The organism is Kocuria sp. (genome assembly GCF_030538595.1).
Lineage (GTDB): Bacteria > Actinomycetota > Actinomycetes > Actinomycetales > Micrococcaceae > Kocuria.
The window spans coordinates 57,672-170,370 of record NZ_JAUNTS010000007.1; the positions used below are offsets into that span (position 1 = coordinate 57,672).

General features: G+C 63.2%; 101 protein-coding genes, 3 tRNA genes and 1 riboswitch (1 of these 105 running past the window's edge). Of the genes, 44 read left to right on the forward strand and 60 right to left on the reverse strand.

The genetic code is table 11. The annotated features are described in order from the left end of the window. Positions 1-344, reverse strand: the 5' end (the start) of a protein-coding gene (locus Q4G32_RS07480; protein ID WP_303350458.1) for an NAD-dependent epimerase/dehydratase family protein. The gene continues 637 nt to the left of window position 1, outside the view; 344 of the gene's 981 nt are visible here — the first part of the coding sequence; the start codon lies at positions 342-344; its stop codon lies beyond the left edge, outside the window. An 80-nt stretch (positions 345-424) separates the two neighbouring features. Here Q4G32_RS07480 and Q4G32_RS07485 point away from each other — a divergent pair, with 80 nt between their 5' ends. After that, the gene (locus Q4G32_RS07485) at positions 425-1,141 is read left to right on the forward strand and encodes a TetR/AcrR family transcriptional regulator (protein WP_303350459.1); all 717 of its coding nucleotides are present in this window, start codon (positions 425-427) and stop codon (positions 1,139-1,141) included. A gap of 111 nt (positions 1,142-1,252) precedes the next feature. On the opposite strand, the gene Q4G32_RS07490 is transcribed toward Q4G32_RS07485, so the two are convergent. After that, the gene (locus Q4G32_RS07490) at positions 1,253-2,938 is read right to left on the reverse strand and encodes a DEAD/DEAH box helicase (RefSeq protein ID WP_303350460.1); all 1,686 of its coding nucleotides are present in this window, start codon (positions 2,936-2,938) and stop codon (positions 1,253-1,255) included. A 620-nt stretch (positions 2,939-3,558) separates the two neighbouring features. Here Q4G32_RS07490 and Q4G32_RS07495 point away from each other — a divergent pair. Next, positions 3,559-3,960, forward strand: coding sequence for a hypothetical protein (locus Q4G32_RS07495; protein ID WP_303350461.1), 402 nt, complete (start codon positions 3,559-3,561; stop codon positions 3,958-3,960). 211 nt (positions 3,961-4,171) lie between these two features. Here Q4G32_RS07495 and Q4G32_RS07500 read toward each other — a convergent pair whose 3' ends face one another. The 3 genes from Q4G32_RS07500 to Q4G32_RS07510 form a co-directional block, all read right to left on the reverse strand. Further along, positions 4,172-5,008, reverse strand: a complete 837-nt coding sequence (locus tag Q4G32_RS07500) for a D-hexose-6-phosphate mutarotase (RefSeq protein WP_303350462.1) — start codon at positions 5,006-5,008, stop codon at positions 4,172-4,174. Positions 5,009-5,081: 73 nt separating this feature from the next. Beyond that, on the reverse strand, positions 5,082-6,521 hold the full coding sequence (locus Q4G32_RS07505) for an alanine/glycine:cation symporter family protein (protein WP_303350584.1): 1,440 nt from the start codon (positions 6,519-6,521) through the stop codon (positions 5,082-5,084). Positions 6,522-6,831: 310 nt separating this feature from the next. Further along, positions 6,832-8,052 (reverse strand): multidrug effflux MFS transporter, encoded by a 1,221-nt coding sequence (locus Q4G32_RS07510; RefSeq protein WP_303350464.1) that lies wholly within the window; start codon positions 8,050-8,052, stop codon positions 6,832-6,834. Positions 8,053-8,143: 91 nt separating this feature from the next. Between Q4G32_RS07510 and trmB the strand changes: the two genes are divergently transcribed. Continuing rightward, positions 8,144-8,938 carry a tRNA (guanosine(46)-N7)-methyltransferase TrmB gene (gene trmB / locus Q4G32_RS07515; RefSeq protein ID WP_303350465.1) on the forward strand — a complete coding sequence of 265 codons (795 nt, stop codon included), beginning with the start codon at positions 8,144-8,146 and terminating at the stop codon, positions 8,936-8,938. A gap of 100 nt (positions 8,939-9,038) precedes the next feature. Here trmB and Q4G32_RS07520 read toward each other — a convergent pair whose 3' ends face one another. Beyond that, positions 9,039-9,545 (reverse strand): DUF4188 domain-containing protein, encoded by a 507-nt coding sequence (locus tag Q4G32_RS07520; RefSeq protein ID WP_303350466.1) that lies wholly within the window; start codon positions 9,543-9,545, stop codon positions 9,039-9,041. An 80-nt stretch (positions 9,546-9,625) separates the two neighbouring features. Here Q4G32_RS07520 and Q4G32_RS07525 point away from each other — a divergent pair, with 80 nt between their 5' ends. Beyond that, positions 9,626-10,378 carry a MerR family transcriptional regulator gene (locus Q4G32_RS07525; protein ID WP_303350467.1) on the forward strand — a complete coding sequence of 251 codons (753 nt, stop codon included), beginning with the start codon at positions 9,626-9,628 and terminating at the stop codon, positions 10,376-10,378. 7 nt (positions 10,379-10,385) lie between these two features. Here the strand turns inward: Q4G32_RS07525 and Q4G32_RS07530 are convergent, their stop codons facing one another. The 4 genes from Q4G32_RS07530 to dnaK form a co-directional block, all read right to left on the reverse strand. Beyond that, positions 10,386-10,832: a heat shock protein transcriptional repressor HspR gene (locus tag Q4G32_RS07530; protein WP_303350468.1), complete on the reverse strand. Its 447-nt coding sequence runs from the start codon at positions 10,830-10,832 to the stop codon at positions 10,386-10,388. Then, positions 10,825-11,850, reverse strand: a complete 1,026-nt coding sequence (locus tag Q4G32_RS07535; RefSeq protein ID WP_303350469.1) for a DnaJ C-terminal domain-containing protein — start codon at positions 11,848-11,850, stop codon at positions 10,825-10,827. The genes Q4G32_RS07530 and Q4G32_RS07535 overlap by 8 nt, the downstream gene beginning before the upstream one ends. Positions 11,851-11,992: 142 nt before the next feature. Continuing rightward, entirely contained in the window at positions 11,993-12,574 is a 582-nt protein-coding gene (locus tag Q4G32_RS07540) for a nucleotide exchange factor GrpE (protein ID WP_303350470.1), read from the reverse strand. 65 nt (positions 12,575-12,639) lie between these two features. Then, positions 12,640-14,499 carry a molecular chaperone DnaK gene (gene dnaK, locus Q4G32_RS07545; protein ID WP_303350472.1) on the reverse strand — a complete coding sequence of 620 codons (1,860 nt, stop codon included), beginning with the start codon at positions 14,497-14,499 and terminating at the stop codon, positions 12,640-12,642. Positions 14,500-14,780: 281 nt separating this feature from the next. Between dnaK and Q4G32_RS07550 the strand changes: the two genes are divergently transcribed. Together Q4G32_RS07550 and Q4G32_RS07555 are read left to right on the forward strand one after the other, a co-directional pair. Beyond that, positions 14,781-15,302 (forward strand): low molecular weight protein-tyrosine-phosphatase, encoded by a 522-nt coding sequence (locus Q4G32_RS07550; protein WP_303350473.1) that lies wholly within the window; start codon positions 14,781-14,783, stop codon positions 15,300-15,302. 3 nt (positions 15,303-15,305) lie between these two features. Further along, positions 15,306-15,899, forward strand: a complete 594-nt coding sequence (locus tag Q4G32_RS07555) for a hypothetical protein (protein ID WP_303350475.1) — start codon at positions 15,306-15,308, stop codon at positions 15,897-15,899. Positions 15,900-16,017: 118 nt separating this feature from the next. On the opposite strand, the gene Q4G32_RS07560 is transcribed toward Q4G32_RS07555, so the two are convergent. From Q4G32_RS07560 to Q4G32_RS07600, 9 genes are all read right to left on the reverse strand, one after another. Beyond that, positions 16,018-18,420, reverse strand: coding sequence for an ATP-binding cassette domain-containing protein (locus Q4G32_RS07560; RefSeq protein WP_303350477.1), 2,403 nt, complete (start codon positions 18,418-18,420; stop codon positions 16,018-16,020). Between the two features lie 2 nt (positions 18,421-18,422). After that, positions 18,423-19,052: an ECF transporter S component gene (locus Q4G32_RS07565; RefSeq protein ID WP_303350478.1), complete on the reverse strand. Its 630-nt coding sequence runs from the start codon at positions 19,050-19,052 to the stop codon at positions 18,423-18,425. A gap of 85 nt (positions 19,053-19,137) precedes the next feature. Continuing rightward, positions 19,138-19,241: riboswitch (TPP riboswitch) on the reverse strand. A gap of 119 nt (positions 19,242-19,360) precedes the next feature. Then, on the reverse strand, positions 19,361-19,618 hold the full coding sequence (locus tag Q4G32_RS07570) for a DUF4235 domain-containing protein (protein ID WP_303350480.1): 258 nt from the start codon (positions 19,616-19,618) through the stop codon (positions 19,361-19,363). A gap of 57 nt (positions 19,619-19,675) precedes the next feature. Then, positions 19,676-20,074, reverse strand: coding sequence for a monovalent cation/H(+) antiporter subunit G (gene mnhG / locus Q4G32_RS07575; protein WP_303350481.1), 399 nt, complete (start codon positions 20,072-20,074; stop codon positions 19,676-19,678). Next, positions 20,074-20,550, reverse strand: a complete 477-nt coding sequence (locus Q4G32_RS13950; protein ID WP_368660373.1) for a monovalent cation/H+ antiporter complex subunit F — start codon at positions 20,548-20,550, stop codon at positions 20,074-20,076. Before Q4G32_RS13950 ends, mnhG begins: the two co-directional genes overlap by 1 nt. Then, positions 20,550-21,239: a Na+/H+ antiporter subunit E gene (locus tag Q4G32_RS07585; RefSeq protein ID WP_303350482.1), complete on the reverse strand. Its 690-nt coding sequence runs from the start codon at positions 21,237-21,239 to the stop codon at positions 20,550-20,552. The genes Q4G32_RS13950 and Q4G32_RS07585 overlap by 1 nt, the downstream gene beginning before the upstream one ends. Next, complete coding sequence (locus Q4G32_RS07590) at positions 21,236-23,020, reverse strand: Na+/H+ antiporter subunit D (RefSeq protein ID WP_303350484.1); 1,785 nt, start codon at positions 23,018-23,020, stop codon at positions 21,236-21,238. The genes Q4G32_RS07585 and Q4G32_RS07590 overlap by 4 nt, the downstream gene beginning before the upstream one ends. Beyond that, complete coding sequence (locus Q4G32_RS07595; protein ID WP_303350485.1) at positions 23,017-23,547, reverse strand: Na(+)/H(+) antiporter subunit C; 531 nt, start codon at positions 23,545-23,547, stop codon at positions 23,017-23,019. Before Q4G32_RS07595 ends, Q4G32_RS07590 begins: the two co-directional genes overlap by 4 nt. Next, positions 23,544-26,630, reverse strand: a complete 3,087-nt coding sequence (locus tag Q4G32_RS07600; protein ID WP_303350487.1) for a Na+/H+ antiporter subunit A — start codon at positions 26,628-26,630, stop codon at positions 23,544-23,546. The genes Q4G32_RS07595 and Q4G32_RS07600 overlap by 4 nt, the downstream gene beginning before the upstream one ends. 209 nt (positions 26,631-26,839) lie before the next feature. Here Q4G32_RS07600 and Q4G32_RS07605 point away from each other — a divergent pair, with 209 nt between their 5' ends. Further along, positions 26,840-28,168 (forward strand): MFS transporter, encoded by a 1,329-nt coding sequence (locus tag Q4G32_RS07605; protein ID WP_303350489.1) that lies wholly within the window; start codon positions 26,840-26,842, stop codon positions 28,166-28,168. Between the two features lie 94 nt (positions 28,169-28,262). Here Q4G32_RS07605 and dcd read toward each other — a convergent pair whose 3' ends face one another. Beyond that, on the reverse strand, positions 28,263-28,838 hold the full coding sequence (dcd, locus tag Q4G32_RS07610; protein WP_303350491.1) for a dCTP deaminase: 576 nt from the start codon (positions 28,836-28,838) through the stop codon (positions 28,263-28,265). 157 nt (positions 28,839-28,995) lie between these two features. On the opposite strand from dcd, the gene Q4G32_RS07615 reads away from it, so the two are divergent. The 8 genes from Q4G32_RS07615 (at position 28,996) to Q4G32_RS07650 (ending at position 36,072) form a co-directional block, all read left to right on the forward strand. Then, positions 28,996-29,069 (forward strand) — tRNA-Gly (locus Q4G32_RS07615). A 109-nt stretch (positions 29,070-29,178) separates the two neighbouring features. Then, a complete protein-coding gene (locus Q4G32_RS07620) occupies positions 29,179-29,865 on the forward strand; it encodes a class I SAM-dependent methyltransferase (RefSeq protein ID WP_303350493.1) in 687 nt (228 codons plus the stop codon). A gap of 79 nt (positions 29,866-29,944) precedes the next feature. Beyond that, positions 29,945-30,364 carry an aspartate 1-decarboxylase gene (gene panD / locus Q4G32_RS07625; protein WP_303350495.1) on the forward strand — a complete coding sequence of 140 codons (420 nt, stop codon included), beginning with the start codon at positions 29,945-29,947 and terminating at the stop codon, positions 30,362-30,364. Positions 30,365-30,369: 5 nt separating this feature from the next. Further along, positions 30,370-31,380: an AEC family transporter gene (locus Q4G32_RS07630; protein ID WP_303350497.1), complete on the forward strand. Its 1,011-nt coding sequence runs from the start codon at positions 30,370-30,372 to the stop codon at positions 31,378-31,380. A gap of 283 nt (positions 31,381-31,663) precedes the next feature. Further along, a complete protein-coding gene (locus tag Q4G32_RS07635; RefSeq protein WP_441327479.1) occupies positions 31,664-32,962 on the forward strand; it encodes an extracellular solute-binding protein in 1,299 nt (432 codons plus the stop codon). Then, complete coding sequence (locus tag Q4G32_RS07640; protein WP_303350499.1) at positions 32,959-33,924, forward strand: carbohydrate ABC transporter permease; 966 nt, start codon at positions 32,959-32,961, stop codon at positions 33,922-33,924. The genes Q4G32_RS07635 and Q4G32_RS07640 overlap by 4 nt, the downstream gene beginning before the upstream one ends. A 1-nt stretch (position 33,925) precedes the next feature. Continuing rightward, a complete protein-coding gene (locus tag Q4G32_RS07645) occupies positions 33,926-34,759 on the forward strand; it encodes a carbohydrate ABC transporter permease (RefSeq protein WP_303350501.1) in 834 nt (277 codons plus the stop codon). Between the two features lie 59 nt (positions 34,760-34,818). Then, positions 34,819-36,072 carry an ABC transporter ATP-binding protein gene (locus Q4G32_RS07650; protein WP_303350503.1) on the forward strand — a complete coding sequence of 418 codons (1,254 nt, stop codon included), beginning with the start codon at positions 34,819-34,821 and terminating at the stop codon, positions 36,070-36,072. A gap of 80 nt (positions 36,073-36,152) precedes the next feature. On the opposite strand, the gene Q4G32_RS07655 is transcribed toward Q4G32_RS07650, so the two are convergent. Further along, complete coding sequence (locus Q4G32_RS07655) at positions 36,153-36,815, reverse strand: hypothetical protein (protein ID WP_303350505.1); 663 nt, start codon at positions 36,813-36,815, stop codon at positions 36,153-36,155. Positions 36,816-36,975: 160 nt separating this feature from the next. Here Q4G32_RS07655 and Q4G32_RS07660 point away from each other — a divergent pair, with 160 nt between their 5' ends. Then, positions 36,976-37,959 (forward strand): hypothetical protein, encoded by a 984-nt coding sequence (locus tag Q4G32_RS07660; protein WP_303350507.1) that lies wholly within the window; start codon positions 36,976-36,978, stop codon positions 37,957-37,959. Between the two features lie 161 nt (positions 37,960-38,120). Here the strand turns inward: Q4G32_RS07660 and Q4G32_RS07665 are convergent, their stop codons facing one another. The 12 genes from Q4G32_RS07665 to malQ form a co-directional block, all read right to left on the reverse strand. Further along, complete coding sequence (locus Q4G32_RS07665; protein WP_303350509.1) at positions 38,121-40,031, reverse strand: NHL domain-containing thioredoxin family protein; 1,911 nt, start codon at positions 40,029-40,031, stop codon at positions 38,121-38,123. Positions 40,032-40,210: 179 nt separating this feature from the next. Further along, a complete protein-coding gene (locus Q4G32_RS07670) occupies positions 40,211-42,418 on the reverse strand; it encodes a cytochrome c oxidase assembly protein (RefSeq protein WP_303350510.1) in 2,208 nt (735 codons plus the stop codon). Continuing rightward, a complete protein-coding gene (locus Q4G32_RS07675; RefSeq protein WP_303350511.1) occupies positions 42,415-43,737 on the reverse strand; it encodes a Dyp-type peroxidase in 1,323 nt (440 codons plus the stop codon). Before Q4G32_RS07675 ends, Q4G32_RS07670 begins: the two co-directional genes overlap by 4 nt. Then, positions 43,734-43,859 carry a hypothetical protein gene (locus Q4G32_RS07680; protein WP_303350512.1) on the reverse strand — a complete coding sequence of 42 codons (126 nt, stop codon included), beginning with the start codon at positions 43,857-43,859 and terminating at the stop codon, positions 43,734-43,736. The genes Q4G32_RS07675 and Q4G32_RS07680 overlap by 4 nt, the downstream gene beginning before the upstream one ends. A 42-nt stretch (positions 43,860-43,901) precedes the next feature. After that, positions 43,902-44,609, reverse strand: coding sequence for a copper chaperone PCu(A)C (locus tag Q4G32_RS07685; RefSeq protein ID WP_303350513.1), 708 nt, complete (start codon positions 44,607-44,609; stop codon positions 43,902-43,904). A 70-nt stretch (positions 44,610-44,679) separates the two neighbouring features. Then, positions 44,680-45,345, reverse strand: coding sequence for a copper resistance CopC family protein (locus Q4G32_RS07690; protein ID WP_303350514.1), 666 nt, complete (start codon positions 45,343-45,345; stop codon positions 44,680-44,682). 184 nt (positions 45,346-45,529) lie between these two features. Then, on the reverse strand, positions 45,530-46,411 hold the full coding sequence (locus tag Q4G32_RS07695) for a hypothetical protein (RefSeq protein ID WP_303350515.1): 882 nt from the start codon (positions 46,409-46,411) through the stop codon (positions 45,530-45,532). Positions 46,412-46,933: 522 nt separating this feature from the next. Continuing rightward, positions 46,934-47,218, reverse strand: a complete 285-nt coding sequence (locus Q4G32_RS07700) for an HU family DNA-binding protein (protein WP_047692207.1) — start codon at positions 47,216-47,218, stop codon at positions 46,934-46,936. A gap of 67 nt (positions 47,219-47,285) precedes the next feature. Continuing rightward, the gene (rpsN, locus tag Q4G32_RS07705; RefSeq protein WP_047692206.1) at positions 47,286-47,591 is read right to left on the reverse strand and encodes a 30S ribosomal protein S14; all 306 of its coding nucleotides are present in this window, start codon (positions 47,589-47,591) and stop codon (positions 47,286-47,288) included. A 3-nt stretch (positions 47,592-47,594) separates the two neighbouring features. After that, a complete protein-coding gene (gene rpmG, locus Q4G32_RS07710; RefSeq protein WP_022872124.1) occupies positions 47,595-47,762 on the reverse strand; it encodes a 50S ribosomal protein L33 in 168 nt (55 codons plus the stop codon). 1 nt (position 47,763) lies between these two features. Continuing rightward, on the reverse strand, positions 47,764-48,000 hold the full coding sequence (rpmB, locus tag Q4G32_RS07715; RefSeq protein WP_047692204.1) for a 50S ribosomal protein L28: 237 nt from the start codon (positions 47,998-48,000) through the stop codon (positions 47,764-47,766). A 423-nt stretch (positions 48,001-48,423) separates the two neighbouring features. After that, positions 48,424-50,790 (reverse strand): 4-alpha-glucanotransferase, encoded by a 2,367-nt coding sequence (malQ, locus tag Q4G32_RS07720; RefSeq protein ID WP_303350517.1) that lies wholly within the window; start codon positions 50,788-50,790, stop codon positions 48,424-48,426. A gap of 114 nt (positions 50,791-50,904) precedes the next feature. Between malQ and Q4G32_RS07725 the strand changes: the two genes are divergently transcribed. Then, positions 50,905-51,627 carry an HAD family hydrolase gene (locus Q4G32_RS07725; RefSeq protein WP_303350518.1) on the forward strand — a complete coding sequence of 241 codons (723 nt, stop codon included), beginning with the start codon at positions 50,905-50,907 and terminating at the stop codon, positions 51,625-51,627. A gap of 29 nt (positions 51,628-51,656) precedes the next feature. Here the strand turns inward: Q4G32_RS07725 and Q4G32_RS07730 are convergent, their stop codons facing one another. Then, complete coding sequence (locus tag Q4G32_RS07730) at positions 51,657-52,505, reverse strand: HpcH/HpaI aldolase/citrate lyase family protein (RefSeq protein WP_303350520.1); 849 nt, start codon at positions 52,503-52,505, stop codon at positions 51,657-51,659. Between the two features lie 118 nt (positions 52,506-52,623). Next, complete coding sequence (locus tag Q4G32_RS07735) at positions 52,624-53,730, reverse strand: glutathione S-transferase family protein (RefSeq protein WP_303350522.1); 1,107 nt, start codon at positions 53,728-53,730, stop codon at positions 52,624-52,626. Between the two features lie 186 nt (positions 53,731-53,916). Between Q4G32_RS07735 and Q4G32_RS07740 the strand changes: the two genes are divergently transcribed. Both Q4G32_RS07740 and Q4G32_RS07745 read left to right on the forward strand, forming a co-directional pair. Continuing rightward, entirely contained in the window at positions 53,917-54,645 is a 729-nt protein-coding gene (locus Q4G32_RS07740; RefSeq protein ID WP_303350523.1) for a hypothetical protein, read from the forward strand. A 123-nt stretch (positions 54,646-54,768) separates the two neighbouring features. Continuing rightward, complete coding sequence (locus tag Q4G32_RS07745; RefSeq protein ID WP_303350525.1) at positions 54,769-55,308, forward strand: MarR family winged helix-turn-helix transcriptional regulator; 540 nt, start codon at positions 54,769-54,771, stop codon at positions 55,306-55,308. Between the two features lie 541 nt (positions 55,309-55,849). Here the strand turns inward: Q4G32_RS07745 and catA are convergent. Then, the gene (gene catA, locus Q4G32_RS07750) at positions 55,850-56,734 is read right to left on the reverse strand and encodes a catechol 1,2-dioxygenase (protein ID WP_303350527.1); all 885 of its coding nucleotides are present in this window, start codon (positions 56,732-56,734) and stop codon (positions 55,850-55,852) included. 274 nt (positions 56,735-57,008) lie between these two features. On the opposite strand from catA, the gene benA reads away from it, so the two are divergent. The 5 genes from benA (at position 57,009) to Q4G32_RS07775 (ending at position 64,468) form a co-directional block, all read left to right on the forward strand. Beyond that, a complete protein-coding gene (gene benA / locus Q4G32_RS07755; RefSeq protein WP_303350528.1) occupies positions 57,009-58,391 on the forward strand; it encodes a benzoate 1,2-dioxygenase large subunit in 1,383 nt (460 codons plus the stop codon). Positions 58,392-58,426: 35 nt separating this feature from the next. Beyond that, positions 58,427-58,969: a benzoate 1,2-dioxygenase small subunit gene (benB, locus tag Q4G32_RS07760; protein WP_303350529.1), complete on the forward strand. Its 543-nt coding sequence runs from the start codon at positions 58,427-58,429 to the stop codon at positions 58,967-58,969. 111 nt (positions 58,970-59,080) lie between these two features. Then, the gene (gene benC, locus Q4G32_RS07765; RefSeq protein ID WP_303350530.1) at positions 59,081-60,694 is read left to right on the forward strand and encodes a benzoate 1,2-dioxygenase electron transfer component BenC; all 1,614 of its coding nucleotides are present in this window, start codon (positions 59,081-59,083) and stop codon (positions 60,692-60,694) included. Continuing rightward, the gene (locus tag Q4G32_RS07770; RefSeq protein WP_303350531.1) at positions 60,691-61,593 is read left to right on the forward strand and encodes a 1,6-dihydroxycyclohexa-2,4-diene-1-carboxylate dehydrogenase; all 903 of its coding nucleotides are present in this window, start codon (positions 60,691-60,693) and stop codon (positions 61,591-61,593) included. The genes benC and Q4G32_RS07770 overlap by 4 nt, the downstream gene beginning before the upstream one ends. A gap of 37 nt (positions 61,594-61,630) precedes the next feature. Beyond that, a complete protein-coding gene (locus tag Q4G32_RS07775) occupies positions 61,631-64,468 on the forward strand; it encodes a LuxR family transcriptional regulator (RefSeq protein ID WP_303350533.1) in 2,838 nt (945 codons plus the stop codon). A 76-nt stretch (positions 64,469-64,544) separates the two neighbouring features. On the opposite strand, the gene Q4G32_RS07780 is transcribed toward Q4G32_RS07775, so the two are convergent. From Q4G32_RS07780 to Q4G32_RS07790, 3 genes are read right to left on the reverse strand one after another with little or no spacing between them, the layout of a single operon-like run. After that, entirely contained in the window at positions 64,545-65,645 is a 1,101-nt protein-coding gene (locus tag Q4G32_RS07780) for a mandelate racemase/muconate lactonizing enzyme family protein (protein WP_303350535.1), read from the reverse strand. A gap of 42 nt (positions 65,646-65,687) precedes the next feature. Then, positions 65,688-66,599 carry a LysR substrate-binding domain-containing protein gene (locus Q4G32_RS07785; protein ID WP_303350537.1) on the reverse strand — a complete coding sequence of 304 codons (912 nt, stop codon included), beginning with the start codon at positions 66,597-66,599 and terminating at the stop codon, positions 65,688-65,690. Between the two features lie 12 nt (positions 66,600-66,611). After that, on the reverse strand, positions 66,612-68,357 hold the full coding sequence (locus tag Q4G32_RS07790) for a long-chain-fatty-acid--CoA ligase (RefSeq protein ID WP_303350538.1): 1,746 nt from the start codon (positions 68,355-68,357) through the stop codon (positions 66,612-66,614). Positions 68,358-68,623: 266 nt separating this feature from the next. Here Q4G32_RS07790 and Q4G32_RS07795 point away from each other — a divergent pair, with 266 nt between their 5' ends. The 4 genes from Q4G32_RS07795 to Q4G32_RS07810 all read left to right on the forward strand — a co-directional run bounded on the left by Q4G32_RS07795 (position 68,624) and on the right by Q4G32_RS07810 (position 72,605). Further along, positions 68,624-69,340 carry a LuxR C-terminal-related transcriptional regulator gene (locus Q4G32_RS07795; protein WP_303350539.1) on the forward strand — a complete coding sequence of 239 codons (717 nt, stop codon included), beginning with the start codon at positions 68,624-68,626 and terminating at the stop codon, positions 69,338-69,340. A gap of 93 nt (positions 69,341-69,433) precedes the next feature. Next, positions 69,434-70,735: a sensor histidine kinase gene (locus Q4G32_RS07800; protein WP_303350540.1), complete on the forward strand. Its 1,302-nt coding sequence runs from the start codon at positions 69,434-69,436 to the stop codon at positions 70,733-70,735. Further along, positions 70,735-71,835: a hypothetical protein gene (locus tag Q4G32_RS07805; protein WP_303350542.1), complete on the forward strand. Its 1,101-nt coding sequence runs from the start codon at positions 70,735-70,737 to the stop codon at positions 71,833-71,835. Before Q4G32_RS07800 ends, Q4G32_RS07805 begins: the two co-directional genes overlap by 1 nt. 164 nt (positions 71,836-71,999) lie before the next feature. Next, positions 72,000-72,605: a DNA-3-methyladenine glycosylase I gene (locus Q4G32_RS07810; protein ID WP_303350544.1), complete on the forward strand. Its 606-nt coding sequence runs from the start codon at positions 72,000-72,002 to the stop codon at positions 72,603-72,605. A gap of 54 nt (positions 72,606-72,659) precedes the next feature. On the opposite strand, the gene Q4G32_RS07815 is transcribed toward Q4G32_RS07810, so the two are convergent. The 4 genes from Q4G32_RS07815 to hisC all read right to left on the reverse strand — a co-directional run bounded on the left by Q4G32_RS07815 (position 72,660) and on the right by hisC (position 77,781). Next, the gene (locus Q4G32_RS07815; protein ID WP_303350546.1) at positions 72,660-74,237 is read right to left on the reverse strand and encodes a dihydrolipoamide acetyltransferase family protein; all 1,578 of its coding nucleotides are present in this window, start codon (positions 74,235-74,237) and stop codon (positions 72,660-72,662) included. A 71-nt stretch (positions 74,238-74,308) separates the two neighbouring features. After that, on the reverse strand, positions 74,309-75,307 hold the full coding sequence (locus tag Q4G32_RS07820) for an alpha-ketoacid dehydrogenase subunit beta (RefSeq protein ID WP_303350548.1): 999 nt from the start codon (positions 75,305-75,307) through the stop codon (positions 74,309-74,311). Between the two features lie 9 nt (positions 75,308-75,316). Beyond that, positions 75,317-76,561, reverse strand: a complete 1,245-nt coding sequence (locus Q4G32_RS07825; protein WP_303350549.1) for a thiamine pyrophosphate-dependent enzyme — start codon at positions 76,559-76,561, stop codon at positions 75,317-75,319. Positions 76,562-76,665: 104 nt separating this feature from the next. Further along, positions 76,666-77,781, reverse strand: coding sequence for a histidinol-phosphate transaminase (gene hisC / locus Q4G32_RS07830; RefSeq protein ID WP_303350550.1), 1,116 nt, complete (start codon positions 77,779-77,781; stop codon positions 76,666-76,668). 85 nt (positions 77,782-77,866) lie between these two features. Here hisC and purB point away from each other — a divergent pair, with 85 nt between their 5' ends. Further along, positions 77,867-79,354 (forward strand): adenylosuccinate lyase, encoded by a 1,488-nt coding sequence (purB, locus tag Q4G32_RS07835; protein WP_303350551.1) that lies wholly within the window; start codon positions 77,867-77,869, stop codon positions 79,352-79,354. 120 nt (positions 79,355-79,474) lie between these two features. Here the strand turns inward: purB and Q4G32_RS07840 are convergent, their stop codons facing one another. Next, entirely contained in the window at positions 79,475-80,362 is an 888-nt protein-coding gene (locus Q4G32_RS07840) for an FAD:protein FMN transferase (RefSeq protein ID WP_303350552.1), read from the reverse strand. A 383-nt stretch (positions 80,363-80,745) separates the two neighbouring features. Beyond that, positions 80,746-81,579, reverse strand: a complete 834-nt coding sequence (locus Q4G32_RS07845; protein ID WP_303350553.1) for a di- and tripeptidase — start codon at positions 81,577-81,579, stop codon at positions 80,746-80,748. A gap of 216 nt (positions 81,580-81,795) precedes the next feature. On the opposite strand from Q4G32_RS07845, the gene Q4G32_RS07850 reads away from it, so the two are divergent. After that, on the forward strand, positions 81,796-82,620 hold the full coding sequence (locus tag Q4G32_RS07850) for a spermidine synthase (protein WP_303350554.1): 825 nt from the start codon (positions 81,796-81,798) through the stop codon (positions 82,618-82,620). A 43-nt stretch (positions 82,621-82,663) separates the two neighbouring features. Here Q4G32_RS07850 and Q4G32_RS13955 read toward each other — a convergent pair whose 3' ends face one another. The 3 genes from Q4G32_RS13955 to Q4G32_RS07865 form a co-directional block, all read right to left on the reverse strand. Continuing rightward, the gene (locus Q4G32_RS13955; RefSeq protein WP_368660375.1) at positions 82,664-83,173 is read right to left on the reverse strand and encodes an acylphosphatase; all 510 of its coding nucleotides are present in this window, start codon (positions 83,171-83,173) and stop codon (positions 82,664-82,666) included. Positions 83,174-83,221: 48 nt separating this feature from the next. Beyond that, positions 83,222-84,046 carry a DsbA family protein gene (locus Q4G32_RS07860; protein ID WP_303350555.1) on the reverse strand — a complete coding sequence of 275 codons (825 nt, stop codon included), beginning with the start codon at positions 84,044-84,046 and terminating at the stop codon, positions 83,222-83,224. A gap of 162 nt (positions 84,047-84,208) precedes the next feature. Continuing rightward, complete coding sequence (locus Q4G32_RS07865) at positions 84,209-84,748, reverse strand: type 1 glutamine amidotransferase domain-containing protein (RefSeq protein WP_303350556.1); 540 nt, start codon at positions 84,746-84,748, stop codon at positions 84,209-84,211. 251 nt (positions 84,749-84,999) lie between these two features. On the opposite strand from Q4G32_RS07865, the gene Q4G32_RS07870 reads away from it, so the two are divergent. Further along, the gene (locus Q4G32_RS07870; RefSeq protein ID WP_303350557.1) at positions 85,000-85,182 is read left to right on the forward strand and encodes a hypothetical protein; all 183 of its coding nucleotides are present in this window, start codon (positions 85,000-85,002) and stop codon (positions 85,180-85,182) included. Between the two features lie 14 nt (positions 85,183-85,196). Here the strand turns inward: Q4G32_RS07870 and Q4G32_RS07875 are convergent, their stop codons facing one another. Then, complete coding sequence (locus Q4G32_RS07875) at positions 85,197-86,303, reverse strand: hypothetical protein (protein ID WP_303350558.1); 1,107 nt, start codon at positions 86,301-86,303, stop codon at positions 85,197-85,199. Positions 86,304-86,462: 159 nt separating this feature from the next. Beyond that, positions 86,463-87,338, reverse strand: a complete 876-nt coding sequence (locus Q4G32_RS07880) for a shikimate dehydrogenase (RefSeq protein WP_303350559.1) — start codon at positions 87,336-87,338, stop codon at positions 86,463-86,465. A gap of 339 nt (positions 87,339-87,677) precedes the next feature. Here Q4G32_RS07880 and Q4G32_RS07885 point away from each other — a divergent pair, with 339 nt between their 5' ends. The 3 genes from Q4G32_RS07885 to Q4G32_RS07895 are packed head-to-tail and all read left to right on the forward strand — an operon-like array spanning position 87,678 to position 91,216. After that, positions 87,678-89,456: an FAD-dependent oxidoreductase gene (locus tag Q4G32_RS07885; RefSeq protein ID WP_303350560.1), complete on the forward strand. Its 1,779-nt coding sequence runs from the start codon at positions 87,678-87,680 to the stop codon at positions 89,454-89,456. Next, positions 89,449-90,282, forward strand: a complete 834-nt coding sequence (locus Q4G32_RS07890) for a sugar phosphate isomerase/epimerase family protein (protein WP_303350561.1) — start codon at positions 89,449-89,451, stop codon at positions 90,280-90,282. Before Q4G32_RS07885 ends, Q4G32_RS07890 begins: the two co-directional genes overlap by 8 nt. A 4-nt stretch (positions 90,283-90,286) precedes the next feature. Continuing rightward, complete coding sequence (locus Q4G32_RS07895; RefSeq protein WP_303350562.1) at positions 90,287-91,216, forward strand: LysR family transcriptional regulator; 930 nt, start codon at positions 90,287-90,289, stop codon at positions 91,214-91,216. 188 nt (positions 91,217-91,404) lie between these two features. Here the strand turns inward: Q4G32_RS07895 and Q4G32_RS07900 are convergent, their stop codons facing one another. The 4 genes from Q4G32_RS07900 to manA form a co-directional block, all read right to left on the reverse strand. Next, positions 91,405-93,117: a tripartite tricarboxylate transporter permease gene (locus Q4G32_RS07900; protein WP_303350563.1), complete on the reverse strand. Its 1,713-nt coding sequence runs from the start codon at positions 93,115-93,117 to the stop codon at positions 91,405-91,407. Beyond that, positions 93,117-93,605 (reverse strand): tripartite tricarboxylate transporter TctB family protein, encoded by a 489-nt coding sequence (locus Q4G32_RS07905; RefSeq protein ID WP_303350564.1) that lies wholly within the window; start codon positions 93,603-93,605, stop codon positions 93,117-93,119. The genes Q4G32_RS07900 and Q4G32_RS07905 overlap by 1 nt, the downstream gene beginning before the upstream one ends. Then, on the reverse strand, positions 93,602-94,603 hold the full coding sequence (locus tag Q4G32_RS07910) for a Bug family tripartite tricarboxylate transporter substrate binding protein (RefSeq protein ID WP_303350565.1): 1,002 nt from the start codon (positions 94,601-94,603) through the stop codon (positions 93,602-93,604). The genes Q4G32_RS07905 and Q4G32_RS07910 overlap by 4 nt, the downstream gene beginning before the upstream one ends. 202 nt (positions 94,604-94,805) lie before the next feature. Further along, positions 94,806-95,978, reverse strand: a complete 1,173-nt coding sequence (gene manA, locus Q4G32_RS07915) for a mannose-6-phosphate isomerase, class I (RefSeq protein ID WP_303350566.1) — start codon at positions 95,976-95,978, stop codon at positions 94,806-94,808. A 196-nt stretch (positions 95,979-96,174) separates the two neighbouring features. On the opposite strand from manA, the gene Q4G32_RS07920 reads away from it, so the two are divergent. Both Q4G32_RS07920 and Q4G32_RS07925 read left to right on the forward strand, forming a co-directional pair. Then, entirely contained in the window at positions 96,175-97,575 is a 1,401-nt protein-coding gene (locus tag Q4G32_RS07920) for a phosphomannomutase/phosphoglucomutase (protein WP_303350567.1), read from the forward strand. A 202-nt stretch (positions 97,576-97,777) separates the two neighbouring features. Continuing rightward, entirely contained in the window at positions 97,778-98,146 is a 369-nt protein-coding gene (locus tag Q4G32_RS07925; RefSeq protein WP_303350568.1) for a hypothetical protein, read from the forward strand. A gap of 72 nt (positions 98,147-98,218) precedes the next feature. Here the strand turns inward: Q4G32_RS07925 and Q4G32_RS07930 are convergent, their stop codons facing one another. Further along, positions 98,219-99,694, reverse strand: a complete 1,476-nt coding sequence (locus Q4G32_RS07930) for a sugar ABC transporter ATP-binding protein (protein WP_303350569.1) — start codon at positions 99,692-99,694, stop codon at positions 98,219-98,221. A gap of 173 nt (positions 99,695-99,867) precedes the next feature. Further along, on the reverse strand, positions 99,868-101,721 hold the full coding sequence (locus Q4G32_RS07935; protein ID WP_303350570.1) for a phosphoenolpyruvate carboxykinase (GTP): 1,854 nt from the start codon (positions 101,719-101,721) through the stop codon (positions 99,868-99,870). Positions 101,722-102,086: 365 nt separating this feature from the next. Here Q4G32_RS07935 and Q4G32_RS07940 point away from each other — a divergent pair, with 365 nt between their 5' ends. The 6 genes from Q4G32_RS07940 (at position 102,087) to Q4G32_RS07965 (ending at position 107,378) form a co-directional block, all read left to right on the forward strand. Then, positions 102,087-103,223 (forward strand): ABC transporter substrate-binding protein, encoded by a 1,137-nt coding sequence (locus Q4G32_RS07940; protein WP_303350571.1) that lies wholly within the window; start codon positions 102,087-102,089, stop codon positions 103,221-103,223. Beyond that, on the forward strand, positions 103,220-104,257 hold the full coding sequence (locus Q4G32_RS07945) for a FecCD family ABC transporter permease (RefSeq protein ID WP_303350572.1): 1,038 nt from the start codon (positions 103,220-103,222) through the stop codon (positions 104,255-104,257). The genes Q4G32_RS07940 and Q4G32_RS07945 overlap by 4 nt, the downstream gene beginning before the upstream one ends. Then, a complete protein-coding gene (locus Q4G32_RS07950; protein WP_303350573.1) occupies positions 104,254-105,297 on the forward strand; it encodes a FecCD family ABC transporter permease in 1,044 nt (347 codons plus the stop codon). The genes Q4G32_RS07945 and Q4G32_RS07950 overlap by 4 nt, the downstream gene beginning before the upstream one ends. Then, positions 105,294-106,169, forward strand: coding sequence for an ABC transporter ATP-binding protein (locus Q4G32_RS07955; RefSeq protein WP_303350574.1), 876 nt, complete (start codon positions 105,294-105,296; stop codon positions 106,167-106,169). The genes Q4G32_RS07950 and Q4G32_RS07955 overlap by 4 nt, the downstream gene beginning before the upstream one ends. A gap of 1 nt (position 106,170) precedes the next feature. Then, on the forward strand, positions 106,171-107,190 hold the full coding sequence (locus Q4G32_RS07960; RefSeq protein WP_303350575.1) for a siderophore-interacting protein: 1,020 nt from the start codon (positions 106,171-106,173) through the stop codon (positions 107,188-107,190). A gap of 115 nt (positions 107,191-107,305) precedes the next feature. Continuing rightward, a tRNA-Arg gene (locus tag Q4G32_RS07965) sits at positions 107,306-107,378 on the forward strand. Between the two features lie 120 nt (positions 107,379-107,498). On the opposite strand, the gene Q4G32_RS07970 is transcribed toward Q4G32_RS07965, so the two are convergent. From Q4G32_RS07970 to upp, 4 genes are all read right to left on the reverse strand, one after another. Then, positions 107,499-108,392, reverse strand: coding sequence for a DUF3800 domain-containing protein (locus Q4G32_RS07970; RefSeq protein ID WP_303350576.1), 894 nt, complete (start codon positions 108,390-108,392; stop codon positions 107,499-107,501). Between the two features lie 809 nt (positions 108,393-109,201). Next, the gene (locus Q4G32_RS07975; RefSeq protein ID WP_303350577.1) at positions 109,202-109,756 is read right to left on the reverse strand and encodes a SixA phosphatase family protein; all 555 of its coding nucleotides are present in this window, start codon (positions 109,754-109,756) and stop codon (positions 109,202-109,204) included. A gap of 56 nt (positions 109,757-109,812) precedes the next feature. Then, a complete protein-coding gene (locus Q4G32_RS07980; RefSeq protein WP_303350578.1) occupies positions 109,813-110,625 on the reverse strand; it encodes a winged helix-turn-helix domain-containing protein in 813 nt (270 codons plus the stop codon). A 585-nt stretch (positions 110,626-111,210) separates the two neighbouring features. Continuing rightward, entirely contained in the window at positions 111,211-111,846 is a 636-nt protein-coding gene (gene upp, locus Q4G32_RS07985; protein ID WP_303350579.1) for a uracil phosphoribosyltransferase, read from the reverse strand. Between the two features lie 62 nt (positions 111,847-111,908). Between upp and tadA the strand changes: the two genes are divergently transcribed. Further along, positions 111,909-112,385, forward strand: a complete 477-nt coding sequence (gene tadA, locus Q4G32_RS07990) for a tRNA adenosine(34) deaminase TadA (protein ID WP_303350580.1) — start codon at positions 111,909-111,911, stop codon at positions 112,383-112,385. A 110-nt stretch (positions 112,386-112,495) separates the two neighbouring features. Next, positions 112,496-112,582: transfer RNA gene (locus tag Q4G32_RS07995), tRNA-Ser, on the forward strand. The last annotated feature ends 117 nt before the right edge of the window (positions 112,583-112,699 follow it).

The window sequence follows — 112,699 nt, forward strand, 5'->3', positions numbered from 1 at the left end:
AACCCTGCGCCCAACTGGCGGCAAGCCTCCGCGATCCCTTCAGCCATAGGTGGCCAGTCACGTTGCCAGGCCGTGTAGGAGGCAGGGTTCACAGCGTTGACCACAATGTCACAGCCCCCAGCCCCTTGCGCGCTGCCGCTCAACACTCGGGACAGCTGAGCCGAGTCCCTGACGTCAGCAACGGCCGACTCATACCCACCCCTGGGAAACCGCCCGGATCGACTCACCAACGTGACGTGGTGACCGCGTTTCACCAGCAGATCCGCCACAAGCCGCCCCGTGGCCCCAGCACCAAGAATCCCCACCGATTTCATGACCGCCTCCAATGCGTGAACAGTGTTCACACATCAGTGAACCAGTATGTGCCAGGCAAAACAAGAACACCGTTCACTTATTTGGGTGAACTTCCCTTTAAGCTGGGAATGTGGCTGCACAGAACCCTCCCGGAAAACGCGCTCAGAACAGAGCCGAGGTGGAGGTCTTGCTCCTGACAACCGCCCGATCGCACTTGGCGCAACACGGCGCAGCAGCACTGTCCTTACGGGCCATCGCCAGGGACATGGGTCTGGCACCGTCCGCACTATTTCGCTACATCAGCAGCCGCGATGACCTTCTCACCACGCTGATCACCACTACCTACCGGGAGCTGGGTGAAGAAGTCCGTCAAGCAGAAGCGGCCGTGAGCCGCAGTGACCACCACGCCCGCTGGACGGCCATCACCACGACCTTCCGAAACTGGGCGGTGGCCCACCCCCACGACTATGCGCTCCTCTACGGATCTCCCGTGCCGGACTACCACGCCCCTGCGGAGGTCACCAACGAACCCGGAAACATGGTGCTCAACCTTCTGATCACCCTGGTCCATGACATCCATGCCGCTCAGGTTGCCACCCATGAACCGAAGAACTCACCCGCGCGCTATGACAACGATCTGGCCACCGCCGCTGTCCGCGATCTGATGTCTGATCCAGCCTTGGCGGGCATTCCTGCCAGGATGGTCGTCGGAGCTCTAGCCGCGTGGAATCTGGTCTTGGGGTCGTTGTCCTCTGAGCTCTTTGAACAACTCGGACCAGACGTGGGCGACCCCCAGATACGGTTTGCGCTGACCTCCACGTTGGCCTACCGCCTTGTGACCGGCTGAAGCTCGATGGCTCCAAACTGGTCGAACTCCCACAAAGACGTCGATTCCCCACCTCCTAGCGGCTCAAAACGCGCTGAGATGGGGGAATCGACGGTGTGATGGGCGTGGGCGTCAGCGGCCCGAAGGGGCTCCGGTGGTTGCACCGGCACGGCGGTTACGACGTCGTGCGGCAGCCTGCGTGGAGCGGTCCGCTGCGGATGAACCCGTGGTGTGCAAGTTCACGGCCGTGGCAGCCGAATCCGAACGGCGCTGGCCTGCGCTCGCACCGGCGGAACGTGACTGCTGTCCGTTGCGCCCCTGAGTACGGTGGCGGCTCTGGTTCTGGTCCCGGTTCTGGCCACGGCCGTCACCTCGACGGCCGTTCTGACCGTTCGAGTCGCCCTGGCCATTCTGGCCACCGCGACCGCGCGGAGCACCGGAGCGGGAGCCGTCTGCAGCTGTGCGACCACCCTGACCGCGCCCACCGGAACGACCGGAACGTGCAGAACGGTCGGACCGGGCAGAACCACGGGTTTGTTCAGAGCGCTGGCCCGAGTTCTTGCCCATGCCCTGGCGGGGCTTGCGGCCCGAACCCTGACCACCGGTGTTGGACTGCTTGGCCGGCGGCACGTAGGCAACACGCTCGGCGCGCTCACCCACCAGCTCGGCCACCACGGGCGAATCCACGGTGACCTGAGAAACTTCAGCCGTGACTCCGGCTTGCTTCATCAGCTTCTGAACATCACGCTGTTCCTCCGTGGTGGAGATGGTGATGACCTGTCCCTCGGCGCCTGCACGAGCGGTCCGCCCGGAACGGTGCAGGTAAGACTTGTGCTCGGCGGGGGGATCAATGTGAACCACCAGCTCCACATCGTCCACGTGCACGCCGCGGGCGGCAACGTCCGTGGCCACCAGTACCCGCACCTCACCCGTGGAGAATGCCTCCAGGTTGCGGTCGCGGGCGTTTTGGGACAGGTTGCCGTGCAGGTCCACGGCGGGAACACCCACCTGGGAGAGCTTCTTGGCCATCTTCTTGGCCCGGTACTTGGTGCGGGTGAACATCACTCGCCGTCCGGTCCCGGATGCCAGAGTCTCAATGAGGGCTTGTTTGGCGTCCGGGTCAACCACCAGGACGTGGTGTTCCATGGTGGACACCGCAGCCTTGGGGGCATCCACGGAGTGGGTGACCGGGCTCTCCAGGAACTTCTTGACCAGAACGTCCACTCCACCGTCCAGGGTGGCGGAGAACAGCAGGCGTTGGCCGGCATGCGGAGTCTGTTTGAGGATTCGTGTCACCACAGGCAAAAAGCCCATGTCAGCCATGTGGTCGGCTTCATCAATGACCGTCACCTGAACGTCGTCGAGCGTGAGAACGCCCTGTTTCAGCAGGTCTTCCAGGCGTCCGGGGCAGGCCACCACAATGTCCGCACCGGCTGCCAGTGCGCGTTCTTGGTGTTTCTGGGAGACGCCGCCGTAGATGACGGTGGTGTTCAGCCCGGCGGCAGCGGCCAGCGGGGCGACTGTGCGGTCGATCTGAGTTGCCAGTTCGCGGGTTGGCGCCAGCACCAGGCCGGTGGGCCGGTTGGGGCGCCGCGCGGCCTTGGCGGCGCCCGGAGTCAACCCGGCCAGGCGAGCCACCAGTGGCAGCGCAAAAGCAACGGTCTTGCCGGAACCGGTGCGGCCCCGGCCGAGCACGTCACGCCCCGCCAGCGAATCAGGCAGGGTCTTGGATTGGATGGGGAAAGCCTGGGTGATTCCCTGCTGGGAGAGCACACGGGCAAGGGCCTCGGGCACGCCGAGGTCAACAAAGGTAGTCAAGAGGAAGTTCGCACTTTCGATCGGATGTCCCGGCGGACAAGTCCGTCAGCCGGGTGCGCCGATCCGATTCCGAGCCCGCGCGGCCATGCGGAAACGTATGCGTTCCGCCCGATGCCGTACTGAACGGGGCCGTCAGGAATGTTCGACGCGCTGCCTGCCCTGTGGTCCTGGATACGGACTCTTCTTCACGACGACGACGCCCGAATCTTCACGGTGCGCCTGCCTCTCAGAGCAGTGCCATGTGCAACCCGTGAAGCCTACACGAGAGGCATTGGCACCTGCCATGACGTGGAACACTTCAAACTGGAACCCCAGCCGTGGCGGAGCACCCGCTCCGTCGTCGTGCTTCCACCTGCGGTACGCATTTGCCCTCCTCTAGTACGCATTTGCCCTCATTCGGTACGCAAAAGACCAAGAACCGCCTCGATCCGTGGCCATTTGCGTACCAACTCAGGCCAGCCGCGCCGGAGTCCATCATCCACGCCCCGGAACCAGCCCCCACCACCACACATTGCACTTCCACTCAGAACCCAGGCGCCCAGAACGGGTGCAGGACCAACTGGTACCGTGAAGGAAATCGGGCCCAAAATGCCCGCCCCCAGTCTGAAAGGACACCCCACATGCGACTGTCCAACGCAATTCTGCGTGGCGTTTCCGGTGCATATCTTCTGCAGTCCGGCTTGGGCAAAAAAGATGCCCCCACTGAGGTCTATGAGCACCTGCAGGGCATGGCTGCCACCGGTATTCCGCAGTTCAAGGAATGGGATGCCAAGACTTTTGGCCAGTTCCTGTGGATCTCTGAGGCTGCCATCGGTGGGCTGCTGCTGACGCCGTTCGTCTCCAAGCGTTTGGCCGGCATTGCCCTGACTGCGTTCTCCGCCGGCATGTTGAGCATGTACTTCAACAATGACCAGATGACGCAGGAGGATGGTATTCGCCCAACTCAGGAGGGCACTCCACTGTCAAAGGACGTGTGGCTGACCGCCATTGGGCTGGCACTGGTGCTGCAGTCCAAGGACTGATCGCCGCGACTGACCCCACGGTCAGCCAGCAGGTCACTAGGTCAGCAGCCCCTCCCCGCTGTCAGCGTCCCACCTGATTCAAACTCTCACCAGACACAACGTCCCGTGGCACCGGCCGCACGCCGGTTCCACGGGACGTTGTCCATTCACATTTCTCCATCGTGTGGAGCCGTCACCCGCCTTATGGAGCCGCCGCCCGCCCTGCCGCCGCTCACTCCAGGGATTCCACCGCGATCTTGTAGCTGATCCGGTGGGTATCCCCCGGTGCCACGGTCACGTAGTCATTCAAGGCATTGGCGCCTTCCACGCAGAGCATCTGGGTCCACTCTTCATCTGCAAAATCCCCCATGGCGCGTGCCTTCTCCGTCCACGGATTCCACACCACCGTGTTGGCAGCGCCCTCCATGGTGATGTGCAGCTTGCGGCCCAGCAGGGGGTCCAGCACCGTCAGGGTTTCACCGCTGCGATACACCCGGTCCGTCTCACCGGTGAACGTCACGGCACCGTCCTGGGTCACCGTGTCCTCCCCGCTCACCTTGTCCACGTAGTCCACACCGTCCAGCCCTTCAACCGTGACAGAGCGGATGTCGCCTACGGCCAGGTAGGTGTGCAGGGCTTCTTCAATCTCCAGTGGTTGATCGCCCGTGTTGGTGGTGGCCAGTTCCAGCTTCAGCTCCGCACCCACTGTCACGGTGTAGCGGCAGGCGAACGCATGAGGGAAAGCAGCACGGGCCTCCTGGGAAAAGTCGTCCTGACTCAGGGAGAACACCGCCACGGCGTCGTCGGAAGAATCCAGGTACCACGGGGTGGTGCGTGCGTAACCGTGTGCGGGAGTCCGGTCTCCGTGACGTCCGGGACCGAACCACGGAAAACAAATGGGCACGCCCCCGCGGATGGCTTTGCCCTCCACAAAGTGCGCCTGGCGGGAGAGAAACAGCACGGGATCCTGCCGAGCCGGCGTCCAGGAGGCCACGTGGGCTCCCTGTTGGTACACAGTTGCAATTCCGGAGTCATTGGCCAGCGCGAGCGGCTGTTGCAGAGCAGTCATGAGCCCACCATATGCTGATGGCCCCCACTCACCACAGGGGTGACCGGGGGCCATCAGAATGACGACGACGCAGTCAGCGTCCCGTGATCTCGTAGGTGTCGATACCACCGTCATGGCCACGCATGAACAGGTCCACCTCCGACTTGCCCGCCCGCAACTTGGGGTCGTTCTTGAGGTAGTACCTGGTCTCACGGACCACCAGGCCGGAGAGGATGATCAAGCCCAGCAGGTTGGGCAGGGCCATCAGACCGTTCATGACGTCCGCAAAGTTCCACACGGCTTCCAGGGGAATGGTGGCTCCCACATACACCACGCAGGAGTAGAAGATGCGGTAAGGCATCACACCACCGCGGCCGAACAGGCGCTCCATGCAGCGCTCGCCGTAGTAGGCCCAGCCCAGAATGGTGGAGTAGGCAAACATGACCAGCCCCAGGGTCACGATGATGTGGCCCCATTCGCCCGGCAGACCGTGGCTGAAGGCTTCACCGGTCATGGTGGCGGCAAACTCGCTGCCTTCTTGCCACACACCCGTGGTGATGATGACCAGTCCGGTGCAGGAGACCACGATGATGGTGTCAATGAAGGTCTGGGTCATGGACACCAAGCCCTGACGCACGGGGTGCGTGGTCTGGGCGGAGGCAGCAGCAATGGCCGCAGAACCCATACCGGATTCATTGGAGAACATGCCGCGAGCCACACCCATCTGGATGGCCAAGATGATGGCAGACCCGGCAAAACCACCCACGGCTGCCGTCCCGGAGAAGGCATCGGTGAAGATCAGGGCAATGGCGGCGGGGATGTCTGCCACGTTGACCAGCAGGATGAACAGGGCGCCCAGCACGTAAAACACGATCATGAACGGGACAAAAGCAGAGGTCACACGGCCGATGGACTTGATACCGCCGACCAGAACGGCCAGGGTCAGAACCGCCAGAATGGCACCGGTTGCCCGGGTGGGGATGTCAAAGGAAGCCACCACGTTGCTGGAGATCGAGTTGCCCTGCGTCATGTTGCCAATGCCGAAAGAGGCCAGTACGGCGGCAATGGCAAAGAACAGCGCCAGGAACTTACCGAATCCATTGGGAATGCCGCGCTGCAGGTAGTACTGCGGGCCACCGGAAATCTCTCCCTTGGCATCCGTGGTGCGGAAGCGAACACCCAGGAAGGCTTCCGAGTACTTGGAGGCCATGCCCAGCACACCCGTGACCCACATCCAGAACAGCGCGCCGGGGCCGCCGATGGAGATGGCGGTGGCCACACCCACAATGTTTCCCGTACCCACAGTGGCCGCAAGAGCCGTGGTCAGGGCCTGGAATTGTGAGATGTCACCGCCAGGTGCGTCCTTGTCCTTGCGCTCGAACAGCGCCAGGCGCAAGGAGGGGCCCAATTTGATGAGCTGCACAAAACCCAACCGGATGGTCAGGTACAGACCTGTCACCAACAGCAGGGGGATCAGCAGGAACGGCCCCCAGATGATGCTTGCAGCAGAACCGAAGCACTCGGCCATGTCCATCTGGGAGGGAGTGAAGCAATAGGTGCCGATACCGGAGAACTGGCTCAGCAGATTCTGAATGAGCTGGTCCACTATTCAGATCCTCTCAGGGGTCACAACAGTCATGAGGAAGGTGGAGGGTGGGCGAGCGGTGACCCCGGATATGGCACTCGTCACAGGGTGATCTAACCACACAGACCGTTGCCACCTTGTTACCTGGACTCGAATCGCCCTGGACTGCCACCATTGCCACTGGTCAGCAGTCATGGTCACTGACTGCTGAATCTACTGATGGCACCAACGACGGCGGTCCGTCAGGTTGCGCCGTGCCTCAAACCTTGCGAGGTTCAGACCAGCGGGCAGCCATCACGGCGGTGCCCAATGCTGCTGCAGTGAAAACAAACATCAGCACGCTCATGGGGACCGCGGTGTGCTCTCCACCCAATCCCGCCAGCGGGCTGACAGCCCCTCCCACCATGAACTGCATGAGCCCCTGGACCGCTGAACCCGATCCGGCACGGCCGGGAACTTGCGCTTGGGCCAGGGCAATACCGTTGCCGATCAAGAACCCCACGCAGGTCTGTGCGGTGATGGTGTGCACCACGATGCTCCAAGCGGGGGCATCCACCAGCACGCCGATCAACCCCAGTGCGTTGATGAGACCCTGCGCGGCCAGTGCCGCAATCATGATCTGGGCCGGGGTGTATCGGTTGAGCAGCCGGACATTGAGCAAACCGGCAATCACCGAGCCGAAGGCAGCCGCCGCAAACGCCAAGCTGTAACCGATCGAGGAGAGTCCCACCACGTTCTGCATCACAAAGGAGGAGGCAGACACGTAGGAGAACAAGGAACCGAAACCCAAGGACATGGCCAGCGCCCAAGCCATGAACGGTTTGTTCACCACAACGTCACGGGCAAGACCCACGGCGGCAAGCGCCCCACCGCGGCGTCGTTGTTCAGGCGGCAGGGTTTCCGGAATCACAAAGACCACGCAGGCCACCATCAGGGCACCAAATCCGGCCAGCACCCAGAACACCACCTGCCAGGGTGCCCACGTGGCAATCAGCCCGCCCAGCACCGGGGCAACAATGGGAGCCACTGAAACGATGGTGCCCAGCAGGGAGTAGAGCTTGGCCGCCTCCACCCCGGAGGAGATGTCCGAGACAATGGCACGGGCGATCACCACGCCCGCGGCCCCGGCAAATCCTTGAACGCCACGCAGTACCAGCAGCACCGTGACGTCGGAGGAAAACGCGATACCGACGCTGGAGAGCAGGAACACCGTGGTTCCGGCCACCAACAAACGGTGGCGCCCCCAGACATCGGATATGGGCCCCAGCAGGAACTGCCCCACAGCCATCCCCACCATGTAGGTGCTCAGGGACAGCTGGATGGTGGCTGCCGGAGTTCCGTAATACTGCGCCAGAGCGGGCATGGAGGCCAGGTACATGTCCGTGGCCATGGGACTGACCGCACTCAGGACGCCGAGCGCCAGGATGAAAAAGACGCGGTCCGGCCCAGGGGCCAAACCAAGGCGGGAGGAAACGCGCATGACCAACTTTCGTCACAAGAGAGGCTTGCCACCGGGAGGCCGGGCAGAGAGGGACCGTCCCAGGCTAAGCCCTGACTAGACTCATGCGTTGATGAGTGAGACCAACACCCCAGAATCTGAGCGCCCGGACAAGACTCCGGTGGATCAGAAGTTCCACCGGCAACCCCTTTCCTTTGTTCGCCGCGGTGATCGCCTGACTCCGCGCCGGGAAAAGGCGTGGGAGCAGTGGGCCCCCACCCGAATCCTGACGGTGCCGCGGCAGATCACGGACACTTCCGTGGCCGAGCACGCCCACTTTGACCAACAGGCCGTGTACGGGCGGCTTGCACCTCTGGTGGTGGAGATCGGTTCGGGGTTGGGTGAGGCCATGGCCCACCGGTCGGCGGAAGTTCCCGAACACGATTTTTTGGCCGTGGAGGTTTACACCCCCGGGCTGGCCGATCTGCTCATGAAGACTGCCGCCAACGGCGTGGAGAACGTGCGCGCCGTCCAGGCCAATGCCCCGGAAGTGCTCAAACACTTCCTGGAACCGGCCTCTGTGGATGAGGTGTGGGTGTTCTTCCCGGACCCGTGGCACAAGAAAAAGCACCACAAGCGGCGCCTGGTCTCCGCAGATTTCATTGCTCAGGTGGCTTCCGTGATCAAACCCGGTGGCACCTGGCGGCTGGCCACGGATTGGCAGGAATACGCCATTGAGATGCGCCGACTCATTGAAGCCGACGGCAGATTTGAGAACCTTCACCCCGGGCCGATTGCCACGGACTCCGCGCCTGATCAGGGGTGGGCACCGCGCTGGAGGGGTCGGACCCTGACCAGCTTTGAACGCAAGGCGCAGGAGGCCGGCCGCATTCCGCGGGACCTGACCTACCGGCGTCGTACGGACTGAACGGCCCGGTCCGCAGGCCGGTTTCACCTGACTCACAGGCCCGTTCAACCCCGCCCGCGGGTCGGTTCAAGCCGATCCACGGGCGAGTTCGGGCACCCTCTCACGGAGAGGTGGGTGCGGTCCCAAGACGTTCGGCGGCCCGCAACCCCCTCTTTGCCACGGGCACGGTGCCTGCGGCTGCCCCCAGTCCCACCAGCGCACCTTCCGCGTAAATGGTTTCCACACCGGAGGCGGGAACCACGTACGTTTCATGCCAGACCCCCACCGCCCCCGGATGGCGGCGGGCGCTCTGATTGAACTGGCGCCAGGCCGGCAGGTGACGGTGCTCGGGATCACTTGCGTAGGCGTACAGCTGCTCCACACTGCGCCAGTACTGCACACACCACGGGCCCTTGGCACCCAGCAAATTCACGGCCCCCAGAAACCCCAGGTCCTCCGCCTCACCGCGTTCAGCCTGCGCTGTACGTTCGCGCAGTTCGGCCTGCATACGGGTCATGGCCAGCGCAACTGGGCCCCAGAGGTCTGGTCGGTGCAGTTTTTTGACGGTCATCCCAATCTGAAAAACGACGACGTCGCCGGCGTACGCATGCGTCAAAGCCTTGGCCATGGTGACTCTCACCTCATCCAACTAGATAGTGTCAGTATCCATTATTGGGGAGCTAAGCTATCCAAAGTCAAGGGGTGATGATGAAAATTTCCGCACTCTCCGCTCAGACCGGGGTTTCTGTTGCAACGCTGAAGTTTTACCTGCGTAAGGGATTGCTACAGCCTGGCCGCCCGCTGTCACGGACCCAGGCTGACTACGACCACACCCACGTGGAGCGATTGCGGCTGATTCGGGCACTGACGGAGATTGCCGGGCTCTCCCTGGAGGACGTGGGGCGGGTGTTGGCAACGTTGGAAGATCCAGACATCGAACGCCTTGGCCTGCTGGGCACCGCTCAGCGTGCGCTCAGCGGCCCCAGCCAGGACTACCGCTGCGTCCCACCGCCGAACACCGGTCAAGACATGGCCGTCCTGGACGACTCACTTGATTCTGATTCGGCTCAACAGTCCGGGGCACTCGGGGACCACGCGGGCGGGCAACCCTCCCGGGCACGCGCGTGGATTGAGGCCCACGGGTGGCGTATTGGAGTGGATGACCCGCTGGTGGAGCAGTTGGATCAAGCCTGGGCTGCTTGCGATGACGCTGATTTGGGCGTGACAGAAAGCCGGATGAACGTCTACGCGGAGGCAGCGGAAAAAATTGCCCGCGTGGACGTCAACTCCGTTCCGTCTGACCCAGCAGGGGCTGTCCACCAGGTGATTCTGGGAACGCTCCTGATGGACCCCGTCCTCAAGGTGCTCCGGCGGCTGGCACAACAACACCTGTCAGCAACCACCCGCGCCGGTGTGGACCCCCAAGATGAAGACCCCACAGGGACCAGCTGGAGGCATTGAGCCTCGGTCAGCTCGAACGGCGCGGGCGATACACCATCAAGGCGCTGGAGGTGGGCCCAGGCGGTGTACCCGGAGGCCGGGAACCCCGGGGCAACCGAATCACCTCTCCGGAAGGGGATGCCGCCCAGACACTTTGGTCATGACGCACCTGCTCCAGCGCGGCATCACGTTCGGCCTGCAGTTCCATCATGCGGCGCTGCAACGCGATGACCTGATTCTCCAACTGCAGGATGCGCCTGATCCCCTCCAGGGAAATTCCCTCCTGGGAAAGTCTCTGCACCTCACGCAGCTTCTCAATGTCCCGCGGGGAGTAACGGCGTGCTCGCCCCGGGGCGCGAGTGGGTTGCACCAGGCCCAAACGGTCGTACTGCCGCAATGTCTGCGGATGCATCTGCGCCAACTCCGCTGCCACGGAAATCACGTACAGCGCCCGTTCCTCCGGGTGGTTACTCATGAGCCCTCGCCATCACGTGTTCGCGTGGATCAACCTCTGCGGTGGCTGCAGCAAACGCTTCAGCGGCTGCTTTGGCGTCGTCGTTGAGTTCCTTGGGCACCTGAATCTCCACGGTGACAATCAAGTTGCCCGTGCCCTTGGTTGTGGTCACACCCTTGCCCTTGACCCGGAACTTGCGCCCGGAGCTGGTGCCTGCGGGGATCTTCAAAGACACCGGCGACCCTTCCACCGTGGGCACCTTGATGGTGGCCCCCAGGGCAGCCTCCGGGAACGTGATGGGCACGGTCACGGTGAGGTCATCGGTGCTGCCGCGGCGGGCAAACACGGGGTGCTCCCCCACCTTGATCGTCAAGATCAAGTCCCCGTTGCCACCTGGACCGGAGTGGCCCTTGCCACGCAGTTTGAGCTTCTGACCATCCCGCACACCCTGCGGGATGCGCACGGTGGTGGAGGAACCATTGCCGCGTTGCAGCTTGACCGTGGTGCCCTCCATGGCGGAGCGGAAGGGGATCACCGTGCTGGTGGTGATGTCTTCACCTTTGGCGGGCGGAGCTTGGAAACGGGGGTCTGCGCCCCCCGGGCCGAAACCGCCGGAGTAGCCGTCCGAATAGCTCCCACCGCCAAATCCGCCACCAAACCCGGCGCCACCGAACAGGTCTTCAAAGTTGATGTTGTGACCACCGCCGGTGGAGTACCGGGTGCGGGTTCGTCCGCCACCGAACACATCACCGAACAGGTCTTCAAACCCGGCGCCATCGGCACCACCGGCAAAGCGAGCGCCAGAGCCCATGGCCCGAATGGCGTCGTACTCCTTGCGTTCTTCGGGGTCCGCCAGGACATCGTGAGCTTCGGAGATTTCCTTGAACTTCTGTTCGGCCGCGGCATCTCCCGCGTTGCGGTCCGGGTGGTACTTCTTGGCGAGTGAGCGGTACGCCTTTTTGATCTCAGCGTCGGTCGCCTCCTTGGAGACGCCCAGAACGGCGTAAAAGTCCTTGTCGATCCAGTCCTGACTGGCCATGACGCCTCCTTTCAGGGGGCAATGAAGTATTTTGTCAATTCTCTGTTGGACCCAGCGCGGCCGGTCAGCGGGATACTCCACTCACCGGCCGCGGGTCGATTCAGCCACCCGGATGATTCACGAATCAGCCGGGGTGCAGCACTCAAGGAGCAACTGCCACCTGGGCAGCACGCACCACGCGGCCGCCAACCCGGAAACCGGAACGCAGCACCATGGAGATGTGGTCTGCCTCCACGCCCTCGGCGGGCTGCTGCAACACGGCCTCGTGCACATTGGGGTCAAAGGCTTCCCCAATGGCGCCAAGGCGCTCCAAGCCTTGCTTGGCCAGCAGGTCCTCCAGTTTGGTGGCGATGGCAGCAAAGGGGCCGTCGGTCAGATCTCCAGCTGCACGGGCGGCATCAATGTCATCAAAAACCGGAACCAGCGAACCCAGAACATCGCTGGCCACGTGATCCCGCAGTTGGGCACGCTCACGGTCCGTACGGCTCTTGTAGTTCACGAACTCCGCCTGTAAACGGCGCAGGTCTTCCAGCCGGTCATTGGCCAACTGGGCGAACTCGGAATCTTCCGCCGAGTTCTCCTGATCCGCGGCCCGAGCTTCCTCGGTCTGTTCCGCATTCAGGATTTCCTCCGCGGTCAGCGGGGTCTCCTGCTCAGCCCCTGCTCCCACGCCGGGTTCGCCACCCTGCCCGGTGTCTTGGGGCTCTTCTGCTGAAGTGCTCATCATGTTCCTTCCATGGGGTGGGGATGGTGGTGGCCGATTGCTCGGCCACCACCATCAGAGGTCGATCACTTCTTGGTGTCGTCCTCGTCCACAACCTCGGCGTCAACAATGTCGTCGTCGTCCTGGGAGTCTGCCTGCGCAGTGCCCTCGGCACCTTCGGCACCGGCAGCATCCTGCTGGGCGTAGATGGCTTCGCCGATCTTGCCCATGGAGGCCTGCAGCTTGTCCAGAGCAGACTTCACGGCGTCGTCGTCATCGGCTTCCAGAGCCTTCTTGACAGCGTCCACATCCGCCTGGACCTCAGACTTGACGTCCTCGGAGAGCTTGTCGTCGTTGTCCTTGATCATCTTGTCCGTGGAGTAGGCCAGCTGCTCAGCGTTGTTGCGCATGTCAGCTGCCTCACGGCGGGCCTTGTCAGCCTCCGCGTTGGCCTCAGCGTCCTTGACCATGCGGTCAATGTCTTCCTGGGACAGGGAGGTACCACCGGTGATGGTCATGGACTGCTCGGTGCCAGTGCCCTTGTCCTTGGCGGACACGTGCACAATGCCGTTGGCGTCAATGTCAAAGGTGACCTCGATCTGCGGCACACCGCGCGGAGCCGGAGCAATACCGGTCAGCTCAAAGGTGCCCAGGTTCTTGTTGTCCCGGGTGAACTCACGCTCACCCTGGAAAACCTGAATGGAAACCGAAGGCTGGTTGTCCTCAGCGGTGGTGTAGACCTGCGAGCGCTTGGTGGGGATTGCCGTGTTGCGCTCGATCAGCTTGTTCATCACACCGCCCTTGGTCTCAATGCCCAGGGACAGCGGGGTGACGTCAATCAGCAGGACGTCCTTGCGGTCGCCCTTCAGCACACCACCCTGAATGGCAGCACCAACGGCCACCACCTCATCAGGGTTCACACCCTTGTTGGGCTCCTTGCCGCCGGAGAGCTTCTTGACCTCTTCCACAACGGCCGGCATACGGGTGGAACCGCCCACCAGCACCACGTGGTCGATGTCGGAGAGCTTGATGCCGGCTTCCTTGATGACATCCTCAAACGGCTTCTTGGTGCGAGCCAGAAGATCGCTGGTCAGATCCTCGAACTTGGCGCGGGACAGAGTCTCGTCCAAGTGCACCGGACCTTCAGGAGTCACGGAGAGGTACTGCAAGGAGATGTTGGTGGAGGAAGCGGAGGAGAGTTCCTTCTTGGCCTGCTCAGCAGCTTCCTTCAGACGCTGCAGTGCAATCTTGTCCTTGGACAGATCGGCACCGGTCTTGGACTTCACCTGGCTCAGCAGCCAGTCAACAATGCGCTGATCCCAGTCATCGCCACCCAGGCGGTTGTCACCGGCAGTGGCACGCACCTGAATGGTGGAGAAGCCGTCCTCATCCTTGCCAACTTCCAGCAGGGAGACGTCAAAGGTACCGCCACCCAGGTCAAAGACCAGGATGAGTTCATCTTCCTTGCCCTTTTCCAGGCCGTAGGCCAGGGCAGCCGCAGTGGGCTCGTTGACAATGCGCAGCACGTTCAGGCCGGCAATTTCGCCGGCTTCCTTGGTGGCCTGGCGTTCGGCGTCGTTGAAGTACGCCGGGACGGTGATCACGGCATCCGTGACCTTGTCCCCCAGGTAAGCCTCTGCGTCAGCCTTGAGCTTCATCAACGTACGCGCGGAAACTTCCTGCGCGGTGTACTTCTTGCCGTCAATGTCCTGGGTCCAGTCGGTACCCATGTGGCGCTTGACGGATGCAATGGTGCGATCAACGTTGGTCACGGCCTGACGCTTGGCGGTGGCACCCACCAGGGTCTCACCGTCCTTGGAGAACGCGACGACGGACGGAGTGGTGCGCGCACCCTCCGCGTTTGCGATGACGACCGGATCGCCACCTTCCAGCGTGGAAACAACCGAGTTGGTGGTTCCCAGGTCAATGCCTACTGCACGGGACATTCCCATACCTCCTCTGCCCTTGACGGGCTGCTCAGTCTTCACCGGACCGTCCTGCGATCCGGAGGTCTCAAATCTTGAGTTGTCCTGACTCAAGAATAGAGCTTCCTCCCCCTGTGTCAACAAAGTTGAGCGTACTTCTATCAAGTTTAAGTGTGATCTCCGCCATGAACCATCGGAAAGTGGGGCTGGTTTGCCGAATCGTTACCCCTGCGGGGTCCCCGACGGGGTTTTGGTTGCCCTCGCATCAACACCGGGTCGGCAGAACCCCTAAAATGGGGCGCATGTACCGAATCGCCACCGTGTGCACCGGCAACATCTGCCGTTCACCCATGGCCGAGTTGGCTCTGCGCCGCGCCTTTGACCGGGCCGGTCTTGCAGATCACGTCACTGTCGACTCCGCCGGGATCTCCGATGAAGAGCACGGCAACCCCATTGATCCACGGGCCCAGCGCCTCCTGAAGCGGGAGGGGCTGAATCCCCATGGCCACCGCGCGCAGCAATTCACACCGCAGTGGTTCGGTGACCATGACCTGATTTTGGCCATGGACACCCAGCACGCCCGTGCTCTGGCTTCCATGGCGCCCCACGACGACGACGCCCGCGGCAAGGTGCGCATGTACCGTTCCTTTGATCCCGCCGTGGCAGATCTACCCGCCCGTGAACAAGGCATTGTTGACCCGTGGTACGGCAATGCCCAGGGCTTTGAGCAGACGTGGGAGATGGTGACCGGGGCGCTGGATGGAATCGTGGAGTACACGCGCCACGCGCTGGCGTCATCAGCCGGCACACAGCGGGAGGCCTGAAGCGTGCAAGACGTTGAATTGCACATGGACCCGGCCATTGCGCAGGCCAATCCATCCGGGCTGGCACTGGTCCACCAGCTGGAAAACCCCACCCGAAAACCGCATCTGATCGGCATTGACGGCCGCTCCGGAGCCGGCAAGACCAGTTTGGCCAGCCAGCTTTCTGAGGTGCTTTCCGTGACCCGGGACGTGGTCACCTTTCACCTGGAGGACATCTATCCGGGATGGGATGGTCTGGCGCAAGGCATTGAGATCTACAACGACTCCATCCTGGCCACCCTGCGCGAAGAACAGGACGCCTACTGGGCCGCCTGGGACTGGCTTGCCGATTCCTCCGGCGGCCCCCGGCTGACCCGCCCCGCCGAGATCGTGATTCTGGAAGGTGTGGGGGCCTGCAACTGGGTGGCACGGGAGGTGCTGGACGTCTCCGTGTGGGTGGAGCTTCCGGAGGCTCAGCGCCGCACCCGCGCGCTGAACCGGGACGGCAAGTCCTACCTGGAGTTCTGGGACCGGTGGGCAGCCCAGGAAAACCAGTACCTGGAGGCTGATCCCGTGTGGGAGAGCGCAGACATCATCCAGCCCGGCCCCACTGCCTGATCGAACCGGGGCCCGCCGCCCGGTCAAGCACTCTTTCGCTGCTCGGCCAAGCGCCGTCTCACTACTGGGACAACGGCACTGGGACAACGCCTACCTCGCTGCCCGCTCAACGGCTGCCTCACTGCCAGATGAAGCGCTGCGCCCCCGTCAGGTGAGAAACCACCAGGGCACCCACGCCCAAGACCAGTGTCACGGCAACAAGCTGAACGTCTGCCCGGGTTCTGGTGATGGGCCTGGCCCACGTGCGCTGCTGGGCAGCCACCACGGAGCCAAAACCCCGCACTTCCATGGTGACAGCCAGTCGGGTGGCCCGCCGCAACGCCTGAACCAGCAGCCCGAATCCACGTCCCCACACTTCCGCCACAACCAGTCGCGGGCTGCGGGATGCCCCTGCTCCGCGAGCCCTGCGCGCGGTCACCAGAACCTGCCACTGCCGCATCATGACGGTCATCAAGCGCAACCCCACCAGCGCGGCTATCACAAACCGAGCCGGTAGTTTTGCCGTGCGCGCCAACCCGTCGGCCAGATCCGTGGGATCGGTGGTGAGCAACAGCACCAACCCCGGCAGCGCCAGAGCCAGCCCTCGCAAGGCAATCGCGGCTCCAGCTGCCAGGGAGCCTTCCGAAATCGTGACCGGCCCCAGGAGCAGCAGCGTGGCTCCCGAATCTTCCGCCAGCAGTGCAGTTCCCCATCCGGAGAGCAGAGCTGCAAGCAGCAGGGGCCAAGCCACCAGCAGGAGTCGCAGCGGCCGTTGGCCTGCCAAGACCAGCGCCAGCAGTTCCCCGCCCAGAATCAGCCCGGAGGTCACCGGATCGGCTGAAATCACCAAGGGCACCGTGAGCATGACGGCGCAGAAGAGTTTGGTCAGCGCATCCCGGCCACTGAGCCAGCCGCGCTGGTGGGTGAGTGGAGACTCAGGTGCCCGCTCCGCAACTTGCTCTGAAGAGTCCGCCGGTTCCACCCGCAGTTCAGTGGCGCCCAGCGCGTGAATCAGCTCGCGGTCATGGGTCACCACCACCACTGCGCGCCCGGCCCGTACCTGATCCGCCAGGAGGTTGACCACGGAATGCCAGGTGGCCGCATCCTGGCCAAAGGTGGGTTCGTCCAACACCAGCACATCGGGGGCTGCGGCCATCACGGTTCCCACGGACAAGCGGCGCTTTTGACCACCGGAGAGGGTGAACGGATTGGCTTGGGCCACCTCCACCAGATCCAGGCGTTCCAGCAGATCGTCCACGGTGGCCTGGATGTCAGCGGAAGCCCAACCGGCACGGCGGGGGCCTTCTGCAAGTTCCGCCCGGACCGTGTTGGCCAGAAATTGATGTTCTGGTTCTTGGAACACGGTGCCGATCCGGGTCAGCAGCTCGGGCCCGGACCAGGCTGAGGGGTCCGCAACCGTGTCCCCAGCCAGCGCCGGCAGGGCGGTCACGCTTCCACCGGCGGGTACCAACAGCCCCGCCAAGGTCAGTGCCAGGGTGGACTTACCGGCCCCGTTGACTCCCGTCAGTGCCGTCGCCGTGCCACCGCGCACCGTGTAATTCACCGGTTGAGCCACGGGTTGCCCGGCCACGGCATGCTCCGGCACGGTGCGCCCGGAACGCACCTTGCGGCGGCGTTGGGCCAGTGCCCGGGAAGAAGGCTGCTGACGGGAAACTCTGAGTTCTTGTAATTCCAATAATTCTGGGCCAGGTTCCGGACGTGCTTGCACCGGAGTCGGCAACCCACGCTGAGGCACCCAAATCCCCTGGCGGGCCAAGGTTTCCCGGCGGTGCAAATCCCCAAAAACCTCGCTGGGTAGCCCGTCCTGCTCCACGCCGTTCGGGCCCAGGACCACCACCCGGTCCACCACGTCCGCCCAGACTTCCGTGCGGTGCTCCACCACAATCAACGTGGCACCGGTACGTTCCAGTACGGATTCCACGGCGGCGCGCACCGTGCGCACACCTTCCGGATCCAAGTTGGCCGTGGGCTCGTCCAAGAGCAGCAGTTGCGGGTGCATGGCAGTCACCCCGGCCAGGGCCAAGCGCTGCTGTTGTCCGCCGGAGAGGGCATCCGTTTGCCGGTCCAGGGGCACGCTCAGGCCAACGGCCTCCAGTGCGGCATCCACCCGTGGCCAGATCTTCTGGGGTGCCACGGCCAGATTCTCCGGGCCGAAAGCGACGTCGTCCCCCACCCTGGCCAGCACAATCCCCGCTTCCGGGTCCTGTTGCAGCAACCCCGTGATGCTGGCCCTCTCCAGAGCTGGGCGGCCCTGGATCAGCAATTCCCCGCTGGGCCCGGACCCTTGGGCAGTATTGTTTTCACCGTCCGCCGCGGCGCTGTCCGCGGATGAGTCCTCCACCCCCGGGTCCAAAACCCCGGCCAAAGCGTGGAGCAAGGTGGACTTGCCCACACCGCTGGGGCCCACCACCAGAACTTTCTCCCCCGGTTCCACCCGGAACGTCACCCCGGACGGGGATGCCCGTGCTCGGTCCGGATGGCGCCAGGAAAAGTCCCTGGCTTCCACCAAGGCACCCCGCATGTTCACCGTCCGGAGGACAGCGCGGAGAGCACGCCGGTGGCACGCAGGGCTCGGGTCAGCGCCCACATCAGCAACCCGGCGATCACCGCACCGGAGACCGTGGCAAAGACCACATAGACCACCTGATGGGCACTCTGCCATTCGTAGTAGTAGATGATGCACTCGGACACGCTGCCGAACAGCCCCGCCAGGGCACCGGCAGCGGTGGCCACCACCGGGCCGAACCGCCGGTAGCCCGTGGCTGCAAAGATCAACTCCGCGCCCAAGCCCTGAACCAGCCCGGAAATCACAACGGTCAACCCAAAATGCGTGCCCATCAACCCTTGGAAAACCGCCGCCAACAGTTCACAGACCAACGCGGCCCCTGGTTTGCGGATGATCAACCCGCCCAAAGTGCCAGCGATCAACCATCCACCCATCATGAACCCGGAAGCAGGCGGATAAGCCACGGCGGCGCTGGTGATCATGGGGTAGACCAGATTGGACCAGGCCCAGAAGATCACGCCGCAAGCTGCCGCCAGCACGGCCAAGACCACCAAATCCACCACCCGCCACTGCATGCGCGAGCGCCTGGTTCCGGGGCGGGCTGCGGTGGTGGTGCGCCGATCCGCAGAATGTGACGTCTTGTTCATGGTTTCCTCCCGATCCGGGGCGCAGCGCCACCGGCATGTGTTCAGGAGGGGGAGGTGCCCGGTCCGTGCCACACGGACCCCGGACACCCCGAGATGCTCGACTCCCTAGCGCCGGTACTAACCGGATCAGGTTCGAGGGTCTGCGGTCGCCCGCACTCTCAGCGCTTACGCGCTCCCCTGTCGTTACAGTGCCCGCTCACTCTAGCAAGCACGTGACGACGCCGGCGCCCACACCTGGCAACCCGTGCTCACTCAAGCGGAGGTCACGCAGGCCGGGGACACCGGCGTCGTTGAAAAATTGAGGGGGTTCAGGCGCCGATCTGGTCGCTGTCACCCTGCATCTTGGCCACCTGACGGGTCACGCCCACCTTGATGACGGTGGTCACCACACCCGTGATGACGGCCCACAGGAGAATGTCAGCCCAACGTTCCTGCGGGTCCGGGTTCTTGGCCGGGGGTTCATGGCCCGTGACCTTGCCCCAGATGGCGGTCAGACCCTTGTTGGCCACCGTGACGCCCGCAATGGAGGCAGCGGTTCCCACCAGGCTCAATACTTTGTCGTTCATGGTCACTCCTTCACCGGACCGCGGTCCGAGTTCGTGGACAATTCTCCCGGCACAACCTTAGCGCGCGGCTGAATCAGGATTGTCAGCAATCTGCTCAACGCGAGTTTCCACCGGAGTGTTGCCTTTCAGAGCAAGGGCGAGTTCGTCCTTGGTGACGCCCTCCTCCTTGACGTGCTTGCTGCGGTAGCTGGCGCGGCCCACCATGTGGGCGTTCACCGGGGCCGTCAGCAACATGAACACCCAGCCCAACATGGCCAGCGGGAACAGCTCCCAAGCGCGGTTGATGATCACCACCGCCAGCAAAACGCACAGCAATCCCAGCACCTGCGGCTTGGTGGCTGCGTGCATGCGGGTCAGGACATCCGGCAAGCGCACCAAACCCAATCCGGCAGCCAGGGACATCAGGCAGCCCACCAGCAACAAGACCGAACCGATCACATCCAGTACAAGGTCCATCAGCGTCCCTCCGTTTCGGTTCCGGAACCGCCGGTCTGGCTGGGCCGCTCCCACTGTGATCCGGGACCAACTCCCGGGCCGGTGGCCGCTTCCCGGGCCGACTGCGGTGAATGGATGATGGTGATCTCCCCCGTTCCAGTACCCGGTTCCCGTGGCCGGGACGGCGCCTCCGCGTCCTCCCATTCAGAGCGGGTTCGCCCCGCATCCGGGTGCTGGGACGGGCGGGTCTGCACAAAGCGGGCAAACGTCACGGAGGCCAGGAAACCCACCAGGGAAATCATGACGGTCAACACCAGGTAGTCCGTGTTCTGCTGCCACAGCATGTCCACACACACCGCGGCCGCCACAATGGCCAACAGAACATCACTGGCCAGCACCCGGTCCAACAGTGCGGGGCCCTTGACCAACCGGTACAGCACACCGGCGGCGGCTCCGGCCAGCATCAGGACGGCCAGGAACAACACGATCGAATTCATCAGCGATCTCCTGACTGTTCGGGGGCACGCAACACAGCCATGGGGTGCTTTCTGCCCAAGCGCTCGTCTTCGGCGTGCAAGATTGCCAGTTCATGCTGATCGCCCATGGTGCGGATCCACGCCGCTTCCGTGTCCAGGACCACCTGGCGGAAGGACTCCACTTCCTCCTCATTCTTCACATTCAGCACGTGGAAGAACAAGGTGCCGGTGGAGCGGTCCACCTCGATCAGCACAGAACCCGGGATGAGGCCCGTGGTGTTGGCCACCGCGGTGACCAGGAGGTCATTGCCGGTACGCAGCTGAACACCCACAATGGCGCTGCGCACGTTGGGGCCCTCCTTGATGGCCACCCACAGCACCTGGAAGCTGGCTTTGGTCACCTGGTACAGGAAGGTCACACCCATCACCAGGGCCTGCAGCACGTTGAAGCGATACGACAGGGTCACCGGCGGCAGCGCCAGAACGCGGGTCACCAGCAGAGCAAAAATCACACCGACCGTCAGATTGGTCAGGTTGAACTCACCCCACAGCACTGCCCAGACCACCACCAGCCACAGGATCAGGGGGATCTCCACAATGAACCGGTGATTACGACGTCGAACTTTGGCTCGCTTGGTGGCCAATCGCTCACGACGTTGCCGGCGCGCCGTCTCTTCTGCGCCGGGCGCAGCGTTGGTGCTCTCACTCATGGCGTCTCCTCACTGCCGGTTGCAGCGGGTTCGGGTGACTCCGTGGGGCCCGGGTAAATGTCCACGGCCAGGCCCTCCTGTTCACCGTTGCCGTATTGGGTGCCGGCGGGAACATCAGCACCGTCCGTTGAACCTGCCGTGCCGTCATCTGCGCCGTTCTCCAGCGCACCACCCGGTTGGCCCTCCGGTCCGAACACAGCCTCCACGTAGGCGGCAGGATTCTTCAGATTGGCGGCGGCATTGTCCGCCACCGCAAACAGCGGGCCGGCAAACACAGTCAGGGCCACGCCCACCAGCACCAGAGCGGTGGTGGGCCAGACCATCAGGCGCGGCAACAAGCTCACTCGTTGCGCCGGATCTCCGTTACGGCTGGTGATCGTCTGCTGGGCGCCTGCACCCCAGTGGCCCTCACGGGTGGTGGCCAGCAGCACGGGGTCGGGGAAATCGGCGTCGTCCGGGGTGCGCAGGAACACGCGGTTCCACACGCGCATCATGGCGATCAGCGTCAGCAAGGAGGCCAGGACGGCACCGGCAATCACCACGTAGGTCTGCCAGGTGGCCACGTCCACACCGGCCTGGAACAGGCCGATCTTGCCCAGGAAGCCGGAGAACGGCGGGATACCACCCAGGTTCAACGCCGGGATCATGTAGAGCAGAGCCAGCACCGGGGCCAAGCGCGCCATGCCCCCCAGACGGTCCGTGTTGGTGGACCCCCCGCGACGCTCAATCAAGCCAGCCACCAGGAACAGGCTGGTCTGAATGATGATGTGGTGAGCCACGTAGTAGACCACCGCCGAGTAGGCCGCCACGGTACCCACCGCAATACCAAAGATCATGTACCCGATGTGGCTGACCAGCGTGAAGGACAACATACGTTTGATGTCGATCTGGGCCAGGGCACCCAGGATGCCCACCACCATGGTCAGAAGGGAGACCCACATCAACAACGTGTTGACCCGGTCGGCGGTGAACAGCAAGGTTTCCGTCCGGATGATCGCATACACGCCCACCTTGGTCAGCAGGCCGGCAAACACCGCAGTGACCGGAGCAGAAGCCGTGGGGTAGGAGTCCGGAAGCCAGAAGGACAGCGGGAAAACCGCCGCCTTGATGCCAAAGGCAACCAGCAGCATCAAGTGCAGCTGCATCTGAGTGCCTGCGGGCAGTTCCGCCAGCTTGATGGACAGATCCGCCATGTTCACGGTGCCCGTGGCGGCATAAATCATGCCGATGGCAATCAGGAACAGCACGGAGGAAATGATGGAAACCACCACGTACGTGACACCGGCGCGAATCCGCTGTGTGGTGCCACCCATGGTCATCAGCACGTAGGAGGCCACCAGGAAGATCTCGAAACCCACGTAGAGGTTGAACAGGTCCCCTGCCAGGAAGGCGTTGGAAACACCGGCAACCAGGATCAAGAACGTGGGGTAGAAGATGGAGATGGGGCCTTCGGCATCACCGTCTGCCACACCCTGACCTGTTGCGTAGATCAGCACCGCCAGAGACACGATGGTGGAGACCACCAGCATGATCGCGGAGAGCTGGTCCACCATCAGCACAATGCCGAATGGCGCTTCCCATCCACCCAGGTTGACCGCGGTGGGCGGTGCGTCCCAGGTCTGAATCAGCACCAGGGTCTCCACCACCAAGGACAGCGCCAAGGTGGCAATGGCCATGACCCGCTGCATGCGGTTGTGCCGGAACAGCACCAACGTCATGGCCGCACCCACGAACGGCACGATGATGGCCAAGGGGGCCAACTGGGCAATCTCTATGCTCATCGCTGACCTCCGTCCCGGTCGTTGTTCTCACGCTCTTGTTTCTGGGCCTGGACCCATTCCATCTCACGCTGATGCCGCAGTTCGCTTTCGCGTTCATTGGCCTCCAGCTGGTCGTCGTCGAACTCGGAGGTGTCCTCCGGCAGTTCGGCGTCTTCCTCATCCACAAAGGATGATTGGGCGGCCACGCGGCGGTCTTCGTCGTCGTCTGCAATGACGTCCCGGCGTGAAAGCACCCAGGAGCGGTAAATCAGTCCCAGCAGGAATGCGGTGACGGCCAACCCGATCACAATGGCGGTCAGCACCAGGGCTTGCGGCAGGGGATCCGTGTAATCCTGCGGGTCCGTGTCCGCCGAGTACAGCGGCGCCAACCCGGGCATGCCCGCAGCGTGCACAATCAGCAGGTTGGTGGCGTTGGTCAGCAGCATCACGCCCAGCAGTACGCGGGTCAGGGAGCGCTCCAGCACCAGGTACACACCCACGGCGTACAGCACACCCATCACAATCAACAGAGTCAGATTGACGCTCATGGTGCGGAGTCCTCCTCTGTCAGCTCAACGGGTTCTTCTCTGGTCACGGTCACCGTGCCCGTGGCACCGGCATCCGATGCCGGACCGCGAGTCACCCGAATCCGGGCGCCCTTCCCCTGGGCCCGACGACGACGCCGCATGATCTCGTCCTCATGCTGCTCATCCACGTGGCCGCCCAGAGACCGCAGGATGTCCAGCACCAGGCCGATCACGATCAGGTACACGCCGATGTCAAAGATCACCGAAGTCACCACGTACGTGTAGCCGTAGAGCGGAAGCTCAGCGCCCAGCGTGTAGCTCTGCATGATGGAGCCACCGAAGAACACGGGAACCACGGCGTAGAGGCAGCAGATGGCCAGGCCCAGGCCCAACATGGTGCCGGCGTTGATGGGGGTGGCCCGCTCCAGCTCGTAACGGCCACCTGCCAGGTAGCGCAGCGTCAGGGCCAAACCGGCGGTCAAACCGGCGGCAAAACCACCGCCGGGCAAGTTGTGTCCGGCGATCAGCAGGTACAGGGAGACCAGCATGATCGTGTGGAACAACAGGCGGGTGATGACTTCCAGCACAATGGAGCGGATCTCCGGTGCCACAGTTTTGCCCGCCAGAATGTAGGGGCTTGAAGGCTCCACCTGGAAGTTACGGGCAGAGCGGTATCCGTCCGGACCCAGAGCTTGGGTGGCGCGGTCCTGGATGCGTTCCAGTTGAGCGGTGTCCGGGGCCACCGCACGGCGGACCAGACGGTCACCACGGCCCTGGACGAACAGCAGGGAAGCCACGCCGGTGGCCGCCACCACCACCACGGTCAGCTCGCCGAAGGTGTCCCAGGCTCGGATGTCCACCAGGATCACATTGACCACGTTGGCCCCGTTGCCCAGTTCATATGCCATTTCCGGCATACTCAGGGAAATTGGGGAGGCGGTGCGGGAAGCCATGGAGAAGGCCGCCAGCAGCATCATGAACACGCCAAAAGTCACGGCCACAATGGCCCGCGGGACCCGGCCTCTGTCCTTGCGCCCACGCCACACGGGAGCCGGGAGGGAACGCAGCGCCAGCACAATGGCCACCAGGGCAATGGTCTCCACCAACATCTGGGTCAGGGCCAGGTCCGGGGCGCCCTGCAGGGCAAAGATCAGGACCATGCCAAAGCCCGTGACGGAAACCAGCAGCACGGCCAGGAAGCGCTTTTGCACCTTGATCACGGCCAGGGCTGCCACCACCATGATGGCCCCGGCAATCACCTGCCCCCAGGAGTCCGCAATGCGCATGGCCCCCAGCGGCGGAGTCTCCTCCACGAACAGAGCCACCACCGGCACCACAATGGCGGTGACCAGGATGACGGACAGGTAGAAGCTCAGCGAACCACGCTGGGTGCTGCCGGTGACCTTGACCGCCAGACGGTCCAAAGCATCAATCACGCCGCGGTAGACCCGCTCGCCGGCCGGGAGATGCGGCAGTGCGTTCTGGAACTTGGCCACGGGGATGCGCAACCAGAACAGCACCAGGCCGATTGCCAGGACACTTGCGGACAGGCCCAGGGCCGGGGTCAAACCGTGCCACCACGACAGATACGTGGTGGTTTCACCATCAAAAGTGTCAACCCACGGGGTCAGGAAGGTTTCCACCGGACCGGGGTAGAGCCCGTAGGCAATGGTGATGACCGTGAGTACGGCAGCCGGGGCTTGGAAGGCCCAGGACACGCTGTGCGTGGGGGTACGCACCGGACGGCCGTCCGCGCCCACGGGGAGGTCGGCAAATTCGCTGCGCTTGGTGGCAAAAGCACCCCACACAAAACGGGCGCTGTAGGCCACGGTCAGAACTGAACCCGCCAGCACGCCGACCAGACGAATCCAGGAGGCGGGGTCGCCGTCGACCTCCACCGCGTGCAGCAGCCCCTCCAGCACCGATTCCTTGGCCACAAAACCGCCCAGCAGCGGGAAACCGGCCATGGAGGCCGCCCCGATCAGGGCAATCACGAACAGGCCCTTCATGGGGTGGTAGAGCCCGGAGAGCTTACGCACGTCACGGCTACCGGTTTCGTGGTCAATGATGCCCACCACCAGGAACAAGGTGGCCTTGAAGCAACCGTGGGCCAGCATCAGCGCCAACCCGCCCAGGGCGGCGTCGGCAGTTCCCTGCCCCAGAATCAGGATCAGGAAGCCGAGCTGACTGACGGTGCCGTAGGCAAGGATGAGTTTGAGGTCGTACTGCCGCAAGGCCACCCAGCCGCCGAACAGCATGGTGCCCAGACCCAAGGTGATGATCATGGGCTGCCAGGCAGCGGTCTGGGAGTACTCCGGGGCAAAGCGGGCCACAATGAACACGCCGGCCTTGACCATGGCCGCTGCGTGCAAATAAGCGGAGACCGGCGTGGGTGCTGCCATGGCTGCGGGCAGCCAGAAGTGGAAGGGAATCAGCGCGGACTTGGTGACCGCCCCCACCAGGAGAAGGGCTATGGCCACATTGATCATGGCTTCGTGCTCGGCAATGATCTGCGGGGCATTGGCCAGCAGCTCGGAAATCCGATAGGTGCCACCCAGCTGGCCCAACATGACCACACCAACCAGCATGGTCAAGCCACCAGCGGTGGTGATCACCAGCGCCTGCATGGCAGCACGCCGCGCTGACATTCTGGTGCGCGCGTAGGTGATCAGCAGGAAGGAGAGCACGGAGGTGATCTCCCAGAAGATGAACATCAACATCAGGTCATCGGAGGTGACCAGACCGAACATCACGCCCGCAAAGGCCACCAGCTGGGCGCCAAAGGCTCCGGTGTCCGGTGAATCCGTGGAGAAGTACCTGGCGCAGTAGGCCAGCACCAAGGAACCAACCCCCAGCACCAGCAGGGAAGTGGCCCACGCCAGGGCATCCATCCGGAAAGCAAGTTCCAAGTCAAGCGCGGGCACCCAGTTGACCAGCTGCATGGGGTCCTGACCGTCCCGGACGGCAGGCCACTGCAACAACAGCCAGATGAACGAAACCCCCGGCACAGCGGCCAGCAAGTAAAAGGCATTACGGCCAATGCGGGGGAAAATCAGGGGTGCCAGCAGCGCTGCCAAGGCATGGGCAATGAGCACTGCGAGCATGGCACCTCCGAGGCCGGCATTAACGCGGGAGATTGGTCTTCAAGGGTGTCAGCTCTACCGGACCCGCGGGCCATGCCGTCTAAACCCTTGGTGACATGGCAATAACGCTCGGGTCGGTTCGAGCTGGGGACAATCCTACCAAGGCCCGGGCTGACCCCCATGAGCTCAACCCGCACCCGATGTGGCCTCCAGCACTTTACGCTGGGGTCATGACCGCCCAGACCGCCCCTCCGGTCCGCCCATCCCCCGCCCAACCAGCCCCCAGGACAACGCTCACGGCCTGGTATTTCTACGACGTCGCCATTTCCGTGATCGACGCCCTGATGATCACGTTCGTGTTCACCACGTACCTGACAAGTTCAGCTTTCGGCAGTACCGAGCACACCTCCCAGGTGCTCTCCATAGCCACCGCCCTTGCCGCGGTGAGCATCGCCGTGTTCGCCCCCTTGGTAGGGCGTCTGTCTGATCGCAGTGGGCGCCGAGCTCCCGCCATCGCGGTGCTCACAGCTCTGTGTGTACTGGCTACCGCCGGATGTTTTTTTGCGGCTCCCGCCGAGCAGTTCCTCTTGCTGGGCGTGATGCTGCTCTCCGCCGCCAACGCTGCCAAGGAACTGGCGGCCGTGGACTACTACGCCGTACTTCCCACCATCGCTCCGGCGGACCGCGTGGGGCGCATCAGCGGACGAGGGTGGGCTGCCGGGTACATCGGCTCCATCCTTGCCACGGCTTTTGTCCTGTTCGGCTTTGTCTCCCCCGGATTCGTGGGACTTCCCACCGAAGACGCCGTCAACGTACGCGCCGTCGCCCTGTTCTGCGCCGCGTGGTGTGCCGTGTTTGCCATCCCCCTGGTGGTCTCCCTGCACCGCCGGGAACGATTGATGGCACCTGCGGTCTCACCCGATCAACACCGTGAGGGACCGCTGGGGCCCTACCGCGAGATTCTGGGCATGGTCCGGCAACTGTGGCGAACTGACCGCACCGCGCTGTTCTTTTTGCTGGCCTCCGCCGTGTTCCGGGACGGGCTCTCCGGAATTTTCACCTTCGGCGGGGTGATTGCAGCCGGCACCTTTGGATTCACGCTGGCGGAAGTCATGACTTTTGCCATCGTGGGCAATCTGGCCGCAGGCATCGGCGCATTGATCGGGGGCCAACTGGATGATCGTGTTGGCCCCAAGACCGTGATTGTGGTGGCCCTGGTGTGGGTGATGGTCTTTGCCGTGCCTCTGCTGTTCCTGGACGGGCACACAGTTTTCTGGATTTGCGGACTGGCCCTGTGCTTGGCGGTGGGCCCAGCCCAGGCATCCTCCCGGGCCTATCTGGCCCGGCTCACCACGGAGGGCACCGAGGGTTCCCTCTACGGCCTCTACGCCACCACCGGCCGGGCCGTGAGCTTCTTGGCTCCGGCGCTGTTCACCGTTGCCATCTACATTTCCGGTGAACAACGGTGGGGGATTTTGGGAATCCTGACCGTGGTGCTCCTGGGTTTGCTGTTGCTGCTGCCGTTACCAGACCCCCGCCGTCGCACCCCAACCCCCTAACCCCTACTGCCGAGTGTCCGTTTTTGGTCGTTGTGGGGCAGCAGAAACGACCAAAAACGGACACTCGGCAGTCGAGGCCAGGCGGGGGTGGGGGTCAGATCTGGGTGCGGTGGAAGTTCAGGTGGGAGCGGGAGGCCGTGGGGCCGCGTTGCCCCTGGTACCGATTCTTGTGATCCCCCGTGCCGTACGGGTACTCGGCCGGTGAGGACAGGCGGAAGAAGCACAACTGCCCCACTTTGGAACCCGGCCAGAGCTTGATCGGCAAGGTAGCCATGTTGGACAGTTCCAGCGTCACGTGCCCGGAGAAACCGGGGTCTATGAAACCTGCGGTGGAATGGGTCAGCAGCCCCAACCGCCCCAGGGAGGACTTGCCTTCCAGGCGGGCGGCGACGTCGTCCGGCAGCGTCACCTTCTCGTACGTGGAACCCAGAACGAACTCACCTGGATGCAGCACGAACGGTTCGTTCGGGTCCACCTCCACCAGCCGGGTGAGATCCGGTTGGTCCTGGGCGGGGTCAATCACCGCGTACTTGTGGTTGTCAAAGAGCCTGAAAAAGCGGTCCAGGCGAACATCAATACTGGAAGGCTGGATCATCTCCGGAACACAAGGCTCCAGTTCAACCCGTCCGGCTTCCAGTTCAGCGCGTATGTCACGATCAGAGAGCAGCACGCCGCCCACGCTAGCGCACCCACCCCAGCAGCCTCCTGAACGTGCACTGCCGCGGCACCCAAGAACCGTCCGTGAGTTGACGCCATTGTGACCAGCTCACTACAGTCAAGCCGTGCAAGATGCACACTGTGCACAGATTGAAGAATCTGAGTTCAATGCGGCTGTAGCTCAATGGTAGAGCGCACGCTTCCCAAGCCTGATACGCGGGTTCGATTCCCGTCAGCCGCTCCAAACGCCTTGAGCGCCCGTGGTCACTCACATTGTCTACGGGCGTTTTTGCGTGCGAGCCACACCGTGACTCCAACTGCATCAACCCCCGCTGCACCCGGAAGGAGATCCCGTGGAGAGCACCGGAAACTCCGGGCCAACTCAGCAACCATTGGCCCCGCAGGGAGCACCGGCCGACCGATTGATCACCCTGTGGGAATCCGTGGTGGAACGCGACCCCACTCATTCCAACCGCTACATCGAACGCTTCCAGAAGATGCGCGAAGCTGGTGCAGATCTTCACGGTGAGGCCCGTTTTGTTGATGCCATGCTGCCCCGCGAAAGCAGAATTCTGGATGCGGGCTGCGGCCCTGGGCGGATCGGTGGTGAGTTGATCCGCCGCGGCCATCACGTGGTGGGTGTGGACGTTGACCCCGTGCTGATCACAGCAGCCACCCAGGATCACCCGGACGGAATGTGGCTGCACGGAGATCTTGCGCACTTGGAGGTCTTGGACCTTGTGCACGCGCACGCAGACGCCGATGATACTGAGGGATTCAAGGCCATTGTGTGCGCCGGAAATGTCATGACATTTTTGGCCGCCGGCACCCACCGCGCGGTCCTGGAAGGCTTCCGGCGGCACCTGAGCCCGGATGGTCGGGCCGTGGTGGGATTCGGCACCACCCGCGGCTACGACCCCCAACAGTTTTTTGACGACGCCGAATCAGCTGGGTTCAGCTCTGTTCAGCGTTTTGCCACCTGGGAGATGCACCCCTACCGCCGGGACAGCGACTTCCTGGTGGCTATCCTCAATCCCTGAGTGCGCCGGATCACCCGGCGCAGAATTCACATCATCCTCATCCGGTCCCCTGGGGCCTCAGCACTACGACGGAGGCGCCATGTTGCGCACCATGTTCACTGGCAAGATTCACCGCGCCACCGTGACCCACGCGGATCTGAACTACGTGGGTTCGGTGACCGTTGACCTGAACCTGCTGGAGGCTGCCGACATCCTGCCCGGACAGCAGGTGCAGATTGTTGACGTCACCAACGGCGCCCGCCTGGAGACCTACACCATTGCCGGTGTCCGCGGCTCCGGGGTGATCGGGATCAACGGTGCCGCAGCGCACCTGGTGCACCCCGGTGACACCGTGATCTTGATTGCTTACGCCCAGATGGACGACGCCGAAGCTCGCGCTCACGTACCCCACGTGGTGCACGTTGATGCCCAGAACCGCATGGTCCACGTGGGTGATGACCCCGCCGAGGCCGTGCTGGACAACGTTCGCACCCCTGCCGGTGCGATCAGCGGTCACTAATCTCAGTGGCGGGGGTGCTGGCGGGTTTCGCCGTCATCTGGACCATCATCCTGGTGGGCACACTGGTGGCCCGCACCGGGGTTTTGGGGGACAGCGCTCAACGTGTTTTGAGTCAGTTCGCCTTCTGGGTGGCATCCCCCTGCCTGTTGTTCCTCACGGTCTCGGAAGCCGAGATCGCCGTGATCCTCTCCATCCCATTGGTGGTTGCCGCAGTTGCAGCCTGGTCCACGGTGGCCCTGTGGTGGGGGCTCTTTGCGGCCTACTCGTGGTTACGTGCCCGCCGTGACCCCAAGCGCCCTGGCAGAAGGGCGCCCACGGTGCGCGACGGCGTCGTCATCCGGGATCAAGAGCACCGCCCCGGACTGGGGCAGGTGGTCATGTCCGGGCAAGCGGCCTCCCAGGTGAACTCGGCCAACCTTGGTATTCCTCTGACCACGTTCGTTTTGGGTGATGCCTCCTACGTGGTGCCCGTGATCCTGTTCCAGCTGGCCATCAACACTCCGGTGTACCTGACCGTCATGGACATAGCGGTACTGGGAAGGCGCCCCAACATCGGCTCGATTGTGCGTTCCGTCTTCACCAACCCCATGGTGATGGGCTCCCTGCTGGGTGTGCTGTTTGCCGCCACGGGATGGCAACTGCCAGAAATTGTGCTGCAACCGGTGGAGCTGATCGCCGGTGCTGCCATCCCCTGCATGTTGGCCGCATTTGGCATGTCCCTCACGCAGCACAAACCCCTACAGGGGACCCGCGCCCACAAATTCCAGGTGGCCGTACTGAGTGTGCTGAAACTCTTGGTCATGCCGGGACTGGCCTGGCTGTGTGGGGTGGCCCTGGGGCTGGAAGGCCAAGCCCTGTTCGGAGTTGTCCTGATGGCCTCCCTGCCAACCGCCCAAAATGTCTACGTTGCGGCCGTTCGTTACAGAACTGCGGAGCCCGTGACCCGCGATGTGGTGCTGGTGACCTCCGTGGTGGCCATGGTGACCATGGCCTTGGTGGCACTTCTTCTGGCCTGACACAGGCCACCATTTCAACAGGTCAGCACGGAAGAGAGCCGTTCAACACCGCCGCCATGGTCCTCGCACGGCAATAAATGCGGGACAGGTTCACGCACGCAGCAGCCCTAGCACCCCGTGCCCTTTTCACGAAACCCTTGGCGTCAGCTGGGAGCAACCTCAGAAATACGTAACTCTCGATTGTGTCCAGCTTCACACTGCGGAGTACCCTGGCTCACTGTCAGAGGACTGTCCGGGGATTTACGGGTGATTCCTCTGCGCAAGAGAACAACGGAGGAAACTCGTGACAGCAAAACCCCACAGGCGCGCCCTGCGCGCGGTTGCGGTGGCGGCGGTCGGCGCATTCGTGATGGCAGGTTGCTCATCCAATGACGGCGGCACCGTCCAACTGACGTGGTACATCAACCCGGACGACGGCGGACAGGCTGAGCTTGCCCAGCAGTGTTCAGATGCCTCGAACGGGGCCTACAACATCAGCACTTCCCTGCTGCCCCGTGACGCCGCCAGCCAACGAGAGCAGTTGGCCCGCCGCCTGGCAGCCGGTGACACCACCATGGACATCATGAGCCTGGACCCGCCGTTCATCCCTGAACTGGCTGAGCCCGGTTTTTTGGCTGCACCACCATCGGACGTCATTGAGCGCACCACCAGTGACACTCTTGAAGGTGCTGCCGCGGGTGCGCAGTGGAACGGCGAATACGTGACGGTGCCGTTCTGGGCCAACACGCAGCTGCTGTTCTACCGCAAGTCCGTGGCCGAGGCCGCAGGTTTGGACATGTCCCAGCCTGTGACCTGGCAGCAGATCATTGACGCCGCGGAATCCCAGGACAAGTACCTGGGCGTCCAGGGCACACAGGCCGAATCCATGACCGTGTGGGTCAATGGTTTGGTCGAATCTGCCGGTGGACACATCGTCGGTGGAGACCCCTCTTCCGTGGACACCATTCAGCTTGATCTGGATTCGGAAGCCGGCCGTGAGGCTGCCAACATTGTGGGCACCATCGGCGAAAAGGGCCTGGGTGGCCCCGGTATCTCCTCCCAGGATGAGAATGCTGCCATGGTGCAGTTCCGCGGTGACAACGGGTCCTTCATGGTCAACTGGCCCTTCGTCTACTCGGCAACCGCGGGTGCCGTGGAACAGGGATCCGTGGACCAGTCTGTACTGGACGATTTTGCGTGGACCACGTGGCCCCGCGTGAATGCGGATACTGAGGCTGCCCCTCCGCTGGGTGGTATCAACCTGGGTGTTGGTGCCGAATCTCAGCACCAGAATGAAGCATGGGATGCCATCCAGTGCATCGTGAGCCCAGAAAACCAGGCCCAGTACATGGTGACCAACGGCAACCCCGCATCATCTGCATCGGCATATGACGACCCTGACGTGCAGGACGCCTTCCCCATGTATAGCACCATCCGGGATTCAATTGAGATCGCGGCACCGCGTCCTCAGACGCCGTACTACAGCGAAATCTCAGAGAGTATCCAGCAGAACTGGACACCAATCTACAACGTCAATGAGAACACTCCGGGGACCACCGATGAGTTCATCATGTCCGTGCTGAAGGGAGAGTCGCTGCTATGAGCACCGCCTCTGAGCAAGCCCCCACGCGTCGGGGCGACAAAGAAGGCAAGCAGAGCAAGGCCCCCATCTCCGACCGCACGCGCGCAGAACGCCGCCTGGGTTGGATGCTGGCCGGTCCTGCCTTCCTGGTCATGCTGTTGGTGACCATGTACCCGATTGTCCAGGCGCTGTGGGACTCCATGTTCTCCTACCGTCTGACGGCACCGGATGACCGGTCTTTCGTGTTCTTGCAGAACTACTGGACCGTCTTGACCAGCGCTGACGTTTTCTGGCCCGCGCTGGGCGTCACGGTCCTGATCACCGTGGTGACCGTGGCCGTGGAACTGGTGCTGGGCTTTGCCCTGGCCCTGGTGATGAACAGCGTGCTCAAGACCTTCCGCGGCGTGATCCGTACCGCCATCCTGGTGCCCTACGGCATCATCACCGTGGTTTCGGCCTTCGCCTGGTTCTACGCCTTTGACATCAACACCGGTTACGTCAACAACTGGCTGTCCTGGCTGCCGGTCATCGGCCCGGACTTCAACTGGTTCGGCCAAGGCTGGTCGGCGTTGATCGTCATCATGGCTTCCGAAATCTGGAAGACCACCCCGTTCATCTCCCTGCTCCTGCTGGCCGGTCTGGCCCAGGTTCCCGGTGAGCTGAATGAGGCCGCCAAGGTGGATGGCGCCGGCTGGTGGCAGCGGATGTACAAGGTCACCCTGCCCTCCATGAAGGCAGCGATCATGGTTGCGGTGGTCTTCCGCGCCCTGGATGCCTTCCGCATCTTTGACAACGTATTCATCATGACCAACGGTCAGTACGGCACGGAGACACTTTCCCTGCTGGCCTACCGCACCTCCATCACGCGCTTGGAGATCGGTCTCGGTTCCGCCGTGTCCGTGATCCTGTTTGTCTGCGTGCTGCTGATCGCCTTCACCGCGATCAAGGTGTTCAAGGTCGACCTGGCTGGAGGTAAGGGCTGACATGACTACCAAGCAGAAACTCGGTTGGGCGATTGCAATCGTCGTCGTCCTGATTTGGAGCCTTTTCCCGGTTCTGTCCATCCTGATGAACTCGTTCAAATCGGATGCGGACTTGCAGGCCGGTGGCTTCCTGCCCAGCAGCTTCACGTGGGCGAATTACGAGATGATCTTCACCGGTTCGGCGCAGAGCCTGTTCCTTCCGGCACTGCGTAACTCAATCGGCATCACGCTGATTGCCACGGCCATAGCCGTGATTCTGGCCACCTTGTGTGCTTACGCGATTGCTCGCCTGGACTTCCCCGGCAAGCGGATCATCCTGATCACCGCGTTGGCCGTGTCCATGTTCCCCGTGGTCTCGATTGTGACCCCGCTGTTCAACGTGTGGCGCCAGGTTGGGCTCTACGACACCTGGTTGGGTCTGATCCTTCCGTACCTGTCACTGACCCTGCCGATCTCCATCTGGACCCTGGCCGCGTTCTTCCAGCAGATCCCCTGGGATCTGGAACGCGCCGCTCAGGTGGACGGGGCAACCTCTTTCCAGGCATTCCGGAAGGTGATTGTTCCGCTGGCCGCACCGGGTGTGTTCACCACGGCGATCATCGCGTTCTTCATTGCGTGGAACGACTTTGTGTTCGGTATCGGTCTGACCTCCACGGGTGCAGCACGCCCGGTCCCGGCAGCCCTTGCCTTCTTCACCGGCGCCTCCCAGTTCGAGGATCCCGCCGGTGCCATCTCCGCCGCGGCAATCGTGGTGACCATCCCGGTCATCCTCCTGGTGCTGGCCTTCCAGCGTCAGATCGTCGCCGGCCTGACCCAGGGTGCGGTCAAGGGCTGATCAGCCCCGCTCACCCCCTGACCGACACCTCACATTGAGTCTCTGAGAGGCAAATCAAAATGGCATCCATCACGATGAACAACATCGTCAAGAAGTACGACGACGGTTTCCCTGCGGTCAACGACGTCTCGATTGAAATCGCCGACGGCGAGTTCCTGATCCTGGTTGGCCCGTCCGGCTGCGGTAAATCCACCCTGCTGCGCATGGTGGTGGGTCTGGAGGACATCACCTCCGGGGATCTGATGATTGACGGCAAGCGCGTCAATGAGAAGGAACCGCGCCAGCGCAATCTGTCCATGGTGTTCCAGAACTACGCCCTCTACCCGTTCCTGACGGTGTACGAGAACATTGCCTTCCCGCTGCGACTGGCCAAGGGCAAGTTCTCCGATGACGAGATCGACAAGAAGGTCCGCAACGCCTCTGAGCTGTTGGACCTCAACGATCACCTGGAGCGCAAGCCGGGCAACCTCTCCGGTGGTCAGCGCCAGCGTGTGGCCATGGGCCGCGCGATCGTTCGTGATGCGGACGCGTTTCTGTTCGATGAGCCCCTGTCCAACCTGGACGCCAAGCTGCGTGGTCAGATGCGCACCGAAATTGCGCAGCTCCAGCGCCGCCTGGGCATCACCTCCCTGTACGTGACCCACGATCAGACCGAGGCCATGACCTTGGGCGACCGTGTGGCCGTGCTCAAGAAGGGCCGTTTGCAGCAGATCGCCTCCCCGCGTGAGCTCTACGAGCAGCCGGCAAACCTGTTCGTGGCGGGCTTCATTGGCGCCCCGTCCATGAATTTCCTGCCGGCCCGCCGTGACGGCAACACGTTCCACACCCCGATCGGCGACATCCCGGTTCCGGAACATGCCCAGGGCAAGCTGGATCAGGCTGGCGAGCTGTTGATCCTTGGTGTCCGCCCCGAGCACTTTGCGGATGCCCGCGATGTCCAGGACTCCCCCTGGGCCGCCAAGGGTGCCACGTTCGAGGCCGAGCTGTCCCACACCGAATGGTTGGGCAACCAGCAGTACGGCTACGTCCGCTATGAGCAGGACCAGGACGTCAAGGCCAAGCTGGATGAGTTGGCCAAGGACTTGGATGCGGACGAGATGCCGGCCACCGTCGTCGTCGAACTGGATGCCTCCTCCCGCATTCGGGGTGGCAGCACTGCCAGCCTGTGGGTCAACACCCGCAAGATGCACATCTTTGATCCCGAGTCCGGTCTGAACCTGACCCGGGACGAGGAAGCCGGTGCGGAGTTGACCCGCGAGGCCAACGAGGAGCGCAAGGCCGAGATCGAACGGCTCAAGCAGCACGACTCCTGATCTGCGCCCACCGAAAGCCGTGCGCAGTTTGATACCCCATCACCTCTGATGGGGTATCAAACTGCGCACGGCTTTCCCTTTTAGGCGTTCCAGGCCAACCAGTAGACCGCAGCCACGGTTCCGACCAGCAGCGCCCCCGTGAACACGGACTTGATCCACGGGTAGCGCATGAGGGGTGTGACGAGTTTGGGCCAGGCCTGGGCCAGTTCCTTGGGCTCCACCCGTTGGATTCGATTGACCGCAACGCCCAGCTGGTCAGCCAGTTCATTCATGGAACGGGCATCCCACACCGTGCCGTCCAGCCTGAAAATGGGCTTGCCGGCGTGGTCAACCAACCAGAGATACGGGCGGGCAAATCCCCGTTTGGGCGCCTTACCACCGCGTTGAGCCGAAAAACCGGGCCGCTCCAAAGATTCCACCACGACGACGCTGCGCGCCTTCTCCCGCGCCGCATTACTGAAGCCCACAGCGCGGGAGCCCAACACGTGCGTGGCGGTCACCGCCACGGTGTTCGGGCGCAGCCACACCCAGCACAATGCGATGCACACCAGGATCACCACCACGATGATCGCCGAAATCGCGGGCGTCGGCCGCCGCATCCACAACATCACCAGGCAGACCAACCCCAGGAAGGCTGCGGGCAGGCAAGCCAGGATCCGCCGTCCCATGGAGCTGATCCGCGGATGCCACACCCGCTGCACGGGACCGAACCGCTCAGGGATGTGACGGATGTTGTCGGCCACGGGTGGGCTCCTTGCAGTAGGGGTGCTGCCGCGCAACGCCTGTGGCGCAGCTCAGTGCGGTTGATGCGAGCGCAACAGCTGGTGACAAAGCACGTCCGACCCTAGCAACAGGGCCGTCACCAACGCGGGTCTGGGCACAATGTGGACTACCGTGGTGCGGATGGAACGTAACGATCGGGTAAGTCGGGCGCTGCTGGTGTGGCTGCTCATGGTGCTCTTGGCCATTGCCGCAGCATGGGTGACGATTTCCCTGGTCAACAAGTACATGTACGGCCCGGAAACTGATGTGCGGTCCTACTTCAACCACCTGGAGGACGGCGACGGCGCCCGCGCCCTGGGAGCCATCAACGCCCAGGTCCCCGACGGCACGGACGCCACCCTGCTGGATGGCGACGCCCTCAAACAGGCCACTGAAACGTTGGAGGACGTGAGGATATCCACGGTGTCCCAGGATGCGGACAGCGCGGTGGTTCGAGCCGAATACACCCTGGACGGTGAACCACAGTCCACGGAGTATCACTTGCATCCCGCCGACACCCAGTGGGGTTTCTTCACGGTGTGGGCCTTTGACCAAACTCCCCTGCCCACCCTGACAGTTTCCATGCCGGGGGTGACCAGCGCGGACATCAATGGAACGTCTGCCGCGCTACCGAACTCCACGCAAGAGTTCGCGGCCCTGCCACCGGGGGTCTACACCGCGTCCTATGCCTCCGAATACGTGGATGCCGACCCCCAATCCGTGGCCCTGACCTCCCCGGATCAAGGGGAATCCGTGACCTTGACCCCCACCCCCTCCCAAGCCATGGAAGACCAGGTGCAGCAGTCGATCACCGCTGATCTGAAAACCTGCACGGATCAGCAGACGCTCTACCCTTCCGGCTGCCCGTTCTCCTACGAATTCGATGGTCGCGTTCAAGGCACCCCCACGTGGAAAATCGTGGAGGCACCCACCCCCAAGATCTCTGTCTCCGCCAAAACCGCCACCGGCTGGTACATGTCCAAGGCCAACGGGGTGGCTGAAGTCAGCTTCACGTCCGTGGATCTTTACGACGGCACCACGGAGAAAGTCACCGAGCGCGTGCCCTTCACCTATCAGGCCACCATCGGATTCAACGACGCCGACACAGTGATCGTCACCCGCTGACTGCCGATCACCGGCCGCCGACCACTGCAAGTGACAGCATCTGTCCCGCAGCACCACCGGATGCGGGACAGACACCTACCGGCACAACCCTGCAGGCACTACGTGGCACAGCACCACCTTGTGCACTGCCTGGCGCAGTATCCTCTTGTGCCCGGCGGGGCTCAGTTCAACCCGCGCAGTTCCAAGGTGAGGGAGTCCTCCGCTCCGTCCACCACCGTGAACGGGATGCCCCAGTCCTGCTGATAGAGGTGGCAGGCGGCGTGATCGGGGATTTCACCGCCGGGTTCACCGTCGCAGGCCGCAGCCCGGGCCGTGATGTGCAAAACGCCTTCCGTCACACCGTCAGCCAGGGTCAGCTCACGCTGCAACCCCTGCGCTGTACCGTCCCCACCGGCCAAGGCTTCCGGCGGGGACGTGGTGATCTTCAACTGGGTGGGATCTCCCCACCGGTCATCCAACTTCTGCCCCGCGGGCGCTGCAAACCGAACATCTATTCGCAATGCACCGGGTGCCACGGGGGTGCGCTGACGTTGGGAGACGGAAGCCCCCTCGTCCACGGCTTCCAATGCCTGAGCGGGAACGGGTACCCGCACCACACGGTGCTGGTTGGTTTCCACCACAATCAGTACCGGCGTTGGCGCAGCCAGATCCAACAACACATCCGATGGTTCTTCCAGACCACGGGTCAGCGTGGACAAGTGCCCCACCGCTTCCGTGCCGGCTGGTTGCCACCGCCTGATCGCCCCGTTGTAGGTGTCCGCCACCGCCACGGAACCATCCGGCAGGGCCGCCACCCCCAGGGGATGCTGCAGGCGAGCTTGTTGGGAATCGCCATCGCGGAAGCCGAAGTCGTAGAGGCCGAGCCCCACGGCGGTGTCCGCGGTGGTTACGGCGTTGCCCTGCACCCGGAGGGCACGCACGGCGGAAGATTCTGAATCGGCCATCCAGATGGAGCCGTCGGGAGCTTCCGTGAGACCCGATGTTTGGGCAAACCAAGCGTTGCGCGCGGCCCCGTCCAGAAGCCCCTCGTCACCGGTTCCGGCCACCACGGACAGCGCGCCCGTGCGCGGGTCAAAACCGAAGATCTGGTGCGTACCCGCCATGGCCACAATCAGTTGGTCCGTGGCCACCGACCACAGCACATCCCACGGGGAGGACAGCGCCACAGTCAGCGGATCCGCCCCGGCTGCAATGAAGTCAGGGTCCACGCCCTGGGCGCGCGCCGAATCCAGCAATCGCTGCACGCCGTTGCCCGCCACTGTGCTGATCTCTCCCGTGCCGAGGTTCAACCCCCGCAGGCGGTGATTGACGGTGTCAGCCACAACGACGTCGTACCCCACCTGTTCCCGCACCTCAGCCGGGAGCAACGCCAGTCCGCGGGGTTCGTTGAACTGGGCGGTGGCGGAATCGCCGTCGTGATGACCCTTGGTGCCGGACCCGAAAGTGGTCCGGACCGTGGTCAAGTCTTCTTCCAACTGGACCAGACGGTGATGCCCTGTGTCTGCCACCAGGAGGCTGTGATCCTCCAGCAAAATGGCCTTCTCCGGGAACCGGAGATCACCCTCCGGTTGAGGACGCGGAACGTAGGGACCGTCACCGCGGTGCAGGGTTCCGTTGGCCTCGTGCTGAGCCACCAGGTCTTCCACCAGGGAAACCAGCCCCTGAACGTGGCCCTCACCGGAGAGGTGCGCCACGATGTAGCCCTCCGGGTCCACCACCACCAGCGTGGGCCAGGCCCGGGCGGTGAAAGCATCCCAGGTGACCAACTCGGGGTCGTCAAGGACGGGGTGGTGAATGTGATAGCGGTCCACGGCAGCGGCCAGAGCATCCGGGTCCGCTTCGTGCTCGAACTTGGGTGAGTGCACTCCCACCGTGACCAGGACGTCCCGGTATTGCTCTTCCAACGGCCGCAGTTCATCCAGCACGTGCAGGCAGTTGATACAGCAGAAGGACCAGAAATCCAGAATCACAATTTTGCCGCGCAGCTTGTGCCAATCCAGGTCCTCTCCCCCGGTGTTGAGCCAAGTACGCCCCGTCAGTTCAGAGGCGCGCACGCGCGAGATGCCGGTCATGATGGTCCTTTCGGAGTGTGCCTTGCCGTTGGGTGCAACCAAGGGTTCACCCGGAACTATTCCGGATGCGCTCGCCGCGTCAATTATCCGTTCCGGAACCGGTTGTCACGGCCGGGCTGGTGCCCATGGCCCGGAGTGGCTGCCTGGTTGGGCTGGGGTGGGGAGCCGCGGGTCCGGCATCACTGGCGCCGAGCGTCCTGTTCTGCCAGTTGCTCCATCATCTGGTTGTAGGCCTTCAGTTCGGCGTCATCCGTGCGGTCGGCTTCCCGATCCACGCGTTTGTTTTCCTTGTTGCCCGCCATGGACCACTGAATCATGACCACCACGGCCAGGATGGCGGTGGGTAGCTCTCCAATGCCCCACATCAAAGCGCCGCCACGCTGCTGATCCTCAATGGCGGTGATCCCCCAGTCATGTCCCATGTTGCCGAACCAGGAGGCTTCCAGGAGCATGTCCATCCCCATGATGGCCACTCCCACAAAGGCGTGGTAAACCATGGTGGCAATCAGCATGATCAGCCGCATGAAGTACGCGGGCCGTTTGGGGATGGGGTCCTGCCCCACCAGCACCAGCGCAAACATGTATCCGGTGAACAGGAAGTGGGCCATCATGAACTCATGCCCCACGTGCGTGCGCAGTGTGAAGCCCAACAGCGGCGTGAAGTAGAACAGCACAATGGAGCCGGCAAAGTTCACCGCGGCAAAAATCGGGTTGGTCACAATCTTGCCCCACGTGGAGTGCACCAGCCGCAGGATCCATTCACGCGGTCCGCGAGTGCCGTCCTGGCGTGGTTCCAGAGCGCGCAGCAGCAGAGTCACCGGTGAGCCCAGCACCATGAACACCGGGACAATCATGGTCAGGGACATGTGCTCCACCATGTGCCAGCTGAAGAGCACCCGCGCGTACACGGCCACGGGGCCGGAGGTGGCAAGGAACAGCAGGATCAACCCGATGTACCAGGACACTGCCCGCAGCACGGGCCACTTGCCTCCCGTGCGCACCAGCTTGAACAGGGCCCACCCGTAGGTGATGCCGAAGAGGGCAATGATGGCCACCCACAGCCAGTCGGGACGCCACTGGGTGATGGCATTGGCCCAAGTGGGTTCCGGGGGGAGCTCGTAAAAGGTCAGAATGCGAGCCGGGGTGGCATCCGGCTCCAGGTCCTCCGGAACCGGTGGGGCGGAATTACCCAGAGCCACAGCCACCCCCACCAGGGCCCCCATGAGCAGCAGTTCGCCCAGGATGATCTGCCACACTGCGCGGCGACCGCTCATCCGATCCGCGATCAGCGCCGGGATCACCGCACGCCGGTGGACGTATCCAGCCACACCTAGTGCCAGGGTCAGCACCAGCTTGACCATCACGAGCGTCCCGTACGGACTGGTCAGCTGCGTCCACGTACCAATACGCACCGTCGCGTTGATCACCCCGGAGGCCAGGACCAGTACAAAACACCACAGGGCCAGGTGGGAAAAACGGTTCAGAATCACGGCTTCCAGCGAAACCTGCCGCCCGCGGGCGGCATGGTCGGAATCCGACTCCCGGCGAGCGCGCGTCCCAATGGGCAACCGCGCCGTGCCGCGCTCGGCTGCCAGTAGCGGAGAGATCCAGGCCAGAGCCATCAGACCGCCCATCCAGAGGCAGACCCCCAACAGGTGCAGGCCCAGGGAATTCACGGCGCCCATGTGGTCATCCCCACCGGAGGAGTGACCGTTGAGTGCCATGGTGACCAGGGCAATACAGGCCAGAGCTGTGGTCAGCAGCAGCCCCAGTAAGGAGCGCACCCCGAACACCAGGGTGGTGACCACCGCGGCGATGATGACGCCCACACCCAGCGCTTGGCCCGTTGGAATCTCCGTCACAAAACTCATGAGCTGTTGGGTGTAGGCGGCACTGGGGCTGAGCCGCACACCGGAGACTTCCGCGTAGGTGAAAATTGCCACCACGGCGGCAGCCACCGTCCACACCACGGCGGAGGCGCCAGCCAGTTGGAGCACTTGGGTGAACAGGGGGTGTTCGCCGCCGTCGTCGTCTGGGGAGTGTTCGCCGTGGCTGTCACGCTGTGGCGCGCGAACCGTGTGCGGCACCACGCCCACCGCCAGGACCAGGGAGCCAATGGTGCTGATCAGTGCCACGTTGCGCAGCGTTTCTGCCAGCGGCAGACCCCAGCGCACCAGGGCACCGGGATCTGCCACCTGCTGGGGTGCAGCCGCCCCGGAAAAAGCCAGGGCAAGTACCAGGGCCACCAACATGGCCACCAGGGGACCGGTCAACCACCACGGTTTGAGACCGACGACGGCGCCCCGGCGCCCCTCTCCCTGCGGCCCCACTGCATCGGTGCGGTCCTGCTCCTGCCGGCCACGCCGTGTTCTAGAACTGGTACTCATGCTCCGTCTTCCTGGTCACCGGCATCTGCTGCGGTGTTGAACAGTACGTCTCCCACAAAACCACCTTCTTGGCATCCGGGCGGAATGGCAAAAACTGCTGATCCCACCGGCACGGTCCACACGTTGAGCATGTCCAGCTCGTCCAGGCGCCGTTGGATGGGAACAAACTGTTGAGCCACGTCCGCCTGGTAGCAGGCGAACAACAAACCGGAGTCGCTGACCCCACCGGAGGTTGCCCCGGCGGTCGAAAATCCGGCGGCGTCAAATACCGGGACGTCGTAGTTGTAGGGGCGCCGGTGAATCCGAACCCGCGGATCGGGGTGGCGGGAGCGGCGAATGTGCGAATAGTCCGGAATCACCGTGAAACCCAGCGGGCCCAGCGCCTCAAAATCGGGTTCGTCGTGCTCTTGGCTACCCGTGAGTGGCGCCCCGTTGTCCAATGTCCTGCCCACTGCGTCCTCCCGTGCCGGGCGGTCGGCCTCATCCCAGGTGTCCAGATTCATGTGAATCCGCCGCAGCACCAGGGAGGTGCCGTCCGTGATCCATGGTTTGAAGGCCGAATCCCCCACGCCCCAGACAATTTGCTCATGCTCTGCTGTCTTGGGCTTGGTGTCCACCGTGCCGTCCACCTGACCGAACAAGTTACGCATGCTGGGTGGGTCAGCAGCTTCAGCCCCCGGCACGGAACGAAAGCCGTTCTGCACCCAGCGCACCGTGCCAAAGGAACGGATGTCCTTGAGCAGAACGCGTTGGGCGTGAGCCAGGCTCACAGTGTCTTCGCAGCCCAGTTGCAGGAGAAGATCGCCGTCGTTCCAGCGGTCTTCCAGTTGATCAATGCCGAAGGCAGGCAGCGGACCCAACCATTCGGGGGTCAGCTGCGGTGCCACCAGCTCCAGGATGCGGGGGCCAAAACCAAAGGTCACGGTCAGGCGGGACGGGTTCACGGCGAGTTCGGGCTCTTGGTCGTTGACGGGGGCATCACCACCGGTGAGGGCTGCGGCATCCACGGTGAGGACCCGCATCATCCGACGCACCGTGTCACTGTCGGCATCCGGGGCCATGTCCACGGCAATGAACGTGGCAAAGGACTGCGGCAAGGTGTCAACACCGGCCTGACGTGTGCCGTAGAAGGTCTCCTGCCGGACTCCCACCGGCTCGGTCAACATTGCGCCATCCGCAACGTCTCCGGCTTCCCCGGCTCCATCAGCTGCATCTGGCCCGGAGAACAATCCCGCGCGTTGAGCTGCTGCAGCCCCCAGGCCGGCGGCAGCGCCAACACCGGCTGTGCCGCCCACGATCAGCGCCCCGCGGCGGCTCACTCCACCGCGGTTTGCGCCACCACCACTTGCTTCACCATTGGGTTTTCCGACGGCATCACTTGGTTCACCATCAGGCTTCCCCGCAGAACGTGCACCGGCGGTGCCGGGTGCAGCGTTGTCATGTTGCGCGGCCCCCGGCACCTGGTGTGGGTCGGACCCAGAACTCACTGGGCATCCTGACACATGGGAAGGCTGCTGTGGCTGGTGCCTTCCGTGGCGTGCATGTCATCCATCCCGTGCTCGGCATCACCGATAGCGGAGTCAGAGGGCTCTGCACCGTGGTCCTCATGGGCGTACTCTTCCTGCGCGCCCTGATAGTCCCGAACCGGAACCTCAACCGTCTGACTGTCACCACCGTCAAAATCCAGCTGGATCTCCAGGTTCTGACCGGCCATGGGTGCACAGGTCAGGTCCATCAGCATGATGTGATCCGCTCCCGGTTCCAGTGTCACTGAGGCACCGGGTTCGATCACCAAGGGCTCGGTCATCTCTTGCATCTTGGTGGAACCGGTGGCTTCATCCATCACCGTTTCATGCAGTTCCGCGGACTCGGAAATGCCGTCGGCTTGGGCACCGGTGAGGGTGACGGGGGTGTCGCCGTCGTTGGTGAGGGTGCCAAAAACAGCTGTCATTCCGGAGTCCGCAGCCTTCATCCACGGTTGCTCCACGGTGAGGGTCGCGTTCTGCGTCGTAGCCGCGGCTGTGGCAGTACCGGTGTCTGTGCCACCGGGGGTGGCCGCCTGTCCGGTACCGCCGGTGTTGGCGCAGCCGCTGAGGGCCAGCGCGCCCATGGCCACCGCAGCCGCCATGAAGCGCCCGGAGGACTTCCTGCCCAGTTCGGGGCGGGCAGCAGTGTTCTTGATGTTCTTCATTGTTGTCTCATTTCAGGTTCGTGCTGATTCGGCCACCGTTGCGAGCCAGAAGGCCACTTCAAGGCAGGAATCAGCGATCGGAGTTGCTTCCACCGATCCGGCGAACCAGGACCACCGCACCCAGCACCAGCAGGGCCAGCACCACGCCGCCCACCACGAACAGCCAGACCGGGGCGCCGTCAGCGTCTTGGGTCGTGGTGCTGTCCGGTGTGGCCAGGGTTTCACCCGTGGCCTCACTCTCTGCGGTGGGTGTGGCGGTGGCACCGGCGGGGCTTGTGCCCTCACCTGTGGAGCCGGCGCCGACGTCGTAGCTGAATGTGCCCTCAATGGGGTGCCCGTCCGAGGACACCACGCGCCACACCACGGTGTAGCTCTCGTCCTCGGTCTGGGCGGGAGTGATGTCCTGGGTGACCGTGGTACCGGACACCTGTGGTTCGCCGTCAGTGACATCCGCACCCTGGGAGTCAGTCACGCGCACCTGCGTGCCAACGTCCAGAAGGTCGGCCGAGTAGGTCAGCTCAACCTCCGTGGGTGCTTGGGTGACCCGAGCGCCGTCGCCCGGGTTGGAGGAAACCAACGTGTCATGAGCCCACACCGGCCCGGGGAGCGCCACAAGGCCCGCGGTTGCCACGGCAGCGGCGAGCCGCGCCAGACGCGCCCGTCTGGGAAGCCTCCCCGGGGCAGTGCCCGGTGTGTTCTGCTGCTTGTGGTGGGGAAAACGGGTCAAAGTGGTCATGGTGCTTCCTTCTGCTGGCGTGCTCCCGTTTCGGGTCAGCACGTGCGGGTTACGGTGCGAACGTTCCCCCAGCCGAACAACCACGCCGCCAACACCACGTGTCCTCACTGCCGCAATGCAGCACATCTTGCAAGGCACGCCAGAAAATTCGGTTGTCTCAAGAACCGATGTTGGTGTGAAGCGCTCAGGCCAGGGCCAACGCCCGCGGTGGACCGCGATATTGCAGTGCCCCACGCGCCCAGACCAGAATGCGGGCCGGCAGCGGCTCCGTGAAGCCCGGCTGCCACGGCCGAACTGAAACCCAGGGCATGATCACGGCCACGGCCAGGCGGACGGCGCGGACCAGCAGAGTGGCCAGAGTCCGCAGCAACCCGGCTTCGCCATGACGCAACACCACAATGGCCACGACGGCGGCCACCACGTGCATCACCAACATGGCATGACCACCCAGAAGCGCGGCACTCGCGGCGGCGGGATCACCCATGCTCATGGCGGATGCTGAATCACCCAGGTGCATGGTGTGGCCGGCATGTCCGGCTTGCGATCCAGATGTTGTGGCTGCTCCGGCGGGAACCAGGACAAGCTCGGGCCCACCCGAGGTCACCGCTTGGCCCGCATGGGCGGCGTGCCCCGTGTGGTCTGCGGCCACCACGTATCCGCCGGAGAGGGAGAGCAAGATGTGGAAAAGAGTTTGGGAACCCGCTACGGCCAGGCTCAGCCCGGCCAGGCTTTTGAAGGTGGCCAGGCTGCCAATGTTGGCCGGGGTGCCAGAGGTGGTCAGGTTGCCAGAGGTGGCGAGTTTGGCCCGGTTGGCCAACCTCCCTGTGCAAAACATGCTGGTGCGGGCGGAGGATTCGGGCCGTACCTCTCCACGTTCACGGGCAATGCTCGGTATCTTCCGGCCAGCCAGAATCATGCAGACCGGGGCAGACAGTGCCGTGCACAGCGCGAACAGCATGGGGTGGGGCCAGGCTCCACCCGCTGCAACGTGCGCCAGGACCGCAAAGGTGGTTGCCACAAACGCAGCCGCCCACCCGCGGGTCAGGCGCAGTGCGCGTGCAGTCATTGCCCGTCCCTTTCGATTTTTCGGCATGCCCTGATGGGCTCGTGGTCTGTCTGAGTGCGGTCCTGTGGCATCGCTCGAACGTCGCAACGCTCACTCATCGCGTGACGCCACCTTCCATTATGCCGGGAGCGCACCCCACCTCGACACACCCCCACCGCCGCGCTCCCACCCCACCCCATCGCCGCACCGGCCGCACCGGCCGCACCGCCCTCACTCTCGACTTCCCATCCAGCTGCCAGATCACCGCCTATAACGTGGGAGCTCGGCACTGTTGGGGGAAGTGGACAGCCAGGTGGGAGGTCGACGTCGTATCGCATCAGTCCCAGCGTCACCACTCAGTCCCAGCGCCGCGCATCAGCCCCACCGCGGCAACTCAGTCCCAGCGTCACCACTCCCACCGCACCAGTCCCAACCGCTCCGCCTACCGGGAACTAGGGTCAACAAAAACGAGCGGTGTCATCCTCCTGGGAGGATGTCACCGCTCGTTGTTCGGTCACCGACCATGAGTCGGTGGGCCGGAGATCACTTGCCGGAGGCAGCAGCCTTCAGCTTGGAACCAGCGGAGAGCTTGACGCTGTGACCAGCCGGGATGTTGATGGTCTCACCGGTCTGCGGGTTACGTCCGGTGCGTGCCTTGCGCTCGGTGCGCTCGACGGAGAGCCAGCCGGGGATGGTGACCTTCTCGCCGTTGGCAACGGAAGTCTCCAGGGACTGGAACAGTGCGTCCAGCACGCTGTTGACCTGAGCCTGAGTGGTGCCGGCCTTTTCGGCAACCTCTGCCACGATCTCGCTGCGGTTCTTAGCCATGTTGATGTCCTCCTGGAACGTCGGGTCTGTGTTGGGGTCCCTAGTGAGAACCCACTACAGGTGGAAATTACCAGCTGGACTTGGTGATTCCCGGCAATTCGCCCCGGTGTGCCATTTCGCGGAACCGAACTCGGGAGATTCCGAACTTCTGGAAGGTGCCGCGAGGACGGCCGTCAATCTGGTCACGGTTACGCACGCGGGCGGGGGAAGCGTCACGGGGCAGCTTCTGCAGGCCCAGGCGTGCGGCTTCGCGGTCCTCCGGGGAGGCGTTTTCGTCAACCAGGGTCTTCTTCAGCTCTGCGCGCTTGGCGGCGTAGCGAGCCACGATGACCTTGCGCTGCTCGTTCTTGGCGATCTTGGACTTCTTAGCCATTACTCAGCGCTCCTCACGGAAATCGACGTGCTTGCGAACAACGGGGTCGTACTTCTTGAGCACGATCCGGTCCGGGTTGTTGCGGCGGTTCTTGCGCGTCACGTAGGTGAACCCGGTCCCCGCGGTGGACTTCAGCTTGATGATGGGACGTACGTCCTTGTCCTTGGCCATCTCAGATCTTCTCCCCTCGGGCGATCATTTCTGCGACGACGGCGTCGATCCCGCGGGCGTCAATGACCTTGATGCCCTTGGCGCTGAGGTTCAGCGTGACGGTACGGCGCAGGGACGGAACCCAGTAACGCTTCTTCTGGATGTTGGGATCGAACCGACGCTTGGTGCGCCGGTGCGAGTGCGAAATGCTGTGCCCGAAGCCCGGCTTGGCCCCGGTCACCTGGCAGTGCGCTGCCATAGTGCTCTCCTCCAAATGTCGACGAATGACGGAACTCTCACGGTGCTCACTGGTGAACGAATCACCGGTGCAGCTCCTGTAGAGCGTCCCGTCCCCTTTTGTTGCAACCACCGTTCATGAACCCGGGGGTCTGTCCAACAGACCTCCGCACGGTGGCTACCGGTTACGGGTTCGCCACGACGACGGTGAAGATCTTGGTGTCGGGTGCGGACTGCCCCATACAACAGCCTAAAATCATAGGCTTGAGGTAGCGTGCCCGCAACTTTTTGCCCCTGACCCGGCAGCCGCGCGCCGAAAGGCGTGCAGCGTACGTGAACTCGGATGAGGGACAACAGACAAGTCTAGACGACGCGGCACGCCCGGCCAACCACCGGTGGCGGGAATCACCATCCGGAAGGATGCACCGTCAGCCAGACACCACGCTCAGGATTGTGATTCGTGAGTTGCCGTGTGCCACGGTTTGGCGGGGGCCTCCGAGTCCACGGTTAGGGGTTGCTCGGGAGCTTGGGCGCCGCGGTGGGACCGGTCGGTTGAACCCAATGCCTGGTTCATGACCTGAGCCAGGGAGGCCACTCGCGCAGAGCGCTGCAGGGCTTCCACCAGAACCACCTTGCCGGAGTCATCCGCCAACGGAATCTGCCAGTTGGGGTACTCGTCCGAGGTCCCCGGCTGATTCTGCACTCGCTTTTCTCCCACGGCATCCACCAGCTGCACACAATGCAACAACGACGGCGCCTGGGCCAGGTACCGGTACAGCCCTTCGATTTTTTCCTGGTCGCTGAGCTCCTCCAGGGGACGTCCCGAGGGAAGATCACCGGATTCGGCTGCCGCCTCCAGGTACATGCTCACCTGCCGCTGAGCTTCTGCCCGCTCCACCTCCACCGGGCGCTCCAAAACACCCAGGTCAGCCCGCAGATCCACCTGAATGCCCTCCAGGAAACCGGCAGTCGGTGGAAGATCGTGCGTGCCCACGGAGGCAAATGCCTCCACGCGGTAGGTGCTCGGATCCTTGGGCGCGCCATCTTCCTGTTCAAACCACAGAACGGAGGTGCCCAGCACCCCGCGTTCGGACAGGAACTCTCGGGCGGATGGTTCCACGGTGCCCAGGTCCTCACCCACCACCACCACACCGGCGCGTTGGGCCTCCAACGCCAGGATGCCAACCATCGCCTCATGGTCGTAGTACACGTAGGCGCCGTCGGAAGCCTTGTTGCCTTCTGGAATCCACCACAGACGGAACAACCCGATCACGTGATCCACGCGAATGCCGCCGGCGTGGCGGAAGATGGTCCGCAGCATTTCCCGCCACGGCTTGTAGCCGGCCTGGGCCAGTTTTTGCGGGTGCCAGGGCGGCTGGGACCAGTTCTGTCCCTGCTGGTTGTACATGTCCGCCGGTGCCCCCACGGAGACCCCGTGGGCCAGGACGTCATGGAGCGTCCAGGCATCGGCACCGTCCTTGGTGACGCCAACGGCCAAATCGTGCATGACGCCGATTTCCATTCCGGCTGACTGAGCTGCGCGTTGGGCCGCCCCCAGCTGGTTGTCCAGCAACCACTGGAGCCACACAAAAAAATTCACGCGGTCTTTGAGTCGTTCCCGAGCCTCGGCAGCATATGGCCCATCCGGTGTGGCAGCCTCCGTGGCCCACAGTTCGTGCTCAACGCCCAGTTCCTCCCGCAGCGCGCACCACAACGCAAAGTCCTGCAGGTGCGTACCGCCGTCGCGGACAAATTTCTCCAGCTGCTGTTGGCGCTGCGGTGAGCGGCGAACGGTGTAGAGCAGTTCCAGGCTCTTTAGTTTGGCGGCGTAAATGCCATCCCGGTCAATGTGGTCCGCATCCAGCACTTTGCGACGTTCAAGGGCAGCCAACGTGGACACCACTTCCAGATCACTGGGGCGCAGGTAGGCGTATTCACGTACATCGGCTACACGCAGATACAGCGGGTTGAAGAACCGGCGTGTGGTGGGCAGGTACGGGGAAGGCTCAATGGGCGGCACGGGTTCGGAGGCATGCAACGGGTTGACCAGGATGTAGTCCGCTCCCTGCTGCCCACCGATCGCAGCCAGGGCGGCAAGGTCGTTGATGTCGCCCACTCCCCAGGAGCGGTTGGAGGCCACGGAGTAGAGCTGCACGGCCCATCCCCATCGACGCCGCCCCTCCAGCCGGTCCGTTGTCCGCAGTCGTGCCGGGGTCACCGCAACTTCGGTGCTGTACTGGTCGCCGTCAACCACGGCACGCAGCGTGTACCACTCCGGAGCCAGGTCAGTGGGCAGGTCTAAAAACACCCGGTGCACTGCCGCACCATTGACCTGCCGGGTTTCAGCCGGAGTGTCCGAATGCGACAGGGCAACGACTTGGTCCCCCACCAGAATCTCCACCGTGGGCTGGGGCATGGCCTCGTCAGGCTCTGTCATGGCCGCGTCAGGCTCCGATTCCTGCACCGGGATGTGCAGCGCAACCGTGGTGGGTTCACCCTCCGTGGTCACCACCACGGGTGGGAGGACCCCTTGCCAGGATTCGTCCTGCTTGGCCGCCAGCGATGCCTGCGCGGTGTCCTCGTCCGTCAGGTCCGCCCCCAGTGCGCTCAGCACGGCTTCCAAGGTGGCCTGCGGAACGGTGACCTCACCGCCATCGAACCCGTCATAGCGGGTGCGTACACCGTAAGCGGCGGCCAATTCGGTCAGCGAGTCGCCACTCACCTGCCCGGCGCCGACACCGTCCTGGGTGCTGGCACTTCCCGTGCTCTGGGGATCTGAGGGAGTCGGCGATGCTGAGGCGGAAGACTGCATGGCTCCATGCTAACGAGGCCGCGGGCCGCAGCAGCCACCGGCACCTGCGCCCAATGCACTCACCGGGGCCGCGAGCGCTCTGACAGCACACCTGGCTTCAGGCATGCTGGGGGCATGGAATCCACTGCTGCCCCCGCCCCACGCCCGTTGTACCCAGAACTTGTGCCCGCTGCGGTGGTTTTTGACTGCGACGGCGTTCTTCTGGACACCGAATCCGCGTGGGCAGAAGTTCAGGCGGAGATTTTCCGCCGCCACGGCCTGCCTTACAGTTCCCAGGACCAACGGCGCCTGATGGGCTGGTCCGCCGCAGATGTTGCCCAGGAGGTTGCCCGTCTGGTGGCTGAAGGACCCGGGTCTGTGCAGCCCACCGCACAGCAGAAGCCCACTGCACAGCAGATTCGTGCTGATGTCTTGGAGGTTGAGGCTGAAATCCTCACCGGCCGCATGCCACCCATCCCGGGGGCGCTGGCGCTGGTCCAGCGGATTTCACGCGCTGTCCCCACCGCCGTGGCCTCCAACTCAACGGCAAAGATTTTGCACACCAAAATGACCGCCACAGGCATTGCCGATCATGTTCACACGTGGGTGTCTTCGGACGACGTCGAAAACGCCAAACCCGCCGCGGACATGTACGTGGAGGCTGCCCGCAGGCTGGGAGTGGCACCCGAACAGTGTTTGGCCGTGGAGGACTCCCCCGCAGGCGCCACAGCAGCCAACCGGGCAGGGATGCGAGTGATCGGGCTCAGCCACGACGGCGAACCGGTCCCGGCGTCCTGGACCATCAGCAGCCTGGAGCAACCGGAGTTCATGGAGCTTGTGGAGTCCTGGGGCTGGTGACCAGTGGGCGGGTGAAAGCGGTTGCCCGCTCAGCGGTTCCAGAGGCCGTATGTCTTGGCCAAGTCGGAGACCTTACGGGCGCGGGCCAAGCGCGGCAAGTAGCTGCCGTCCATGGTGCCATTGTCCCCGGTCTCGAACTTTTGGATCAGCTCCCGAGCCCAGGCGATTTCCTGTTCGGACGGCGCCAACCCAACGTTGATGCCGTCGGTTTGATGGGGGTCCAGCGTCAGCTTGCCCGTCATGCCCATGGACTGGGTGACTCCACAAGCCTTCGCCAGATCATCCCCGTGTGCCCCCACGCTGGGACCGTCAATGGGCCCGGGCAGCAGGCCCACGCGGGAAGCCACCACCAGCACCGACCGTGCATAGGCCAGGGCCATGGGGTCATCCGAGGCACCGGTGTCACGGCGGAAGTCACCCACCCCAAAAGCCAGCCGGAACACACCGGGGGCCCGGGCGATGTCGTTGGCGTTCACCAGACCCACGGCAGATTCAATCAGTGCAATCACGGGTGTTCCCGCGGGCATCATCATGGCGGTGCGGGTGATGTGATCGGGATGCTCCGTTTTGGCCAGCATCAAACCGCGTAGGTTCTTGGCTTCGGCCAGAGCCTCCAGATCGTCACGCCAGTGTTCGGAGGTGATGTCATTGATGCGAACCCAGGCACCGGCGCCGTCGTTGAGCGCATCCACCACCGCCGCACGCCCCTGCGCTTTCTGCTCCTCCGGCAAACCGTCCTCGATGTCAAAGATGACCGAGTCGGCTTCGGATGCCAGTGCGTCAGGAAAAGTGGATGGGTCAGAGGCCCCCACCAGCAAAACCGAGCGGGACAGGCGAGCGGGCAGCGCGGCGGCGCGTTGATTGCGGAACGGGCTCACGGGATTCCTTCTGGTGGTGGGGCGGGGACTGGTGCTCCCATGATACGGGTGGGCGTACCCATGACGGGTGCATCCACCCGCCCGCCAGAGCACCAACAGCGCCTCACTCACACCGGACTCACACCGGCAGCGGGGTGTGCCGTTGATCCACCCGTTCGCCCTCCGGAACAGGGCCGGGGGCCGTTCCTGCGCCGAACGGTTCACCACCCAAAGATTCCCGCCCGTGGGACTGCAACCAGTTCTGCAGATCCGGGCCCACGGGCACAATCTGGGTGGGGTTGATGTCCGTGTGCACCACGTAGTAGTGCTCCTTGATCTGCTGAAAGTCCACGGTGTCGCCAAATCCTGGGGTGGTGAAGAGGTCACGGGCGTACCCCCACAGATTGGGCATTTCGGTGAGCTTGTTGCGGGAGCACTTGAAATGCCCGTGATACACGGGGTCAAAGCGAACCAGCGTGGTGAACAACCGGACATCAGCTTCCGTGATGTGATCACCCATCAGGTAGCGGCGGTCTGCCAGCCGTTCCTCCAGCCAGTCCATGGCCACCCACAGGCGGTCATAGGCCTGGTCATAGGCTTCCTGCGAACCGGCAAAACCACACCGGTACACACCGTTGTTGATCTCCGTGTAGATGCGCTTCATGACGGCGCGCATCTCATCTTCCAGCTCTGCGGGCCACAGATCAGGGGCACCAGTGCGGTGGAAGGCGCTCCACTCCTTGGCAAAATCCTCTGTGATCTGCGGGAAGTTGTTGGTCACCGCCTGACCACTTTCAATCTCCACCACGGCCGGAACCGTGATCCCCCGTGGATAGTCGGGGAAGCGCGCAAAGTAGGCCTCCTGCAAACGCTCGATTCCCAGCACCGGGTCTTTGCCGTCAGCATCCAGTTGAAAATCCCAGGACCGGGCGTCATGGGTGGGTCCGGGCAACCCCACGGAGATGGCATCTTCCAGCCCCAAGAGGCGGCGCACAATCAGGGTGCGGTTGGCCCACGGACAGGCCCGTGCCGCCACCAGCCGATACCGCCCGGCCTCAACCGGCCACGCCCGTGCACCTTCAGGGATTGTGGCTGTGGCTGGGTCAGCCACAATGCGGTCCTCAATGTAGTTGGTGTCACGGTCATAGGACTCACCTGCGTGAACGTAAGCACCTTGGGTGCTGTGCTGCGGGCCGGCATCCTGCTGGTCCGGCTGCTTCTGGGGGTCGGTGCTGTCCTGGCTCACGATGTCCTCTCGGGGTTCGCCTCAGTGGTCTCCACCTTCACATTTGATGATACGTCACCAAAATTGCCCCGGTCGAGGGTTCTCACTCACGGAACTGCAACGATCAGCCAACACCCCGCAGGCCCGAGCAGTACCCTGATCACACCGGCTCATTCAGCGGTAGGCACTCGCCTCAGGAGAAATCTCATGACCCCCAGCCAGCATCCACCGGAGCAACCGCAGGATTCCCCGCTGCCCCAGTGGGGTCGCATGCGCCCAGTCGGCCACGCTGCGGCCAATCCCGCTGCCGCCGCTGATGCCACCAAACAGACACCGCAACCATCCGCGCAGACAGTTGCGGCCCGGCGTCGTGCAGTGCGAGGGCTGTCACTGGCGCTGATCATGTTGGGAACACTTCTAGGTTTTGGGTTGGCGGCGTTGGGCCGACCATGGATGGGTGCCATTGGGTTGCTACCCGTGTTGACCGGGCTGGCCGGGTACGCGGCAGTTCACTGGGGCGTCCACGCCGCCTTGCGACCACCGCACGTGGCACCGTCACGGCCGGGGCGCAGCTGGTGGTGGCTGCCCGCCACCTTCGGCATCTTGGGGCTGGCCGCCGTGGGGGCGGCTTTCGGCACGGATGCGGCAACTCCGGAAACCGGCAGCCCGTGGACCGTGGTGTGGCTGGTGACGGCCGCCACCTTGCTCACCGCCGCCGGGCTGGGATGCGGCCTGGTGGCGGTCTCTCGTCTGACAGTGGACGATGACGACGACGCCCCCTTGCGCAAAGTCGACTGGGATCACGAATACCCGCAGCGCTATCCCAATCAGCCCCGACAGCCGCGTCCGCTGTACGACTCGTCGTGGATCACGGGGCAGTCCGGGTCGTCACACTCCCACACACAACCGCCGCAGAATGATCCTGACCAGAACTGATGTGCAATTCTGGTGCAGCCTGCACCCCACCGGGCCATGGGCCGTCCGCGCAGCACTTTCCCGCGATCAGCACCCTCAGCCCTTGCACACAGCCGAGACCCCGGCCACTGAAAGTGATTGCCCATGCACCCCGTGGAACACACCTCCATCACCCGGCAACAGCCGCAGACCGACCACTCAGCGGCCACCGAACACCCCCAAGAACCGCACTGGCTCACGGCTGCGGAGCAGCGCACGTGGCGCAGTTTTCTTTTTGGCTCCCGCGCCATGCTGCGCGCCATTGACAAGCAACTGACCCGCGACAGCAACCTCTCCGGTGCTGAATATGACGTTCTGGTCCCACTGTCCGAATCCCCCAGCGGCGTACTGCGCTCGCGTGACCTGCTGGAGTTCCTGGGGTGGGAACGCAGTCGCCTGTCGCACCTTCTGGTGCGCATGGATCGCCGCAGTCTGATCCAGCGCAAACCGTGCGACGACGACGCCCGCGGCCTGGATGTTTCCATCACACCCCAGGGGCGCCGAGCCATCGAGGCTGCCGCCCCGGCTCATCTGGCCATGGTTCGCGCGGTGCTCATGGATGAGCTGACAGAGGACGAAACACGCGCGATCAACAGCATTTACGACAAGCTCACGGCCAACCTCAGAGCACATGACCTGGGTTGATGGCCGCTAGGCGTACCCGGAGGCGCCGAGTTCCCACCTGGCTGCGAGATCACCGCCCACAGCATGGGGACTCGGCGCATTTGTGGGAAGTCAGTCACGGGTTATAGGGGCTGACCCCACGAATAGGGACGGGCCCTGCCACTTGGGGAATGGCAGGGCCCGTCAAACGTCCATATCGGGGGAACAGGACGTCAACCACGCGCGGGAATCATCCGGTAGCACATTGGGGATCGCTACCGGGCCGATACGCGCAGCAACTTCAATATAGGGGACAACCTGTCCCCACACAAGTGGTCGATTTATCATCGGTTTGGAAAAGCACCGAGGTGGGCGGTGCCGCGCCCACCTGCGCAGAGACCAGAACGCCCCAAGTGGGAGCTTTTCACCCCGCAAATACACCCTGAGCAGCACATTTGCCGCCACACCTCCTACATCTTTATTGATCTTCATATATCTGCACAGCGCCGAAAACCTGCGACAACAAATGACAACTAGGTCCGCCACACCTGTGTGTGACGGACCTAGTTGTGACTACAAACAATCAGCGGGATTCGCCTTCACGCGCCAAGACGTAGTCGTACACGGCTTCCTCACCCTCGCCGCCGTCGGTACGCGGTGTGGGGGCAAGCATGAGTTCGGGTTTGACTGCCGATGCAATGTCGTCCTCGTTGTGCGGATCACCCGGGAAGTACAGCTGCTGGGTCACCAGCTGATAGCCGGGAGCGTGCACCTTGATGTGAATGTGCGCCGGGCGCCACGCGTGCCATCCAGCTGCGGCAATGAGCTGACCACAGGCGCCGTCGGTGGGGATCTGGTAGGGCGCCGGGCGCATGGTGTTGATCTCAAAGTTGCCGTCCTGATCCGCCAGGACCACACCCCGGAAGAGCCACTTGGGCAGTTCGGGCGCGTACTGAGAGTAGAAGCCCAGTGCATCCGCGTGCCAGATTTCAATCACAGCATCCTTGATGGGCTCACCCGCGGTGTCTTTGAAGGAGCCCGTGAACTTCAAGGGGGTTCCGGATTCGTCCTCACGCATTTCCAAAGTGGCCGGCGTGGACATCTCCGGCGCATTGGGGACGTAGTACGGACCTTCAATGGTGCCCACCGCTCCGGGGCGATCCACGGAGTTGATGTCCTCGATGGTGTGCTCCAGCCAGACGTCCAGGAACAGGGGCCATTCACCGTCTGTGCCCACCTTGATCAGCCAGGCCTTCAGCGCGTTGTACTCGTCGTACGTCACGCTGTGCTTGACGGCCACGTCATTGATGGCCTGAATGACCTCACCCGCCAAGGCGGAAACCCGCTCCTGGGAGACCTCCATCCCGTGCAACTTGCCGGATTCACTGAATCGCTGAGTGGCCAAGGTCCCGGCCTCAACGGCAGTGCCTTCATTCTCCTGCCGGGTATCGGTACTGGACTCGCTCATGTCTTCCTCCGCGTGGTTGTCAGGTGAGGTCACTCTGGATCAATTGTGACCTGAACTACATCGAGGCTACGGCGCAGATTCCCCCTCAGACAAATATCAATCAACGGTGATTTATGCACTAATCCACAATTTCCAACCCCCTTGGTACCCACTAGGTATTCACCTGATGTGCCGGGCATCACAGCCTTCCAGACTGTTCTCTCAACGGGCAACGATCCATGACCGAGCGACCTCGGCGCGGATACCAGCCACACATCTGGAACAAGGGGCAGAGATGACCGAGAACCTGACGCACCTGCGAGACGTACTCAACGACGCCGTCGTGGATGACCGCCACAACGGCGTCATCAAGGCCAAGCGGGAGATCTTCACGGATGAGGAGATCTTTGAGTTGGAGATGAAGTACATCTTTGAGGGCAACTGGATCTACCTTGCCCACGAGTCCCAGATTCCCAATGTGGGTGACTACTACACCACCTACATTGGCCGCTCCCCCGTGGTCATCACCCGGGACAAGGACGAAAACCTCAACTGCCTGATCAACGCGTGTGCCCACCGCGGTGCCATGCTGTGCCGGCGCAAGACCGACAACCGCACCACTTTCACCTGCCCGTTCCACGGGTGGACTTTCCGCAACTCCGGCGAACTGCTCAAGGTCAAGGACAGCCGCAACGGTGCCTACCCGGAGTCCTTCAACAAGGAGGGCTCCCACGACCTCACCAAGGTGGCGCGCTTTGAGTCCTACCGCGGTTTCCTGTTCGGCTCACTGAATCCGGATGTCAAACCGCTGGAGGAGCACCTGGGGGATGCCGCCAAGGTGCTGGATTCGATTGTGGACCAGTCCCCGGATGGGCTGGAAGTTCTCCGCGGAGCCTCCACCTACACCTTTGACGGCAACTGGAAGGTCCAGGCTGAGAACGGGGCCGATGGCTACCACGTGACCTCCGTGCACTGGAATTACGCCGCCACAACTTCCCGCCGCGCCTCCGGAGATTCCACCAACACCACCAAGGCCATGGACGCGGGCAAGTGGGGCAAACAAAAGGGTGGGTTCTACTCCTTTGAGCACGGTCATCTGCTGCTGTGGCAAGAATGGGGCAACCCGCAGGACCGCCCGCTGTGGGACCGCCGGGAGGAATTGGTGGAGAAGTACGGGGAGGAGATGGCCAACTTCATGGTCAACATCTCCCGCAACCTGTGCCTGTACCCGAACGTCTACATCATGGATCAGTTCTCCTCCCAGATCCGCAAGTTCCGCCCCATCTCCGCGGACAAGACGGAGGTGGAGATCTACTGCATAGCTCCCAAGGGGGAATCCGCTGCCAACCGAGCCAACCGGATTCGCCAGTACGAAGACTTCTTCAACGCCTCCGGCATGGCCACCCCTGATGACCTGGAGGAGTTCCGCTCCTGCAACAAGACCTACTGGGCAGCCAGCGCCCCCTGGAATGACATGACCCGCGGCATGGAGCACGAAATCAAGGGCCCGGATGAGCAAGCCGCTGCCCTGGGCATGAACCGGGTTCTTGCCTCCGGGGTCAAGACCGAGGACGAAGGTCTCTACCCCATTCAGCACTCCTACTGGCACCAGGTCATGGAGTCCGGGTTGCAGTCGGAGGAAACCGCCGCGGCCGACGACGTTGCCACCACCGCCTGAGCCCGTCCGCTGACTTCAAAGGAGCCCCAGCAACCATGACTGACACCGCCGTTGAGCCCCAGACCAGCACTTTGATGAGTCTGGAGGACATTCAAGTTCTGGAAACCGTCCGCGCCTTCCTCCACCGTGAGGCCCGGCTGCTGGACGACCGGGATTTTGACGCCTGGATTGAGTGTTACCACCCGGACGCCGAGTACTGGATGCCGTCCTGGGACGTGGACGACACCTTGGTCTCCGACCCCCAGACCGAGATCTCCCTGATCTATTACCCCAACCGGGGTGGTCTGGAAGACCGCGTGTTCCGTATCAAGACCGACCGGTCCTCGGCCACTTCCCTGCCGGAGCCGCGGCACAACCACAACCTCACGGACATTGAGGTCCTTGGCCGGGACGGGGACGTGGTCCACGTCCGTTACAACTGGCTGACCGGCTACTTCCGCTACAACACCAACATGTACTACTGGGGCTACGCGGAAGTGGACATTGACCTGAGCGGGCCGACCCTGCAGATCACCAAGAAAAAGATTGTTCTCAAGAACGACTACATCCACCAGGTGATCGACGTCTACATGATCTGAGCGCAGCACACGGCTCAATCGGGCAGTGACTGCCCTGAACCGCGGGGTGCGTCGTCCGCCACGAGTGTGCGGCGCGCCCAGAGCGGTTACCCCAAGCTCCAGGAGATTTTCATGGCACATCAAGTAGCACTGAACTTTGAAGACGGCGTCACCAAGGTCATCCGAGTGGGTGATTTTGAGACCGTCATGGACGCGGCCTACAAGGCGCGGATCAACATTCCTTCCGATTGCCGCGACGGCGCCTGCGGCACGTGCAAGTCCTTCTGCGACTCCGGCTCTTTTGATCCGGGGGACTTTGTGGAGGACGCCATGACGGAGGAAGAACTGGAAAAGGGGTACCTGCTGACCTGTCAGGCTCTTCCGGAGTCGGACATGTCCATCAACATCCCGGGAACCTCTGAGGCAGCCAAAACCTCCGCCGCCTCCTTCACCTCCACCATCACCGCCCTGGACAAGCATTCCGATTCCACCATTTCCTTCACCCTGGATGTGGACAACCGCCATGACCTTGCTTTCCTGCCGGGTCAATACGTGAACATCAAGGTTCCGGGCACGCAGGACATACGCTCCTACTCCATGTCCAGCGGACCCAACGTGGAGGCCGCTTCCTTCATGGTTCGCATCACCCCGCAGGGCGCCATGTCCGAGTATCTGCGTGACCGTGCGGCGGTGGGCGACTCCATCGAGTTCTCCGGCCCCTACGGTTCTTTTTTCCTGCGTGAGCCCAAGCGCCCCCTCCTGTTGTTGGCCGGGGGCACCGGGTTGGCCCCGCTGGTCTCCATTCTGGAAAAGCTCGCGGAAAAAGATCCGGGTCAACCGGTCCATCTGATCTACGGGGTCACACACCAGGCCGACATAGTGGGTCTGGACTGGCTGACGGACTACGAATCGCGTTTGAGCCAGTTCACATGGGATCTGATTGCCTCCGAGCAAGGCACTTCCGCGCCGCACACCGGCTACGTCACCCAGATCATTGCCCCGGAACACCTCAACGACGGCGACGTGGACATCTATCTGTGCGGACCCCCGCCCATGGTCAACGCCGTTTCATCCTGGCTGGATGCTGAAGGTCTCCAGCCTGCGAACTTCTACTTTGAACGATTCGCCCCCAAGGACAAGACCGGTGGCGACGCCGAAACGGGTGCCCCCGTACCCGCTGCCACCGTGGCAGCCGAAGGCGAGCAGATCTCCGGGGCGGAAGCAGTGTCCTCCATGCAGACCGGGCGTCTGCAATTTGGAACTGCCGACACCGCAGCACATCTGGATGCGCGTGCGGGACTGGAGAGCGCCGTCGTGCAGCTGATGATCACCAAGATCACCGACGAACAGCTCAACAACTGGGACCGGCTGGCCACTGAGGTGGACGCAACCGTGGAGGCTGGCAGGGTGAGCAACGCACGGGAGTTTGTGCGCACCAATTTTGCGTTCCACGAGTACCTGTTCACGGTGGCCAACAACCCCGTGCTGTTGGAGGCCTACCGCGGTCTGGACACCCAGGGGCAGATGTCTGCCACGATCCAGGACGGATCACCGATCTTTGAGTCCGTGGCGCGGGATCATCACGATCTTGTGGCGGCTTTCAGGGCAAAGGACACGGCTCGGGCGTTGGAGATCGTTCAGGCGCACACCAACGCGGCCAAGGGCACCATGGAGGAAGCCGTGGTGGCGGTGGAAACCGGAACCATGCCCATGGTGACTCCCTCCGCGAACGGCCTGCGCTCATGACCGCCCAGGCACCGGCATCCACCACCGCCGGGGGCACCGGAACCGATGTGTCCGGAATGCCCACCGTGACAGCCGACTCACAAACCCCGGCGCTGATCACACCGGGCAGATTTTCCGGCAAGGCCGTGGTGGTCACCGGTGCTGCGCAGGGCATTGGCCGCGCGGTGGCCGAACGCATCACCGCAGAGGGCGGTGAAGTCCTGTTGGTGGACCGCTCCGAAGTGGTGGAGGACGTGGCCGCTGAGATCAACGATCGCGCCGCGCACACCGAAGGGTACGGCTACGCACTGCCCCTGGGCGGGGTTGACTTGGAAGACCCCGCCGGCTCACAGCACTGTGTTGAGGTGGCGGTCAAGGAGTACGGACGGGTTGACGTGCTGATCAACAACGTGGGCGGCACCATCTGGGCCCGGCCGTTTCAGGAGTACGACGTCCAAAAGATCGACCGGGAAATCCGGCGCTCCCTGTTTCCCACGCTCTACGCCTGCCACGCCGTCTTGCCAGTGATGCTGGAGGCGGGGAGGGGAACCATTGTCAATGTCTCCTCCATTGCCACCGGCGGGATCAATCGTGTGCCCTACGCCGCTGCCAAGGGTGGGATCAACACCTTGACCAAAGCACTGGCCTTGGAGGTGGCCGAATACGGGGTCCGCGTGGTGGCAACGGCCCCCGGCGGCACCTTGGCCCCGCCACGCAAGGTCCAGCGCGGACCGGGCCCTGAAGGTGAGCGGGAGGAAGGCTGGTACCGGGCCATCGTGGAACAAACCGTGGAGTCCTCGTTCATGAAGCGCTACGGGACGTTGGCCGAACAGGCCGCTCCCATTGTTTTCCTGGCTTCTGATGAAGCCTCCTACATCACCGGCTCCGTCCTACCGGTGGGCGGTGGCGACCAGGGCTGACATCGTGACACCTGTCCCGGTGGATACCATCTGGCTCATGGCCGATGAAGCATCCGCGCAAGCACACAGCTACCCCATGGTGGGTCGTGATGCCCAAAAGGCAGCTCTGCGTGAGGTGTTCAAAGAGGTCAAGAAGGGGCATTGCCGCTCAGTGGTGCTCAGCGGTCCGCTGGGCAGCGGTAAGTCCAGGCTCCTGGAGGAGTTCCTGACGGAAATCGGCACCCGTTCCACCACGGTGCTCTCGATCATCGGGGACGAATGGGAATCCTCCCTCAACTTGGCCGGCTACACCCAGCTGATGTCAACGGCACCGCTGCGCAGCTCCAAGGGATTCGACGGCGATGAGCAACCGCCGTCGAAAATCCATGCGGAACTGACCCCGGATCAAGCGGTCAAATACGCGCAGACCTTGCACATCCATCTGGAGCAACTGCAACGCCGCGGCCCCGTTGTGGTGGCGGTGGATGACCTGCAATGGGTGGATGAGGCCACCTTGCGCATTCTGGTGTTCACGGCGCGGCGACTGCACGGCGCCAAGGTGATGTTCCTGTTCACCATGGACACCGAACGCGCTCAGAACCTTCCGGTGGGCGTGCTGGACCATGTGGCCTCGCACCAGATGCGCAAGGTGGTGCTGCCGCCATTGCCCGTGGAAGCCGTGGGCCAGCTGGGACGCCATCTGCTGGGCACGGATCTGGACGTGACCACGCTACGGAACCTGATTGAACACACCGGCGGCCTTCCGTTGCCGCTGGTGGAGCTGATGCAGGAGATTCCGCGGAACTCCTGGCAGGGCAAACTGCCGCAGCTTCCGCCCAGCCAGCGGGTCCGAGCCCGGGTCCGCTCCCAACTGGCCGGTGCCTCAGATCAACTGCTGGCGGTGGCTCAATCGGTTGCGGTACTGGGCGGTGGTGCCGAACTCCAGGCGGTGGCAGAACTGGCGCGGGTCCCGGACGTCCTGGTGGCATTGGATGAAGGGCATGAACTTCAGCTCCTGGTCTTCACGGTGTCTCAGACCCGCAGTTCGGTGACCTTTGCCGACCCGGGAGCGGCACAAGCCGTTTATGACGCCATAGCGCCCACCGTGCGCATGAACCTGCACCGGACGGCCGCCGAGGTGGTCACCGACCCCGGTGTCCAGTTGAGTCACCGGGTGGCTGCCACCCCCGGACCGGATGCTCAGCTGGCGGATGCGCTGGAGGATTACGCCGCGCAGCAGGCCCGCGCCGGCGTATGGTCCGCAGTTGCCACGGCAATGTTGGCCGCCTCCCGGCTCTCCGCCCAGCCACGGCAGCATGATCTGCGGCTGCTGCATGCCGTGGACGCCATGATCGGTTCGGGTGATCTCACCCGTGCGGCCACCTATCTGAGCACCATCGAGTCCTTTCCGTCTTCACCCTTGCGTTCAGCGGTGTTGGGCTATCTGGCCGTGGTCACGGGACAGTTCGCCAGCGCCAGAGCACACCTGGACATGGCCTGGCGCACGGTTCGTCCCGAACACGACGCCGTCACCGCAGCCCGCATTGCCCAACGGCAGATCCTGCACGGCCTGGCCAACTGGGACGGTGAGGCCATGCTGGAATGGGCCCAGCGCACCCGGGAACTGGTGGATCGTGCCGAACCAGTCTGGGTTGAAGCTGAGGCCATTCACGGGCTGGGGTTGTTTGCCAGCCAAGCTGTGGAAGAGGCGGATGCCATCTACCGCACCCGGATGGCAGAAGCAGCCGAAACCGCACAAAAGCAGCGCATTCAGATGGGTTATGCCTGGTTTGCCCTGCGCACTGACGACGTCGAATCCGCTCACCTTCACTTTGAAGCCGCCATCCCCACCGAGTACCGCGGAGGTTCGTTACGCATCTCCCTGTGGGCCGAAGCCTGGCTGGCCCGGTGCCAGCTGGTTCTGGGCGATTGGGATGCTGCGGCAGCCACGATTGCCCGCGCCTCCGTGCGTTTGGAGTCCTCCGGCATGCGGCTCATGCGTCCGCTGTTGTATTGGACGGCTGCCGAGCTTTATGCCATTCGCGGTGATTGGGACCGGGCCCAGCATTACGTCCAGCTGAGCACCGCACCCACGGATGGTTACCGGGCCATGGCTGTTCCATCCGCCTTGGCCCGCGCTCGGTACCATGAGGCGCGGGCGGACTACGAAAGCGCCTATGAGGCCATGTATCCGCTGCTGAGCACCGACCCGCAGACCCGCGAGCGCTCGTCGTTCTGGCCGTGGCAGGACACCATGGTCAATGTGCTGGTCATGACGGACCGGCTGGATGAGGCCCAGGAGTTTTTGGACCGTCACGTTGCCGCGCTCCCCGCCCATGCCGCCGACACGGACCGGGCGCGGATGGCTTGGGCCCGCGGGCGCCTGCAGGCAGCCCGCGGGGAGGCTGAGGAAGCTCGGCTCAGCTTTGAGCAAGCGCTGGAGCATCTGCATTCCCACCACAGGCCATATTTGAAAGCCCGGATCTGCTTTGCCTACGGCCAGAGCATGCGCCGCGCTGGTAAACGCCGCCTGGCTTCTTCCATTCTGCGCACGGCGCGAGAACTCTATGTTGCCCTGGGCGCCACAACCTACGTGGCCCGTTGCGACCGTGAGTTGAAAGCTGCCGGCGTGGACACAGACGCCGGTGTGCTCGGCCACGGATCAGGTACCGACGATCCCCCGTTGAGACAGCACCAGGACACCGTGCAATTGACGGCACAGGAACAAGCGGTGGCGCAGTTTGTGGCACAGGGGGCCACCAACAAAGAGGTGGCGCGCGCCCTGTTCATTGCGGAAAAGACCGTCCAGTATCACCTGACGCGGATCTACGGAAAGTACGGGATCCGCTCCCGTAGCGAGTTGGCCGCCCGCTACCGTTCTGTCCCTTCCCCGTGAGATCACCGCTTGTTGTTGAGAGCACCTGTTGTAGGCGGTGTTCTCAACAACAAGCGGTGATCTCACGGGGAAGGGCTCAGTTCAAGCGGTAGTGCTCCAGCTTCTGCGGGTCGATCTCCGTTCCGGCACCGGGCACAGTGGGTACCGTGATGGCTCCGTCTGCAATCTGCAAAGGCTCCGCCAAGAGGTCATCGGTCATGTCCAGGAAGTTGGACAACTCCCCCGCCCGGCGGGATGTATGGGCCAGCGCAGCACCGAACACCACGGAGGCAACGGTCCCCACCTGGGTGTCAATCTGATTGCCCACATACACATCCACTCCGGCGGCCTCCGCAAATGCCACCACCTTGGCGGATTCGGTGAAGCCCGTCCGGGCGGTTTTCACCGCCAGCATGGAGGCACCCCCGGTCAAGATTTCCCGGGCAGCTTCCCCCATATTGGGGGCTGATTCATCCGCCGTGATGGGGATGGGGGAATTCTTCACCAGACGACGGCGCCCGGTCACCTCCCGGGCATCGTCCGGCTCCTCCAGGAAGGTCAGTCCCAGATCGGCAGTCTGCCGCAAGACTTCCGCCGCCTCATTGGCGCTCCACCCACGGTTGGCATCCATGTAGAGTTCAACCTCTTCACCCAGGCCATCCCGCAGAACGCGGGCAGCCTCTATGTCCAGGTGCAGGGGATGCCTGCCGGTCTTGAGTTTGAACGTGGTGATGCCGTATTGCTCGCGGAAGCTGCGGGCCAGGTCCAGCAGTTCTCCAGCCGGTTTGAACCCCAGCATGTGAGAGACCTTCATCCGGTCCGAATAACCACCCAGCAGTGCGCTGACGGGCTGCCCCAGAATCTTGCCGATGCAGTCCCACATGGCAATGTCCACGGCACCTTTGGCACATTCGTTGTGGACCGTTCGCGCCATCACGGCCTGCGCCTTTTCCCGCTCAAAAACGTTGAGGCCCGTGAGCGCCGGAGCAAAAACATCCTCCACCACGGCCGCAATTGATTTCTGCGTCTCCCCGTAGGTGTAGGGCCGCGGGGGTGCATCCGCCCACCCGACCACGCCGTCGTCGGTGGTGATCTTGACCAGTACGTGATCGGCCACGTGCACGGCCCCGGAGGCAAAGTGCAGGGGGGTCCGGTAAGGGATGGAGTAGGCAATCGCCTCCACGGCCGCAATCTTCATGAGTGAAGTGGCCTTTCATTCAGAGCTGGAGCCAGCGAATTATTATGGATTCAATACTGAATCTCCACTCAGAACATCCTGGGAAATATCAGTAGTGACCAGTGTGACGAAATTGGCCAGAAGTTGCGAGCGTTCTTCGCGTCTCCAGGCAATTGCCAGCTCAACTTCCGGGGCCTGCTCCAGCTCCCGATAGTGCACACCTTCCAGCTGAACTGCCCGCACGCTGGACGGCACCACCGCCACCCCGGCACCGGCCGCCACAAAGGACAGCACCGTGGAAGTTTCATGCGCAATGTGCGCCACTCGGTGTTTGAACCCCGCGCCCCGGCACAGTTCAACGGTTTGGCGGTACACCACGGACCCCGGCGGATAGGTGACAAACTGCTGGTCGGTCAGCTCCGGCATGGACACGGGACGGTCCTCAGCCAGCGGGCTGTGGGCAGGAATCGCCACCATCAGCGGCTCCCGCTGCATGATGCGATACTCAATCTCTTGACTGGTCACGGGCGGCCGCAGGATGGCGGCGTCCAGACTGCGGTCCAGGAGCGCCGACTCCATGTCCGGGGTCAACATTTCTCCGTGCAGCTCCACATTCAGCCCCGGGTAGGCCACCCCAGCCGCCCGCACAATCCGTGGCATCACGCTGTAGGTGGCAGACCCGGAGAAGCCCACGCGCAGCACACCGGTGGCACCGGCCCCCACCTGATACACGTCAGCCTTGAGTGCTTCAACATCGTTGACAATCGCCCGGCCCCGCTCCAGCAGCAACTCACCGGCCGCCGTGAGATCCACACGACGAGTGGTGCGGTCAAAGAGCTTGACCCCCAGGTTCTCCTCCAGCTGCCGGATCTGCTGGGACAGCGGCGGCTGGGCAATGTGCAGACGCTTGGCCGCACGACCGAAATGGCGTTCCTCCGCCACGGCAATGAAGTAGTTGAGTTGACGCAGATCCACAGCTGAACCTCTTTAGCCCTTGTGGCTCAGATCGACCTCGCGCCCCTGTAGGTCTTCCCGGACCAGTCGGCGCTGAATCTTGCCCAGCATGGTCCGCGGCAGGTCCTCCACCTCAATGATGCGGCGGGGCACTTTGTACCGGGTGACCTTTTGGTAGCAGTGCTCACGCAGCGCAGATTCATCAAACCCGTGACCCGCAGCGGGAATCACGGCAGCCACCACTATTTCCGTACCGTCCTGATTCTTCAACCCTACGACGGCGGCGTCCTCCACGGCGTCGTGCATCCGCAACGCGGTCTCCACCTCACTGGGCGCCACGTTGAAGCCACCCGTGATGATGATTTCTTTCAGGCGATCCACCACGGTGATGAAACCGTCGTCATCCACCGTGACAATGTCACCGGTGCGCAACCACCCCTCATGGACGGACTCGGCCGTGGCCTCCGGACGCTTCCAATAGCCCTGGAACACCTGCGGTCCACGCACCCACAGTTCACCCTCCTGGCCTTTGTCCACGTCCACCAGGGTTTCCGGATCAACGGTGCGGATTTCCGTGGAGGGGAAGGGAATGCCGATGGACCCGGCTCGCCGACTGTCATTGAGCGGATTGCAGGAGACCAGGGGCGAACACTCCGTGAGGCCGTAGCCTTCGATCAACATGCCATGCGTGTGCTGCTCCCACTCGTCCACCAGGTGAACCGGAAGCGCCATGGCACCGGAGACGCCCACTGTGATGCCCTCCAGGGACACCCCTTTGGAGTCGGCTGCTTCCATGACTTTCTGGTACACGGGAGGCACCGCCGGCAGCACCGTGGCTCGGTGCTTTTTCATGGCGCCGATGATCAGATCCGGGCGCGGCGTGGGAAAGAGCACCAACGTGGCGCCCAAGGACATGGCAAAGGTCATGCCCAAGGTCAGCCCAAAGGCGTGGAACAGCGGCAGTGCGCCGTACACCACTTCCTTGGAGCCGGAATCCAACCACTCGCGCCCCATCACGGCGTTGGACTCCAGATTGCGGTGGGTCAACATGGCGCCCTTGGGCAGCCCGGTGGTTCCGGAGGTGTACTGCAGCACAGCCAGGTCATGGGCGGTGGGATAGGGGTGATCATGGGCCAGCGGCTCATGATCCAGGAGGTCTTTCCACGGTATGGTGCCCACCGCTGGGGCCGTGAGCCCTGCGCGCTGCTCTTTGAGCTTCTTGACGGGCAGCTTCAACGCCATCCTCATGAGCCGCGGCATGGCGGTGGTGATGTCCACGGAGACAATGTGCTCCAGCCCCAGGTCCTTGGGGAGGGACTGCACCGCAGCGGCGGCCTTGTCCCACACAATGGCCACCTTGGCGCCGTGGTCCTCAAACTGATGCCGCAACTCCGGGGCCGTGTAGAGCGGGTTGTGCTCCACCACCACGGCACCCAAACGCATGGCGGCGTAAAACGCCACAATGTGTTGTGGGCAGTTGGGCAGCACAATGGCCACACGATCCCCGGCCTCCACGCCCAGAGCACGCAGCCCTTCGGCCACCCGCTCCACATCGGCACCCAGGTGCTCATAGGTCACGTCAGCACCAAAAAAACTCACCGCAGCCTTGGCGCCGAACTGGGCCACCGACCGTTCAAACATGTGGCTGAGGGAAGTTTCCGGAAGGTCCAGATCACGGGCCACACCGGCGTCGTAACTGGCCTGCCAGGGCCTGCCTGCCAAAAAGTCCAGGGAGGTGCCGGGGGGCGCGTTGTGGGAGGCTGCATTGTGCTCAGACATGCCCCTGAGCCTACCTGCGGCCCACCATCACTGGTTGGGAGATCACCGGGGCCACACCGGAGCAACTTTGAAGCAATTTCATCTAAGTTGGGGTCACAGCACGTCGTAGCACGTTCGGGCGTCGTATAGTGGGCACTATCCACGAGATCGGATCCACCCGCTTGGGAGGCGGACGGAGCCGTGGGGGCTCGGTGGAGTCGAAGTCTTCGGCACCAGCGGGGCCTCACCACCCCGGCCGGCTCCCCCAATCGACCCGAGGTGTCTTCATGCCGTCCACTCTTGTTGCCGTCGTCGATGATCACGAAGTCGTCCGCGAAGGCATCCGCCTGGTCTCCATGACCTCCCAGGCAGACGTCAAGCTGGTCGGGGCAGCTGCCACTGTGCCCGCACTGCTGGACCAGCTCGGTCGAGATCCGGAGAACGCCGCACTGACGGCTTACGGGGCCAAGCGCATTGAATGTGAGGTTGTTTTGCTGGACCTCTCCCTCACGGACCGCTCCCGCCCGTCCGAAAACGTGGAGAAGCTGCGGCAGGCAGGGATGAAAGTCCTGATCTTCTCCGTGGGTGAGAATGCGGCCCTGATCCGCGAGGCCCTGCGGGCCGGCGCACTGGGGCTGGTTCGCAAGTCAGAGCCCCTGGAACACGCCATTGAAGAGGCCCGCAACATTGCCGAGGGCAAGCCCGTGATCACCAAAGAGCTCGCGGCTGCCATTGACGGCGACGTCGAATTCGCCCGGGCCAATCTTTCACCGCGCGAGCAGGAGACCCTGCGGCTCTACGCCTCCGGTTTTGCCCAGGTCCAGGTGGCCCGGCGCATGGGTATCAAGCAGTCCGCGGTCAAGACCAACATTGACCGCATCCGGGAAAAGTACGCCCGCATTGGACGTCCCGCACCAACCAAGATCGACCTGCGCATCCGCGCGATTGAGGACGGTCTGGTGGAGCCGGAGGCTGATGTGAACACGGTAGAAGTTCGGCTTTGATCCATCCACGCTGATCCGCAACACACCACGGTGCCGCCGACTTCCTCATCGCGGCACCTGGTCTGCCCCGCACGTTAGGGACTCCACACCCTCGTGAGTCACACCGCCATCAACCCCCAGCTCAACTACAAGCGCGTCCCCTCCAGGCTGCGCCGCACCGGGCTGCCCTCCATGACCTCCCCCACAGCGCTGGGGCCTTACGCCTACCGGTTGTTTTGGCTGTGTCAGATCTGCCTGGCGGTTTTTTCCTTCAGCTTGATCATTGAGAGCTTGCCCCGCATGGACCAGCTCGGGGAGAGCTTCTACTCCTGGAGCTTTGGTTTCCTGCTGCTTCATCTGGTCAACACCGTGGTGATGCTCTTTGTGGGAGTCCAGCGCAAGGTGGTGGTATGGCCCCTGGTGGTGCTGGTGGTGTTGGGATTTGCCGCCGTGGTCTGCATGCCGCTGATGACACCGCACAGTGTGGCCACACAGAACCCGTGGATTCCGTCCTTCTTCATGGTGGCTGCCCTGGCCGTGGTGTACGTGTGGGGCACCGCCAGCGCGCTGATCTATGCGGGGGTCTGCACGGCGCTCTACGGCACCTTTTTGGTCGTCTTGGAAAACGGCCTGCCGCAGGGGATGCCCTGGACCGCCACGGTCACGCGCCTGATGTTCATGGTGGTGGCCATCTTGTTGATCGCCACCATTCGCAAGGTGGGTGACAACGCGGACGAGGCCTACAACGACGCCCTGGCCCAGGCCACCGCTTCCAAACGCTCCCACAGCCAGGCAGAGGATCAGGAGCGCCTGGACCGTCTGATCCACGACAACGTGATGGCAGCCCTGCTGGATGCCTCCAGAGCACCCGGTGTGGTGTCCAAGAGAACCAAGGAACTGGCCCAGCGCGCCCTGGGTGTCCTGGCTTTTGAGGAAAAGCGGGCATCCGGTACCGCCACCACTCTGGTCCATGTTTTGGAGGACGAACTCCTGGAAGCACTGACCCCGTGGCGTTCCAGAGTGCGTTTCACCTCCCTCACACCGAACATCCGCCCGGTGGGACAACCCCGAGCCTTTCTGTCCACGGAAATCGCCCAGGCATTGGTCCAAGCCGTCACGGAGGCCGTGGCCAACAGCGCCCGACATTCGGGTGCGGAGGTCACCTACGTGACGGTCAGTGGCGGCTCCTGCCCGCCCACCCCCATCAATCCACAAGGCTTCTACCTGGGTTTTGACATCCAGGATCACGGCCGTGGTTTCCAGATGCGCGGGATGGACGAACGCAGGTTGGGTGTGCGGGTTTCCATTGTGGGCAATGTCCGCAACGTGGGCGGCGACGTCGAGATCAATTCCCCCCTTCACCGCGGCACGCACGTGATGATCACCTGGCCGCGCGATGCAAAGTTGCCGCACTGATGCCGGGGTCGCACAGCAAGGGCTCCTTCAGCACCCGCCTTCGCAGGCGTCTGACGCGGGGGTGGCGCCACCGCCGAGAGGCCGGTGGGTTCGACGCCGCCTTTGAGCACCCGTGGATGTACGCCGCCGGAACCCTCATCTTTGTGCCTCCGGTGGGGGTGGGTCTGTCTCTGATCAATCAGGCGCAGAACTCCAGTGCTCAGATTGCGGCCGTGATCTTCTACTGCATCAGTGTGGTGGTGGCCGTCAAACCGCGCACCTCACGGCACCTGGGGGACCTGTCCACGGTGGTCTCCGCCCTGTTCATGATTCTGTGCGTCAGCGTGTCCTTTGAAGCGCTCTCCCTCACCCGTGAAGCGTGGAGTGCCCCCTGGTATTCGCTGGGGATTCACGGTTATCTGGCCTGCCTGGTGGTGCGCAAGCGCCCCGGATGGGCCTGGGCCATCCTTGCCATCTCCATTGCTCTTGCCGTGACCTACGGTGCCCGCTCAGACGTGGGCCCGTTGTTCGGTGCCCTGATGTTGGCCTCGCTGGTTGGGCTGCTGGTTTCCGCGCAGGTTCTGGTGGCGGAGATGGAACGGTTGTTCACGCGGCGCCGTGAGGCCTGGTCTTTGGGGGTTTCGGCCCGGACCACGGATGAGGAAAATCAGGATGCCGTCAACGCATCCATCCGCCGGGTCCAGGAGGTTCGCCGCATGGCCGGAGGTTTGCTGGAACGGATAGCCCAGGACAATTCACCGGTGACTGAGTACGACATCGTCCAGTTCCGGCTCACGGAAGCTCAACTGCGGGATTCCATTCGTGGGCGTTCCATTGCCAATCCACGTCTGCTGGAGGTCACCCGCAACGCACGGGAGCGGGGGGTCAAGGTGGACATTCTGGATGAACGTGGTGCTGTATTGCCCCCCGCTATCATGGATGTGGTCACGGATCAGGCCATCGAGGTACTGGATGCTGCCACTGCGGGAGCCGTCACCATTCGTGCGTTCCCCCAGGACGACCCCACAGCCGTGTTCATCGTGCATGACCCCGGTGATGACGATTCGGATGCCGTGGCCATTGAGATCGCCCAGCACTCGGGAGAGATTTCGGTCTTCTGAGCAGCCGCTCCGTTTCACCCTTCCACCCCGGACAACGACGACGGCCCGCGCCCGCTCCTCCACAGCCGCACCTCAGCGGGCCCCGGCAAGTGGTTTTCCCCTCAACGGCGCTTTCCTGCGCACTGCGTGCAGACCGATCGCGCGGGTGACCGTAAGGTCCAGCCATGGACACGCAATTTCACCCCGCAGCACCCAGCGAAGCCATGACGACCGCTGGCACCGTCACCCCCATTTTGGACCGCTCCGTGCTGTGCGCGGACGGATTGCCGCGCTGCCCGTGGGCACTGGGCAACTCCGTGATTCTGGCGGATCACGACTCTCGCTGGGGGCAACGTCCCGTTCAGTCAGACCGCTGGTTTGAAGCCCTGGTCCTGGAAATCTTCCAAGCCGGGCTGGCACCCGGCACCGCGCTGGGCCGCCACGGTGCGCTGCAGGAGGCCCTGTACGACTTCCACCCACAACGCTGCGCCACCTTGGACGATGATGACGTGGATGACCTGCTGCTGGATCGGCGTCTGATCCGCAACCGCGCAAAGCTCGTGGCTGTGGTCACGGCAGCGCGGGTCACGCAGGCTTGGGACACGGAGGACTGGCAGGACATCACGGACAGCGCCACGGCGGGAGCTCACTCAGACCTGGAAGCCGCCCGGAACCTTGCCGGACGTTTGCGCGAACTCCACGTTGTCCACGTGGGAGAGGGGATCGCTCGCCATTTCCTGGCCAGAACAGGCTGTATCACGGCCCATGTTCCCGGGTGTCATCGGGGATGAACTCCCGGGAACATGGAGGTGTCAGGTCAAGTCAGGTCAGGTCAGCGCAGTCGGTTAGTCCAGGAGCAGCGCTGGTTCCTCCAGGATTTTTGCCACATCTGCCATGAAGCGCGCGGAGAGGTCCCCATCCACCACTCGATGGTCAAAGGAGCCGCCCAACGTGGTGATCCACCGGGGAATGATCTCCCCTTCCACCACCCATGGCTTTTGCTTGATGGTGCCAAAGGCCACGATGGCGACTTCACCGGGATTGATGATGGGCGTGCCGATGTCGATACCCAAGGAACCGATGTTGGTGATGGAGATGGTGCCGTTTTGCATGTCACCCGGTTGGGTTTTGCCGGCCCGGGCGGTTTTGGTCAGGTCGTCCAGGGCCACGGCCAGTTCACGCAGGGACATCTCCTGGGCGTCCTTGATGTTGGGGACCATCAGTCCACGCGGAGTGGCCGCAGCAATCCCCAGGTTCATGTAGCGCTTGATGATGATTTCGCTGTCCGTCCAGGTGGCATTGACCTGGGGGTTGCGTGCGGTGGCCCAAATGATCGCTTTGGCCAGGATCAGCAAGGGGGTGACTTTCACGCCGTCAAAGTAATCGGCCTCTTTGAGACGTTTGACAAACTCCATGGTCCGGGAGGCATCCACGTCCACAAAGATGGATACGTGCGGTGCGGAGAACGCGCTCTTGACCATGTTCTGAGCCGTGAGCTTACGGACGCCCTTCACGGGAATCCGCTGAGTGCGGTCTCCGGCGCCGGGTGAGTTGCCGGAGACCCAGAAGGATTCGGGGCCATCCGGGATCTCCCGCAGATGGGCGGCGTAAGCCAGAAGATCCCGCTTGGTCACCTGCCCGGAGTCCCCGGTGCCGGTCACATCCGCAAGGTCGATCCCCATTTCCTTGGCCACTTTGCGCACGGGAGGCTTGGCCAGGGCTGGACGCCGGGGTACCTCCGCACCAGCTGCGCCGGCACTGGACACACCAGTCCCAGCGGCTGACTTGCCGGCTTCAGCTGATCCTTCCTGACGTTTGCCACCCAGCCATGCCGGACGGTCCGCCCCGGGCTGGCCCAGTCGCGTGCGGGAGAGCAGGTCCGCAATACCTTCGCCAAAGCTTGGGCGCCCACCGGCGGGGGTGGCTGCGGGCGCGGCAGTCGCCGGTGTGACGGGAGGCTGGGGCTCGGCTTGGGGACGCGGTTTACGACGCCGCCGCAGCACCGGATCCGCTTTGGGCCCCGAACCGACAAGTGCCTGTGCCGCAGCACTGTCCGTGCCCTCCACCGCCTGAGCGTGTGACCCGGCCTTGCCGTCCTGATTGTCACCGGCTCGGGCTGAGGCCCGCGAGGCTTGATCGGCTCCGCCTGTGTAGCCGGGGTCCGGAACGTTACCGGGAGCCTCAGCACTGTCACCGATCACGATGAGCGGGGTACCCACCTCCACGGTGCGGCCTTCATCCACCAAGAGATCCAGGACCGTGCCTTCCCACGGGGATGGCAGTTCCACCAGGGATTTGGCGGTTTCAATTTCCACCAGCACCTGGTCCACCACCACATCTTGACCGGCGGTGACCTTCCAGCTGACGATCTCCGCCTCCGTCAGTCCCTCACCGACGTCGGGGAGGGCAAAAACCTCAGACATTCTTAGGCTCCCTTCGGCTCCATGCCTGCATCCCATGGCGGGGGCAGGCCCATGCGGGCCACTTGCACAGATCAGTACCCAAAAGCTCGCTCCACCGCATCCAGAATCCGGTCCAGGTCCGGGACATAGTGCTCTTCCATCCCGGCGGGTGGATAGGGCAGGTGGTAGCCGCCCACACGCTGCACGGGTGCTTCCAGGCTGTAGAAACAGCGGTCCGTGATCCGAGCCGCGATCTCCGCGCCCAGGCCACCGAACACGGGGGCTTCGTGGGCGATCACCATGCGGCCTGTCCGGTTCACGGAGGCCTCCAGGGTGTCAAAGTCAATGGGGGACAGCGAACGCAGGTCCACCACTTCCACTGAGCGCCCGTCCTGCGCTGCGGCCTCCGCCACGGCCATGGCCACCGGGACCAAGGGGCCCCAGGCCACAAGGGTGAGTCCTTCCCCTTCCCGGACCACTTGCGCGGTGAAGGGGTCCTCCGTGGTGGGGTGGATCAGATCCACCTCTCCCTTGAGCCAGTAGCGGCGCTTAGGCTCCAGGAAGATCACGGGGTCCGGGCTGGCAATGGATTGCTGGATCATCCAGTAGGCGTCCTGCGGTGTGGACGGGGTGACAATACGCAAGCCCGCGGTGTGGGCGAACAGCGCTTCCGGGGATTCGGAGTGATGCTCCACGGAGCCGATCACCCCGCCGTTGGGAATGCGGATGGTGACTGGTACGGGAACATCACCGTCCGAGCGGGCGTGCATCTTGGCCAGCTGGGTGGTGATCTGATTGAAGGCGGGAAAGGTGAAACCGTCGAACTGGATTTCACACACGGGCCGGTAACCACGCATGGCCATGCCAATGGCGGTACCGATGATGCCGGCCTCACCCAGCGGTGTGTCCCGCACACGGTGAGCCCCAAAGTCTCCTTTGAGCCCTTCCGTGATGCGGTACACCCCGCCCAAGGAGCCAATGTCCTCCCCCATCAACAGAACCTTGGGGTCATCTGCAAGGGCGCGGCGCATCCCCAGGTTCAGGGCCTTGGCCATGGTGGTGCGCAGTGTGGATTCGGTGTTCTGACTCATGCTCGCCCCTCAGCCTGCCTGCGCGCCCGACGTGGTGGGGGCGTCGTCGTCCTCGGCCAGGAAGGAATCCTGGTATTCGCGGTACCACCGTCGTTCTTCCTCAACCAGCGGATGCCCGGCTGCGTAAACAACGTCGAATCGCTGGTCCAGGTCCTCCGGCCCGCCGGAGAGGATGGCCGCACGTGTGGTTGTGATCCACTGCGCAGTTTCCTCTTCCAGGTCCGTGAAGAACTGGGCGTCCACGCCGTATTCATTCTCCAGAAGCGCTTTGGTCCGCAGCAGGGGATCCAATTGGGCCCACCGCTCTTCCTCCTCGGTACGCCGATACTTGGTGGGGTCATCCGCCGTGGTGTGGGCGCCCAGCCGGAAGGTTTCGGCCTCGATCATGACCGGCCCGCGGCCTGCCCGGGCCTCTGCCATGGCCCAGCGCGTCACGGCCAGCACCGCCAGGGGATCGTTGCCGTCCACGCGCACCCCTTCAAAGCCGTACCCCGCGGCGCGCGTGGCCAGGGGAACACGGGACTGGGTGGAGAACGGTACGGAGATGGCCCACTGGTTGTTCTGGACAAAAAACACCACGGGGGCATCGTAAGAGGCGGCAAACACCATGGATTCGTGGACTTCACCCTCCGTGGAGGCACCGTCTCCGTAGTACACCAGAACAGCAGCTTCCGGCGGGGCCGGGGTTCCGGCGTCGTGCGCCAGACGTTGATCCTGGGTGATGCCCATGGCGTAGCCCACCGCGTGCGGGACCTGGGCACCCAGCACCAGGGAGTAGATGTGCGTTTTGGTTTCTGATGGTTTCCAGCTGGAGGCCGCGTGACCGCGGAACTGGGTCATCATCTCCCCCGCTGGAATCCCGCGTTCCAGGATCACGGCGTGTTCGCGGTAGGAGGGGAAGACGTAATCTTCCTCCCCCACAGCCCGGGCTGAGCACACCTGCGCCGCCTCTTGGCCGCGCAACGGCGGCCACAGCACCATTTGCCCCTGCCGCTGGAGGGAAGTTGCCATCTCATCCAGCCGGCGGGCCCGGAACATGGAGCGGTACAGACTGCGCACCGTCTGGCCGTCAACATCCTCGACCCACGGGTCAAAACGCGAGTTGGCCCGGCGCTCTCCGGACCGATCCACCAGCTGAACAACGTCCAGCCTCGACTCCACGGTGGCCGGGTGCGCACCGGTGCCGGCGGTGGCGCGGGCATCATGAGGATCCAGCGGCTCCGGCTCCGGGGAGGTGTGTGGCGTTGGTGTCATGTGGACGCCCCCTGAGGTGACAGTGGTCTGACGGTGGCTGCGTACCCAGTTCCGGTTCGCGGAAACCACGGCGCGCAGGTGGCACAGAGTTTGTGCTCAGGAGCTTACGGGACCGGGCTGCTCGGTGCGGAAGGCAACGGGGTGAAGTTTGCGCACACACGCAAGAATCGGTCATTTGCCTCGGGCTCGCCAATGGTGACGCGCACCCCTTCACCCGCAAACCCGCGGACCGAGAGCGCCTGGGCAGCGCACTCCTGCACAAACCGCTGCGTGTCTGCACCCAGATTCAGCCACACAAAATTGGCCTGGGTTGCCGGAACCCAACACCCCAATTGCTGCAACTGTGCTTGCACGCGGTCCCGCTCTGCGGTGATCTTCTCCACCCGCTCACTGACCTGTTCGGGATGTTGCAAAGTTGCCATGGCGGCCACCTGCGCCAGCTCCGTCACGGCAAAAGGAACACTGACTTTGCGCAGCTGCTCCGTGATGGGCTGTTGGGACAGGCTGAAGCCCACCCGGAGCCCCGCCAGACCGTGGGCCTTGGAGAAGGTCCGCAGCGCCACCACGTTGGGATGGGCGCGGTACGTGCGCACACCCTCTGCGACTTCCGGGTCCGACTGGAACTCACGGTAGGCCTCGTCCAGGACCACAACGACGTCGTCAGGAACCTCTGCCAGGAATTCCTCCACTGCGGCCTGGGTCAGGGAGGGGCCGGTGGGGTTGTTCGGTGAGCACAGCAGGATCACCCGCGTGCGCTGCGTGATGGCTTCCAGCATGGCGGTCAAATCATGGGAGCCATCCGCCGTGTTGGGCACCTGGACGTTGGCGGCACCGGCCGTGGTGACCAGGATGGGGTAAGCCTCAAAGGAGCGCCAGGGGTAGAGAACTTCATCGGGCACACCGTCCCGGCCCGTTCCAGCAAAGGCGTTGATGATCTGAGACAGCGCCCCCAGGCTTCCTGCACCCGTGACCACATCTTGTGCTGGCACACCCAGGGCGGTTGAAATCTCATCCCGCAACTGGACCGTGGCCGCATCCGGGTAGCGGTGCACGTTCCCCACAACCTGTGCCATGGCCTCCTGTGCTGCCGGAACCGGCCCCCAGGGGTTTTCATTGGAGGACAGTTTGTAGGCCACCAGACCCTCCACCGGGGTGGGGGGCTTGCCCGCAGCGTAGGCGGGCAACTCTTCCAGGGCGGGGCGGGGACGCAGAGGGCTCATGTGCTCACTGTATCCCCAGGGTAAAACCGGGGTGGGGGTGGCTGTTGGCCCGCGGACCAATCCATCAGGTGGAACAATGTTCTCCATGGCGCAAAGCTCCTCCACCCCAGAGAACACCGCATCCAACGCGAACTCCACCGCAGCAACCCCGGACGCTCCCGGCCCGGACTCCGGGCGGGTCCGTCTGGCGCAGGTTGAACCCCCCGTGGCCCTGGGCGCTCTGGACGGACGCTACCGGCCTGCTGTGGCCGATCTGGTGGATCATCTGTCCGAGGCAGCCCTGAACCGCAACCGCATCCACGTGGAAGTCGAGTGGTTCATCCACCTGTGCCGTCACGACGTCCTCCCGGGGCTGCCGTCACTGACCTCCGAACAGGTGGACGGTTTGCGCCGAATTGTCACCGACTTTGACGCCGCAGCCATCTCCGAATTGAGCCAGATCGAGGCCGTCACCGTCCATGACGTCAAGGCCGTGGAGTACTTCATCGGCCGCAGGCTGGCGGCCTTGGGTCTGGAGGAACTGAAGCCGCTGGTGCACTTTGCATGCACCTCCGAGGACATCAACAACTTGGCGTATGCGGTGGGCATCCGCGACGCGATTGTGGACGTGTGGCTTCCCGCCGCCCGCGATCTGATCGAGCAGATTGCCACCATGGCCCGCAACAGCGCACAGGTGCCCATGCTCTCCCGGACCCACGGTCAACCGGCAACACCCACCACCCTGGGCAAAGAACTGGCGGTGTTCGCTCACCGTCTCTCCCGGCAGGTCAACCGAGTGGCGGCCACTGAGTTCCTGGGCAAGATCAACGGGGCAACCGGTACCTACGCCGCCCACAGCGTGGCCGCACCGCAAGCCGACTGGCAGCTGATTTCACGGGAGTTTGTCACGGGCCTGGGGCTGAGCTGGAATCCGCTGACCACCCAGATCGAGTCCCATGACTGGCAGGCTGAGCTGTACGCGGACATGGCCCGCTTCAACCGGATTCTGCACAACCTCTGCACGGATGTGTGGTCCTACATTTCCATCGGATTTTTCCGTCAGGTTCCGGTGGCCGGCGCCACGGGTTCCTCCACCATGCCGCACAAGGTCAACCCCATCCGGTTCGAGAACGCGGAGGCCAATCTGGAGATCTCCTGCTCCCTGCTGGACACCCTGGGGGCCACTCTGGTGACCTCCCGCTGGCAGCGTGATCTCACGGATTCCTCCTCCCAGCGCAATATCGGCACGGCCTGTGGCCACAGCTTGTTGGCCATCTCCAATGTGGCCAAGGGGCTGGAGCGTCTGGACGTGGCCGACGACGTCATGGCCGCCGACCTCGAAGCCAACTGGGAGGTTTTGGGGGAGGCCATCCAAACAGTCATGCGTGCCGAGGCCCTGGCGGGCATCCCGGGCATGGATGATCCCTATGAACGGCTCAAAGACCTGACCCGCGGCCACCGCGTGGACAGAGCACGGATGCAGGAGTTCGTGGCCGAGCTGGGACTCAGTGCACCGGCTGAACAGCGCCTCAGCGCACTGAGTCCCGCCAGCTACACGGGTTTGGCAAGCGCCTTGGTCGATCACCTGGACTGAGTCAGCGCATCATCGCGTGTGTGCCCCGTGGGCCGCAGGACCGCAGGGGCACACACGCGATGATGTATTGCACCCGCTGCACTGCTCTGTATCGCCGCATCCAGGGACGGGACGGCAAACTCAGGATTCTCGCGGAACCCATCCGGGAGTCCGCAGACGACGACGCAGCGGTGTGCCACCCCGCGGACCCACAAATTCGGCCTGCCCCCCGGCCCGCACGATGTGCTCAAAGGTGGAATCGCCCAAGCGCTGTGCCATGAGCGCGAAGGTCACAGCCTGGATGGCGTCCTCAGCTCCCACTGCGGCACGATCCCACCACGGCCCACCGGCATGGGGCACGTGCTCAATGCCGGCCTGGGAATCGGTGTGCTCCGGCAGAGCCTCAAAACTTCCAGGCTGTAGGACGGCAAAGGACCGTAGCCCGCAACGCAAGGGCGGTTGCAGTGCGGCGTACTCCTGTGACAGTGCCTCCCCAATTTCCCAAGCCGCGCCCACGCTCACGACGGCGGGGCCCACCACCACGGCCAAACTGGCCGCCGGATCTTGCACGATCACCTGAGCCACAATTTCCTCTGCAGCCCAGGCACAGCCGATGTTCCACAGGTCCAGCACGGTGCCGCGCCGAACGTGAAGGACACGGTGGTCGGCGTCGAAGAAATAGGGTGCGTGCCCGCGCCAATCCTGCTGGCCACCTGTGGGGGCAACATCACCGGAAATACCCACCACGGGGTCCACCAGTCCACCGCTGACGCGTGCTGCTTCTTGTGCGTGCAGGAGGATTGCTGCCAGCGCGGAAGAGACTTCAGTGGTGAGTTGATCGTGAGCGGCCAAGGTGTTGATGGTGGCCAATTCCGAATCCAGGCGATCCCGGTCAACGGCTGCAGCCAGGGACTCCAAAGTTTCGGCGGCAACACTGCACGCAATGAGCCGAGTGAGCGAATCCGTTGCGTGCACGGCCTTTGTGGCATTCAGCAGCCGGCTGCTACGGCGTATCGCGGGGATGGTCATGCTGGGTCCTCTACAGGGGGGGTGAGGATGGGTGGATCGTGGAGTCACGGCTGAAACCGTTTCAGAGGCACCTCCCGATTGATCCCCTGAGACCCCAATTACTGCATCAGACCAGAAGATACCGAACTTGGAACTTCCTGGGAAGACCAGGGTTGCATACGGGTACGTGATGTAACCAACTCGTAGGTATACGCGTAATCTAAGTGGCTGACCTGCATGAATATGCCTGATAGGTACCTATACGTATGAATAGATCAACACTTACAGCGTGTTAAGTAGCCCGTAGGGGTCCGCATCCACCGCGGAAGGGCACAAAAAAGCCGGGACGGGTGGCGCCATGAAGCACCACCCGCCCCGACTACTCAGGGAACTCCCAGTTAGATTCAGGATTCCTTGTCAGGTGCGGACCCGGTCAACTCACCCGCTGGGGCATCTTCAGCAGCACGACGCCGTCCACGCCGCTTGCCGCGGCTCTTGCTGTCATCGAACTTGGGTGCACGGTCAACCTCAGCCAACACCGGGGGGAAGGTGGCGCTGAGATCGCCGAAAGCCTCACGGGTGGCCTTCACCACGGCGCGGGCCAAGGCATAGTTGGCACCCCCGCCCACCACCGCGCCAATACCAAACGGCAGCGCACGGCCGAGGAAGGCACCAGACTGCCGCTTCAAAAAGCGCTTGATGAACATGTTGCGCAGCGTGCGCGTCACAGTTGCGCCCTGGCCGGCACCCGAGCCCAGCATCAGACCCCAGTTGCTGGTAGCCAGTCCGGCATTGCCACCTTTGGCCAGCACCTGACCCATGAGCGCCTGCCCGTCCTCACCGAGCATCAAGGCCATGACCATGGCCCGAGTCTTGTCCGGATCCTCCGTGGAGACTCCGTGCAATTCGGCTATCGACTGCGCATAGAGGGCAGTCATTTCCAGGTACGCCCCCACGGATGCTGCGGAAACCCCCAAAGAGGCAACGGTGCCGATCCCCGGAACCATGGCCACCCCGCCGGTGGCGCCGCCACCAGCTGTCACGGCACGGACGTAGTGCTTCTCCAACCGCTTTGCAATTTGAGTGGGACTTTCCTCCGGGTGTTGCCGCCGCAAGCGCTTGACCCAGTGCAGGACCACGGGGCGCTGGACTCGCAAGGTGGTCTCCAAAAAAGTGGAGGTTGCCTGAGTGGGCTTCCCGGAATCATCGAATGCGTGCTTGATGGGGTCAAAAACCACGAAGAACTCCTCCAATTGAGATCACCGATTCAGTGACCACGTTACGAGATTAGCTGCACGCGGTCACACGGCACGTGGGATCACGATATTCCAGAATTAATCAGCACACTGTGCGGTTCGCGTGCAGCGGAGTCCGGTTCGCGCCAGCTCGCACGCCGCCGGACCACCACGGTGGCCTAACATCACACGTACCATCCGTAGCCCACCGGGAGAGTTGTGCCAGATTCCAGGACGCCGCCACCTGTCCACCGCTTCCTCAAGGATCTTGATGCCGTGGCTGCCGTGGAATACCACCCCGCAACCCGCGGATGGATCTTGAGCATTGGCGGCGCCGAACAATCGCACGTGGACTTGGCCAATCCGCACCGGGTCTTTTATGAATATCTGCACCGAACAGCCAACCTGGTGGACCTTGCCGCTGCACCATCGGCCGCTGTTCGTGCTCTTCACCTGGGTGGCGGAGCCATGACCCTGCCGCGCTACATAGCTGCCACGCGCCCCGGATCTCAACAGATCGTGGTGGAGCTGGCCCGCGAGCTGCCAGACTTTGTCACCACGCATCTACCCCTTCCTGCGGGCAGCAGGATAGAGGTGGTGATCGGAGATGCCCGTGCCGCCCTTCCGTCCCTGCGGGACACCGCCGTCACACCGGCTGACTTGGTGGTACTGGACGTATTTGCGGGAAGTGACGCCCCGGAGCATTTACGCGAACCCGCGTTCTACCGGGAGGTCAAAGCGCTGATGGCACCGCACGGCCTCCTGGCGGTCAACGTGGGTGATGATCCGGGACTGAAGTTTTTTCAGGAACAGGCACGTGTGCTCGGGGCCAGCGGTCCCCATGGCGAACCACCGGTGTTTGCCGAGCTCTGGTGCCTGACGGAGGCTTCCATGCTGACCGCCCAGAAGGCCGGAAATCTCATTCTGGTGGCCGGAAGAAACCCGTTACCGCCTCAGTGGCGGGAGGAACTTCAGGCCGCAGGTCCACATCCAGCGGCGGTCTTGGACAGCTGGGAGCTGGCGCAGTGGCTCGCGGAGCTCTGACAGCACCAGCGTTGCTGGGGAAGCCTCATGTTGCTGGGCAGTCCTAACCGGTGGTGAATCCGTTGAGGTCTCCCCGCGCGTCTTCGTAATGGGCATCCACCGTGAAAACCGCACCCGGGGCTTCCGTTCCCTGAATACTGCGCAACAGATCTCGAACCGCCCAGCGGGGCCCTTCGGCCACAACCCGAACGGACCCGTCTGTCTGGTTCACGGCTGATCCGGCCAAACCGAGCTTTTCGGCCTGACGCCAGGTCCAGTAGCGGAAACCCACGCCCTGCACCGTGCCCTGCACCACGGCGGTGACTCGTATGGGCTGCTCCGTGTCCAAGGTCTGATCCTCCTGATTGTTCTCAGCTGATACGCCTCCAAGCGGTGCGGGATTTTCCACGTGCCTGTTGGGATCACCACCCTTGATACCCAGAACGCCACCCTTGATACCCAGAAAACTGTGTCCGGGATGCTGCAGGGAAGCCGGGCGTTGCTTGCGACCCGTCAGGCGTGACAGCCAGCCCAGTGGGCCTCCGTTACCGGAGGAGGAAGCATGATGTGACATGGGAGCCTCGATTCCCTCGATGTGATGCGCGATCCTACCGGCGTGCAGTCACGATCCTGACGTGGGGGCAGCCGTACCACCTGCGGGTGTGGTGGCTTCCGCACCAGCGGAGTCCGTGGCGCTTTGGAAAGCGTCAGCCAAGTCCTGGGCAGTCCTGACATTGTCAAGGTCCACGGTCTGATCGACCACCACAAAGCTAGGTGTTCCAGGTAGATCAAGCTCGGCTGCCTGAGCTTGATGAGCGTCCACAATCTGCGCCACGGCACCGGAACTGTAGTCCCCGGTGAATTGGTCAACATCCAGGCCGTTGTCTTCTGCGGTGCTCAGAAAATAGTCATCCAACTCAGTACCGCTGAGCTGCGTCCAGTCATTGGGATTCTCGTACAGGCTCGATGCGTAGTCCTGCGCCTGGCCCTGCATGGCGGCTGCCTCAGCTGCACGGGCCGCCGGGACAGCGTTGTCATGCATGGGCAAGGGATAGTTCTTGACCATGACCGTCACGGTTCCGTCCAAGCTCTGCGCGGCTTGCTCCACCAGGGGATGGGCAGATTGGCAGGCGGGGCATTCGTAATCGGTGTACATGGTGACCACGGGCAAATCATCCACCGTGTTGAGCGCATAACCGGAGTTGATCGCGTTGTCCACGTACTCCTGGTCCTGTGAGGCTTCCTGAGTGCTCTGTTCCGTGGCCCCGCTCCCCGCCGTGGACGTGGATTCACCCGTTGCTTGGCCCGCACTTTCAGTGGTTGGTGCGCTGGCATCGGAGGACGTTCCATTGTCAGCACAACCCGTCAGGAACAACAGGGAGGCCCCGGCCACCGCCGTCGCCCATTTGAGGTGACGCCCAGAAGTGGTGAGTTGTGCTGTGGCCATGGGATGTCCTTTCGCGGGTGGGACAGGATGCTGGTTCGGCGGACACCGCAGCGGTACGTGGCGGATCGCCTTCTGGCAGTCAACCACGGCCCGCCGAGCCCGTGCCTGCGGTTGCCGCTGGTGGCTTGGGCAGTGGGCAACAGGGAGCACGTGGGCCACCGGTCAGTCTGCGGTCAGCCGCACCAACTCGCGGCTGAAAGCCGCCAAGTCACCTGGATCACGTGAGGTGACCAGGTTGGCATCCACCACAACTTCGCGGTCCACCCAATGTGCCGCTGCATTGCGCAGATCCGTGGCAACGGAGGCGTAGGACGTCACGGTCCGGCCCTCCACCAGGCCCGCTTCAATCAGAATCCACGGTGCGTGGCAGATGGCTGCAATGGGTTTTTGGGCAGCGTCGAACTCTTTGACCAGGCGCAAAACCTCCGGGTCCAAGCGCAGAGCATCTGCATTCAACGTGCCTCCTGGGAGCACAAGAGCATCAAAATCAGCAGCCTCCACCGTGTCCACGGTCTGATCGACGTCGTAGGCATTGGAATGCTCCCAGTCGCCCTTCATGGCCGTGATCCGGCCCTTCTCCCCGGACAACAGCACAGGGGTGCCACCAGCTGAGCGAACCGCCGCCCACGGTTCGGTCAGCTCAGGTTCCTCCACGCCGTTGGTTGCGATGAACGCGATCTTCTTGCCATTCAGGGATGTCATAGGACTCACCTTCTCCTGCTCCACCGGTCAGTACCAGCAGCGCCGTAGTTCAAGGAAGCTCACTTACAGTGCTTTTCTCAGCCTACGACGACGCACCGCACAACCGCCGCCCGGGGCTGTCCCTGTCCGCCGTGCATGAACGGATCTTGCGCTGGCGGGCCACCTGGATCACACTTCTTGCTTGGTGTCACCGGTATCCTCACCGAGTTGCCACCCTGATCCGTTGCCGCACCGTCTGAGGAGTTCTATCTGTGGCACCCATGATTCCTTTACAGATCGGCCTGATAGTTGTTGGCCTCCTGGTGGTGGTGCTGGGCGCCGTCATCGGTGATGGCCTGTTGCTGCTGATCGGTGGCCTGATGACTGCGGTGGCAGTGACCGGCCTGGGCATTGCCCTGCGAGCGCGCGCCCGTGAGGGGCAACGCCTGCGGTAGAGCTGGCCACAGGCTCAGGTGGGAGTGGGAGTCGGTGGCAAACCCACCACGTTCTCTTCCAGCTGCAATCCGCGCAGACCGGCCACTTGCCGCAAGTCATCCAGAGCCCGTTCGACCTCCGGGGCTGTGCCCGGTGTGGCCGGTTGGATTTCCACCCGCAGCACGCTGTTCTGCTGGGAGTCTCCGTCAATTTCTGCGGAGACAGTCTGGACTCCAGAAGACTCACTGAGTTCTTGCAAGTCCTTCACCAAAGCCCCCGTGACCAGTTGTTGCTGGCCATCCGTGTAGGTCAGGGTCAAGTTCTGGTGCTCGACCACAACCCGGTCCTTCCGCACAAGATTGGTCACCGGAGTCTGGATTTCGGTGGAGGCCTGCAACGCTGACTGCACCTGACCGGACATGGCGGAATCAGCGGGATTGCCATCCAGGAAGGTGGTCACCACCAGCTCATTGCCCACCTCCACGCTCCACCGTTCACCCTGGCCTGCGGCCCGCAGCTGATCCAGGATTTGGATGCCGGCCCCCGTCAAGGTGATCGACCCGTCCTGAACTTGCCCCTGACTAGGCCCGGTGACATGGCTGCCATCCGTGAGATAAATGGTGATCTTTTGCAGTTCCAGCCCCTGGGCGCCCAACCCTTGCTGGTCGGCAGCTGTCACCGCCGCTTGTCTGACCGAACGGATGTTCTCTTCTGTGCTGTCGGAAGCCATGAGCACACCCACGTCTGCGGTTCCGGAGCGGCCCGCGTCAGTCTCCGAGTACGTACCGATCACGGAGGCAGCTTCCACCCCGTTGATCTTGCACAAAACCTCTTCCACACCGGGCACATACACGGGGACGTTTTGCTCGGCGGCAATGGGATCGGGACGGACCAGGCCGTCGTCGTCGGCGTTTGGTCGCGGCTGATCGCAGGCCCCGCTGTAGGCCCACGTGGGCAAGTCCACGCCCTGGGCCACGAACTGAGAGTCCGTGCGGTCCGGGGGTGCGGGGATGTCATTGGTGGTTGAGCTCGTACCGTCCTCCTGCCCACAGCCAACCAGGATCGTGGGGAGGACAAGAGTGGCGGCCACGGCCAAGGCTCGGCCACCGGAGGCAACGCTCCGGCCGGGGTGCAAGGTCATGGGCGGATCCTGACGTACGGGTGCCGGGACCAGGTGCGTTCCTGCTGCGCGTTGGGCGCTGCGGGACCGGAGCCCTGGGGAAGGCAGTGACGGCGTGTAGCGAACAGCCCGTGAGCAAGCTCGCTGCACCAGGATAGTGCTCAGCCGCCGGTGGTGGCTTCAGCCTTGTTGAAGGGCCAACAAATCCAGGAAATGCCGGCGCATGCGGCTCCGGTCCGCTTCCAGACCTGTGATCAGCCGGAACGCATCCACCGCCTGCCCCACCGCCATGGCGCCGCCGTCCAGAACCGGGCAGCCCAGGGAACGGGCGGTGCGAATCAGCGGCGTGTCCACGGGCAGGTAGATCACATCTGCCACCCAGTGCTCAGTGGTGACGAGTTCCAGATCCAACGGCGCGCCGGGGTGATGGTGCATTCCAATGGGAGTGCAGTTCACCAGACCGTCGGCAGCCCTCACCTGGGCCGCCAGATCGCCGGCGGTCACCGCTGCCACCCGGGCCTGTGGGAAGTGCCGGGCCAGGGCTTGTGCACGCTCACCGGCTCGGTCCGGGTCAATGTCGAACAGACTCAGGTGTTCCACCCCGGAGTCCAGCAGGGCATAGGCCACAGCAGACCCCGCTCCCCCGGTGCCCAACTGGACCACATGGCCCTTGGCCACGGTGGGCAGTTCCGCTGCCAGGGCTGCGGAGAAACCGGTTTGGTCGGTGTTGTGACCCACGAATTTGCCATCCCGGATCAGCACGGTGTTCACGGCTTGCAGCGCTTGCGCGCGCTCAGAGACCTCATCCAGACAGGCCAGCACGGTTTGCTTGCACGGATGAGTGATGTTGAAAGCATTGAAACCCAAATCCCGGCCTGCACGCAGGAGATCACCCACGTCCTCGCCGGGGCGCTGAATGGACGCCAGATCAATGGGTCGGTAGATGTAGCGCAACCCGTGGGCATCCGCTTCGGCCTCGTGCATGGGAGGGGTCAGGCTGGCGGTGATGCCATCTCCGATGAGTCCAACCAGATAGGACTCGTGAACCGTGCTCATGGCGGGCAGCCACCTCTCACAGTGGATGGGTGTTACTTGCGGGCAGACCCACACGTTATGACCTGAGTCACGCTACAGGTCACCCGGTTGCCGGGAGTTCGCCCGAGCTATTTTGCTGCTATAGCACTTAAAGATCGCTCAAATCTGTGATGGACAGCGGATAGTCCCGGGCACAGGATGGATGGGAGTGCCAGGAGGTAGATCACATGAGCACCTGCGGTGGGCCGTTCCAAGCCTCCGCCTCCGGTCCTCAAAACACCACAGGGCTTGTGGGGCGCGCCATACCGCTGCGCTGCGCGTCACCGTCACCGCCACGCAGAAAACAGAGGGAGAGACCCAGTGAGCGAGTCCGAGATCACCGTGGACGTTCTGGTGGCCGGTGCCGGAGCCGGTGGGCTCTCAGCCGCAGCCACCGCAGCCCACCACGGGTTGGAGGTCTTGGTGGCCGAACGCGCGCAGCGGTGCGGCGGGGCCACGGCACGTTCCGGGGGATGGATGTGGACGCCAGGTAACCCACTGGCCGTGGCGGACGGCCATGTGGAACCCCGCAGTACCTTCCGAACCTATTTGCAGTCCGTGATTGACCCGCAGACCTACGATCAGCAACGCATTGAGGCTTTTTTGGAGGCCGTGCCGCACATGGTGGGTTTCTTCCACCAGCACACTCCCCTGAAGTTTGTCCCCGGGACCAAGATCAATGACATCTACGGGCAGTTACCCGGCGCGGGCACGGGGCACCGCTCGGTTGCCGCAGCCCCCTTCTACGGCACCCAGATGCGCCGCGACCTGCGGCAGAAACTGGCGCACCAGTTCTACATGACCTCCTTCCTGGGCATGGGGATCATGGCCGGTGACGATCTGGGCAAGTTCCTGACCGCCATGAAAAAGCCCGGAAGTTTTCTACACGCGGCCAGACGCGTCAGCACGCACCTTTTTGACCTGGTGATGCACCGCCGCAACATGCAAATGGTCAACGGCGTGGCCCTGGTGGGCCGCCTGATGCAGGCGGCAGACCAGAATGGGGTCAGCATTGAGGTCAACACACGGGTGACGGACCTGATTTTCAACGACGACGGCGCGGTCACCGGCGCCTGGTTGCAATCTCCGGCGGGACACATCAAGGTCACGGCCCGGCGCGGCGTGGTCTTGGCCACCGGGGGTTACCCGGCCAATGTGGAACGGCGCAGACAAACCTTTGAGCGGACTCCCACGGGCCACGAACACTGGACGCTGGCACCAGCTGAAGCGGATGGCTCAGGAGCCAGCCTGGCCGAGTCTGCCGGCGGCTACGTGGACACCAACCTGACCACAGCTGCCGCCTGGTGTCCGGTGTCGCTGGTCAACTTTCCCGGTGGACGGCAGGGCGTGTTTCCGCACATTGCCGACCGCGCCAAGCCCGGAGTGATCGGCGTGCTGGCCAATGGGCAGCGGTTTGTCAACGAAGCCAACGGCTACTGGGATTACGTGGATGCCATGGTGCGGGCAACCCCGGCAGATCAGCCGGTCCAGTCCTGGTTGATCGGTGACCACCATGCGCTACGCCATTACATGTTGGGCTTTGCCAAGCCCCGCCCGGTCCCGGTGTTTCCCTACACCCGAGTACTGAAGTACCTGGTGAAAGCTCGGACACTGACCGAGTTGGCGCAGAAATGCGGGGTGGACCCGGAAGCTCTGGTGGCCACTGTGGAACGGTTCAACCAGAATGCTGCGGCCGGTGAAGACCCAGATTTTGGGCGCGGCCGGACACCGTTCAACCGCTACGGAGGTGACCCCCAGGTGAAACCAAATCCAACCCTGGCGCCCCTGGGACCGGGCCCCTTCTACGCGGTGAAGGTTCTGCCGGGCTCGTTCGGCACCTTTGCCGGAATTGCGGTGGATGCGCAGTCGCGCGTGCTGAACCAACGGGGAGAGACCATTGCCGGCCTGTGGGCTTGCGGCAATGACCAAGCCAACATCATGGGCGGACGCTACCCCTCCGGCGGTGTCAACCTGGGGCCGGCCATGACATTCGGCTACATCGCCGGACGCCATCTGGCCGGTGTCACCGTGTACGAGGACGACGGCACAGTGGCACCACCAGCATCCAACCGGGCAGAGGGAGGTGCCACCCATGGGTGATCCCACAGTTGAACCCACCGCCCGGCCCTTCGGCCTGGCGCCGCTGTCCGTGCTGGGCCTTGACCCCGTGGAGCTGGTGCACACCGCAGCCAACACCGGATTCGATTTTGTGGGCTTGCGCGTGATTCCCGTGACGGATGCCGAACCTGATCTCAACGTGCTGCCCGGGAGCGCCCGATTGAAGGCGGTCCGCCGCGCTGTGCATCAGACGGGACTACCGGTGTTCGACGTCGAATTTCTGGCCTTGGAGGCAACCACGAGCCGGGAGACCTGGCTTCCGGTGGTGGAGGCCGGAGCGCTGCTCGGGGCACGCAGCGTGACTGCCGCGGGGTGCGATCCTGACCGATCACGTCTGAGTAACACCGTGATGGAACTGGCCCAGGACTGCCGGGATCACGGGCTGCACCTGAACCTGGAGCCCATTTCCTACCAACCGCTGAACTCAATTGCCGCTGCGGCAGCCCTGGCTGTGGACGCCGACTGCTGGTGGTTGCCAGACACCCTGCACCTGAACCGCTTTGGCGGTGACACCACCGAGCTGGTGGCTCATGCTCAGCGGGTGGGCATGCTGCAATTGTGTGACGGACCGGCGCAGCCGCCTGCTTCCCGTGACGCTCTGGTGGCGGAGTCCAGGAGCCACCGGTTGCCACCCGGCGCAGGTGACTTCAACTTACGCGCCACGGTGGCCACTTTGGCCCCGGACCTCCCCCTGAGCGTGGAGGTTCCAGACCCGCAGCGTCGTGCGGCACTGGGCCATGCTGCCTGGGCAAAGCTCCTGCTGGAGTCCATGCACCGTGTGGCAGCACCTCAGACGGAAGAAAGTTGAACTGATGGAGACACGTTGGCTGGAGGCCTTCCTGGCCGTTGCAGAGGAGCTGCACTTTGGGCGGGCAGCCGAAAGACTGCACGTCGGTCAGTCACCGCTGTCCCAGACCGTGCGCAAATTGGAGAAAGAACTGGGGGCTGAGCTCTTTGACCGCTCCACCCGGTCAGTGGCGCTGACCTCCGCCGGGCATGCGCTCCTGCCCCACGCCCGCCAGGTGTTGGAAGAACTGGGATTGGCCACCTCAGCCGTGCGCAGCACCGACCGGGAGGTCTACGGGCGGCTGCGAGTTTCCTTCTCCGGGGCCTTGAACCATCGGACCGTGCCGCAGCTGACCCGCGCCGTGAGGGAACACCATCCCCAGGTGGAGTTGAAGTTTGTGGATCGTCTGCTCTCCGGTGAGGCGGTACACCGGTTGGAACAGGGGCAACTGGATCTGGGATTCATTGGCCTGCCCTACCGTTCCCCGGAATTGGAGAGCTTGCTCATCACGGTGGAAGACAACCACCTGGTGGCGCCGCACGGACACCCACTCTTGAACCGGGATGAGATTGAGGTTGGGGATCTCCAACACGAACCGATCATCTGCCCACCCAGGGACCGTGGTTCCACCATGCGTGCCACGTTGGTCAGCACCTGCCACGCCCACGGTTTCACCCCGGAGATTGCGCAGGAGGTCTTGGACCCGTTCATGATCCTGTCCCTGGTGGACGCAGGTCTGGGCGTGGCCATTGTGCCGGAGAGCATGTTGCACATCCTCCCGCGCCGGGTGTCTTCCCGGCCCATGCAGAATTATCCGCCCCTGCGCAGTGCATTGGCGTGGAACGGCGCCCACCGCACGGAAGCACTGAACGCGGTGTTGGCCCTTGCCGCCCAGGTCTTCGCCCACCCGGAGTCCGGCGCCCGCCAACCGTCAGGGTCAGAACAAACCGGATGAAGACATGTCCACGGAACACAACCCCGGAATGAGCCTCCTGGTAGGTCGGCGTGGCCTCCCTTGAACTGGTGGCGGCCATCTACGCCTCTCAACGCAACGGGGAAGTCATCACCCTCCCGCTGGTCTGCACACCGCAACGGCCTGGTGCCCACCGTTGTGGTGGGCACCAGGCCGTTGGTTGACACCAGTCAGGTGGAGCGCTCGGGCTGTTGATCCGCCCCCGAGGATTCGGACGACGTCGCCCCTCCCCCAGAGACTCCCGCGTCACTTTCACGGTGTGCTCGGGTGCCGGGCACCGGGCTCGCTGACCCGCGGGTGGATGCGGCTTGCAGCGCGTCCCGGTCGGTGGTTTGCCCATCATGACCGGATGGCGATTCCGTGCTGGATGGCGATTTGGTAGTGGACGGCGAATCAGGGCCCATGGTTTCCGTGATGGACCGGTGATGTCCGATCTCCCGCCAGATCGCAAAGCCCACGGAGAGCAGGGTGAGGATCAACAGGGTCAGCGGCAAGGGGGAGAACACCCAGGACAGGTCCCCTTCAATGATCATGGCCCTGCGGAATCCTGCTTCTGCAATGGGGCCCAAAATCATGCCGATGATCAACGGCGCCAGCGGGAAGCCGGCTTTGACCATCACATAGCCCACCAGCGCGGAGACCACCATGACCAGGACGTCAAAGGCACTGGAGCGCAGGGAGTAACAGCCGATGACTGCCAGCACAATCACGGAGGGCCACAGGTAGCTGCTGGGCACACGCTCAATGAGTTTGGACCACAGCCCCGTGCCGGCCCAGCCCAGGATCAACAGCAGCAGGTAAACGATCAAGAATCCGATGAAGATGCCGTAGACCAGGTCCGGAGCACCGGAGAACAGGTTGGGACCGGGCTGCAATCCGTGGACGGTGATGGCACCGATCAGTACCGCGGAGGTCACATCTCCCGGGATGCCCAGGGTGAGCATGGGGACCATGGCACCGGCGGTGCCGGCGTTCTTGGCGGATTCGGCAGCAGCCAGGCCGCGTTCGTCACCACGTCCGAACTTGGACTTGTCCTTGGCCACCCGCTTGGCTTCGTTGTAGGCCACAAAAGCGCCAATGTCTCCACCGGTGCCTGGAATGACACCGATGATGAATCCGACCACGGAGCCCAGTAGCCCTGACGGGGAAATCTTGGCCAGCCAGGACAGAGAGGCCTTGAACTTCTCCGTGACCACGTCCAGCTTCAGTTTGGATTTGGCTTCAAACTGGATGAGGGCCTCAGAAACCGCGAACAACCCGATCATCACGGGAATGTAATTGATGCCGGCGGTCAGCTCTGCGGAACCGAACGTCAGACGTGGGAAACCTTGAATGGTGTCCAGACCAATCATGGCAATGCCAACACCCAGGACACCGGAGATCAGGCCCTTGACCATGCGCCCCTCAGACACGGAGGCCACCACCGTCAAGGCCAGCAGAGCGAGCATGAAATACGCCGCTGGGCCAAAGCCCAAAGCGATGGTGGCCAGCACCGGGGCCATCAGCGCCAGCACGATCACACCAAAGATGCCGCCCAGACAGGAGGCCAGGATGGAGACTTTCAGAGCCCGATTCGCCTGGCCCTTGACGGTCATCGCGTGCCCATCGGCCACGGAGGCCGCAGAGGCCGGTGTACCGGGTGTTTTGACCAAAATGGCGGGGATGGAACCCGCATAGACGGCGCCGCCATAGATCCCCAGCAGCAGCATCATGCCCTGCAGCGGCTCCATCACAAAGGTGAACGGCAGCAAGATGGCAACGCCCACCGTGGCCGAGATTCCCGGTAGGGCACCCACCACAATGCCGATCAGCACACCGGCCACAATCAACAACAGGACCGTGGGGTCTGAGACGGCCTGTAGACCAATGACCCAGTTCTCCATCAGATGAGTCCTTCCAGAATGCCTGCCGGAAGATAAACATCAAGCAGTTCGGCGAACAGGTAGTACAGGAACGCGGAGGCAACAATGGGGTAAACCACCAGTCCCACCAGGTTGCGCACCCCCATGAGCCACAGAGTGAAGGCCAAGAACAAGGCCATGGTGATGGGGAAGCCCAAGGGCACCACCACCAGCACCAAGATCACGGTGGCAATCACCACGGCCGTCAAGCGTGCTCGGGCGCCCCGCGGTGGCGCCACCGTGGCGGTTTCCGGGCGCAGGAACAGCGCCACACCCAAGATCAGCAAGCCACCGCCCACCAGCCGTGGAAGGGCCGCCGTTCCTGGGTCCTCCGACTGCACCGGCGCGGGGAAACCCAGGGTGAAAAGCAACAACAGAATGGCTGTCAGCAGCACAAGACCCGCAATCACCCGGTCAGCCAGCGGCCCACCCTGGGGCTGGTCATCGGTTGAATTCACGTCACTGCTCATGACTGTTGACCTCCCATCCCAATCTCATTGATCAGTTCTCCGTACCGGTCATATTCCTCACCCATGAACTGATCGAACTCATCAGCATCTCGGTAGCGCTGATTCAGCCCCGTGGTTTCCATGTAATTGGAGAACTGCTCGGACTCGCGGGCTTGGTTGAAGCATTCGTTCAAGATCTCCACGCGATCCTGCGGCACCCCGGCTGGTGTGTAGAGGCCCAGGATGGCCGTGGTCTCCGAGTCAAGGCCGAGCTCCTGCAACGTGGGAACATCCTCCGGCAGGTAGTCCACCGGGGCACCGGCAATGGCCAGCGGCCGCAGCGCCCCGGATTCAATGTGCGGTCGCATTTCTGCAGCCCCCACGGAAACCATGTCCGTCTGATCCCCCAGCGCGGCCTGCAAAGCGGAGGCGGCGCCGTCGAACGGCACGTTCACGGTGCGGTCCTGGATGCCTGCGGCAAGGGACATGGACTCAAAGCCCAGATGGTAGATACCGCCGGTGCCGCTGGTGGCAACGGTGATTCGATCCTCACTGTCAATCACATCCTGCAACGATTGGTACGGCGAATCCGCCGGAACACCAAAAACCACGGGTTGTTCGCTGTATTGCAGGATCCCCTGGTAGTCATCGGGTTGGATGTCCCCAATTCCCATGTGCCCCAGCATGGACAGCTCAATGGAGGCGGTGCCCACGGTGTAGCCATCCGCGGGAGAAGCCAGGGTGGTTTCAAAGCCCACCAGGCCGGAGCCGCCCGTGGCGTTGCGGATGATGATGGGGACACCGCAGGTGTCTTGGGCAACCGCAGCCAGTTGACGGGCGGTGCTGTCAGCACTGCCGCCGGCAGCATAGGGGACGATCAAGTTGATCGGCTGCGTTGGAAAATCGCCTGAGCCACCGCTGGCCTGCGAATCTTCCGCGCCGTTGTTGCCACTGCAACCAGCCATGACGAATGCCGTGGCAATCGTGGCGGCAGCCCAACGCCGTCGTGTGATGCTCATGGAAGGTCCCTTTCATTCAGGAACCTCTAGTGTGACCGTCCCCACACTCGCATGCCACCAAGAGCCGAATTAAGTGCAGATTGCACTTATCCACCTGAGAGCAGGGCACATATCAGCACATTACGGCGCGGGGAGTGTGGGTGCCCGCAGCAGCGTCTCAGACCACTTCAGGTGTTGTCTTCAGGTGTTGTCTCCGGCCGCTTCAGGCGTTGAGGCCCACCGCATAGGCCGTGCCGGTGCCGCCAACTGCAATGGGGGAACCATCCGTGCGGCACCACACCGAGTGCCCAGCCCCGAGTTGATACTGCGCTCCGTCCTGCACGGTCAAGCTCAGCTCCCCGTCGGTGCACAGCACCACACACGTGGTGGGCGGGAAGTTGGCGGTGCTGCCATCCCCCACCGTGGCGCTGACCAAGCTGAGCCGGTCATCCCACAGTGGATAATGCCGCAGACCATCTGGAGCCACCGTGACGTCAATCGGATCGGTGTCCTCCTGATCCGGATTCACAATGGCCAACAGCTCCGCCACGTCAATGTGTTTGGGGGTCAGCCCGGCCCGCAGCACATTGTCCGAACACGCCATCAGTTCCACGGCGGTACCCCGCAGGTAGGCATGCAGTTGTCCGGCCGGGGTGAAAATGGCTTCCCCGGGCTCCAGCACCACGTGGTTCATGCACAGTGCCACCAGCAGACCGCGGTCCCCCGGATGCCGACCGGCGATGTAACGCAGCAGCGCCCCCACTTCATCGTGCGTGGGCAGTTTCTCCACGGCGTGCAGCAAATCCACCAGAGCGGACTCAGCCTGTTCCGCCGGCAGCTGCAGGACCGCGGGTAGCACCGGTTCCCCCGTGGCCAGGACATCGCGCAGCCATTGCTGATCCAGGGCCTCCGCCAGAACGGCCAGCTCACCGTTGCCACGGACCCCACTGAGGGTCTCAACGCGGGTGATGGCCACCCCAATTTCTGGTTTGGGCCGGCGGTCCTTGTAATTACGCGACGACGCCGTCAGGGCCACTCCCGCTGCTTCCTCCCGTTGCCAGCCTTCTTCAGCCTGCTCGGGAGACGGATGGACCTGAATGGACAGGGGCGCGTCAATGGCCAGGATTTTGAGGAGGAAGGGGAGGTCGCCGTCGTGATCCAGAGCAGCTGTCAGGGAGCCCAGCAGGCGCTGGGGGTCTTCCGCCAAGAGGTCAATCAGGCTGATCTCACGACCATCCACGCTCAGTTGCGACGGTCCTGACGGGTGAGAGCCCACCCACAGTTCCGCCTCCGGGGTGGCTGCCGGAACCTCCCGGGACTGCATCCGCGCCAGCACGGAGCGTGAACCCCACGCATAGTCCTGGATGGGGTCGGTTGTTGCAAAGAACTCAGCCATGCCTCCATGGAAGCACAGCTCCTTGGAGTGCAGACCCCGTGGCGCGGAAATCACCGCAGTTTGCCGTGCGATTCACACCCAGATGGTGCCGCCGTTCGGGTTTTGTCCCCCGACGTGCAGCACACCTCAGCATGGCTGCGCGCAACCTTGGGGCATCACACGGGAACTGACGGAGCGGTGAACTAAGGTTCGGTCTATGACAATTGAGCTTTCCGAGTCCTTCAAGGCCTACGACGTTCGTGGAATCGTGGGCACCACCATCACGGCGGAGACCGTCCGTGCCACCGGCGCAGCTTTTGTGGATGTGCTGGAGTTGGCTGGGTCCACGGTCCTGGTGGGCGGGGACATGCGTCCGTCCTCCCCGGAGTTCATGGACGCATTTGCCCAGGGGGCCACTGCTCGCGGCGCAGATGTGATCAAAATTGGTCTGATCTCAACCGATGAGCTCTACTTTGCCTGCGGTGTGCTGGAAGCAGCCGGAGTCACTTTCACCGCCAGCCACAACCCCGCGGCCTACAACGGCATGAAGATGTCCAAGGCCGGGGCCGTACCGGTCTCCTCCGAAACCGGTCTCTATGACATCCGCGACCGCGCCCAGGCCTACCTGGCGGAGGGTGTTCCCACCGTTGCCAACCCGGGGTCGGTCAGCGAACGTGACGTTTTGACGGAGTACGCCGAGTTCCTGCGCGGGCTGGTGGATCTCTCCGGAATCCGCCCCCTGAAGGTTGTGGTGGATGCCGGCAACGGCATGGGTGGCAAAACCACCCCGGCCGTGCTGGGCAACACCGTTCTGCCCGAACTCCCGCTGGACATTGTGCCGCTCTACTTTGAGCTGGATGGCACCTTCCCCAACCACCCGGCCAATCCGTTGGAACCGGAGAACCTGGTGGATCTGCAGAAGGCCGTGGTGGAACACGGGGCAGACATTGGACTGGCTTTTGACGGCGATGCCGACCGCTGCTTTGTGATCGACAACAACGGCGATCCTGTCACCCCGTCCGCGATTGCAGCGCTTGTGGCCGAGCGTGAGATCGCCCGGGCCCAGGCTGATGGCGAAGACCAACCCGTGGTGATCTACAACCTGATCACGTCCAAGGCTGTCCCCGAACTGGTCACTGCTCGGGGTGGTCGCCCGGTCAAGACCCGCGTGGGCCATTCGTTCATCAAGGCCGTGATGGCTTCCGAAGGCGGCGTGTTCGGCGGCGAACATTCGGCGCACTACTACTTCCGGGACTTTTTCAATGCCGACACCGGAATGCTGGCCGCCATGCACGTGCTGGCGGCTCTGGGTCAGCAGGACCGCCCGCTCAGCGAACTGATGGACAGCTACTCCCCCTACATTGCTTCCGGGGAGATCAACTCGGAGATCGAGGACAAAAAGGGTGCCGTGGATCGCGTACGCGCCGCCTATGCCGACGATCAAGGCGTCACGGTCGAGGATTCCGATGGCACCACCTTCACCTCTGAGGCTGAGGGCTGGTGGTTCAACCTGCGCCCCTCCAACACGGAGCCCTTCCTGCGCCTCAATGTGGAGGCCGCAGATCAAGCCTCCATGGAGCAGGTCAGGGACAATGTCCTGAGCATCATTCGCGCGTGACAGCCTGAACTGAGACCTCACCACGACGGCGCTGGCCGTCCGCTCTTGAGCGGACAGTTGGCGCCGTCGGTCCATTCATGGCCCGCAAGTAGTCCACAATTCATATTGGATCGCATGTTCTTGTGGTGCTTGGGGCAAACCCTCAAACCCCTGCATGCGGCCCGCTTCTGTGTGTCTCAATGTCAAGGGGGAAGACAAAACCATGTCTCAGTTGGATGACTCGATCCAGGAACTTCTGCAAATCGACGGCGCCACCGGTGCCGCAATCGTAGACATCTCCAGTGGCATGGCCCTGGCCTCCGGTGGAAACCCGGGATTCGATCTGAACGTGGCCGCTGCCGGTAACTCCAATGTGGTGCGCGCCAAGCTGCGGACCATGCAGGAGATTGACCTCCAGGGCCAGATCGAGGACATCATGATCACGTTGGGCAGCCAGTACCACCTGATCAATGTGCTCAACACGGAGGCCACCTCCGGCCTGTTCGTGTATCTGGTGCTGGATCGCAACAACTCCAACTTGGCCCTGGCCCGCCACAAGCTCACCGGCGTGGCCCGCAAGATCAGCCTCTGATTTCGGTCGCCACGGCAAACGCCAGGCCCGGCCCCGTAACTACGGGACCGGGCCTGGCGTTTTGGGGAAAGACTAGAAATCCTCCCCCAGAGCAGCGCTCATCAGGGTGTCTTCCGTGGCGTGCTCGTTGTGCTCATGGGCCACAATCTGCCCGTCGCGCATCACCAAGATTCGGTGGCACCACTGCAACAGCTCAGTCATCTCGGAGGAAACCAGTAGCACTGCGGTACCGCGCTCGGTGAGTTCACGCAGCATGTCGTACACATCGCCCTTGGAACCCACGTCAATTCCGCGTGTGGGGTGGTTCAGAATCAGCACATCACATTCGGTGCGCATCCAACGGGCCAGCGCAATCTTCTGCTGGTCTCCCCCGGAAAGATCCCCCACCTGGGATTGGATGTCATGGGTTTGTATCCGCAGCGTCTTGACCTGAGCCGCCACCTCACGCAGGGCGGAAATCTCCCGGGCAAATCCTGCGTGAGGGTCGTAGTCGTCCTTCATCAGACGCCGTGCAACGGAATCCTCCAGTGCAGCTTCCAACTCGTCATCCGTGTCGGAGAGATACCCGATGCCCAGCCGAACGGCGTCATCGGCGGAATTGATGGTCACGTCCTGGCCACCCACGCGCAAGGTGGTGAAGTCAGCTGCCCCAGATCCCACCAGGGCAGCCACCAATTCACTCATTCCGGCGCGGCGAAGGCCCGTGAGCCCAAGAACCTCACCGCGATGCAGGACGAAGGAGACATCCGTCAGCCCCGACGCCGTGGAGGCACCCTCCACCCGCAGCACCTCTTCTGGCGAACCTTCGACGGCGCCCGGCCGACCCTGCTGCGTGATACGGCGCTCGAACATCGAATAGACGATGTCGTCCACCTTGACCTCACGCGGGATGAACTCATCTTTGATCAAGCCATCACGCATGACCAAGATCCGATCGGCAAGCGAGCGAATTTCATCAATGCGGTGGGTGATGTAGATGATGCCCGTGCCTTGCCGAGCCAATCGGCGCACAACAGCATGCACCAACGCCACTTCCTGGTCGTTGAAGGCCGCCGCCACCTCATCCAGGAGAATCAGACGCGGAGCTTCAAACTGCAATCGCAGCACCCCAATGATGGCTTGCTCGGCGCGCATCAGCTCATTGACCATGGCGTCAGGTGCAATCTGCACCCCGGATTCCTCCAGGATGCCTCGCGCCGTGGCCTCGGCAGCCGCCCGGTCCTCCGGAATTGAACGGTCAAAGCCTGCAATCGCACCCAGGACCGTGAGGTTCTGACTGAATTTGAAGCGCTGGTGCACGGTGCCAACGCCACGTTCCCGGGCGTCGTCGTCGCTGCTGGGGCGGTAGGACTGACCGTCCAGAAGAACCTCCGCCTGATTGGGCTGGGTGGCCCCGGACAGGACTGAGATCAAAGTGGACTTGCCCGCGCCGTTGCCGCCCACCAGACCAACAATCTCGCCGGCGGCAACCGCAAGATCGACCCCCTTGAGGACCCGCACCTGACCGTGGTTCTTGACCAGACCGCGCACGGATAGAAGTTCACTCACCAGTTGTTCTCCCCCGAAAAATTGTGGGCACCCAAATTGCTGCACCCCACGCTGCCCAGCGGCAGCCACATTCAGCAATGCAAAGTACTGTACCCCGCAACCAACGGTGGCTGATCGCGGGGTACAGCACGGGTCACGCCCTGATTGGGCGTCCCCGCGAGGTCACTGAGAGGTCACTGGCCCAACCGCTGCTTGAGGCCAGCTGCTTGTTCGAACAGCACCTCCGGGACGTCACCGAGCTTGGCAAACCAGTCCTCGATCCCCGGAAGTTCTGCCACCCACTCCTCCGCGTTGACGGCCAGGGCCGCGGTGATCTCCTGATCGGTGATCTCCAGGCCCTCCAGGTTCAGATCATCCGGGGTGGGCACCACACCCACTGCGGTTTCCACGCCCCCGGCGGTGCCATCCACACGGCGGCAGATCCACTCGACCACGCGGCTGTTCTCACCGAATCCCGGCCAGGCAAACCCGCCATCCGGGGTACGGCGGAACCAGTTGACGTAAAAAACCTTGGGCATGTTCTCCGAGCCGTGGCTCTCCCCCAGGTCCAACCAGTGCTGGAGGTATTCATTGGCGTTGTAGCCGATGAACGGCAGCATGGCCATGGGATCGCGGCGCACCACACCCACTGCGCCCTTGGCCGCGGCTGTGGTTTCTGAGGACAGCGTGGCGCCCTGGAACACCCCGTGCTCCCAGCCAAAGGACTCGGAAACCAGCGGAACGGTGGTCTTACGCCGGCCACCGAACACAATGGCGGCCAACGGCACACCGTTGGGGTCGTCGTATTCGGGGGCCAAGATCTCAGCCTGCTTGATGGGCGTGCAGAACCGAGAGTTGGGGTGGGCGGCAGGCCGTCCGGAGTCCGGCGTCCAGTCGTGCCCCTTCCAGTCCGTCAGATGCTGCGGGATTTCCTCGGTCATGCCTTCCCACCACACGCCGCCGTCATCGGTGAGGGCCACATTGGTGAAGATGGTGTTGCCCGCCGCAATGGCCTTCATGGCATTCGGGTTGGTGGACCAGCCTGTTCCCGGAGCCACACCGAACAGGCCGGCCTCCGGATTGGTCACGTAGGCCTGATCCCCGCGGAACCGAATCCAGGAGATGTCATCTCCCACCATCTCCGCCTTCCACCCCGGGATGGTGGGTTCGATCATGGCAAAATTGGTTTTGCCGCAGGCAGAGGGGAAAGCTGCCGCAATGTACTTGGTGGACTGGTTGGGGTCCGTGATCTTCAGGATCAGCATGTGCTCCGCCAACCAGCCTTCGTCATGGGCAATGGCGGATGCAATGCGTAGTGCGTAGCACTTTTTGCCCAGCAGGGCGTTGCCGCCGTATCCGGAACCGAAAGACCAAATGGCCCGGTCCTCCGGGAAATGCACAATGTACTTGGACGGATTGCACGGCCAGGCAACGTCCTCTTGCCCCGGTTGGAGTGGCGCTCCCACGGAGTGCAGGCACTCCACAAAGAAGGCGTCCGTGGCTTCCATCTTCTTCAGAACGTCCGTGCCAATGGTGGCCATGATCCGCATGGAGCACACCACGTAGGGCGAATCAGAGATCTCCACGCCGTATTTGGGGTCATCTGCATCCAGGTGACCCATCACAAACGGAATCACGTACATGGTGCGTCCACGCATGGAACCCCGGAAGCGATCCCGCAAGATCTCCTTCATCTCCTGGGGATCTTCCCAGTTGTTGGTGGGGCCTGCACCCTTGGCCGTTTTGGTGCAGATGAAAGTGCGTTCCTCAACCCGGGCGACATCGTCAGGATCGGAGAAAGCAGCAAAGGAGTTGGGGAACTCCTGCTGGTTGAGTCGCACCAAGGTGCCAGACTCAACCATTTCATCAGTCAGTGTTTTCCACTCTGCCTCAGAACCGTCCACCCAGTGAATGCGTTGCGGCTGAGTCAACTCAGCGATTTCACGCACCCACTCCAGCACGCGCTGGTGGGTTGTGGGGGCTTGATCCAGTCCCCTCTGGGCCTCTGCGGAGAGTTCATTCTGTGTGTCGGTGGGCTTCTGAGCCATGGACGTGTCTCCTCATTGAGGCCGTGCGTTTGTCAAACCACCTCTCAAACCTCACCGTTGAGGTCCCCCACCCTGCCGGGCGCTGGAGTCGAGCTGGCCGAACTTTGGTGTGATGCAACTCTACCTGTTCCCTCCGTCACGTCCCGGTGACAAACGGCCACTGTGACCGCCGGTTCGGCACCCAGCAGGCGTGCCCGCTGGCGCTCCGATCCTTGTCAGAACGGGGGAGGTAACGCCCATCGGAATTAGGTCACATTCGTTTTGCGTATGTGGTTGATCACGCTCTATGGTGATCGCATAGAACGTTAGGCTCGCCTAACCTAACGTTTCGATCCTTCTCACGTTTTCCAACCACAGGGGTTGCCATGACCGACTCGCAGTTCCAGCGCAGCACGCAGCGGATGACCGCTGCTTCCTTCTCCCGGCGTTCGGCGCTCACCGGCTTTGCCGCATTCGGTGCGCTGGCACTGGCCGGGTGCCAAACCGGCTCCTCCGACGACGACGCCACGACTGCCGCCACGGGGGATTTCCCCCGCACCATCGAACATGCCTACGGCTCCACCACCATTGAAGAGGTACCCCAGCGAGTGGCAACCATCGCGTGGGTCAATCAGGACGTGGTGCTGGCACTCGGTGTGGTCCCCGTGGGCATGGCCGCAACAGATTTTGGTGGCAATGCGAATCAATCAACGGACTGGTTCGACGACGCCCTGGCAGAGAACGGCGGCGAAGAACCCACCAAGTGGAGCGAGACCGACGGACTGGATTTCCAGGCCATTGCCGCCGCCGAGCCAGATCTCATTGTGGGCGTGTACTCCGGCATGACGGAGGAGGATTACAACCGCCTCTCCGAGATCGCCAACACCCTTGCACCCCCCAAGGACACCGCCCCCTACGGCACCCCGTGGGATGAGACCACGCGCATCATTGGTGAGGCTCTGGGCCGCGATCAACAGGCCGAAGACTTGATTTCCTCCGTGGAGGATCAGCTGTCCCAGGCAGCTGATGACAACCCGGAGTTGGCAGGTAAAACCTTCATCTACGGCACGGTGGACCCCTCCGCAGAGGAACAGATCAGCATTTACACGGATGTGGACAACCGTCCACGCTTCCTGAAGTCTCTGGGCATGGAGCAGGCTCCCGTGATTGTGGAAGCAGAGGGCGCGGACCCGTCCGCCTTCTTCATCGGATGGTCCCCCGAGCGTGCCGATGAGCTGGAATCCGATGTCCTGGTTTCCTGGGCTACCGATGAGGACGTTCGCCAGGCCATTGAGTCAGATGAGCTGCTGAACAAGATCCCCGCCGTTGCCAACAACCATCTGGTGCTGCAGACCGATGGCCAGGAAACACTGTCCGTCTCCGCGGCATCACCGCTGAGCATCCCCTGGGCCATTGAGAACGTGGTGCCGCAGATTGCTGAAGTTCTCAGTGATTCCGCGAGCGCCGGCCCAGATTCCGAAAGTGCCAGCCCGGCCTCGGAAAGCGCTAGTCCCGCGGCATGAGCACTCCCCTGCGGATCACTCCGTGGGTCACATTGGCCGTTGCGGTGATCCTTGTCATCACCGCAACGGCCGCATCGCTGTTCTGGGGCTCACGCAGCATTGACCCGAGCACCGTGAGCGCCGTGTTGGCCCGCGTCCCCGAAATCCTGATGGGTCAGGACACCGGGGCCTCTGCGGACATGGACACGGCTGTGGTCCTCAATCGCATCCCCCGGACGCTCACGGCCATCTTGGTGGGGGCTGCCCTGGCGGTGGCTGGTGCTGGAATGCAGGGGGTCAGCCGCAATCCACTGGGCGATCCCGGCTTGCTGGGCCTCTCCTCGGGCGCTGCGGCCGGTGTGGTCCTGGGACTCGGATGGCTGGGGATTCACACCAGTTGGCAGATCGCGCTGGCGGCCCTGCTGGGCTCCACCGTGGCCGCGCTGTTGGTGTTCGGCATCTCCCAGATAGGAGGCGGGGCACCCACCCCGATTGGACTGACCCTCTCCGGCGCTGCGGTGAACGCCGGGTTTGTGGCGGTGACCTCCGCCGTCGTACTGACCAACCAAGCGGTGCTGGAGCGCTACCGCTACTGGAATGTGGGCTCTGTGGCGCGTACGGACACCACTGACCTCCTGACCGCAGCTCCGCTGATTCTGGCAGGCGTACTCCTGGTTCTGGTGGGTGCCTCCGGTTTGAACGCCATGGCGTTGGGCGATGACCTTGCCCATGGGCTGGGGGTGAATCTGGGGTTGCAGCGCGCAACGGTGTTCCTGGGAGTGGTGATCCTGGCTGGATCGGCCACCGCAGTGGCCGGCCCCATTGCATTCGTGGGGCTGTTGATCCCCCACACCATTCGCCGTCTGGTGGGTGGGGACTACCGCTGGATCATCACCCTGAGCCTCCTGTTGGGCCCTGCCCTGCTGCTGATCGCGGACACGCTGGGTCGCGTGGTGGCTCCCCCGCAGGAGATTTACGTGGGGGTCACCACCGTGGTGCTGGGTGTGCCGGTGCTGCTGGTCCTGTTGCGCCGTGGGAAGGGGATGACCCTGTGAACGCCACCGATGTCCACGTGCTGCGTCGCCGCAACTTCCGCCGCCACCTACGGCTGCTGATCCTCCTGGGTCTTGCCGTGTTCGCCATGATGGCCGTGCGTGTCCTCCTGGGGCAGTACACGGTCACCATCCCTGATTTTTTCCGCATTCTGGGCGGGGAACGCATCCCGGGGGCAACCTTCATTGTCATGCAAGACAAACTCCCGCGAGCGCTGCTGGGTGCAGCTGCGGGACTGGCTTTCGGAATCTCAGGTGCCCTGTTCCGCTCGGTTCTGCGTAATCCACTGGCCAGCCCCGATGTGTTGGGGATCAATGCTGGTGCCGCCGCAGGGGCTGTGGCAGCCATGTACTTTTGGGGGGCCGCAGGTTCCGGCCTGGCCTGGTCCGGGTTGGCCGGTGCACTGACAGCCGCCGGGTTGATTGCCGCCGCCTCCACCTCCTTGCGCTCAGGTACAGGCCGTTCGGGAATTGTGGGGGAACGTTTCCTGCTGGCCGGTATTGGGGTGGCTGCTCTTGCCCAGGCCGTGGTTGTGGGCCTGATGGCCCGGTTGACCACCCAGAGTGCGCAGTCAGCAGCCGTGTGGACCGTGGGATCTCTGAACTCCTCCACCTGGGATCGTTTGGTGTTGGTGGCGCTGGTTCTCCTGGTGGCCGTTCCCTCGGCCGTGTTTCTCCATCAAGCACTGCGCCCGGCTTCCCTGGGCACAGAACTTGCAGTTGGACTGGGCTCACACCCGGGTGCGGTCCAGACGGCCGCGCTGGCGCTGGGAGTGGTGTTGGCCGCCGTCGCCACCGCCGCCACCGGGCCGCTGGCTTTTGTGGCCCTGCTGTCCACCCCCATTGCCGCAGCTTTGCGTGGCGGGAAAATTTCCGTACTGGCCAGCGGCGCCATTGGCGCGCTGATTGTGGTGGCCGCGGACATGGTGGGGGCTGAAATGTTTGGCGACACCCGCTTGCCCGCTGGTGTGGTCACGGGCGCCATTGGCGCACCGGTGATGCTGTGGCTGCTGGTGCAGATGCGGCGAGGAAGGCAGTCATGACCCAACCCATTTTTCGCACCCGCAGCCTGTCACTGGCCTACGGCAACCGCAAGGCTGTCAGTGATGTTGACCTCAGCATTCACCCGCACTGCACCACGGTGCTGATCGGCGCCAATGGGTCCGGGAAGTCCACGTTGTTCAAGGGCCTCTCCCGCCAGCTGGCACCACATTCTGGGACCATCGAGTTCCAGGGCACGGGCCTGCGCGAGTTGCGACCCAAGGCTTATGCACGCCAGGTGGCCCTGCTACCCCAAAGCCCCGTGGTCCCGGAGGGTTTGACAGTCCTGGATCTGGTGGCCCGCGGGCGTCATCCCCACCGCCGCTGGTGGGGCGCCCCCTCCCCCGGGGACGACGACGCCATCGCCCGCGCCCTGGAGCTGACCAACCTTGGCGAATTTGCCGACCGCCCCGTGGATGAGCTCTCCGGTGGACAACGTCAACGAGCTTGGATCGCGCTGGTCTTGGCTCAGGACACCCCCACGGTCCTGCTGGACGAGCCCACTGCCGCCCTGGATCTGGCTCACCAGGTGGAACTGCTGGATCTCATGCGCGGTTTGAAACGCCCGGACGGCAGCCGGACCACCGTGGTGGCGGTGCTGCACGAATTGAACCTGGCTGCCCGAGTGGCTGACCACGTGATCGCCCTGAAAAATGGCCGAGTGGTCTTGACCGGTACACCCCAGGAGGTGTTCACCCCCGCTGCCCTGGCGGAGGTTTTTGACCTGGAGGCAGACGTCCTTCAAGATCCCACGGAGGGCCACCCCGTGATCCTGCCCCGCGGTCGGTGCAGTCTGCAGCCCTCCGCTGACCAGCCGGGACGTGTGGGACTGACATGGACGGAACATGTGGAGCCGACTGGGAATGGGAGCTGAGATGACCACCGAAACTGCAACCGGCACGGCCACCTCCGCCGGCCCACAAGTTGTCTGCGCACAGGTGACCGTCACGGGTGTGCAGCAGCTCTCCCCCACGTTCCGGCGGATTCGGGTGGCAGGGCCTGAGCTGGCCAATTTCTCTGCACAACTGGTCGGCTCCGAATCCTCCAGTCCACTGACGTGCAGCGATGCTTACGTGAAGTTGCTGGTGCCACCACACGGCGCCTCACCCACCCGGCCCAACATCGCCATGGGCTACCGCGCCTGGTTTGCCCAGCCCCAAGAAGAACGCGGCTTCTTGCGCACCTACACGACCCGTTCCGCACGATGGATCCCCTGGCAGGGTGGAACCGTCCCGGAACTGACCCTGGATTTTGTGGTGCATGCCCAAGACCATGGGCCCGGCAGCTTGTGGGCTCTCAACGCTGTTGCAGGCTCCACCGTTTTCATCCTGGGCCCGGGGCCGAATGAACCTGCCTGGACCTCCTGGGGACCGGGCCGGGCTCGTCGGATTGTGGCCGTTGGCGATGAAACTGCGGCACCGGCCCTGCTGTCCATTGTTGAAGAGTTGGAGGCCACAGGTACCGCGGAGCGTGTGGACGTGATTCTGGAAGTTCCGACGACGGCTGACCTCCCCGCCGTCGTCGGTGTAGCTGACCGTGGGGTGCGGAAGGCTGCCGCGCCGGTCAGGGTGCACGCACTGGCACGCGCCGAAAGCGGTCCGCACGGCACCGGCTCCGTCCGCCAACTGGCGCATGTGCTGGATCTCCCCACCTTCTGCGTGGCTGATGTGCTGGCCGGACGCCGCCCGGGGCGAGTCATGACCACTCCCACCCCGGACCCCGAGCTCATGTGGGAGGTGGCGGACCCAGAGGCAGAACGAGACACCTACGTGTTCCTGGCCGGGGAGGCCGCCAGCGTAAAAGCCTGGCGCCGCCTGTGCGTGGACGCCGCAGGCATCCCCAAATCCAATGTGTCCTTCATGGGCTACTGGCGGCGCGGGCAAGCAGAATCCTGACCGGAAACTCAGCTCCTCGATTTGCCGACCGCGCCCAACGGGCGTAATGTAATCACCTGTTCGCGGCGCCAAGGGCACGCGAATGTTGGTTTGTGCAATGCGTTGCATGAACCATGCGCCACTAGCTCAACGGATAGAGCATCTGACTACGGATCAGAAGGTTGGGGGTTCGAATCCCTCGTGGCGCACTTTTCATGTGCGGCCTGACCTGGAGCGATCCGAGTCAGGCCATTTTGCATGTGGCCCAAGAACTCGGGCGATCCCACGTTTACCCCGCGTTTTCGTTTGAGCCGCGGCGAAGCTTGTCATCATGAGTGCCGGTTTTTCTCAGCCATGGCTCGCATCTTGCGACCGGCAGCCGAGTCAATCCACGTCGCCACGAGTTGCCCCTTAGGGGTCGGGTAAAGGCGTCGCGCTCGGTTGAATACTTCGGAGTGGTTGAAGTCCTGGATGGATCTTTGGTGCAGGTGCAGCTTCGACTCATGAGTGAATGACCCTCGGACCTGCTTGAGCTTGGCTTCATCAGTGACCCACTGATACTTCGAGGTCTGGATCAGTTGGTAGTCGATTGCCCTGCTGACACAGGCAGCAACGCAGTCGGCGAACTGAATGTTCGCACTCAACTGACTATCCACATGCATGGGCGGCTCAACGATACGCCGCATCTCTCGGTACTCACCCGCTCGCCCCAAGATGTGGCCGTACATGTCAGGGAGCCGCTCAGCCCTGGTCTTCTCATTGACCTGGTCGATGATGACCATCACCCCATCGGCGTGGCGAGCCAAGCGATTCAAGGTTTCCCGCATGGCCTCCCGCTCACGGTTGGCCGGATTCAGATTTGTCTGCTTGTCTGTTCCAATCGGCTTCTCATCCGCGTAGTAGAACAGGTGCCCACCACACTCATGAACGGTCTTCACGAGGGAATCGAAGACGCGCAGTTGCTGCGGATATCGTTCGGGTGTTGCTGGGCGGAAGATCTGCGCACCTTTGCGTTCCCAGCGCCCGGGGTGCTCGGCCTTCTGCGCCTCTCCCTGAAAGAGAGCGCTCTTGTCTCTCTGGAAGATCGCACCGAACTCACGTGCGTTCCCGTCAGGGATCACGAAGCCTCCGTAACCGAAGGCTGCGCTGGTGTTGAACCGACGATGATCAGGCGCGACGAAAGCACCTGGTTCACCGATCTCATCAATGTAAGCGAGCAACATGTAGTTACGATCTCCTGAACGCAGAAACCCACACCAGTGAGGTGTGGGTTTCTCGAATCGGCGCTCGGGGAACTGTTTCATCCCTAGCTACCAGTAGCCATGGTAGGCACCACGACCTCTTGGGCACAAGCCATCGCGTTGACTCATCTAAGATGCCCGCGTGGAGTGCTTCGTTGACTCATCTCAAAGTGCCCGCGTGAGTCCAGGGTGAGTCAACGCGGTTACTCGTCAGCCAGGGTGCACAGGCCGTAGATTAGTAACCGCAGGAAGGAGACTTCCCGCCTTGCCGAACCCCCGCCACCGAGTGGGGTTTCGTGCGTCACGGCCATGTCCTGGCTCAACCACGCGGCCATGAGTCGCCTCGCTCAAGATTCCCCAAAGTCGTTACTTCTGCGCATGGGCTCTTTCATCGCTTTCCTCAACTGTCTGCCACCTGTTCTAAATGTACGTGGCCATGTCTGCAGCCTGCAGGGCGCGCTCTGTTCGAGAGTCTACAAACGCGATGTGAGGGTGGATTGCTTGGGATGTCTCCTCCAACAGCCGGAAGCGCATACGCATCGGCAGACCACGCCAAGGTCGCCGGTCGCTCGCATGACGGTGCTTCCGTGCAGTTTTACTTCGGATGTGAGCCCTGGGAACGTCGCAGCGTGGCGCACTTTTCATGTGCGGCCTGACCTGGAGTGATCCGGGGCAGGCCGTTTTGCTCACTTCCCATCTGGCTGCCAGATCACCGCCCAGGACGTGGGAACTCGGCGAATCAGTGGGAAGTCAACGGCTGAGTGGCTTCAGGCGCCTCTAGCTGGCTGCGCTCACCAGGAGCCTTCACCGCGTGGGACTTCAAAATCCGTGAGCCGAGCATCTGCACCGTCCAGCTCTGACCAGCTGCACTGTGTACGCAAGACGGCCAATCCGCTGGTGGGATACCCGCCGGAGAGATCCATGACCGCGTCCATGTCCGAATCCGCGCTCGCCAGGCGTATGGCCGCATCTTGAACCGCGGGCTGGTGGCAAATGACCATCAGGGTGCGCACGGAGTCCGGCACAGCGTTGATTTCGGCAAGTACCTGGGCGTCTGAGGCCTCATACAGACGATCAGACAAGTTGGCCGTAGGAGCCAGCTCACCCAGCTCGGAGGACACCCACGTGCAGGTTTGCCGGGTGCGCAAGGCCGAGGAACACAAAATCATTTCCGGGACCAGGTGATTGTCCAGCAGCCACTGACCTGCCACGGGTGCATCAGCTTCCCCGTCAGGGCTCAGCGAGCGCTCGTGATCGTCAACGCCCCATCCGGCCCCAGCCTTGGCATGGCGCATCAAAATCAGCACACGTTCGTCATGGCGTGGGGAATCAGCTCCAGTGCTCATGCCGCCATGTTCTCACGGGCACAGGGCGCCGTGCGCTCCTGCTTGCTACACAGTCCTCAGATGGAGTATTCGGGGGCAGCCCACACCACAACTTCGGGGTGGTCGTAGAAGCGGTACCCCTGCCCCCGGACTGTGCGAACGGTGTTGGCCAGGCGTCCCAGCTTGGAACGCAGACGCCGAATGTGAACGTCAATCGTGCGCTCATTCGGTACGTCCTCCGCGTCCGACCACAGGCTGCCGATCAGTTCACCACGGCCGACGGTACGTGCTGCGTTTTCCACCAGGTAGTTGAGCAGTTCAAACTCCTTGTAGGTGAGGTTCAAGACATCACCGTCCAGGAGCACTTCCCGCCGCGCCAGATCAATCAAGACGCCCACTGACTGCGAAGCCCGCGGCTCGGATTCGGCAACCCCCGCAGAAAGCAGTGTCTCTGGACGCTGGTAACCGGAGGTGGGGTCGCCCAGCGCATTGCGGACCACTTGCAGATCCGTACCCTCCGCACCGGCTTGAGCCAAAGCCACGGCCGCGTAGGTGTCTGCCTGGGGGGCAATCTCAGCGACGGCGCGGCGCAGGTGCCGCACAACCTCCACCAAGGTGGTGCCGTCCTCTGCTGCCTTGCTCTCATCCAGGCCAACGTAGAGCACGAATCCGCGGGCCTCATTGCCCGACGTTGGGGTGGCGTTTTCGCGCGGGGTCAGGCGACGATCTGCCTGCACCTCCCCGGGCGCACCGTTGACCATGGAGCGCATGGTGGGTCCAACTGCGGGCCGCTGCCCCAGCAGTAGGCCCTCCCCCAGGGTGGCTTGATGCCGAACCGCTGCGGCGCGGTTGCGCTGCGAAATGTGAACGTAGCCGGGTGCACCCGCCATAACTGCTCCTCAAGTTCCGGGACTCCACGTGGAATCCGCCGCAGGCCAGCCTCAAGGCCAGCCAGTGCATGGGTGCTGCACGGTGCGTGCGCAGGCTGTCCAAGTCTCTCCCACAAGCCAGACGTTCCTTGTTGCAGCTTTCGCCACCGGAACCTGAACGCTCACTGAATGCAACGCCTCTATCTTCATGCTTAACCACCAGAATGAGCAAGTAACAATGTGCAAGCGGTCTCACATAATGAGATATACGCCTCACAAAGTTGGGGACAACTCCGCAATTCGTCCAAAAATGCGATTAGTGGGCCTCGCGGTATCACCTAGTTGCGGACGAACAGGGGGCTTTTTCAACCTTTCGGGAGCATCGGCCGCAGCTAGCAAACGAATTGATGCCGGTCAATAAGTTGCCGATTGAATCACCTTGATCTCATTATTTGAGATACGCATGAGTAGGTTTAAATACTCACTCTTACCCATTCCCGGCACAGATGCACTCATGCCCCCATACGAAAACCCCCACGCCCAATACAGGCGCAGGGGTTCACGGACCGACACAGCGGCGGCAGCAGTCAGTGCTGCCGAATCGGCTCAGTCAACAACTCCGTACAGGCGGTCACCCGCATCACCCAGACCGGGAATGATGTAAGCCTTCTCATCCAACCGCTCATCCACAGCCGCCAAGACCACGTGAACGTCGTCGTCGTCAAGCTTGGCCTCCAGCGCCTCCAAGCCCTCCGGTGCAGCCAAGAGGCACAGGCAGGTGACCTCGGAGGCACCGCGCTTGCGCAGGAACTTGATGGCCTCCACCAACGTGCCACCCGTGGCCAGCATGGGGTCCAGAACGTAAACCTGCCGGCCACGCAGATCCTCCGGCAGACGCTCGGCATAGGTGACGATGTCCAACGTTTCCTCATTGCGGGCCATGCCCAGGAAGCCGACCTCCGCCGTCGGGACCAAACGGGTCATGCCCTCCAGCATGCCCAATCCGGCGCGAAGAATCGGGACCACCAGTGGCCGCGGGGTGCTCAGCGCGGTGCCGGTGGCGGTGGCGACCGGTGTGGTGACCTCCACAGGCTCCACGCGCACCTCACGCGTGGCTTCATAGGCGATCAGCGTCACCAATTCCTCCACCAATTGGCGGAACACCGGCGAGGGTGTGGAGCGATCCCGCAGAACCGTAAGTTTGTGGGCAACAAGAGGGTGATCCAGAACTGTGACGCGCATGCCGCAAAATTATCAGAGCCGCACCCCTTCCCGCCCCACACCTCCACCCCAGAAAGCCATCCATGCGTACCACCTCACCCTCCCCACAGCACGAACGGTGGATGCTCACCGCCCTGGACCTGGCCCCCACGGCCTTGACCACCGGAGACGTGCCCATAGCGGCCCTTGTCATTCACCACGACGGCGCCGTGGTGGGCCGTGCAGTGAACCGCCGGGAGGCCGACGCCGACCCCACAGCCCATGCCGAAGTCCTGGCGCTACGGGAGGCGGCTCGAACTCTGGGACGCTGGCGTCTGGACGACTGCACGCTGGTGGTGACCCTGGAGCCGTGCGCCATGTGTGCCGGCGCCAGCGTCTTGGCGCGCATCCCGCGGGTGGTTTTTGGTGCCTGGGACGCCAAAGCGGGAGCCTGTGGTTCCGTGCTGGATGTGGTGCGCAATCCCGCGCTGAACCACTGGACGGAGGTCCATGGGGATGTGCTCGCCACCGAATGCGGTCAGTTGATTCGTGACTTCTTCAGGGATCAGCGGGGACGGTGAAGTGGCCACTTTGTGGGTGTGTGGCGGAGGTGTGGGGCCGGAAGGTCATGGGCCAGCTGTGACACCACAATTTTGATGCCCCATGTGGCCTCAGCTAGGCTTCTGGCGCTGGTGACGTGTCCGAGCGGCCGAAGGTGCATCACTCGAAATGATGTTTGGTGTCAAAGCCAACGAGGGTTCAAATCCCTCCGTCACCGCTGATGGCCAAGGCCCCTGCAACCCCGGAAATACGGGTGTTGCGGGGGCCTTCGTCATGCCTGGGTGGCTTCCAGGCGGGTTCCCGGGGCACGTGCTCAAGCCGTGCGCAGTTTGAT

Bases quoted from the DNA above. Each gene is read 5' to 3' on its own strand.
- Q4G32_RS07505 (WP_303350584.1), bottom strand. From the start codon at position 6,521: ATGGACATGGCCGAGTGCTTCGGTTCTGCTGCAAGCATCATCTGGGGG.
- Q4G32_RS07600 (WP_303350487.1), bottom strand. From the start codon at position 26,630: ATGCTCGCAGTGCTCATTGCCCATGCCTTGGCAGCGCTGCTGGCACCC.
- Q4G32_RS07945 (WP_303350572.1), top strand. From the start codon at position 103,220: ATGAGCACTCCCCTGCGGATCACTCCGTGGGTCACATTGGCCGTTGCG.
- Q4G32_RS07495 (WP_303350461.1), top strand. From the start codon at position 3,559: ATGCGACTGTCCAACGCAATTCTGCGTGGCGTTTCCGGTGCATATCTT.
- rpmG (WP_022872124.1), bottom strand. From the start codon at position 47,762: ATGGCCAAGGACAAGGACGTACGTCCCATCATCAAGCTGAAGTCCACC.
- Q4G32_RS07690 (WP_303350514.1), bottom strand. From the start codon at position 45,345: ATGACCACTTTGACCCGTTTTCCCCACCACAAGCAGCAGAACACACCG.
- Q4G32_RS07910 (WP_303350565.1), bottom strand. From the start codon at position 94,603: ATGAGCATCACACGACGGCGTTGGGCTGCCGCCACGATTGCCACGGCA.
- benB (WP_303350529.1), top strand. From the start codon at position 58,427: ATGACTGACACCGCCGTTGAGCCCCAGACCAGCACTTTGATGAGTCTG.
- Q4G32_RS07565 (WP_303350478.1), bottom strand. From the start codon at position 19,052: ATGAACAAGACGTCACATTCTGCGGATCGGCGCACCACCACCGCAGCC.
- Q4G32_RS13950 (WP_368660373.1), bottom strand. From the start codon at position 20,550: ATGAATTCGATCGTGTTGTTCCTGGCCGTCCTGATGCTGGCCGGAGCC.
- benC (WP_303350530.1), top strand. From the start codon at position 59,081: ATGGCACATCAAGTAGCACTGAACTTTGAAGACGGCGTCACCAAGGTC.
- Q4G32_RS07890 (WP_303350561.1), top strand. From the start codon at position 89,449: ATGGGTGATCCCACAGTTGAACCCACCGCCCGGCCCTTCGGCCTGGCG.
- Q4G32_RS07550 (WP_303350473.1), top strand. From the start codon at position 14,781: ATGTACCGAATCGCCACCGTGTGCACCGGCAACATCTGCCGTTCACCC.
- Q4G32_RS07595 (WP_303350485.1), bottom strand. From the start codon at position 23,547: ATGAGCGTCAATCTGACTCTGTTGATTGTGATGGGTGTGCTGTACGCC.
- Q4G32_RS07560 (WP_303350477.1), bottom strand. From the start codon at position 18,420: ATGCGGGGTGCCTTGGTGGAAGCCAGGGACTTTTCCTGGCGCCATCCG.
- Q4G32_RS07795 (WP_303350539.1), top strand. From the start codon at position 68,624: ATGCCGTCCACTCTTGTTGCCGTCGTCGATGATCACGAAGTCGTCCGC.
- rpsN (WP_047692206.1), bottom strand. From the start codon at position 47,591: ATGGCTAAGAAGTCCAAGATCGCCAAGAACGAGCAGCGCAAGGTCATC.
- Q4G32_RS07510 (WP_303350464.1), bottom strand. From the start codon at position 8,052: ATGCGCGTTTCCTCCCGCCTTGGTTTGGCCCCTGGGCCGGACCGCGTC.
- Q4G32_RS07810 (WP_303350544.1), top strand. From the start codon at position 72,000: ATGGACACGCAATTTCACCCCGCAGCACCCAGCGAAGCCATGACGACC.
- Q4G32_RS07660 (WP_303350507.1), top strand. From the start codon at position 36,976: ATGGAACGTAACGATCGGGTAAGTCGGGCGCTGCTGGTGTGGCTGCTC.
- Q4G32_RS07745 (WP_303350525.1), top strand. From the start codon at position 54,769: ATGCACCCCGTGGAACACACCTCCATCACCCGGCAACAGCCGCAGACC.
- Q4G32_RS07880 (WP_303350559.1), bottom strand. From the start codon at position 87,338: ATGAGCACGGTTCACGAGTCCTATCTGGTTGGACTCATCGGAGATGGC.
- Q4G32_RS07820 (WP_303350548.1), bottom strand. From the start codon at position 75,307: ATGAGTCAGAACACCGAATCCACACTGCGCACCACCATGGCCAAGGCC.
- Q4G32_RS07535 (WP_303350469.1), bottom strand. From the start codon at position 11,850: ATGGCCAGTCAGGACTGGATCGACAAGGACTTTTACGCCGTTCTGGGC.
- Q4G32_RS07975 (WP_303350577.1), bottom strand. From the start codon at position 109,756: ATGAGCACTGGAGCTGATTCCCCACGCCATGACGAACGTGTGCTGATT.
- Q4G32_RS07925 (WP_303350568.1), top strand. From the start codon at position 97,778: ATGTCTCAGTTGGATGACTCGATCCAGGAACTTCTGCAAATCGACGGC.
- Q4G32_RS07905 (WP_303350564.1), bottom strand. From the start codon at position 93,605: ATGAGCAGTGACGTGAATTCAACCGATGACCAGCCCCAGGGTGGGCCG.
- Q4G32_RS07640 (WP_303350499.1), top strand. From the start codon at position 32,959: ATGAGCACCGCCTCTGAGCAAGCCCCCACGCGTCGGGGCGACAAAGAA.
- panD (WP_303350495.1), top strand. From the start codon at position 29,945: ATGTTGCGCACCATGTTCACTGGCAAGATTCACCGCGCCACCGTGACC.
- Q4G32_RS07780 (WP_303350535.1), bottom strand. From the start codon at position 65,645: ATGAAGATTGCGGCCGTGGAGGCGATTGCCTACTCCATCCCTTACCGG.
- Q4G32_RS07865 (WP_303350556.1), bottom strand. From the start codon at position 84,748: ATGACATCCCTGAATGGCAAGAAGATCGCGTTCATCGCAACCAACGGC.
- Q4G32_RS07695 (WP_303350515.1), bottom strand. From the start codon at position 46,411: ATGACTGCACGCGCACTGCGCCTGACCCGCGGGTGGGCGGCTGCGTTT.
- Q4G32_RS07740 (WP_303350523.1), top strand. From the start codon at position 53,917: ATGACCCCCAGCCAGCATCCACCGGAGCAACCGCAGGATTCCCCGCTG.
- malQ (WP_303350517.1), bottom strand. From the start codon at position 50,790: ATGCAGTCTTCCGCCTCAGCATCGCCGACTCCCTCAGATCCCCAGAGC.
- Q4G32_RS07900 (WP_303350563.1), bottom strand. From the start codon at position 93,117: ATGGAGAACTGGGTCATTGGTCTACAGGCCGTCTCAGACCCCACGGTC.
- Q4G32_RS07570 (WP_303350480.1), bottom strand. From the start codon at position 19,618: ATGAACGACAAAGTATTGAGCCTGGTGGGAACCGCTGCCTCCATTGCG.
- Q4G32_RS07590 (WP_303350484.1), bottom strand. From the start codon at position 23,020: ATGAGCATAGAGATTGCCCAGTTGGCCCCCTTGGCCATCATCGTGCCG.
- mnhG (WP_303350481.1), bottom strand. From the start codon at position 20,074: ATGGACCTTGTACTGGATGTGATCGGTTCGGTCTTGTTGCTGGTGGGC.
- Q4G32_RS07770 (WP_303350531.1), top strand. From the start codon at position 60,691: ATGACCGCCCAGGCACCGGCATCCACCACCGCCGGGGGCACCGGAACC.
- rpmB (WP_047692204.1), bottom strand. From the start codon at position 48,000: ATGGCAGCGCACTGCCAGGTGACCGGGGCCAAGCCGGGCTTCGGGCAC.
- hisC (WP_303350550.1), bottom strand. From the start codon at position 77,781: ATGAGCCCTCTGCGTCCCCGCCCCGCCCTGGAAGAGTTGCCCGCCTAC.
- Q4G32_RS07725 (WP_303350518.1), top strand. From the start codon at position 50,905: ATGGAATCCACTGCTGCCCCCGCCCCACGCCCGTTGTACCCAGAACTT.
- Q4G32_RS07825 (WP_303350549.1), bottom strand. From the start codon at position 76,561: ATGACACCAACGCCACACACCTCCCCGGAGCCGGAGCCGCTGGATCCT.
- Q4G32_RS07980 (WP_303350578.1), bottom strand. From the start codon at position 110,625: ATGGCGGGTGCACCCGGCTACGTTCACATTTCGCAGCGCAACCGCGCC.
- trmB (WP_303350465.1), top strand. From the start codon at position 8,144: ATGAGTGAGACCAACACCCCAGAATCTGAGCGCCCGGACAAGACTCCG.
- Q4G32_RS07650 (WP_303350503.1), top strand. From the start codon at position 34,819: ATGGCATCCATCACGATGAACAACATCGTCAAGAAGTACGACGACGGT.
- Q4G32_RS07775 (WP_303350533.1), top strand. From the start codon at position 61,631: ATGGCCGATGAAGCATCCGCGCAAGCACACAGCTACCCCATGGTGGGT.
- manA (WP_303350566.1), bottom strand. From the start codon at position 95,978: ATGGCTGAGTTCTTTGCAACAACCGACCCCATCCAGGACTATGCGTGG.
- Q4G32_RS07540 (WP_303350470.1), bottom strand. From the start codon at position 12,574: ATGAGCACTTCAGCAGAAGAGCCCCAAGACACCGGGCAGGGTGGCGAA.
- Q4G32_RS07685 (WP_303350513.1), bottom strand. From the start codon at position 44,609: ATGAAGAACATCAAGAACACTGCTGCCCGCCCCGAACTGGGCAGGAAG.
- Q4G32_RS13955 (WP_368660375.1), bottom strand. From the start codon at position 83,173: ATGTCACATCATGCTTCCTCCTCCGGTAACGGAGGCCCACTGGGCTGG.
- Q4G32_RS07840 (WP_303350552.1), bottom strand. From the start codon at position 80,362: ATGACCATCCCCGCGATACGCCGTAGCAGCCGGCTGCTGAATGCCACA.
- Q4G32_RS07585 (WP_303350482.1), bottom strand. From the start codon at position 21,239: ATGAGTGAGAGCACCAACGCTGCGCCCGGCGCAGAAGAGACGGCGCGC.
- Q4G32_RS07875 (WP_303350558.1), bottom strand. From the start codon at position 86,303: ATGACCTTGCACCCCGGCCGGAGCGTTGCCTCCGGTGGCCGAGCCTTG.
- Q4G32_RS07700 (WP_047692207.1), bottom strand. From the start codon at position 47,218: ATGGCTAAGAACCGCAGCGAGATCGTGGCAGAGGTTGCCGAAAAGGCC.
- dnaK (WP_303350472.1), bottom strand. From the start codon at position 14,499: ATGTCCCGTGCAGTAGGCATTGACCTGGGAACCACCAACTCGGTTGTT.
- Q4G32_RS07815 (WP_303350546.1), bottom strand. From the start codon at position 74,237: ATGTCTGAGGTTTTTGCCCTCCCCGACGTCGGTGAGGGACTGACGGAG.
- tadA (WP_303350580.1), top strand. From the start codon at position 111,909: ATGCGTACCACCTCACCCTCCCCACAGCACGAACGGTGGATGCTCACC.
- Q4G32_RS07520 (WP_303350466.1), bottom strand. From the start codon at position 9,545: ATGGCCAAGGCTTTGACGCATGCGTACGCCGGCGACGTCGTCGTTTTT.
- Q4G32_RS07680 (WP_303350512.1), bottom strand. From the start codon at position 43,859: ATGACAACGCTGCACCCGGCACCGCCGGTGCACGTTCTGCGGGGAAGC.
- Q4G32_RS07960 (WP_303350575.1), top strand. From the start codon at position 106,171: ATGACCACCGAAACTGCAACCGGCACGGCCACCTCCGCCGGCCCACAA.
- upp (WP_303350579.1), bottom strand. From the start codon at position 111,846: ATGCGCGTCACAGTTCTGGATCACCCTCTTGTTGCCCACAAACTTACG.
- purB (WP_303350551.1), top strand. From the start codon at position 77,867: ATGGCGCAAAGCTCCTCCACCCCAGAGAACACCGCATCCAACGCGAAC.
- Q4G32_RS07530 (WP_303350468.1), bottom strand. From the start codon at position 10,832: ATGAGTAACCACCCGGAGGAACGGGCGCTGTACGTGATTTCCGTGGCA.
- Q4G32_RS07805 (WP_303350542.1), top strand. From the start codon at position 70,735: ATGCCGGGGTCGCACAGCAAGGGCTCCTTCAGCACCCGCCTTCGCAGG.
- benA (WP_303350528.1), top strand. From the start codon at position 57,009: ATGACCGAGAACCTGACGCACCTGCGAGACGTACTCAACGACGCCGTC.
- Q4G32_RS07935 (WP_303350570.1), bottom strand. From the start codon at position 101,721: ATGGCTCAGAAGCCCACCGACACACAGAATGAACTCTCCGCAGAGGCC.
- Q4G32_RS07940 (WP_303350571.1), top strand. From the start codon at position 102,087: ATGACCGACTCGCAGTTCCAGCGCAGCACGCAGCGGATGACCGCTGCT.
- Q4G32_RS07500 (WP_303350462.1), bottom strand. From the start codon at position 5,008: ATGACTGCTCTGCAACAGCCGCTCGCGCTGGCCAATGACTCCGGAATT.
- Q4G32_RS07665 (WP_303350509.1), bottom strand. From the start codon at position 40,031: ATGACCGGCATCTCGCGCGTGCGCGCCTCTGAACTGACGGGGCGTACT.
- Q4G32_RS07605 (WP_303350489.1), top strand. From the start codon at position 26,840: ATGACCGCCCAGACCGCCCCTCCGGTCCGCCCATCCCCCGCCCAACCA.
- Q4G32_RS07920 (WP_303350567.1), top strand. From the start codon at position 96,175: ATGACAATTGAGCTTTCCGAGTCCTTCAAGGCCTACGACGTTCGTGGA.
- Q4G32_RS07895 (WP_303350562.1), top strand. From the start codon at position 90,287: ATGGAGACACGTTGGCTGGAGGCCTTCCTGGCCGTTGCAGAGGAGCTG.
- catA (WP_303350527.1), bottom strand. From the start codon at position 56,734: ATGAGCGAGTCCAGTACCGATACCCGGCAGGAGAATGAAGGCACTGCC.
- Q4G32_RS07790 (WP_303350538.1), bottom strand. From the start codon at position 68,357: ATGTCTGAGCACAATGCAGCCTCCCACAACGCGCCCCCCGGCACCTCC.
- Q4G32_RS07955 (WP_303350574.1), top strand. From the start codon at position 105,294: ATGACCCAACCCATTTTTCGCACCCGCAGCCTGTCACTGGCCTACGGC.
- Q4G32_RS07525 (WP_303350467.1), top strand. From the start codon at position 9,626: ATGAAAATTTCCGCACTCTCCGCTCAGACCGGGGTTTCTGTTGCAACG.
- Q4G32_RS07860 (WP_303350555.1), bottom strand. From the start codon at position 84,046: ATGGCCACAGCACAACTCACCACTTCTGGGCGTCACCTCAAATGGGCG.
- Q4G32_RS07645 (WP_303350501.1), top strand. From the start codon at position 33,926: ATGACTACCAAGCAGAAACTCGGTTGGGCGATTGCAATCGTCGTCGTC.
- Q4G32_RS07970 (WP_303350576.1), bottom strand. From the start codon at position 108,392: ATGTTGCTCGCTTACATTGATGAGATCGGTGAACCAGGTGCTTTCGTC.
- Q4G32_RS07670 (WP_303350510.1), bottom strand. From the start codon at position 42,418: ATGAGTACCAGTTCTAGAACACGGCGTGGCCGGCAGGAGCAGGACCGC.